Annotated in this window: 102 protein-coding genes and 4 pseudogenes (1 of these 106 running past the window's edge); 84 read left to right on the top strand and 22 right to left on the bottom strand. The window is 40.8% G+C overall.

The window, feature by feature from the left end:
- Positions 1 to 530 precede the first annotated feature (530 nt).
- The 11 genes from C2M30_RS21440 to C2M30_RS01380 all read left to right on the top strand — a co-directional run bounded on the left by C2M30_RS21440 (position 531) and on the right by C2M30_RS01380 (position 12,721).
- Positions 531 to 695, top strand: a complete 165-nt coding sequence (locus C2M30_RS21440; RefSeq protein WP_158683292.1) for a hypothetical protein — start codon at positions 531 to 533, stop codon at positions 693 to 695.
- Positions 696 to 1,027: 332 nt separating this feature from the next.
- Complete coding sequence (locus tag C2M30_RS01335) at positions 1,028 to 3,070, top strand: prolyl oligopeptidase family serine peptidase (protein WP_442792795.1); 2,043 nt, start codon at positions 1,028 to 1,030, stop codon at positions 3,068 to 3,070.
- Positions 3,071 to 3,216: 146 nt separating this feature from the next.
- Positions 3,217 to 3,984 (top strand): class II aldolase/adducin family protein, encoded by a 768-nt coding sequence (locus C2M30_RS01340; protein WP_105170406.1) that lies wholly within the window; start codon positions 3,217 to 3,219, stop codon positions 3,982 to 3,984.
- A gap of 146 nt (positions 3,985 to 4,130) precedes the next feature.
- Complete coding sequence (locus C2M30_RS01345; protein WP_100914059.1) at positions 4,131 to 5,306, top strand: mandelate racemase/muconate lactonizing enzyme family protein; 1,176 nt, start codon at positions 4,131 to 4,133, stop codon at positions 5,304 to 5,306.
- Between the two features lie 60 nt (positions 5,307 to 5,366).
- On the top strand, positions 5,367 to 6,122 hold the full coding sequence (locus C2M30_RS01350; protein ID WP_105170407.1) for a glycosyltransferase family 25 protein: 756 nt from the start codon (positions 5,367 to 5,369) through the stop codon (positions 6,120 to 6,122).
- Between the two features lie 114 nt (positions 6,123 to 6,236).
- Positions 6,237 to 8,198: a S1 family serine peptidase gene (locus C2M30_RS01355; RefSeq protein WP_158683293.1), complete on the top strand. Its 1,962-nt coding sequence runs from the start codon at positions 6,237 to 6,239 to the stop codon at positions 8,196 to 8,198.
- 48 nt (positions 8,199 to 8,246) lie between these two features.
- Positions 8,247 to 8,648, top strand: coding sequence for a hypothetical protein (locus C2M30_RS01360; RefSeq protein ID WP_100914056.1), 402 nt, complete (start codon positions 8,247 to 8,249; stop codon positions 8,646 to 8,648).
- Positions 8,649 to 8,702: 54 nt separating this feature from the next.
- Positions 8,703 to 10,250, top strand: coding sequence for a sensor histidine kinase (locus C2M30_RS01365; protein ID WP_105170409.1), 1,548 nt, complete (start codon positions 8,703 to 8,705; stop codon positions 10,248 to 10,250).
- On the top strand, positions 10,250 to 10,636 hold the full coding sequence (locus C2M30_RS01370) for a hypothetical protein (RefSeq protein WP_105170410.1): 387 nt from the start codon (positions 10,250 to 10,252) through the stop codon (positions 10,634 to 10,636). Before C2M30_RS01365 ends, C2M30_RS01370 begins: the two co-directional genes overlap by 1 nt.
- A complete protein-coding gene (locus C2M30_RS01375; RefSeq protein ID WP_105170411.1) occupies positions 10,623 to 12,023 on the top strand; it encodes a hypothetical protein in 1,401 nt (466 codons plus the stop codon). Before C2M30_RS01370 ends, C2M30_RS01375 begins: the two co-directional genes overlap by 14 nt.
- Positions 12,024 to 12,034: 11 nt before the next feature.
- Positions 12,035 to 12,721, top strand: coding sequence for a response regulator transcription factor (locus C2M30_RS01380; protein WP_105170412.1), 687 nt, complete (start codon positions 12,035 to 12,037; stop codon positions 12,719 to 12,721).
- Positions 12,722 to 12,809: 88 nt separating this feature from the next.
- Here C2M30_RS01380 and gorA read toward each other — a convergent pair whose 3' ends face one another.
- The gene (gorA, locus tag C2M30_RS01385; RefSeq protein ID WP_105170413.1) at positions 12,810 to 14,168 is read right to left on the bottom strand and encodes a glutathione-disulfide reductase; all 1,359 of its coding nucleotides are present in this window, start codon (positions 14,166 to 14,168) and stop codon (positions 12,810 to 12,812) included.
- Between the two features lie 136 nt (positions 14,169 to 14,304).
- Here gorA and prlC point away from each other — a divergent pair, with 136 nt between their 5' ends.
- The 20 genes from prlC (at position 14,305) to alr (ending at position 31,849) form a co-directional block, all read left to right on the top strand.
- Positions 14,305 to 16,341 (top strand): oligopeptidase A, encoded by a 2,037-nt coding sequence (gene prlC / locus C2M30_RS01390; RefSeq protein WP_105170414.1) that lies wholly within the window; start codon positions 14,305 to 14,307, stop codon positions 16,339 to 16,341.
- A gap of 97 nt (positions 16,342 to 16,438) precedes the next feature.
- On the top strand, positions 16,439 to 17,647 hold the full coding sequence (locus C2M30_RS01395) for a response regulator transcription factor (protein ID WP_105170415.1): 1,209 nt from the start codon (positions 16,439 to 16,441) through the stop codon (positions 17,645 to 17,647).
- A gap of 81 nt (positions 17,648 to 17,728) precedes the next feature.
- A complete protein-coding gene (locus C2M30_RS01400) occupies positions 17,729 to 18,505 on the top strand; it encodes a class I SAM-dependent methyltransferase (protein ID WP_105170416.1) in 777 nt (258 codons plus the stop codon).
- 46 nt (positions 18,506 to 18,551) lie between these two features.
- A complete protein-coding gene (locus C2M30_RS01405; protein WP_105170417.1) occupies positions 18,552 to 20,459 on the top strand; it encodes a methyl-accepting chemotaxis protein in 1,908 nt (635 codons plus the stop codon).
- Positions 20,460 to 20,491: 32 nt separating this feature from the next.
- Positions 20,492 to 20,965, top strand: coding sequence for a peroxiredoxin (locus C2M30_RS01410; protein WP_105170602.1), 474 nt, complete (start codon positions 20,492 to 20,494; stop codon positions 20,963 to 20,965).
- Positions 20,966 to 21,262: 297 nt separating this feature from the next.
- A complete protein-coding gene (gene ftnA / locus C2M30_RS01415) occupies positions 21,263 to 21,787 on the top strand; it encodes a non-heme ferritin (protein WP_010561957.1) in 525 nt (174 codons plus the stop codon).
- Between the two features lie 262 nt (positions 21,788 to 22,049).
- Positions 22,050 to 22,391, top strand: coding sequence for a 30S ribosomal protein S6 (gene rpsF / locus C2M30_RS01420; RefSeq protein WP_010561955.1), 342 nt, complete (start codon positions 22,050 to 22,052; stop codon positions 22,389 to 22,391).
- Positions 22,392 to 22,408: 17 nt separating this feature from the next.
- Complete coding sequence (gene priB, locus C2M30_RS01425; RefSeq protein WP_038637364.1) at positions 22,409 to 22,756, top strand: primosomal replication protein N; 348 nt, start codon at positions 22,409 to 22,411, stop codon at positions 22,754 to 22,756.
- Positions 22,731 to 22,958, top strand: a complete 228-nt coding sequence (gene rpsR / locus C2M30_RS01430; RefSeq protein ID WP_010561953.1) for a 30S ribosomal protein S18 — start codon at positions 22,731 to 22,733, stop codon at positions 22,956 to 22,958. Before priB ends, rpsR begins: the two co-directional genes overlap by 26 nt.
- A gap of 36 nt (positions 22,959 to 22,994) precedes the next feature.
- The gene (gene rplI / locus C2M30_RS01435; RefSeq protein ID WP_010561952.1) at positions 22,995 to 23,447 is read left to right on the top strand and encodes a 50S ribosomal protein L9; all 453 of its coding nucleotides are present in this window, start codon (positions 22,995 to 22,997) and stop codon (positions 23,445 to 23,447) included.
- 211 nt (positions 23,448 to 23,658) lie between these two features.
- Positions 23,659 to 24,048 carry a type IV pilin protein gene (locus C2M30_RS01440; protein ID WP_105170418.1) on the top strand — a complete coding sequence of 130 codons (390 nt, stop codon included), beginning with the start codon at positions 23,659 to 23,661 and terminating at the stop codon, positions 24,046 to 24,048.
- 2 nt (positions 24,049 to 24,050) lie between these two features.
- Complete coding sequence (locus C2M30_RS01445; RefSeq protein WP_158683294.1) at positions 24,051 to 24,479, top strand: GspH/FimT family pseudopilin; 429 nt, start codon at positions 24,051 to 24,053, stop codon at positions 24,477 to 24,479.
- Positions 24,479 to 24,886, top strand: a complete 408-nt coding sequence (locus C2M30_RS01450) for a type IV pilus modification PilV family protein (protein WP_105170419.1) — start codon at positions 24,479 to 24,481, stop codon at positions 24,884 to 24,886. Before C2M30_RS01445 ends, C2M30_RS01450 begins: the two co-directional genes overlap by 1 nt.
- Positions 24,887 to 24,888: 2 nt before the next feature.
- Complete coding sequence (locus C2M30_RS01455) at positions 24,889 to 25,407, top strand: PilW family protein (protein ID WP_105170420.1); 519 nt, start codon at positions 24,889 to 24,891, stop codon at positions 25,405 to 25,407.
- The gene (locus C2M30_RS01460; RefSeq protein ID WP_105170421.1) at positions 25,407 to 27,155 is read left to right on the top strand and encodes a DUF7305 domain-containing protein; all 1,749 of its coding nucleotides are present in this window, start codon (positions 25,407 to 25,409) and stop codon (positions 27,153 to 27,155) included. Before C2M30_RS01455 ends, C2M30_RS01460 begins: the two co-directional genes overlap by 1 nt.
- A 143-nt stretch (positions 27,156 to 27,298) precedes the next feature.
- Positions 27,299 to 27,868, top strand: a complete 570-nt coding sequence (locus C2M30_RS01465) for an RNA polymerase sigma factor (RefSeq protein WP_105170422.1) — start codon at positions 27,299 to 27,301, stop codon at positions 27,866 to 27,868.
- Positions 27,855 to 28,343 (top strand): hypothetical protein, encoded by a 489-nt coding sequence (locus C2M30_RS01470; protein WP_105170423.1) that lies wholly within the window; start codon positions 27,855 to 27,857, stop codon positions 28,341 to 28,343. Before C2M30_RS01465 ends, C2M30_RS01470 begins: the two co-directional genes overlap by 14 nt.
- An 11-nt stretch (positions 28,344 to 28,354) precedes the next feature.
- A complete protein-coding gene (locus tag C2M30_RS01475) occupies positions 28,355 to 29,296 on the top strand; it encodes a DUF4097 family beta strand repeat-containing protein (protein ID WP_105170424.1) in 942 nt (313 codons plus the stop codon).
- Positions 29,297 to 29,390: 94 nt separating this feature from the next.
- Positions 29,391 to 30,770, top strand: coding sequence for a replicative DNA helicase (dnaB, locus tag C2M30_RS01480; RefSeq protein ID WP_010561943.1), 1,380 nt, complete (start codon positions 29,391 to 29,393; stop codon positions 30,768 to 30,770).
- Positions 30,770 to 31,849 (top strand): alanine racemase, encoded by a 1,080-nt coding sequence (gene alr, locus C2M30_RS01485; RefSeq protein WP_105170425.1) that lies wholly within the window; start codon positions 30,770 to 30,772, stop codon positions 31,847 to 31,849. The genes dnaB and alr overlap by 1 nt, the downstream gene beginning before the upstream one ends.
- 26 nt (positions 31,850 to 31,875) lie before the next feature.
- Here alr and C2M30_RS01490 read toward each other — a convergent pair whose 3' ends face one another.
- The 3 genes and pseudogenes from C2M30_RS01490 to C2M30_RS01500 form a co-directional block, all read right to left on the bottom strand.
- Positions 31,876 to 32,304, bottom strand: coding sequence for a secondary thiamine-phosphate synthase enzyme YjbQ (locus tag C2M30_RS01490; RefSeq protein ID WP_105170426.1), 429 nt, complete (start codon positions 32,302 to 32,304; stop codon positions 31,876 to 31,878).
- A 2-nt stretch (positions 32,305 to 32,306) separates the two neighbouring features.
- Positions 32,307 to 32,773 (bottom strand): annotated as a pseudogene (locus C2M30_RS01495) (chemotaxis protein CheX).
- An 84-nt stretch (positions 32,774 to 32,857) separates the two neighbouring features.
- Positions 32,858 to 33,289, bottom strand: coding sequence for a transcriptional repressor (locus tag C2M30_RS01500; protein ID WP_010561939.1), 432 nt, complete (start codon positions 33,287 to 33,289; stop codon positions 32,858 to 32,860).
- Positions 33,290 to 33,440: 151 nt separating this feature from the next.
- Between C2M30_RS01500 and dusA the strand changes: the two genes are divergently transcribed.
- The 7 genes from dusA (at position 33,441) to C2M30_RS01530 (ending at position 38,623) form a co-directional block, all read left to right on the top strand.
- Positions 33,441 to 34,403, top strand: coding sequence for a tRNA dihydrouridine(20/20a) synthase DusA (gene dusA / locus C2M30_RS01505; RefSeq protein ID WP_267894175.1), 963 nt, complete (start codon positions 33,441 to 33,443; stop codon positions 34,401 to 34,403).
- A 198-nt stretch (positions 34,404 to 34,601) separates the two neighbouring features.
- Positions 34,602 to 34,763: a hypothetical protein gene (locus C2M30_RS21445; protein WP_157813504.1), complete on the top strand. Its 162-nt coding sequence runs from the start codon at positions 34,602 to 34,604 to the stop codon at positions 34,761 to 34,763.
- A 633-nt stretch (positions 34,764 to 35,396) separates the two neighbouring features.
- Complete coding sequence (gene pspA / locus C2M30_RS01510; protein WP_105170428.1) at positions 35,397 to 36,065, top strand: phage shock protein PspA; 669 nt, start codon at positions 35,397 to 35,399, stop codon at positions 36,063 to 36,065.
- A gap of 8 nt (positions 36,066 to 36,073) precedes the next feature.
- Positions 36,074 to 36,280 carry a PspC domain-containing protein gene (locus C2M30_RS01515; RefSeq protein ID WP_010561936.1) on the top strand — a complete coding sequence of 69 codons (207 nt, stop codon included), beginning with the start codon at positions 36,074 to 36,076 and terminating at the stop codon, positions 36,278 to 36,280.
- Between the two features lie 120 nt (positions 36,281 to 36,400).
- On the top strand, positions 36,401 to 36,862 hold the full coding sequence (locus C2M30_RS01520; protein ID WP_105170429.1) for a copper chaperone PCu(A)C: 462 nt from the start codon (positions 36,401 to 36,403) through the stop codon (positions 36,860 to 36,862).
- A gap of 8 nt (positions 36,863 to 36,870) precedes the next feature.
- Positions 36,871 to 37,854: a DUF2333 family protein gene (locus C2M30_RS01525; protein WP_105170430.1), complete on the top strand. Its 984-nt coding sequence runs from the start codon at positions 36,871 to 36,873 to the stop codon at positions 37,852 to 37,854.
- Between the two features lie 4 nt (positions 37,855 to 37,858).
- Complete coding sequence (locus tag C2M30_RS01530) at positions 37,859 to 38,623, top strand: TIGR04219 family outer membrane beta-barrel protein (RefSeq protein ID WP_010561933.1); 765 nt, start codon at positions 37,859 to 37,861, stop codon at positions 38,621 to 38,623.
- 78 nt (positions 38,624 to 38,701) lie between these two features.
- Here the strand turns inward: C2M30_RS01530 and C2M30_RS01535 are convergent, their stop codons facing one another.
- Positions 38,702 to 39,583, bottom strand: coding sequence for a TIGR03899 family protein (locus C2M30_RS01535; RefSeq protein ID WP_105170431.1), 882 nt, complete (start codon positions 39,581 to 39,583; stop codon positions 38,702 to 38,704).
- Positions 39,573 to 40,106 carry a hypothetical protein gene (locus C2M30_RS01540; RefSeq protein ID WP_010561931.1) on the bottom strand — a complete coding sequence of 178 codons (534 nt, stop codon included), beginning with the start codon at positions 40,104 to 40,106 and terminating at the stop codon, positions 39,573 to 39,575. The genes C2M30_RS01535 and C2M30_RS01540 overlap by 11 nt, the downstream gene beginning before the upstream one ends.
- A gap of 210 nt (positions 40,107 to 40,316) precedes the next feature.
- On the opposite strand from C2M30_RS01540, the gene C2M30_RS01545 reads away from it, so the two are divergent.
- The gene (locus C2M30_RS01545) at positions 40,317 to 42,503 is read left to right on the top strand and encodes a bifunctional diguanylate cyclase/phosphodiesterase (RefSeq protein WP_010561930.1); all 2,187 of its coding nucleotides are present in this window, start codon (positions 40,317 to 40,319) and stop codon (positions 42,501 to 42,503) included.
- Between the two features lie 62 nt (positions 42,504 to 42,565).
- Complete coding sequence (locus C2M30_RS01550) at positions 42,566 to 44,782, top strand: YgiQ family radical SAM protein (protein WP_105170432.1); 2,217 nt, start codon at positions 42,566 to 42,568, stop codon at positions 44,780 to 44,782.
- A 172-nt stretch (positions 44,783 to 44,954) separates the two neighbouring features.
- Here C2M30_RS01550 and C2M30_RS01555 read toward each other — a convergent pair whose 3' ends face one another.
- The 3 genes from C2M30_RS01555 to coaBC form a co-directional block, all read right to left on the bottom strand.
- Positions 44,955 to 47,735, bottom strand: a complete 2,781-nt coding sequence (locus tag C2M30_RS01555; RefSeq protein WP_105170433.1) for a S9 family peptidase — start codon at positions 47,733 to 47,735, stop codon at positions 44,955 to 44,957.
- Positions 47,736 to 47,856: 121 nt separating this feature from the next.
- The gene (slmA, locus tag C2M30_RS01560) at positions 47,857 to 48,444 is read right to left on the bottom strand and encodes a nucleoid occlusion factor SlmA (protein WP_010561927.1); all 588 of its coding nucleotides are present in this window, start codon (positions 48,442 to 48,444) and stop codon (positions 47,857 to 47,859) included.
- A gap of 82 nt (positions 48,445 to 48,526) precedes the next feature.
- Complete coding sequence (gene coaBC, locus C2M30_RS01565; protein ID WP_199775863.1) at positions 48,527 to 49,735, bottom strand: bifunctional phosphopantothenoylcysteine decarboxylase/phosphopantothenate--cysteine ligase CoaBC; 1,209 nt, start codon at positions 49,733 to 49,735, stop codon at positions 48,527 to 48,529.
- 95 nt (positions 49,736 to 49,830) lie between these two features.
- Between coaBC and radC the strand changes: the two genes are divergently transcribed.
- Together radC and C2M30_RS01575 are read left to right on the top strand one after the other, a co-directional pair.
- Positions 49,831 to 50,505, top strand: coding sequence for a RadC family protein (gene radC, locus C2M30_RS01570; protein WP_105170434.1), 675 nt, complete (start codon positions 49,831 to 49,833; stop codon positions 50,503 to 50,505).
- Positions 50,506 to 50,634: 129 nt separating this feature from the next.
- Positions 50,635 to 50,850 (top strand): bacterioferritin-associated ferredoxin, encoded by a 216-nt coding sequence (locus C2M30_RS01575; protein WP_054979552.1) that lies wholly within the window; start codon positions 50,635 to 50,637, stop codon positions 50,848 to 50,850.
- A 72-nt stretch (positions 50,851 to 50,922) separates the two neighbouring features.
- Here C2M30_RS01575 and C2M30_RS01580 read toward each other — a convergent pair whose 3' ends face one another.
- On the bottom strand, positions 50,923 to 51,891 hold the full coding sequence (locus C2M30_RS01580; RefSeq protein WP_105170435.1) for a class 1 fructose-bisphosphatase: 969 nt from the start codon (positions 51,889 to 51,891) through the stop codon (positions 50,923 to 50,925).
- A gap of 155 nt (positions 51,892 to 52,046) precedes the next feature.
- Between C2M30_RS01580 and C2M30_RS01585 the strand changes: the two are divergent.
- From C2M30_RS01585 to trmB, 6 genes and pseudogenes are all read left to right on the top strand, one after another.
- A pseudogene (locus C2M30_RS01585) lies at positions 52,047 to 54,450 on the top strand (zinc-dependent metalloprotease).
- Positions 54,451 to 54,568: 118 nt separating this feature from the next.
- Positions 54,569 to 55,912: a UDP-N-acetylmuramate:L-alanyl-gamma-D-glutamyl-meso-diaminopimelate ligase gene (mpl, locus tag C2M30_RS01590; RefSeq protein ID WP_105170436.1), complete on the top strand. Its 1,344-nt coding sequence runs from the start codon at positions 54,569 to 54,571 to the stop codon at positions 55,910 to 55,912.
- A 7-nt stretch (positions 55,913 to 55,919) separates the two neighbouring features.
- Entirely contained in the window at positions 55,920 to 56,546 is a 627-nt protein-coding gene (locus tag C2M30_RS01595; protein WP_105170437.1) for a flavin prenyltransferase UbiX, read from the top strand.
- Between the two features lie 32 nt (positions 56,547 to 56,578).
- On the top strand, positions 56,579 to 57,499 hold the full coding sequence (locus C2M30_RS01600; RefSeq protein WP_105170438.1) for an ABC transporter ATP-binding protein: 921 nt from the start codon (positions 56,579 to 56,581) through the stop codon (positions 57,497 to 57,499).
- Complete coding sequence (locus tag C2M30_RS01605; RefSeq protein WP_105170439.1) at positions 57,499 to 58,266, top strand: ABC transporter permease; 768 nt, start codon at positions 57,499 to 57,501, stop codon at positions 58,264 to 58,266. The genes C2M30_RS01600 and C2M30_RS01605 overlap by 1 nt, the downstream gene beginning before the upstream one ends.
- 7 nt (positions 58,267 to 58,273) lie before the next feature.
- Entirely contained in the window at positions 58,274 to 58,948 is a 675-nt protein-coding gene (gene trmB / locus C2M30_RS01610; protein ID WP_105170440.1) for a tRNA (guanine(46)-N(7))-methyltransferase TrmB, read from the top strand.
- On the opposite strand, the gene C2M30_RS01615 is transcribed toward trmB, so the two are convergent.
- The gene (locus C2M30_RS01615) at positions 58,935 to 60,809 is read right to left on the bottom strand and encodes an EAL domain-containing protein (protein WP_105170441.1); all 1,875 of its coding nucleotides are present in this window, start codon (positions 60,807 to 60,809) and stop codon (positions 58,935 to 58,937) included. The two genes, trmB and C2M30_RS01615, sit on opposite strands and share 14 nt — an antisense overlap.
- A 201-nt stretch (positions 60,810 to 61,010) precedes the next feature.
- Between C2M30_RS01615 and panP the strand changes: the two genes are divergently transcribed.
- Positions 61,011 to 62,684, top strand: a complete 1,674-nt coding sequence (gene panP, locus C2M30_RS01620) for a pyridoxal-dependent aspartate 1-decarboxylase PanP (RefSeq protein ID WP_442792796.1) — start codon at positions 61,011 to 61,013, stop codon at positions 62,682 to 62,684.
- Positions 62,685 to 62,777: 93 nt separating this feature from the next.
- On the opposite strand, the gene C2M30_RS01625 is transcribed toward panP, so the two are convergent.
- Complete coding sequence (locus C2M30_RS01625; RefSeq protein ID WP_105170442.1) at positions 62,778 to 63,284, bottom strand: glycine cleavage system protein R; 507 nt, start codon at positions 63,282 to 63,284, stop codon at positions 62,778 to 62,780.
- 275 nt (positions 63,285 to 63,559) lie between these two features.
- On the opposite strand from C2M30_RS01625, the pseudogene C2M30_RS01630 reads away from it, so the two are divergent.
- The 10 genes and pseudogenes from C2M30_RS01630 (at position 63,560) to C2M30_RS01675 (ending at position 74,608) form a co-directional block, all read left to right on the top strand.
- Positions 63,560 to 65,799 (top strand): annotated as a pseudogene (locus C2M30_RS01630) (ABC transporter permease subunit).
- A gap of 18 nt (positions 65,800 to 65,817) precedes the next feature.
- Complete coding sequence (gene pstA, locus C2M30_RS01635; protein WP_010561912.1) at positions 65,818 to 67,467, top strand: phosphate ABC transporter permease PstA; 1,650 nt, start codon at positions 65,818 to 65,820, stop codon at positions 67,465 to 67,467.
- A gap of 39 nt (positions 67,468 to 67,506) precedes the next feature.
- Positions 67,507 to 68,334, top strand: coding sequence for a phosphate ABC transporter ATP-binding protein PstB (gene pstB, locus C2M30_RS01640; RefSeq protein WP_010561911.1), 828 nt, complete (start codon positions 67,507 to 67,509; stop codon positions 68,332 to 68,334).
- Between the two features lie 11 nt (positions 68,335 to 68,345).
- Entirely contained in the window at positions 68,346 to 69,056 is a 711-nt protein-coding gene (gene phoU, locus C2M30_RS01645; protein WP_010561910.1) for a phosphate signaling complex protein PhoU, read from the top strand.
- Positions 69,057 to 69,274: 218 nt separating this feature from the next.
- The gene (locus tag C2M30_RS01650; protein ID WP_010561909.1) at positions 69,275 to 69,952 is read left to right on the top strand and encodes a TIGR00153 family protein; all 678 of its coding nucleotides are present in this window, start codon (positions 69,275 to 69,277) and stop codon (positions 69,950 to 69,952) included.
- A gap of 36 nt (positions 69,953 to 69,988) precedes the next feature.
- Positions 69,989 to 71,263 (top strand): inorganic phosphate transporter, encoded by a 1,275-nt coding sequence (locus tag C2M30_RS01655; RefSeq protein WP_010561908.1) that lies wholly within the window; start codon positions 69,989 to 69,991, stop codon positions 71,261 to 71,263.
- A gap of 318 nt (positions 71,264 to 71,581) precedes the next feature.
- Entirely contained in the window at positions 71,582 to 72,490 is a 909-nt protein-coding gene (locus C2M30_RS01660) for a hydrogen peroxide-inducible genes activator (protein WP_105170443.1), read from the top strand.
- Between the two features lie 78 nt (positions 72,491 to 72,568).
- A complete protein-coding gene (locus tag C2M30_RS01665) occupies positions 72,569 to 73,117 on the top strand; it encodes an RNA polymerase sigma factor (protein WP_105170444.1) in 549 nt (182 codons plus the stop codon).
- Entirely contained in the window at positions 73,110 to 73,727 is a 618-nt protein-coding gene (locus tag C2M30_RS01670) for a hypothetical protein (RefSeq protein ID WP_105170445.1), read from the top strand. Before C2M30_RS01665 ends, C2M30_RS01670 begins: the two co-directional genes overlap by 8 nt.
- Before the next feature lie 2 nt (positions 73,728 to 73,729).
- Positions 73,730 to 74,608: a hypothetical protein gene (locus tag C2M30_RS01675; protein ID WP_105170446.1), complete on the top strand. Its 879-nt coding sequence runs from the start codon at positions 73,730 to 73,732 to the stop codon at positions 74,606 to 74,608.
- Positions 74,609 to 74,656: 48 nt separating this feature from the next.
- Here the strand turns inward: C2M30_RS01675 and C2M30_RS01680 are convergent, their stop codons facing one another.
- A complete protein-coding gene (locus C2M30_RS01680; protein ID WP_010561903.1) occupies positions 74,657 to 74,863 on the bottom strand; it encodes a hypothetical protein in 207 nt (68 codons plus the stop codon).
- 128 nt (positions 74,864 to 74,991) lie between these two features.
- Positions 74,992 to 77,490 carry an EAL domain-containing protein gene (locus tag C2M30_RS01685; RefSeq protein WP_105170447.1) on the bottom strand — a complete coding sequence of 833 codons (2,499 nt, stop codon included), beginning with the start codon at positions 77,488 to 77,490 and terminating at the stop codon, positions 74,992 to 74,994.
- 253 nt (positions 77,491 to 77,743) lie between these two features.
- Here C2M30_RS01685 and queA point away from each other — a divergent pair, with 253 nt between their 5' ends.
- From queA to C2M30_RS01725, 8 genes are all read left to right on the top strand, one after another.
- Positions 77,744 to 78,781: a tRNA preQ1(34) S-adenosylmethionine ribosyltransferase-isomerase QueA gene (gene queA / locus C2M30_RS01690; protein ID WP_100914012.1), complete on the top strand. Its 1,038-nt coding sequence runs from the start codon at positions 77,744 to 77,746 to the stop codon at positions 78,779 to 78,781.
- A gap of 202 nt (positions 78,782 to 78,983) precedes the next feature.
- On the top strand, positions 78,984 to 80,111 hold the full coding sequence (tgt, locus tag C2M30_RS01695; RefSeq protein ID WP_105170606.1) for a tRNA guanosine(34) transglycosylase Tgt: 1,128 nt from the start codon (positions 78,984 to 78,986) through the stop codon (positions 80,109 to 80,111).
- Between the two features lie 22 nt (positions 80,112 to 80,133).
- Positions 80,134 to 80,469: a preprotein translocase subunit YajC gene (gene yajC / locus C2M30_RS01700; RefSeq protein ID WP_054979570.1), complete on the top strand. Its 336-nt coding sequence runs from the start codon at positions 80,134 to 80,136 to the stop codon at positions 80,467 to 80,469.
- Positions 80,470 to 80,484: 15 nt separating this feature from the next.
- A complete protein-coding gene (secD, locus tag C2M30_RS01705; RefSeq protein WP_100914011.1) occupies positions 80,485 to 82,344 on the top strand; it encodes a protein translocase subunit SecD in 1,860 nt (619 codons plus the stop codon).
- A gap of 9 nt (positions 82,345 to 82,353) precedes the next feature.
- Positions 82,354 to 83,295, top strand: a complete 942-nt coding sequence (secF, locus tag C2M30_RS01710; RefSeq protein ID WP_105170448.1) for a protein translocase subunit SecF — start codon at positions 82,354 to 82,356, stop codon at positions 83,293 to 83,295.
- A 109-nt stretch (positions 83,296 to 83,404) separates the two neighbouring features.
- Positions 83,405 to 83,938, top strand: a complete 534-nt coding sequence (locus C2M30_RS01715) for a hypothetical protein (RefSeq protein WP_105170449.1) — start codon at positions 83,405 to 83,407, stop codon at positions 83,936 to 83,938.
- Between the two features lie 121 nt (positions 83,939 to 84,059).
- A complete protein-coding gene (locus C2M30_RS01720; protein WP_105170450.1) occupies positions 84,060 to 85,844 on the top strand; it encodes a GGDEF domain-containing protein in 1,785 nt (594 codons plus the stop codon).
- A gap of 91 nt (positions 85,845 to 85,935) precedes the next feature.
- Complete coding sequence (locus tag C2M30_RS01725; protein WP_105170451.1) at positions 85,936 to 86,775, top strand: substrate-binding periplasmic protein; 840 nt, start codon at positions 85,936 to 85,938, stop codon at positions 86,773 to 86,775.
- 47 nt (positions 86,776 to 86,822) lie between these two features.
- Here the strand turns inward: C2M30_RS01725 and suhB are convergent, their stop codons facing one another.
- Positions 86,823 to 87,626 (bottom strand): inositol-1-monophosphatase, encoded by an 804-nt coding sequence (gene suhB, locus C2M30_RS01730; protein ID WP_010561893.1) that lies wholly within the window; start codon positions 87,624 to 87,626, stop codon positions 86,823 to 86,825.
- 252 nt (positions 87,627 to 87,878) lie between these two features.
- On the opposite strand from suhB, the gene trmJ reads away from it, so the two are divergent.
- The 12 genes and pseudogenes from trmJ (at position 87,879) to C2M30_RS01785 (ending at position 98,218) form a co-directional block, all read left to right on the top strand.
- Positions 87,879 to 88,619 (top strand): tRNA (cytosine(32)/uridine(32)-2'-O)-methyltransferase TrmJ, encoded by a 741-nt coding sequence (trmJ, locus tag C2M30_RS01735; protein WP_105170452.1) that lies wholly within the window; start codon positions 87,879 to 87,881, stop codon positions 88,617 to 88,619.
- Positions 88,620 to 88,804: 185 nt separating this feature from the next.
- Positions 88,805 to 89,304: pseudogene (iscR, locus tag C2M30_RS21590) on the top strand (Fe-S cluster assembly transcriptional regulator IscR).
- A 19-nt stretch (positions 89,305 to 89,323) separates the two neighbouring features.
- The gene (locus C2M30_RS01740) at positions 89,324 to 90,541 is read left to right on the top strand and encodes an IscS subfamily cysteine desulfurase (protein ID WP_199775868.1); all 1,218 of its coding nucleotides are present in this window, start codon (positions 89,324 to 89,326) and stop codon (positions 90,539 to 90,541) included.
- Between the two features lie 31 nt (positions 90,542 to 90,572).
- The gene (gene iscU, locus C2M30_RS01745; RefSeq protein ID WP_010561889.1) at positions 90,573 to 90,956 is read left to right on the top strand and encodes a Fe-S cluster assembly scaffold IscU; all 384 of its coding nucleotides are present in this window, start codon (positions 90,573 to 90,575) and stop codon (positions 90,954 to 90,956) included.
- Positions 90,957 to 90,959: 3 nt separating this feature from the next.
- Positions 90,960 to 91,283 carry an iron-sulfur cluster assembly protein IscA gene (gene iscA / locus C2M30_RS01750; protein ID WP_010561888.1) on the top strand — a complete coding sequence of 108 codons (324 nt, stop codon included), beginning with the start codon at positions 90,960 to 90,962 and terminating at the stop codon, positions 91,281 to 91,283.
- An 81-nt stretch (positions 91,284 to 91,364) separates the two neighbouring features.
- Positions 91,365 to 91,892: a co-chaperone HscB gene (hscB, locus tag C2M30_RS01755; RefSeq protein WP_105170454.1), complete on the top strand. Its 528-nt coding sequence runs from the start codon at positions 91,365 to 91,367 to the stop codon at positions 91,890 to 91,892.
- A gap of 16 nt (positions 91,893 to 91,908) precedes the next feature.
- Positions 91,909 to 93,768, top strand: a complete 1,860-nt coding sequence (hscA, locus tag C2M30_RS01760) for a Fe-S protein assembly chaperone HscA (RefSeq protein ID WP_105170455.1) — start codon at positions 91,909 to 91,911, stop codon at positions 93,766 to 93,768.
- Between the two features lies 1 nt (position 93,769).
- On the top strand, positions 93,770 to 94,108 hold the full coding sequence (fdx, locus tag C2M30_RS01765; RefSeq protein ID WP_100914000.1) for an ISC system 2Fe-2S type ferredoxin: 339 nt from the start codon (positions 93,770 to 93,772) through the stop codon (positions 94,106 to 94,108).
- 130 nt (positions 94,109 to 94,238) lie between these two features.
- The gene (locus tag C2M30_RS01770; protein ID WP_010561884.1) at positions 94,239 to 94,616 is read left to right on the top strand and encodes an STAS/SEC14 domain-containing protein; all 378 of its coding nucleotides are present in this window, start codon (positions 94,239 to 94,241) and stop codon (positions 94,614 to 94,616) included.
- 97 nt (positions 94,617 to 94,713) lie between these two features.
- Positions 94,714 to 95,610, top strand: coding sequence for an NTP transferase domain-containing protein (locus C2M30_RS01775; protein WP_105170456.1), 897 nt, complete (start codon positions 94,714 to 94,716; stop codon positions 95,608 to 95,610).
- Entirely contained in the window at positions 95,603 to 96,706 is a 1,104-nt protein-coding gene (locus C2M30_RS01780) for a phosphotransferase enzyme family protein (protein ID WP_234004664.1), read from the top strand. The genes C2M30_RS01775 and C2M30_RS01780 overlap by 8 nt, the downstream gene beginning before the upstream one ends.
- A 141-nt stretch (positions 96,707 to 96,847) precedes the next feature.
- Positions 96,848 to 98,218, top strand: coding sequence for a Gfo/Idh/MocA family protein (locus tag C2M30_RS01785; RefSeq protein ID WP_105170457.1), 1,371 nt, complete (start codon positions 96,848 to 96,850; stop codon positions 98,216 to 98,218).
- Positions 98,219 to 98,709: 491 nt separating this feature from the next.
- Here C2M30_RS01785 and C2M30_RS01790 read toward each other — a convergent pair whose 3' ends face one another.
- The 4 genes from C2M30_RS01790 to purU all read right to left on the bottom strand — a co-directional run bounded on the left by C2M30_RS01790 (position 98,710) and on the right by purU (position 103,355).
- Positions 98,710 to 99,060 (bottom strand): hypothetical protein, encoded by a 351-nt coding sequence (locus C2M30_RS01790; protein ID WP_105170458.1) that lies wholly within the window; start codon positions 99,058 to 99,060, stop codon positions 98,710 to 98,712.
- Positions 99,061 to 99,091: 31 nt separating this feature from the next.
- Positions 99,092 to 100,207: an acyltransferase family protein gene (locus C2M30_RS01795; RefSeq protein WP_105170459.1), complete on the bottom strand. Its 1,116-nt coding sequence runs from the start codon at positions 100,205 to 100,207 to the stop codon at positions 99,092 to 99,094.
- 171 nt (positions 100,208 to 100,378) lie between these two features.
- Entirely contained in the window at positions 100,379 to 101,020 is a 642-nt protein-coding gene (locus C2M30_RS01800) for a hypothetical protein (RefSeq protein ID WP_158683295.1), read from the bottom strand.
- A 1,501-nt stretch (positions 101,021 to 102,521) separates the two neighbouring features.
- Entirely contained in the window at positions 102,522 to 103,355 is an 834-nt protein-coding gene (gene purU, locus C2M30_RS01805; protein ID WP_105170461.1) for a formyltetrahydrofolate deformylase, read from the bottom strand.
- Between the two features lie 231 nt (positions 103,356 to 103,586).
- Between purU and C2M30_RS01810 the strand changes: the two genes are divergently transcribed.
- Positions 103,587 to 104,195 (top strand): outer membrane beta-barrel protein, encoded by a 609-nt coding sequence (locus tag C2M30_RS01810; protein ID WP_105170462.1) that lies wholly within the window; start codon positions 103,587 to 103,589, stop codon positions 104,193 to 104,195.
- Positions 104,196 to 104,282: 87 nt separating this feature from the next.
- On the opposite strand, the gene C2M30_RS01815 is transcribed toward C2M30_RS01810, so the two are convergent.
- Positions 104,283 to 107,729, bottom strand: a complete 3,447-nt coding sequence (locus C2M30_RS01815) for a PAS domain-containing hybrid sensor histidine kinase/response regulator (RefSeq protein ID WP_105170463.1) — start codon at positions 107,727 to 107,729, stop codon at positions 104,283 to 104,285.
- Positions 107,730 to 108,101: 372 nt separating this feature from the next.
- Between C2M30_RS01815 and C2M30_RS01820 the strand changes: the two genes are divergently transcribed.
- The 4 genes from C2M30_RS01820 to C2M30_RS01835 all read left to right on the top strand — a co-directional run bounded on the left by C2M30_RS01820 (position 108,102) and on the right by C2M30_RS01835 (position 112,742).
- The gene (locus tag C2M30_RS01820; RefSeq protein ID WP_010561876.1) at positions 108,102 to 108,365 is read left to right on the top strand and encodes a DUF4212 domain-containing protein; all 264 of its coding nucleotides are present in this window, start codon (positions 108,102 to 108,104) and stop codon (positions 108,363 to 108,365) included.
- Between the two features lie 11 nt (positions 108,366 to 108,376).
- Positions 108,377 to 110,101 (top strand): sodium:solute symporter family protein, encoded by a 1,725-nt coding sequence (locus C2M30_RS01825; protein WP_105170464.1) that lies wholly within the window; start codon positions 108,377 to 108,379, stop codon positions 110,099 to 110,101.
- A 164-nt stretch (positions 110,102 to 110,265) separates the two neighbouring features.
- Complete coding sequence (locus C2M30_RS01830) at positions 110,266 to 112,104, top strand: putative nucleotidyltransferase substrate binding domain-containing protein (RefSeq protein ID WP_100913993.1); 1,839 nt, start codon at positions 110,266 to 110,268, stop codon at positions 112,102 to 112,104.
- A complete protein-coding gene (locus C2M30_RS01835; protein ID WP_100913992.1) occupies positions 112,104 to 112,742 on the top strand; it encodes a 3'-5' exonuclease in 639 nt (212 codons plus the stop codon). The genes C2M30_RS01830 and C2M30_RS01835 overlap by 1 nt, the downstream gene beginning before the upstream one ends.
- 45 nt (positions 112,743 to 112,787) lie before the next feature.
- Here the strand turns inward: C2M30_RS01835 and C2M30_RS01840 are convergent, their stop codons facing one another.
- Positions 112,788 to 115,124 carry a TonB-dependent receptor gene (locus C2M30_RS01840; RefSeq protein WP_105170465.1) on the bottom strand — a complete coding sequence of 779 codons (2,337 nt, stop codon included), beginning with the start codon at positions 115,122 to 115,124 and terminating at the stop codon, positions 112,788 to 112,790.
- A gap of 34 nt (positions 115,125 to 115,158) precedes the next feature.
- Positions 115,159 to 115,343 carry the 3' end of a PepSY-associated TM helix domain-containing protein gene (locus C2M30_RS01845; protein WP_105170466.1) on the bottom strand. 1,417 nt of this gene lie beyond the right edge of the window, so 185 of the gene's 1,602 nt are visible here — the last part of the coding sequence; the start codon falls outside the window, past its right edge; it ends in the stop codon at positions 115,159 to 115,161.

Consider the following 115,343-nt stretch of genomic DNA (forward strand, 5'->3'; position numbering starts at 1 on the left):
GTGTGGGTTCGCCCACGTGAAAGTAGAACATCGCCAAGCTCCTAATTAAAGAAAGCCTCAACATTATGTTGAGGCTTTTTTGCATTTGAAGTTCAGAAAGGATAGGGCGAACGCCCATGTGCCTCTTCACCGCTGTGAGCACTTGAACATCACCATGCTCTTAACTAAAAAGCCCGCTCAATGAGCGGGCTTTTTGCGTTTTAGACATTAAAAGGTTTTAGAATTAAGCAGCCAGACTTCAGAATGTTGCTGAATCCTGAATCCTGAATCCTGAATCCTGAATCCTGAATCCTGAATCCTAAATCCTGAATCATTTAACGATATTAGATGTAAGATATTTCCTACTTTGCTGCACGAAAGCGGCTTTTTGTTCTTGGTAATCTCTTGAGTTAAAACTCTAATTCATTGAATTAATTTGTTTTTTGTAATTATTACAAAGTGGTTACAGTTAGTTGTTGAATTTAAATGCTTTTGCTTTGATCTAGATTAATTACACTATAGATATTGAAAGGCTAGGGAGAGGCTGACAAATGGAACATTTTGAACAAGATATTAAAGGTATAGAAGAAAATAGAATTCGCTTTTATACCGCCTGCCTAGAAACATTTTCTCAATTTGATTATAACGATCCTTATTTAGAGCAGATCAAGCAAGATATTGAACGTCTTAAAAGCAAGTCTTGCCAAAAAGATTAGTGTACAGCGAGTTTGGGGACTCGTTTCAGCCAAGGCTCACGCCTTGGCTTTTTTATTTCTAATTGCCTGTTTAACAGTAAATAATTGTAAAGATATGATGTGATAACTATCTATTTTATTGATTTATATATTATTTAATTTGAACTTGTTTGCTGGACAACAAACTGATAATTCCATATGTTAGTGAGTTAAATATACTCTAGGGAATTATCATGATTAAAAAAGCACTCGCACTTGCTGTGTGCACAGCTTTGGTTGGCTGTGGCGCTGAAAAAAGTGAAGAATCGGTTCAAGTTGAAAAGAAAACAGAGCAAACGGTAACACAAGCAGCTTTGACTTATCCTGAAACTAAGAAGGGTGAAGTTGTAGATACTTACTTCGATACGCAAGTTGCTGATCCATACCGTTGGTTAGAAGACGATATGAGCGAAGAGACAGCACAGTGGGTTAAAACGCAAAATAAAGTAACGTTTGACTACCTTTCTCAAATTCCTTACCGCGACAAGCTAAAAGAGCGTTTAACTAAGTTAATGGATTATGAAAAAGTAAGTGCACCTTTTAAAGAAGGTAAATACACTTACTTTTACAAAAATGATGGCTTACAAAACCAATATGTTATTTATCGCCAAGTTGAAGATGGTGAGCCAGAAGTTTTTCTTGATCCAAACACATTCAGTGACGATGGTACAACTTCTTTAGCGGGTATTACTTTCTCTAAAGATGGTTCATTAGCTGCATATCAAATCTCTGAAGGCGGCAGTGACTGGCGCAAAGTTATTATTATTGATGTTGAAACTAAGAAGCAAATTGAAGACACCTTAGTTGACGTTAAATTTAGTGGTCTTTCTTGGGTTGGTAACGAAGGCTTTTACTACTCAAGTTACGATAAGCCAGAAGGCAGTGAGCTGTCAGCGAAAACAGACCAGCACAAACTTTACTTCCATAAGTTAGGCACAAAGCAAGCTGACGACAAAGTTGTGTTTGGTGGTACAGATGCACAGAAGCATCGTTATGTTGGTGGTTATGTAACTGAAGACGATAGATACTTATTGATTTCAGCAGCAGTATCAACGTCGGGCAACAAGCTTTTCATTAAAGATTTATCTAAACCAAATAGCAAGTTAGAAACCATTTTAGACCACACTAACTCAGATACTCAGGTTATTGAGAACGAAGGTTCAAAGCTTTATTTAGTAACAAACCTAGATGCACCAAATAAGCGTATTGTAACGGTTGATGCTGCTAAGCCAACACCAGATAACTGGAAGGACTTAATCCCTGAAACTGAAAACGTATTAAACGTTTCAACGGGTGGTGGCTACATTTTTGCACGTTACATGGTTGATGCAATTTCTAAAGTACAGCAATACGACAAGAGCGGTAAGCTTGTACGTGATATCGAACTACCTGGCGTAGGTACTGCAGGTGGTTTTGGCGGTGAGAAAGAAGATAAAGAGCTGTACTATTCATTCACTAACTATAAAACACCAGGTACAACATTTAAGTTTAATGTAGAGACTGGTAAGAGCGAAGTGTACCGCAAGTCAGGTGCAGACTTCGATCCTGCGCAATTTGAGTCTAAGCAAGTATTCTATAAGTCAAAAGATGGTACAGAAGTACCGATGATCTTAACGTATAAGAAAGGCTTAAAGCTTGATGGTTCTAACCCAACTATTTTATACGGTTACGGTGGTTTTAACGTAAGCCTAACACCACGCTTTAGCCCAACGCGCGCGGCATGGTTAGAGCAAGGTGGTATTTACGCGGTTGCGAACCTTCGCGGTGGCGGTGAATACGGTAAGAAATGGCATAAAGCGGGTACGCAACTACAAAAGCAAAATGTATTTGATGACTTTATCGCTGCTGCTGAGTATCTAATTGCTGAAAATTACACATCGAGCGAAAAGCTAGCGGTAAATGGTGGCTCTAATGGTGGCCTACTTGTAGGTGCAGTTATGACACAGCGCCCTGAGCTATTCAAAGTTGCGTTACCAGCGGTAGGTGTATTAGATATGCTTCGTTACCACACATTTACAGCGGGTGCTGGTTGGGCGTATGACTATGGTACAGCAGAACAAAGCAAAGAAATGTTCGAGTACCTAAAAGCCTATTCACCAGTTCACAATGTTAAAGAAGGGGTTGAATACCCAGCGACTATGGTAACAACGGGCGATCATGATGACCGCGTAGTACCAGCGCACTCATTTAAGTTTGCTGCTGAGCTTCAAGACAAGCAAGCAGGTGCTAACCCTACACTTATCCGCATTGAAACTAATGCAGGTCATGGAGCGGGTACACCTACAAGCAAAATCATTGAACAATATGCTGATATTTATGGCTTTACACTTTACAACATGGGTGTGAAAAAGCTGTAATCAGGACTATTATTGATACACGAAAAAGCGCAAACTTGTATTGCGCTTTTTTTTTGCATAAAACTCAGAATTCTTTGGCTTAGATCATTGCCACCTATGGCTTGCTAATTTAGACTTCTATACATCTAACGAATTAGGACTTATCCATGTTTGCATTACCTGAAATAAACCTCAAAGGCAAAGTGTCAGATGAAGAATGGCAGTTACGCGTTGACCTTGCAGCTTGTTACCGTTTAGCCCATTACTACGGCTGGGACGATACTATTTATACTCATATTTCAGCTCGCTTACCTGGTAAAGATGAGTACCTAGTAAATGCGTTTGGTTTAACCTTTGATGAGATTACGGCATCAAACTTGGTAAAAGTAAACCTACAAGGTGAAATTCTTGATGACTCGCCGTTTGAGATTAACCCAGCAGGTTTTACCATTCACAGCGCGATTCACGAAGTGCGTCACGATGCGCAATGTGTTATTCACTTGCATACCAACGAAACCATTGTGGTTTCAAGCTTACAGGGCGGCTTAAAGCCAATTTCACAGCATGCAATGTTCCCACTGAGCAATATTGCTTACCACGGTTACGAAGGCCTCGCGGTAAATGCTGAAGAAAAAGCTCGCCTGCAAGCTGATTTAGGCAATGCACATACGTTAATGCTACCAAATCATGGTGCATTAACCTTAGGCCCTTCGATTGGCGAAGCCTTTATGCGTTGGGCTGATTTACAACGTGCTTGTGAAATTCAAGTGATGGCACTTTCAACTAGCCAGCCACTTATTGCCATTGATCAGAAAATTTTAGATACGGTAAAAGATCAGCAAAACAAAGTGCATGCAGGTAGTACAGGTGGTCAAAAATCTTGGCCAGCAATGCGTCGTTTAGCGTATCGCATCGATCCTAGTTTTTCCGAATAATTAGCAAACAAACATCAAAGTACTTCACTGGTTTGAAGTACTTTTAAGTCTCTGAATCTTTGCAAAGTGCAAAGTGCAAAGTGCAAAGTGCAAAGTGCAAAGTAAAAATTAAACGTTTGGCAACAATAATTAGGAGCCCAACAAATATGAAAGTAACTCGCGTCGAAGTGTTTGATACCCATTGCCCTGAGCGTCCGCAATGGAACCCCGTTTTTGTTCGTATTCATACGGACGAAGGGATTTCAGGTGTTGGTGAAGCTGGTCTTGCCTATGATCTAGGCCACAGTGCTGCAGCAAATATGATTAAAGAATTTGCTGAAGCGTTTTTAATTGGTTTTGACCCTTTCCAAACTGAAAAATTATGGTCGCGTATGCTGCGCGAAAGTTTTTGGGGCTTAGGTGGCGGCCCAGTAGTGTATGCTGCGATGAGTGCGATTGATACTGCACTTTGGGACATCAAAGGTAAAGCCCTTAACTTACCTGTTTACCAACTGCTTGGCGGTAAGGTAAATGACAAGCTGCGCACTTATGCATCGCAATTACAGTTTGATTGGGATGATGAATTTAAAGCGCTAGTGCAACCGCAAGAATACGCAGAAGCCGCATTAAAAGCGATTGCTGAAGGTTATGACGCGGTTAAAGTTGACCCAATCATGTATGACAAAGACGGTAATACTTACTACGAGCGCACTAAGATAATTTCTCGTGGTGAAATGAAGCTTTACCGCGCACGTATGGCAGCTATTCGAGAAGCGGTTGGCGACGAAGTGGATATTATTTTTGAATGTCATAGCTTACCAGGTGCAACAACGGCAATTCAGCTAGGTGAAATCGCTGAAGAGTTTGATTGCATGTATTATGAAGAGCCAGTGAACTACTTAAATCACTCGCTGCACGCTAAAGTAGCCGACAAAGTAGCGGTGCCAATTGCCGGTGGCGAGCGTTTATATAATCGTTGGGGTGTACGTCCTTACCTTGAAGATCAAAGTGTTGATGTATTACAACCTGATATTGGTTTGTGTGGTGGTTTTACTGAGACCAAAAAAGTATGTGACTACGCGGATATTTTTGATGTGCGTATTCAAGCGCATGTATGCGGCGGCCCTGTTGCAACTGCGGCATCTCTGCACCTTGAAACAGCTATTCCAAACTTTTTAATTCACGAGCATCACACCTATGCAATTAAAAAGTGGAACCGCGAATTATGTATTCAAGATCCGCAGCCAAAAAATGGTTTCTTCGAAGTATCAGAAGCACCCGGTATTGGCATTGAGCTAAACGATGAAGTAATTATGAAATCGCCACGTATTGAGATTAAATAAAACTGTAAACTAAGCTCATTACAATCAGGAATACCTAGCTGTTAGATTGGCGTTTTTACAATGCTAAACCAACCTAAAGTATTCCTGATTAATCTTGATAAAAGCACCGAACGCCTAAAAAAAAGTAGTGGACGATTAGCGGCGCAAAATATTCAATTTGAACGCATCCCAGCCATTGACGGCACAAAACTTACAAACGCTGAAATTCAAGCACATTATTCATCTCAATTAAATTCAAAACAGTATTACCGCAATCTTGGCTATGGTGAAATTGGCTGTTTCTTAAGTCATCGTTTGGCGTGGCAAAAAATTGTTGAACAAAAGTTGTCTTATGCAATTGTATTGGAAGATGACTTTCAACTAGCGGGTGATCTCAGCGCAGTATTTAGCACCATTGAATCGTTAAAGTTTGACTGGCAACTATTAAAACTTGCCGCTTATCAAAATCGCACCCGACCTATCAAAGCAACAAAACAAGTTAATGAACAGTTTGACTTAGTACTTCATAAAAAACCGCTCACAGGCTGTTGTGCGCAAGCAATTACTTTCAATGCTGCCAAACAGCTTTTAGCGATTACCGAGCAATTTGGTTGCCCTGTTGATACGCAAATTCAGCGCACGTGGCAAACTGGTGTATCTGTATATTCGCTTATGCCTTTTATGATTGAGCAAGATGGTAAAGTGGGCAGCGAAATTACTGCAGCATGTCAAAACCAAGTAATCAAAAAACACTTTTTTAAACGAAAGTACCAACAATTAACGGATGGGATTAATCATTACAAGCAAACACAAATTGCGTTATCAGAACTAATATAATGATTCAATTAGGTTTAAGTTAGTCCTACATAAAACTACATTTCTATAATATTGTCATGTTGCAAAAAGGTTTCTAATCAGTTTCAAGACATGATGAAAAGTATAGGAAATGTTATGAAAAAAGTTACGTTACCTTTCGCACTTGCAGGTTTGGCAGTATTTAATATGCCAGTTGTAGCTGCAGAGAAAGTCAATTTAGTTAAGCCAAAATCATTTAACCAAAACACACCTCGTATTATTAACGGTAAGCCTGCTACTCAAGGTGATTACCCGTTTATGACCTCACTTATTTCTGCACAAGCTGAGGGTATCTCGCCATTTTGTGGTGCGTCATTTATTGGTGGTCGCTATGTACTAACGGCATCACATTGTATTGAAGGTTCTGCCGCTGAAAACATGCACGTTTGGATTGGTGGGTATGATACAACTAAACCTGAGTCAGGTAAGCGTGTTAGTGTTGCTCAAATTTATGAACACGAAAACTACGGAGACATAGGTCTTAATAACGATATTGCCATTATTGAGCTTACAGAAGAAGTAACGGGTGTTACGCCAATCAAGTTAATGACCCCAGAGATTGAAGCGACTTTAAAAGATGGCTCTGAATTGACCGTTATGGGTTGGGGTAATATGAATCCTAACAGTGAAGCTGCTCCAGAGTATCCAGAAATTTTACAAGAAGTAAAAGTGCCACTTTATAACCGTGAACAATGTATTGCCGATTACACACAAGACGGTGAAACGGGCATTACGGATAATATGATCTGTGCCGGTTTTGTTGAGGGTGGCAAAGATTCGTGTCAAGGCGATAGTGGCGGTCCGCTTATCTTTAAACATCAAGAACAGTGGTATCAAGCGGGAGTTGTAAGCTTTGGTAATGGCTGTGCAGCGCCAAATGCACCAGGTGTATATGCGCGTGTTGCAAACTATAACGATTGGGTTGAAGCGAAAAAGTCAGGCGTTTCATACAAACAAATAAACCGCCAAGGTTTTGTTGAGCAAACTTTCAACGAGCAAGCGACATTTAATATTAAAAACGTTGGCAGCGATAACTTTATGGTGACCAACGCAGCAGTTGTTGGCGCAGAAGGTCTTGAATTAGCTGAGGTTGAACAAAACTTATGTGACGGAAAAACACTATCGTTTGAACAAAATTGTGATATCAAAGTACGTGTTAAAACAAATGCACCGGGCAATGCGGGCTTTGCGTTAAGAGTGACCACAAACGATGCAATTAACAAAGAAGCGATTATTTTCTACGGCGCGAATGTACTTGAGCAAGAGTCTGCGAATATGAATGAAATCGTGGGTAGCAATAATGATCGCGTTAAATGGTGGAGTGGTGGTGATTTAGCGTGGCAAGCGCAAACTAATAAGGCATCGCAAGGTGACTCTGCAATGGCAAGCGGAGATATCACTCACTTTCAACAAAGTGTTTTACTTGCAACGATTGATAACGACCGTGTTGAGAAGTTTAACTTTAAGCATTTAGTCTCGTCAGAGACTGATTGGGACTTTTTAACGGTTCGTCACAACAATCAAGTAATTTTACGCGCATCAGGTGTTGATAATACAGAGTTCACAGCACAAGAAGTGACGTTAACAGAAGGTGTGGATCGTATCGCGATTATTTATGCCAAGGATGAAACGGACTTTGATGAGGTAGGTGACGATAAAGCATATATTGACGAAGTGTCGACAGTACTTAAAAATACCGCGCCACAAAGCAAAGTTAAACAAGCCACAATCACAGTGGAAGAAGCAAAAGGTTTTGTACTTGATGCCAGCGAGAGCAGTGATGCAGAAGGTGACTCACTAACTTATAAGTGGGAAGTGACCGAAGGAACTATTGCCATTGCAGATGCGACAAAAGCGGTTATTAACCTTACGGCGCCAGCATACAAAGATGCTAAATCGCTGACATTTAAAGTGACAGTGACTGACCAATTTGGTGCAAATAGCAGTAAAACGGTTCAGGTTACAATTAATAAAAAGCCTAAGCGTAGTAGCGGTAGCACAGGTATTATGTTGTTATTAGCTGGTTTTGCTTTCGCAGCGCGTCGAAAATTAGCGTAAACATTTAAATTTGGAGAAGCCAGCTAGTTTAGCTGGCTTGACTATATTATGAAGCAATTACATATCACTCTTTCTGCATTATTAATGACGCTATTTACATCAGCGTGTAGTAGCACGGCATTATCTGAAACAATGACTGAACAAGAGCTCAATAATCTAGAAAAAATATACAGCTTTAATGCTAAGGCCGAGTATATTTCGTTTGTGGTAAAATCAACAGGTTGCACAAGCAAAGACGATTTTGAATTATTACAGCAAGAAGCTAAAGGTGTGTACGAGTTCGCACTAAAGCGCAATAAAGCAGATCTTTGCCGTGCGATGCCACGAGCATATCCTGTAACCTTTAAGTTACCTGAGGCGATAGATTCAATTGATTTAATTAAAGTTTTAAATCCGCGTTATGACAGTGAAGCGCAAAAAGCGGCCAAACGTACACGTAAACAAGGATAGCAATAGACCAATTTTAGTTAGTATTTTACCCTGCTGGTATCGTTAGGAGATCATTTGCAGACGTTATTTTTACGTATTTATGGTTCGGTTATTTTAGCAGTAAGCTTGGTCTTACTGCTTTCCTACCTTGTATTTTCTTCGGTGAACCAATACCGTTACCAGCAGCATTTGGCTGAGCAACTTTCTGGCACCTTGTACCTACTCAAGCAGGGTATTAATCGACAAACTAACACTGCAAACCGTGAACGTTGGCTCGAGTTAGTTGCATCGCTTATGAATGTATCGCTGACTTTAGTCGATAAACCACCGAATCTAAATAAAGTCAGTATCTCTAACAATGTTCAAGCCAATAATGGTTACATTGTTGAATACCCAATTAACGACACTCATTTATTAACCATGCATTTAAATGGTGTGAGTGAGCAAATTGCCACCGGCACAGCATTTTTATTACTTAATGAAATTGGTTTATACAGTGCGCAACAGCGCCAAGCGGCATTTGATACCATTAGCAATCAATTTCACTACCCGATTAACCGGGTTAATGAGGCGAGCCAATTGCTCGATAGTGAGCAATTAGAGCGCTTAGCACGCGGCGAAATGGTTATTGTTTGGCAAACTGAATTTGATAGCAGCTTGTCGTTTGATATTTATGCGCCTTGGGGTAACTCTCAAGATTTACTTAAATTAGGCACAATCAAAATATTTGAGCAATATCCCCACTGGCTATTAATCTCAGGATTTATTGCCATGCTGAGTGTATTAGCTGTGGTGATACTATTTATTATTCGCTTGTTAGTTAAACGTTTAACTTATATTCAAGACAAGGTAGATGCTATCGAACCTGAGCTAATACAAGCGGAAGAAATACCACAAAACCTTGATGTGATTAACCAGTTAACTTGGAAAATCGATCAAATGGCACTGCGGATCACACGCTTAATTGAGCAAAAACACCAAATGTTGCGCGCTGTATCTCATGACTTACGAACCCCTTTATCAAAGGCGCAATTTAGGCTCGAAACATTAAATATTCAATTGGGTGTCGATAACGCCTTAATCGCACAAACTAAAGCCGACCTAAATCAGCTTAACTTATTAATAAGTGACTTACTTAGCTATGAAAAGCTCACTGATAACAAAGCAATAGTTAAAGAAAATGTCGCGTTAAATTCGTTTGTGCTCGCGATTGTGCAAGGAATGCAAATAGTCTTTCCTCACATTAAATTTACCTTTCAAGCACAACAAGAGTGTACGCTCAAAATCAATAAACAGCTTTTTACACGCATGCTCGAAAATTTACTGAATAATGCCGCGCGCTTTGCAAAAGAATCGGTAACGGTTCAGCTAACAAATCATCAGCAAAATATCGTGTTAGATGTAATTGATGATGGCCCCGGTGTTGATGAGCAAAGTAAACAGCACATCTTTGAGCCGTTTTACCAACAAGATCAAAGCCGCAGTAATAAAACTTCCGGTTATGGATTGGGTTTGGCAATAGTACAGCAAATTGCATCACAACATGATGCCGATATCATCTTGATTGATACGCAAGTAGGCGCTCACTTTAGTATTCATTTTCAGCCTAAAGGGAGTGAATAATGAGAACGCTATTTTTCCTTTTTTGCCTGCTTAATGCACCTTCCGTATTTGCTGCGCAACCACCTAAAAAAGAGCCGGAGAATTCACCGAGTAACAAAGTGCTTAAACCACAAAGCGACAGCAAGAATACAATTGACTGGGGTGATTGGGATAAAAAATTTCAACCTCAGCAGCGTTATGGTGTTGGCATTAAAGGCAAATTACAAAATGCGATCAGTGAGTTAGATAAAAGTAACTTACTTAATGATACAAGCGGTGTGTCAAGTACGCCGAAAACGTCCACTGATAAAAATAAAAAACGAAAAGACATCAAGAAAATGAAGCAGGAACTCAAGGCGCTTGAAGAAAAAGTAAAACAAGAGATTGAAAGCGATGAAGACTATTAAATTATTTAAGTTTGCGATTGCTCACCTATTATTGGCACAGATAATTAATCCGTGCTTTGCAAGCGATAAAAATCAACCGCTTAGTGCGTTCGAGCAAGCAATGCTGCACAATGAGCGCGGTGAATGGCTTGAAGCTGAAACACTGCTTAGCTATCAATTATCGCAAAATCCGATGCAGCACCGCGTGCGTTTAGAGTTGGCATTAACGCAAATGCAATTGGGCAAATTTGACGTAGCAAAAGAGCACTTGTTAAGTTTAAAACACGTGACTGAATTGCCCGAAAACGTGCGCTTTAATATCGATATTATGCTTAACGAGATTAACGCTAAATCGCAGCTTGCAGAGGTTGAACCATCAAAAAGCCAGTGGGGACTTATTGGCACACTTGCTACCGGGTACGATGACAACGTTCGCTTTAGCTTTGGCGACTATTTTTTAGATGACGATCCGTACTTAGATAGTTTTTACTTTGTATTACCTGATGGCAAAGAATATTTTATTTCTCAAAAAGGCTATTTGTATAGTTTGGATGGCGAAATTGTGATGCCTGAAGAACTCGGTATAGACATTTCCCCATTTCTTGAAAAGCCAAATTCAATGTTTGTTGAATCGGCGGCCATCATAAATTACCGCTATTTGGGCGAGCAGGTAAATTGGAAAAACAATTTGCTGATCCGTAATATCGATAATGCTGATTTTAGTGATTACGATAAACTGCTATTTAAACTCGATTCCGAACTAGCATGGCCGCTGGCAAGCGATAAAGAAATCGCCTTGCAATTTGAACAGCGAAATCAGTTTAGAGGTGGCGAGCCACAAATTACATCGAGTGCATTAACATTAGGCTACCGTCTGTTTTCAAAAAGTAGTGAGTGGTACATGTATGGTCAGTACATGGATAGAAGTTTTAAAACCATAGAAGTGCAGTTTGGGGACTTTTCATATACCAATTATGGCTTTGATAATAAGTCTTGGGCGGCTGGTGTTGAATGGAATAAACTTTTTTACAACAATCAATTGTTAGCTAAAGTACAATTTGAATTAAAGAGCAACGACGCAAGCGATGGGCTTAATTATTTAGGCGCTATTTTAAAAACTGCGTTAGTTTATCAGTTAGATGATAAATGGAGTGTTGCGGGTTATGTGAACTTTTTTCAGCAAGATTACAGTAAAAGTGATTTAATCGAAGCTTACGGGTTGGATGAAAATAGCGAACTGGCAACCATTGATAAAAGCTTACGTATTGGTTCTAAAGTTGATTATCAAATTAATCAACAGCTCTCAGTTTTTGTTTCAGCAGATTGGGGCGAGCGTTCGTCAGATATTTACTGGGGTGTGCAAAGTAATACAGTACGAGCAAAGCTAGGATTTAACTTCGAATTTTAAAGTGGCATTAAATGGAAAAATATAATCTGATAATTGTTGAAGATGATGCGGAGTTGGCGAGTTTAACACAGTCGTTTTTTCAGCAGTTCGAGTTTAATTGTACTGTGATAAGCGAAGGACAAACCGCAGTACAACAGATTATTGCCGAGCAACCAGATTTAGTGTTACTGGATTTAATGCTGCCAGATATCGATGGTATGCAAGTATTCCAACAAATAAAGCCAGCCTACACAGGTAAAGTGGCAATGTTAACTGCGCGAGGTGACACCATTGATCAGGTGTTGGGTTTAGAGTTTGGTGCTGACGACTATATTTCGAAGCCAATCGAGCCGCGTTTATTATTAGCAAAGTGTCGCGCCCTATTGCGCCGAGAAGTGAATGCTGAAGTAACTAAAGAGCAGGGTATTTCATTTAACGACATCACTATTAATAAGCATAAGCGTGAAGTTAAAAAGCGAGATCGTGTATTAGAATTCGCAGCCCCTGAGTATGATTTATTGCTGTTGCTGGTGGAGCATAGTGGTGAAGTGATAACGCGAGATACTATCTTCAAAACGCTGTGGGGCATTGATTATGATGGTCAAAATCGCCAAGTGGATATTTATATTTCATCGATTCGCAGTAAGTTAGAAAGCGACCCAAATCAGCCAAGCATAATTAAAACTGTGCGTTCTAAAGGCTATTTATTTACTGGATAATTTCATTTGATGTGAAAGTAAAAAAGGGTATCAAATGATACCCTTTTTTGGTTTTCTATTAGCGTTAGAGCGACTTTTTACTCAGTTCCTAACGCATGGTCACAAATTCTTCTGAACCGGTTGGATGTATCGCCACAACTGAATCAAAATCAGCCTTGGTTGCACCCATCTTCATGGCAACACCAAACCCTTGGATCATTTCATCAACAGCAAAACCAATGCCGTGCAAGCCAACAATTTTCTCGTTAGGGCCTTGGCATACCAGTTTCATTTTACATGGTTGGCGGTGCTGCGTTACTGCGGTGTACATTGCTGTAAAGCTTGAGGTATACACTTTAATGTCATCATCACCAAACTGTTCGCGAGCCTCGGTTTCAGTTAAACCAATAGTGCCAATCGGTGGGTGGCTAAATACAACGGTTGGTACTAAGTTGTAGTCCATTTTGGCATTTGGCATTTCAGGGTTGAACAAGCGCTCAGACAATAAACGACCCGCTTTAACAGCCACAGGGGTAAGTTCAATACCGTTTTCAATAATATCGCCAACAGCGTAAACGCCTTGAGCTGAAGTACTTTGGAATTCATCCACTTTTACGTGGCCTGATTCTGTTAACTCAACACCTGCTGCGGCGATATTGATTTTATCTGTGGTTGGCTGACGACCAATCGCCCAAATAACTTGGTCAACATTAACGCTGTTACCATTTTCAAAATGCAGTGTTAAAGAGCCGTCAAATTCTTTAGTAACTTCTTTAGGCGTAGCGTTAGTGTGAAGAGTTGGGCCTTCTGACTCAATCACTTCCATAAGAGTATCAACGATGAGTGGGTCAAATGTGCGAAGCGGTGTATCACGGCGAACGCATAAATGCGTTTCAGTGCCTAAACCATGCATTACGCCTGCAAGTTCAACTGCAATATAACCAGCACCTACCACTGCTACGCGCTCAGGCTGCTCTTTTAATTCAAAAAAGCCGTTTGAATCGATACCGTATTCAGCACCTGGAATATTAGGAATGCTAGGGCGACCGCCAACAGCAACAAGAATATGGTCGGCAGTGTAGTGCTCACCATTTACTTCAATGGTTTTGTTATCTACAAATTTAGCAAAACCTTGAATTACGGTAACGCCATTTTGTGCTAGGTAATTGTCATAGCCATTATGAATGCGGCCAATGTAAGCTTCGCGGCTTTCAAGCAATTTAGACCAGTTAAACTCTTTGATTTCAACATCAAAACCATAGTCTGGAGCATAAAGCTTAATTGCCTCAGCTACTTGTGCACCATGCCACATTACTTTTTTAGGAACACAGCCAACATTTACACATGTACCACCTAGCGGGCCTGCTTCTACTAGGGCGACGTTTGCACCGCGCATTGCCGCTCGGTTTGCTGATGCAATACCACCACTGCCACCGCCGATAGCGATATAATCAAAATGCTTTGCCATTTGAAGTTCCTTAATTTTTTAAATCTTTGTTTTATCAGATATAGGTATTCTAACCGATAACACAATAGCCTAACTTGCAATTTTTATCGATTGCCCCAATCTAAATTAACAATGACAAATTAATAAGAAGCGTTTTATGACTAATCCATTAATTGGCCTTGAAGGGTTACCACCATTTTCACAAATTAAACCTGAGCATATTGTGCCTGCATTAAAACAGGGTATTGCGGATTGTAAGCAAACGATTGAGCAAGTATTAGCGCAAGAGTCGTATACTTGGGATAATTTTATTGCGCCATTGGGTGAAGTCGACGATAAGTTAACGCGTCTTTGGTCACCAGTGTCGCATATGCATTCTGTAGTAAATAGCGAAGAACTGCGCGCAGCCTATGATGAGTGTTTACCGCTTATCTCGGAATATTCTACCTTTGTAGGCCAGCACCAGGGGTTATTTTTAGCAACGAAAGCGATTGCCGAAAGCGATGAATTTGCAAACCTTTCAGAGGCGCAGCAAAAAGCGATTAACAATAGCCTGCGTGACTTCAAACTTTCAGGTATTGCGTTGCCTGAAGAAAAGCAAAAGCGTTACGGTGAGATTGTTGCGCGCCTATCGGAGCTTGCAGCTAAGTTTGGTAATAATGTGATGGATGCCACACTTGCTTGGCAAAAACATATTACAGACGAAGCGGATTTAGCGGGTTTACCAGAGTCTGCAATCGCACTTGCAAAACACACAGCCGAAAGTAAAGAGTTGGAAGGTTGGTTATTTACCCTCGACTTCCCATCGTACTTACCTGTGATGACCCATGCAGACAACCGTGAACTGCGTAAAGAAACTTATATTGCATTTAGTACTCGAGCGTCTGATCAAGGCCCAAATGCTGGTGAGTTTGATAACAGTGCCATTATGGCCGAAGAGCTTGCGCTTAGACATGAGCTGGCGCAATTGCTCGATTTCGAAAACTTTGCAGATAAGTCCTTGGCAACCAAAATGGCAGAATCGCCACAGCAAGTGTTCGATTTTTTAAATGACCTTGCAACAAAATCAAAACCACAAGCAGAAGCTGAACTTGCTGAACTGACGGCCTACGCAAACGAAAAGCACGGTATTAGCAAGTTAGAAGCGTGGGATTACACCTATTACAGTGAAAAGCTTAAGCAGGAAAAATACGCCATTTCAGATGAAATTCTGCGCCCATATTTCCCTGAAAACAAAGTGCTCAGTGGCTTGTTTGAAACCGTAAACCGCTTATTTGGTATTGAGGTTAAAGAAGTACAAGGTGTTGATACGTGGCATAAAGATGTTCGCTTTTTTGAGATTTTTGATAGCAGCGGCGAAAAACGCGGTTCATTCTATTTAGACTTGTATGCACGCGACCATAAACGCGGTGGCGCGTGGATGGATGATTGCATTGGCCGTAAAGTGCGTGCTAATGGTGACGTACAATTGCCTGTGGCTTATTTGGTATGTAACTTCAATAAACCGGTTAGTGATAAACCAGCGTTATTTACACACTACGAAGTAACCACTTTATTCCATGAGTTTGGTCATGGTATTCACCATATGCTAACGCAAGTGGATGTGGGCGCGGTTTCGGGCATTAATGGTGTGGCATGGGACGCCGTTGAATTACCAAGTCAATTTTTAGAAAACTGGTGTTATGAAGAAGATGCTCTGGCGTTTATTTCGGGTCACTATGAAACAGGTGAACCATTGCCGAAGGATTTACTTGATAAGCTATTGGCTGCAAAAAACTATCAATCAGCAATGATGATGATTCGCCAATTAGAGTTCTCATTATTTGATTTCCATATTCATGCTGACTACAACCCATCAAATGGCGATGAAATTCAGACAATTTTAAATAAGGTGCGTGATCAAGTATCGGTTGTTAAAGCGCCGGAGTTTAATCGTTTTCAACATGGCTTTAGTCACATTTTTGCTGGTGGTTACTCGGCAGGATATTACTCGTATAAATGGGCCGAAGTGCTTTCTGCTGATGCATTCTCTCGTTTTGAAGATGAAGGCATTTTTAATGCAGAGACAGGCCAATCATTCTTAAATAATGTATTAGAAATGGGCGGCTCAAAAGAGCCTATGGAACTATTTGTTGCATTTAGAGGGCGAGAGCCAAATGTAGATGCCTTGCTGCGCCATAGCGGTATTCAATAAAATCTAATAAGCCGCTAAAATTTAGCGGCTTTTTTTATGCATTTCATTTGGTTAAGTCTATGCTTAATTTTAGCTAATAAATAATATAGGTTTAGGCATGTTAACCAGTGTACTTGCTATTGATGATGACAAGCTAATCCACCAAATAATCGAAAAAACGCTCACCGATAATAACCAAGTAAGTCATGCATATAATGGTGAAGAGGGCATTAAAATGGCAAGGGATACTCATCCCGATATCATTTTGCTCGATGTTGAAATGCCAGGTATTAATGGGTTTGAAGTATGTAGCAAGTTAAAACAACAACTTGATACCCAAGACATTCCAATCATGTTCTTATCGTCTCGTAGCTCTCTTGAAGAGCGCATCAAAGGCTATAATTCTGGTGCAGATGATTACATCGTTAAACCATTTGAAACAGAAGAATTATTAGCACGCATTAAAGTACTTCACCAATATAAAAAGCAGTCACAATTATTAAAGCAAGATATAGAACAAGCGCAAAATACTGCCGCAATCGCAATGACAGATTACAGCGATATGGGGCGCGCTATGCGGTATGTAAGTCAAACTTACGGTGTTAAGTCACTTACGCGCCTTTCTGAGTGTTTATTTGAGTTTTTTTCACCGCTTAATTTAAATGTTGTCACAGCGTTTTGGTTTGAAAGTGGTAACGAATTTTTCTCCAACAATAGCGCGGTATGCCCTCTTGAGAAGGAGTTGATGCTCAACGCGAAAGAAGGCGAGCGGTTTATCGATTTTGGTTCGCGCACAATTATTAACTACCCAAATGTCTCTTTGTTAGTAAAAAATATGCCTGTAGATGACGCGCCACTTTATGGTCGTTATAAAGATTTGTTTCCATATATTTTGGAAGCAACAAACGCCAAGCTTGGTACACTCGAATTGCATAATCAGTTATCGGAGCAAGCGCAACAAATCACTAAAACGTTTGAACTGGTCGACAGTACACTGCGTGCACAGCTACAAAGCTTGTATAACAACAGTAAAGTGTCGGTTGAGTTAATCGAAACCCTATACCAGCGCTTTTGTGATACTGTGCCGCGGTTGGCGTTAGAGTCAGATCAAGAAGAGTATATTTTAGGCTCAGTAGAAGAGACTGTCGAAAGTTTGCGCCATCACTTAACGGTTGGTGATGAAATTCAAAGCTCATTTAATGAAGTGATGACATACCTTGATCACATTATGAAAGAGCGTGAAAAAATACTTGAAAGACTCGAACAAGAACAACAAAGAGAAGAAATTAACGAAATTACGTCGCAGGACGATATTGAGCTATTTTAACAAGTTTGCATTATTCGCGTATAAAAATACTTTGCTAATCACTATAATGTTGTCATCTCAATATTTAGCAATGGATTTTCTGTGTTAATTGCTAACAGCATTCCTGAACAAAAAGACTACCTTGAACAGCTTGATAAGCGCTTTGCGTTATCTGAATGGTTATCGAGCAATCCGTTATTTTCCCTTCACTATGATCACGATGGATTGGCATTAAGCAAAAATGATGAGCCAAAATTGGGGGCGATTCGTGTTGATTTTGTAACAGGTGCCTCTGCACACAGACGTAAATTTGGTGGTGGTAAAGGGCAGGCTATCGCTAAAGCAATTGGTTTAAACAAGGGCAAAGGCATCACACCGCATGTACTTGATGGCACAGCCGGACTGGGGCGTGATGGTTTTGTTTTGGCATCGCTTGGCTGTACAGTGACGTTACATGAGCGTCACCCAGTTGTTGCTGCACTTCTATTTGATGGCTTAGAGCGCGCGTATCTTGATGCCGAAATTGGCAGTTGGATGAGCGAGCGTATGAAAATGGCATTCGGTTCGAGTCACCAGTTGTTGCCAGATACTCATAGCGAAATTGACGTAGTGTACCTCGACCCCATGTTTCCACACCGTGAAAAATCAGCGGCGGTGAAAAAAGAAATGCGGGTGTTTCAATCATTAGTTGGTTCTGATTTAGATGCTGATGAATTGTTAGCGCCTGCGTACCAGTTAGCATCGAAACGAGTTGTGGTAAAACGCCCTGATTACGCGCCATTTTTAGCTGAAAAAACGCCGTCAATGCAAATCAAGACTAAGAAAAATCGCTTTGACGTTTATGTCAAAGCAGCGATGACTGAAACAAAAACGTCATAATAAAGTCATATACTCGCAGGGCAAGTTAATAGATTTAGAGTGCCCTATGCGCGTTTCAAGTTTTACCCGATTACTTTTAGTCGTTTTAAGTGCCATCAGTATTGCGCTTGCTGCTGTACTTTTGTGGGCAAGCCAAACAATAAACACCCTTAATCAACAAACCGTTTCGTACAATCAGCTTAAAAATATGGTTGTAGTCGATTTAGCGAATAGCCTGCAAGATTATTTAACTTATGGTGATAACCAGTACTTAACTTTGGCAAAGTCACATATTGAATCGGTTGAACAAAAATTAACGATTTTACCGGCCTCTATTTCGTCCTCTTTGCAAGCGCAATTAACACAGCTACAAAGCGGCATTGACGGAAAATACTTGGCACTGGGTAAGTTAAGCGGTAATAAAAATGCATTGATTGACCATGCGCTTAATGAAATGGCAGATTATGCCAGTGCTTTAAGTCAGTACGCGCAAAAAGCGCAAAGCTCAAATGGCCAAACACGTTTTTATGTATTGGCAAATGCCTATCAAACAAATGTCGTGCAACTGGTTATCGCATTGAAAGAAAATAATTTAGAAAGTACCAATTTAGTGCTGGCTGAACTGACACGAGTTGCAAAAGAGATTGAAAACCTACCCTTATTAGGTGTTTTTGACCCTAATATTGATGAAGACGAGCTAATGCTAACGGGCGATGAGCCTGAAGACCTTGGTGAAGAGATCCAAGCTGAACTTGTTAGTTTACCCAATCGTTTGCCAAAAGAGTTGGCAAATACCAAGCGTTTAAATGAACAACGTGAGTTGGGGATTTCATCACTTCGAGAAGAAATTAGTACGTTAACTAACAGCATTTTAACTGCTGAAAAACAACTGCGTGATGAGCAGGCATTAATCGAAGAACGCGTGTTTTATACCTTGTTAGTGGCGGTTGTAGGGCTATTTGTGATTGCGGCAGTGGTCTATTTTACACAAAGAAAGCAAGTGCTTACACCTGTGAGGGCACTCAGAAACGCATTTTCTAAGCTAATTGAAAACGATAATTTAGAGCATATTCAAACAGATAACCCAAAAACTGAAATGGGTGAAATTGCGCAGTACTTTAATCAGTTGATTGAAAAGCAAAAATTAGAAGCACAAGAACGCGCTGAAACTTTGCAATTAGTGAGCGACTTTTTAGCAAATATGAGTGAGCAGCTAAAAGTAATGCTAACGGCGTCAGAGCAATCGATAGAAGAAGTTGTGCAAAGCGAAACTCTGTTGAGTCAAGTGACAGAAATTGGCGAGCAAGTTAATGATATTAACGGCACGGTAAAAAACAATGCGGAACTAACATTCAGTGCAATGGAAACCAGTGTAAGTCAATCTGAGTCGATGCTGGTGGCGAGTAATAAGACCCAACAACAAGTGCAATCGGGTATGGATTCGATGGATCAGTTACTAAAAGGCGTAAGTGATGTGGCGTCTGTTCTCGAAGTTATCAACTCCATTGCCGAGCAAACCAATTTACTTGCGCTTAATGCCGCGATTGAGTCGGCGCGCGCAGGTGAACATGGACGAGGATTTGCCGTGGTCGCCGATGAAGTAAGGCAGCTTGCGAAGCAAACCCAAAGCTCATTGCAAAGCATAAAACAACAGTTAGACGGTTTAACCTTAAGTTCACAGCAAGTTTCGCAACAAATGGGCGAGCTAGCAGACAATGCAAGCCAGCAAACAAAATCGGCAACACAACTAAAAGAAACCGCGAGCAGTGTTGCGGATAATGCGCTATCAGCCTCTGAAGTAGCAAATCAAGCAAGTAGTTTTGCCCTTGAACAAAGTAATTATTTGAATGAGTTTTCGCGCGCGATGTCACAGCTTAAAACGCGTGTGCAGCAATCAAATACGCAAGTACAAGGAATACAAAGTGATTTAGAGCAGAAGATGGTTCAAATTCGTCATTCTTTAGGTCTACAATAGTGGGTATTCGCCTACAATTGGAAGACACAAATATGATTGAAACGAACCAAACACTGCCAAACCATACATTTAACCTATTAACTGAAAATGGTATGACTACGCCATCGACTGCTGATTTATTCGCAAATCAAAAAGTAGTGATGTTTGCAGTACCGGGTGCATTTACTCCAACCTGTTCAGCAAGGCATTTACCGGGTTTTGTTGAGAATTTTGATGCATTTAAAGAAAAAGGAATTGACCGCATTATTTGTATTTCAGTTAATGATGCGTTTGTAATGAAGGCATGGGGTGATGCACAAAGCGCAGCGAATATTGATATGTTGGCAGATGGTGATGGCGCGTTCACTAAAGCGTTAGGGCTAGGTAAAGAGACAGGTTTATTTGGTGGTTATCGTTCACAGCGTTACGCCATGCTTGTTGAAAATCAAACGGTTACTCAATTGTGGCTAGAAGAGCCTAAAGCCTTTGAAGTTTCAAGTGCAGAAGCTGTTCTAGCGAACCTCTGAAACAAATAAGACTTGTTTTTATTACCCTTTTATTCACGTTTTTCTTTAATTAAATTAAGTAGTTAATTGCCTTGCAATTAGCTGCTTAACGCTTACAATGCGGACTTTTAAACCAATTCTGTTACGTGTGTAATTAAATACAGCGCAGGATAAATGAAATGCTAACAAAGCGATATTGTTCTTATGGTGTTATTTAACATCGATAAGTTTAGGTGCAGTTAGTATTTGTTTAATCTGTTAGTTCCTAGCAATTAAATGAATTGGTATTAGTTAATCTATTTCGTCGTGGAGTCAGTTATGTTAGCACCTGCAATGGTTGAAAAATTAAACGAGCAAATCAATTTAGAGTTTTATTCATCAAACCTTTATTTACAAATGAGTGCATGGTGTGAAGATAAAGGGTTTGAAGGCGCGGCAGAATTACTGCGTAAGCACGCGTTAGAAGAAATGGATCATATGAATCGCTTATTCACTTATGTTAGTGAAACTGGCGCGATGCCAATTTTAGGGTCGATCGCTGCTCCACCACATGAGTTTGCGTCGTTAGGTGATGTATTTCGAGAAACACTGGAGCACGAGTGTCAAATCACCAAAGCAATTAATGAATTAACACACGTTGCGTTTACTACTCATGATTATTCAACATTTAACTTTTTGCAGTGGTATGTTGCTGAACAACATGAAGAAGAAAAGCTGTTTAAAGGTATTTTAGATAAAATTGAATTAGTAGGCGAAGACGGTAAAGCATTATTCTGGATTGATAAAGATCTTGCTGAGCTTGCGAAAAAAGGCACTACTTCAATTATGGAGCCAGGCGCTTAATTAGTCTGTTGTTATAAGGGGGCAGGTTTCAGAAGCTTTGCTGAACCCTGAACCCTGAACCCTGAACCCTGAACCCTGAACCCTGAACCCTGAACCCTGAACCCTGAACCCTGAACCCTGAAATTCTCTTAAAAATTCTATTTGCACTCTGCAATCAATGTGCGTAAAATGTGCGCTCTTTCGACCATTTAAACTTTGTTTTCCTTGCCTTAAACCGACCGGTCGAAACGGTACGAGGCTAAATTAACCGTAAGGAATACCCATGCGTCATTACGAAATCGTATTCATGGTTCACCCAGACCAAAGTGAGCAAGTTCCTGGTATGATCGAGCGTTATACTGGTTCTATCACTGAAGCTGGTGGTCAAATTCACCGTTTAGAAGACTGGGGTCGTCGTCAACTGGCTTACCCAATCGAAAAGCTTCACAAAGCACACTATGTTCTAATGAACGTTGAAGCACCAACTGAAGTAATCAACGAGCTTGAAACTTCTTTCCGCTACAACGATGCAGTACTACGTAACCTAGTTATGCGTACTAAAAATGCTGTAACTGAAGCTTCTCCTCTTGCTAAAGAAGAGAAGAAAGAAGCTGCAGAAGCTTAATCGTTTTTGAGACTTGTATGACTGATAACCAGTTCGTTTTGTCTGGCACGGTTTGTAAAAAACCTAAATTCAGTCAAAGCCCAGCCGGAATACCACACTGTATTTTTGTGTTAGAACACAAATCTACGCAAATGGAAGCAGGACTTAATCGTAGTAGTTATGTTCGCATTCAAGTGGTTGCCAGTGGCGAAGGCTTAAAACAACAAACTCAAGATATTGATATGGGCACGCAACTTACTGTACGCGGTTTTATTAACCGTCACGAAGGCCGAAATGGCGTGAGTCAGTTAGTGTTACATGCTCATCATATTGAAAGAATTACTATTGGAGATTTATCTCATGGCACGTTACTTCAGACGTCGTAAGTTCTGCCGCTTCAAAGCGGAAGGCGTACAACAAATCGATTATAAAGATCTAGCTACTCTTAAAAACTACATCACAGAAAGTGGCAAAATCGTACCTAGCCGTATCACAGGTACTAGCGCTAAATATCAGCGTCAACTAGCTGCAGCTATCAAGCGCGCACGCTACTTAGCCCTTCTTCCATACACTGACTTACATAAGTAAGCAGCGGTTTAACTAGTTTTTAAAAGGTGTAGAGACATGCAAGTTATTCTACTAGATAAAATCGGTAACCTTGGTGCGCTTGGCGACCAAGTTTCTGTAAAAGCAGGTTACGCACGTAACTTCCTTTTCCCTAAAGGCAAAGCAGTTCCAGCAACTAAAGCTAACATTGAATCTTTCGAAGCACGTCGTGCTGAGTTAGAAGCTAAAGTAGCTGAAGAACTAGCAGCATCACAAGCTCGTGCAGAGAAACTAGAAGCGTTAGCTGAAGTTACTCTTGTATCTAAAGCTGGTGACGAAGGTAAGCTATTCGGTTCTATCGGTACTCGCGATATTGCTGATGCTATCACAGCTGTAGGCCTAGAAGTTGCTAAATCAGAAGTTCGTCTACCTAACGGTACTATCCGTGAAACAGGTGAATTCGATGTAGCTATCCAGCTTCACTCAGAAGTAACAACTACTATTAAAGTAATTGTTATCGCTGAAGCTTAATCAAGTTTCTTGATTAGTAAAAAACCGAGCATTTGCTCGGTTTTTTTATGCCTGTAATTCCCTCCTTGCAGACTCCTTTATCATGCCTAAGTGTTCACCTACATTTACAAAAAGAAATTAACATATAACTGAAAGGTATTGATTTGCATGAATATTGCGCGATAATGACAGCGTTGTCATGTTTTTGGCATGTATTTTAGGGGGATACAAAGTGAGAAAAAGGCACTTACTTAAAGGGAGTGGTTTTACGTTAGTAGAACTGATGATAACCGTTGCCATTATTGGTATTTTGCTAGCGGTTGCGTTGCCAGCTTATGGCGACTACGTAAAAGATGGGCGAAGGGCTGAAGCGCAGCAGTACCTGATGCAACAAGCAGGAGTACTGGAACGTAACTATACGCGCTTAGGTCGATACCCTAATGAACAAAATATCACATTTAAAGCATCAGATTATTATGCCTACACTTATAAGCCTGAAAATGATACCGAGTTTTCATTAACAGCGGCACCAAAAGGGGCGCAAGTTGGTGATAAATGTGGTTCACTCTCTATTAATCAGCAAGGTGTTACATCTGCTGCTTTAGCATCATGTTGGCAATAATTATGAAACGTCAGTCAGGTTTTACACTTATTGAGGTTGTGACTGTGGTTGGAATTGTGGGTATTTTATCTGCAGTTGCTACACCAAGTTTTATTCAATATATCAAACAAGACCGCTTAGTAAGCACGGCTAATGAGCTTATGAGTACGTTCAAAATGGCGCGAAGTGAAGCGATTAAGCGTGAAAAAATCGTCACCTTAACAGCGCAAGGCTCTAAGTGGTTAGCCAGTATTGATAATCAAACATTTGTTGTTTTTGATAATGATCTAACTGGAGTCGTGGTATCTGGTGTCGCTACACAAACAATTACACCGCTGGGTGAGTTTCCAGTCACTAGTATTGATATTAGTGATCGCGATGGTGATACGACAGATCGCTGTTTCCGTGTATATGCCAGTGGACAAAGTAAGATTGAAAAAGGGAATTGTTAATGAGCAAAATACAAAAACACACAAACCAAGCCGGATTTTCGCTTGTTGAGGTAATGGTAGCACTGGTTGTTTCTAGTTTTGCTTTATTAGGTATGGCAGCTGGACAATTGCAATCACTAAAATATGCCTCTAACTCATTTGACTACACTTTGTCACTTCTACAAGCAAATAATGCCGTTGAGCAAACTTGGGCGAATTTATGCGATTTACAAAAAGGCAATGTTGCATTTGCTGATGTAACTCCTGATGCTCAATTTAACAAATATACAATTGATTTTGAGAATAACTTCAACAGCGATTTTTTTCGCGTTGGCGTGAGTTGGTCTGACAAGCGAATCAATGATAATAATTTAGCAAATCGTGTCGAAATTGAAGCTAGTTTTCCTGATATTTCTGGGAGCTGCTAGCAATGATTAAATATGTAAAAAATGGATTTACGCTTGTTGAGCTGATGGTAGCTTTAGCGGTAAGTAGTTTTTTGATGGCTGGTATTTCCTATGTGTATATCGCTATTAGCCAATCAGTCGACACTTCAAAAGAGCTCGAAAACGCGCAAGAAGTTTTAAGGTATAGCTCGGAAGTATTTACCCGAAGTTTAAAACAAACTAAAACGATACCCACAACTCCTAATGCAAATACCATCGTAGTTGAGCAAGCAACTTCAGGTGCGACCGCATGCAATAGTACTAAGCCAGCAGTGCCTTTTATCGAGACCTTTACTTTGATTGATAGTCAATTACGCTGCCAGGTAAATGCTGCCGATGAACAAGTTTTATTAACTGGCCTACAAGATATTAGTTATCGCATAAATGGTAATTTGGTAGAGATCACATTAGTACCTGAGAATTTAAATGTGGATATGCTCGCAAATGGATTTCGAATAGATATTGCTCTTAGCGGCAAAATACTAGAAGAGGCATTGAATTAATGAATAAGCAAAATGGTTTTACCTTACTTTCTGTAATGATATTAACCACAATGACGAGCATTATCGTATTGAGTTCATTGCGTGATAACTTTATTCAAGAACGTTTAACGGGTAACTATCAAAAGAAAATGAATGCCCGCTTAGTGTCTGAGAAAGGGATTTTTGAGACACATAAACGTGTAATTGAAGAATTGAGTAAAAATCCCGATGCAACCATTGCGGAATTAATAAACGATACCTTAGGTGAAAATCCTTATATTACTGGCAGTGCAGAAACCGATAATATGTCTTATGCTGCTCAGTTAGGTGTTAACAGTGACGGCTTATTAGAGTTAAGCAGTGACGGTAAGCGCTTTGAAGGCGCCAATAACACAGTTGCACTTTTTGAACTGGTAAATAAAGGTGCTGCGTCTGCTTTTTCTTCTGGTTTAATTGGTTGTGAAGGCGTTACATCTACTGCTGGTGGTCGAATAGATGCCTATAACTCCAGTTTAGGGGCATATTCTCGTGAAACATCGATCCCTGCATCAACGACTACCACTATTCATCAAGATAGTCATGTGACGTTGAGTGGTGGCGCCAGTGTTTGGGGCGATGTGAGTGCAACTGGTAATATTAAATTGTCTGGCGGTGCAACAGTTTATGGTGATGTACATGCAAATGGCAATATAACCATTGATGTAGGCCCACAAAATGGACGAAAAAGTGATGAAATGCCTGAAGGAGAGACTATCTATATTTCTGTATCTGGAGATGTTTTGTCAAACGGGGACGTTACTCTTGTACAAACTCAAATAGGTGGTGTTATTCGGGCTGAAAAAAATCTAACGCTAGGCAACGGTCGCTTAAATGAGGTGCTAAACCGAGATAATAATGGTAAAGATATTATGTACGGAGGAACACTTACGACTCCTAATTCTTTGCCTTCACAGTACAATCAAGATGGTTTGTTATATACCGACTCTACATTTAAGGTACTTCCAAATGTGCCAACAGTGCCATCACGTCCGCCTGATAGTGAAATTGATGAAAACTTTGATACTACAGATCCAGCAAAAAACTGTGATCCAATTGGTATTGATAACAATATGAGTGAATACAAAGAGCTTGGCTTAGAATCGCTTGCTTTGAGAAGTGAAAATTCAATTTATACGCTGTATGAAAGGTCATACACAGCTCCATCACAAGCGCCAGGTTGGGGCGAATCATTTCCCAGTTTATCAACAAGAAATGAGCAATTACCTACTGGTGAAAGCGTGCCAATGTTCAAAGTTAAGGATCTACTGCTTAATGGTGGAGCATTAAAAATTGCTGCAAATAATGACGTTTATTTATTTGTTGATGGTGACTTTACCTTGACTACAAGTGGGTCTTCAAAATTAGAAATTGAGGATGGCGCTAGCCTTACTTTATTTGTAACGGGCAAAGTTCATATTCAAAAAGGTGTGGTCCAGACTGAAGGTATAACTGAATCAGGTAACCCTGTCTTCTCAATCTACTCATCTTACCAAGGTGAAGATGGTGTAAAAGTAAATGCAACTGGTGATTTTTATGCTGCTATTTATGCTCCAAAAACAGATGCGTTGGTAAAAGCAAGTGGTTCTACAATGGGGTCAATTCGTGCCAAAACAGTATCTATTGATGGTGCAGGAGGTTTTCACTATGATACTAAGTTAGGTGAAATTGGTAATGTATCTACCTGTTGTGGTGCAACAAAGCTCGTCTTCAAAGGCTGGCGCTACTTATAGCCAAATATAACTATCTATTAAAACGCTCTTTTTTAAAGGGCGTTTTATTTTTCTCAAAAAAATTTATTTTCATTTAAACCTTTCCAAACCCTTCTTACGTCTAATAAAGTAATCAACAAGAAAACAACACTAGGGAAGTAAATGTGTTAATTGATGCAGAGCAGCGTTTTGTAAAAGAACAAGAAGCAAACTTTGATCTGCAGTTAATCGAAAAAGTGAATATGGGCGATAGGCAAGCATTCCATGACTTGTATAACCGTCACTATAAACGCGTTTTTGCACTTACTTTACGTTTAACCGCAAATGAAAGCCTTGCTGAGGAAGCACTTCAAGAAGTGTTTGTTCAACTATGGCAAAAGCTATCGAGTTTTGATGGCAAAGCAAAATTTACTACCTGGTTACACAGTGTAGCGGCAAATATCACTATTAGTTATTTGCGTCGGCAAACCAATTGGTTGCAAAAAGTTGTCAGTTTTGAACAGTCGGGTATGCCAGAACAAGAAGTGGATATGTGCCACGGTTTAAACGGATTAGATAAATACATAGTGCGACTACCAGAAAAAGCGCGACTTGTATTTGTATTGTTCGCGGTAGAAGGGTATCGCCACGAAGAAATTGCAGAACAGCTAAATATGGCTGTGGGCTCTTCTAAAGCGCAGTACCACAGAGCACGTAGTTTATTAAAAGAGTGGATGAGTAATGAAACAGACTAATTTAGACAAAATGCTAGATGAAGCAGTTGCTCAATTGCCAACTGAGGTTAGCCCTAAAAAAGATTTATGGCAGGGCGTGGAAAACGCGATTGCTAATCAGCCAACACAGACAAGTAAAAAGTCTCATGTTTGGCAGCAAGTTACCGCGTTAGCTGCGTGTATGTGTTTAGGTTTACTGAGTTATCAAGTGTTTTTTAACCAACAAAGCAGCCAATATGAGGCGGGCTTAAAAGCGATGACGCAAACCTTTAAACATGAAAAGCAAGCCTTGCTTGTAAAGTACAGCGATCAAAAAGCCCTTGCTGATAATTGGCAGGCGCAATTAGCAGAGTTAGAAGAAGCAGAAAAAGCGATTAAGTTAGCGTTAGAAAATGAGCCAGAAAACGCCACATTACTAAGAATGTTGTCGCAGGTTTACCAGCAACAACTCGATTTAATTAACAAGGTTCATGAGCCTAGCTGGCAACGAGTTTAAGAGGAAGTGTTATGAAATTATTAGCTTTTGTTTGTAGTAGTTTATTATCGTTTTCATTGATGGCCGGCGAGCTTATCGATAAAACCATTGATGTACCAAGCAATAACAAAATATATATTGAAAATGATCAGGGCGAAATTATCCTAAAAGGCTGGGATAAGCAGCAAATGCAAGTTTCGGGTACCCTTGATGACCGGGCGGATGGTTATATCTTCCGTAACAAAAAAGGCGGACGTACCGAGTTTATTGTGGAAATGCCAAATCATTACAGTCGTAAAGACGGTAAAGGGTCTAAGCTCACCATCTTTGTGCCAAAAACACATTTAATCAATATCGAAAGTGTAAACGCCGACATGGATATCACAGAGCTTAGCGCAGGCATTGTACTGGATACGGTAAATGGTGATATTGATATTCAAGATGTTACGGGTCGTATCAATCTTGATACCGTGAATGGCGACATTAAATCACACAACCTAAACGGTCAAATTCGTATCGAAACGGTTAATGGTGATATTCGCGATACCAATTCACAAGGTGATATGCGTTTTGAGGCAGTAAATGGTGATTTAAAAAGTACAACGCTGAGTCAAGATATTCGCATCGAAAGCGTTAATGGCGATGTAGAAATTAACGCTAATACAATTAAAAGCTTTGAAATTACAACGGTAGGCGGAGAAGTTGAAGTTGCTATGAAAGCTTTGAGCCGTGGCGCTAATATTCAAGCTGAAACAGTTAATGGTGATATTTTGTTTAAATTACCGCGTGACTTATCAGCAGATGTTGAAATAGCAGCTCACGCTGGTGGTAAAATTAGAAATGGTCTATCAAAAGATAAACCTAAAAAAGCAAAATATGGCCCATCAAGCTCACTTGAATTTCAACTGAAAGATGGTGATGTTGAAATAGAAATTGACACGGTAAATGGTCGTATTGAGTTAAAATACAATTAATCATCGCGCATATTTAATAAAGCCCAGCTCAATGCTGGGTTTTTTTATTGGTTCTGGTTAGAATAGCTAGATTCTCTTCGAGTTAAATCCAGTCATGGCAAAAGCAGATAAACAGTTAGATACCTTAAAAGTCCCTCCGCATTCAATTGAAGCTGAACAGTCGGTGTTGGGCGGCCTAATGCTTGATAATGAAGCATGGGACCGTGTTGCCGAGCGAGTTGTAGCGCAAGACTTTTATACCCGCACGCACAAGCTCATTTTTGAAGCGATGGAAAAGCTAGTTGAAAGCGGTCAACCCATCGATTTAATTACTATTTCTGAAACATTAGAAAAAACCAATGAGCTGGATTCAATTGGTGGATTTGCTTATCTAGGCGAAATCGCTAAAAACACGCCAAGTGCGGCGAACATCAATGCTTACGCTGAGATTGTACGCGAGCGCGCAGTTGTTCGTGAAATGATCCATGTGGCCAATGAAATTGCTGATGCAGGTTATAATCCTGAAGGGCGAGATAGTCACGACTTACTCGATTTAGCTGAAACCAAAGTATTTAAAATTGCTGAGCAACGTACAAAAAGCTCAGATGGCCCGCAGAATATTCATAATATTCTGGAAAAAACCATCGACAAAATTGAAGAGTTATATCAATCACCGCAAGACGGTGTAACAGGTGTAAGTACTGGTTACAGCGATTTAGACAAAATGACGGCGGGTATGCAACCGTCAGACTTAATCATCGTTGCCGCGCGTCCTTCAATGGGTAAAACCACCTTTGCCATGAACCTTGCAGAGCATGCTGCGATGACGCAAGACAAGCCAACGCTTATTTTCTCGCTAGAGATGCCGTCAGAGCAGATTATGATGAGGATGCTGGCATCCCTTGGTCGTATTAACCAAACCAAAGTGCGCACCGGTCAGCTTGATGATGATGATTGGGCGCGTTTATCGTCAACTATGGGATTGTTAATTGAAAAAGGCAAAATGTTTGTCGATGACTCATCAGGCCTAACACCTACCGAATTGCGTTCACGTGCGCGTCGTATCGCTCGTGATCATGGCGGTATTAGCATGATTATGGTGGATTACCTTCAGCTTATGCGAGTGCCAAGCTTACAGGACAACCGAACATTAGAAATCGCCGAAATTTCACGCTCACTCAAAGCCTTAGCAAAAGAGCTTGAATGTCCGGTTATTGCACTCTCTCAGTTGAACCGTACACTAGAGCAACGTGCTGATAAACGTCCAATCAACTCCGACTTACGTGAATCGGGTTCAATCGAGCAGGATGCCGACTTAATCATGTTTATTTATCGTGATGAAGTTTATAACGAGGATTCAACCGATAAAGGCGTCGCTGAAATTATTATTGGTAAGCAGCGTAACGGTCCAATTGGTAAAGTACGCTTAACCTTCCAAGGTCAATTCTCGCGATTTGACAACTACGCTGGACCTGCAGTGGATGATGAGTATTAATGCGACTCGCTTGCGCCGAAATCAATTTAACAGCGTTAAATCATAATCTAGCGCGAGTAAAAGAGCTTGCGCCGGGGTCACGCATTATGGCTGTGTTAAAAGCCAATGCTTATGGTCATGGTTTAGTGACTATTGCGCAAAATCTAGTTGACGCAGATGCTTTTGCGGTTGCCAGAATTGACGAAGCCTTGGCGTTACGCGCAGGTGGTGTAATTAAACCAATCGTGCTGTTAGAAGGGGTTTTTCGCGCGGAAGATTTAGCGATTGCGGCAACCAGTAACTTTAATGTTGTGGTGCATGATGAAGCGCAGCTAGTTATGCTTGAAAACGCACAGCTTGCAAGCCCAATAACAGCATGGTTAAAACTTGATACCGGCATGCACCGTTTAGGAATTGAGCCAAGCCAATGTCATGATATGTACACGCGTTTAGAGCGCTGTGTTAGTGTGGCTGAAAATATTAAGTTAATGACCCACTTTGCTTGCGCAGACGATCTTGACGACCGTAAAACAACTGAGCAAATGGCGCTCTTTTTCGATAGTATTAAAGGAAGAAATAACGAACTGTGCTTGGCAAATTCAGCGGGCATTGTTGGTTGGCCAAATAGTCATTGTGATTGGGTTAGACCTGGCTTAATGCTTTATGGCGTATCACCAATGATCGATTCAACAGGGCAAGATCATCAATTAACCGCAGTAATGCGATTAACCAGCAGTATTATTGCTATTCGTGATGTAAAAGCGGGTGAAACGGTTGGTTATGGCAGTGCCTGGCGTGCAGCGAGCGATACTCGAATAGGTGTGGTGGCAATGGGTTATGGCGACGGCTACCCAAGACATGCGCCAAATGGCACACCAGTGATGATTCAAGGTAAGCGCTTTGCGATTGTTGGTCGTGTGTCGATGGATATGATCACCGTAGAACTTGGCGATGACGACTTAGTAGTGCTAGGTGATGAAGTCGAGTTATGGGGACCAAATTTGCCAGTTGAGCAAATTGCGCAGTTTGCAACGACCATTCCTTACGAACTTCTGTGCAACATAACCCCTCGGGTTGAATATAAGTATATCCAAGAATAGTTTTATTTTGCAGCTAAGTGCGAGGTTTAGAATACTTCGCCCTGTATTGTAGCGACTAAGGTGCGAGCACCTCCGTAATCTCTGTGTTCACCAAGATAAATACCTTGCCACGTGCCCATATTAAGTTGACCATTAGCAATGGGAATTGAGATACTTGAACCCAGAGTGCTTGCCTTAATGTGCGCTGGCATATCATCATCACCTTCGTAATCATGCTGATAGTAACTTTGACCTTGCGGTACAAACTTATTGAAATGAGTTTCCATATCAATACGCACGGTTGGATCGGCGTTTTCGTTAATCGTTAAACTAGCAGATGTGTGCTGTATAAATAGGTGCAGTATGCCAATACGATAATTGCTCAGTTCAGCAAGATGATGAGTAATTTCAGCGTCTATTAAATGAAAACCTCGCGCACGAGGTTTTAATCGAAAGCTTTTTTGTTGCCAACTCATAATTATAGTTTGTCGAAACAAACCTCAATATGTGCTGCACCGAAATCCGATGTAAACGGCATAATAAGTTTAGGGCCTTCACACTTATGAGTGATAGTGTGGTCTTTACCTGATACAACAACGGGCGTTGCCATATCAAATTCGTAGCCCTTGTCGCCTAGTAAGTTTTTAGCACCACCGGCAACCATATTGGTAATTTCACCAACCATGTCGGTGACTTCTTCGTTTATTTTCTCAGGGCGTTCACCGAGCATGCGTTCCATAATGGTCATGGCGAGTTCGCCATCAAATGTGATAGACAAAGAACCTTTAGTTTGTGGGCCAACCATGCCGATTAAGCCTGATACATCGCCAACAGCTACTTCTGTTTTCTTTATTTTGGGCTTGCCCGGCGATAGATCAGTTTGTGCCATCGTTGATAACACATTGAGCAAAGAAGAAATAAATGGGTTTATAATTCTACATTCATGTTTTAGTCCGGTTCCGTTTTTTAGGCGTATATCATCTATAATTCAAGAATGAAGTTGCGATTTTTGCAAACTAATTCTGATATTTATTGACACTTAGCGCAAATACCACGCGCTTCAATTGTTTGAGTTACAACTTTAAAACCCAAATCTGTCGCTTGGTTGTTCAGCTCGTGCGCAATTGCGTGAGAATGAAGCTCTTCAACATGGCCGCATTTTTCGCAAATGAGTAACTGAACTGGATGAGTATGTTCAAAATGATGGCACAGCATAAATGCATTAGTGCTTTCAATTTTGTGAATAAAGCCCATTTCGGCTAAGAAATCGAGCGCTCTATAGATTGTAGCAGGTTTTGCATTAGGCTCAGTTTGCTTTAATTGCTCTAGCAAATCATAAGCGCCAACACCTGATTGAGTGCCAGCCAATAAGCGAAAAACTTTCTCGCGAATTGTCGTAAAGCGAACCCCTTTGTCGTTGCAAACGACTTTTGCTTTTTCTGTTAATGCTTCAACTGTCATAAAATTGTTCCTCGATATCAAAGTCATCTTACCACAATCAATTTAACTATTTGTAGTTAAGTCTTTAAGCAAATCCCTCTTTTGTGAATATAAATTGAGCAAAGACAAAAAATCGAGTAGAATCGCGACCCCATATTTACTGAGGTGTAGCGTGAATAGACGTTTTTCTGTAGCCCCAATGCTGGATTGGACGGATAGGCATTGTCGTACTTTCCATCGACAATTAACAAAGCATTCAGTGTTATACACTGAGATGATTACAACTGGTGCAATTATCTTTGGCAAAGGTGATTACTTACATTTTGGCCAACATGAACAACCAGTGGCATTGCAATTGGGTGGTTCCGATCCGAAAGCATTAGCAGAATGCGCAAAACGTGCAGACCAATATGGTTATCAAGAGATTAATTTAAACGTCGGCTGCCCATCTGATCGAGTGCAAAATGGCCGTTTTGGTGCCTGTTTAATGGCCGAACCTCAGTTGGTGGCTGAATGTATTTCGGCGATGAAAGCTGAAACAGACGTTCCTGTTACTGTTAAAACGCGTATTGGAATCGACGAGCAAGACTCTTACGAGTTCTTAACTGCATTAATTGATGCTAATTATAATGTGGGTTGTCGAGATTTTATAATCCATGCACGTAAAGCGTGGTTACAAGGTTTAAGCCCGAAAGAAAATCGTGAAATTCCGCCGCTCGATTATGAGCGTGTTTACCAACTTAAGCGTGATTTTAGTGATTGTCATATTTCACTAAACGGTGGCATAAAAACCATTGATGAATGTTTAACACACTTACAGCATATTGATGGTGTAATGGTTGGACGTGAAGCATATGCAAATCCATATATGCTGGCTGAAGTTGATAAGTTAATTTATGGTGATGAGCAAAGTGCCATGTTGACTCGGCACCAAGTGGTGCGCAATATGTTTGATTATATAGAATCAGAAATGACACAAGGTGCAAACTTTTGGCATGTTGTAAGGCATATGCTGGGTATTTTCCAAGGTCAGCCAGGAGCACGTTCATACCGTCGTCATCTTTCTGAAAATGGTCATAAGAAAGATGCTCAAATTTCATTACTGGAAGAAGCGCTGGCGTTTGTTCCTGAGTAATATCCCGAAATAGGGAAACCCCAATTCCGTATTTGGGAAAATTAAAAGCTAAATATTGGTTAAATTAACCAGTGTTTGGCTTTTTTTTTATTTATTAGACTAGTGCTTTTTGTTATTTTCTTTTAAATCAAATGGTTATGTTTTTGGCATGCTCTTTGTTATGTATTACGTACGATTCTTAATATTTAACCGAACGTTATGTTAGCAAAAATAGTTACTACAGCGTTGTTACTGATCAGTTTACTTCTGCAATCTGTACTTGCAACGCAAGCAGAGCAACAAGCGCAGCTTGAGCAGGTGTGTGAGCAAGTACCGAGTGTGGCTAACTTATTGCAATTGAAGTGTGAAAAAGGAGCTTAAAATGTTGGACTTACTTGATTTATTTAGCCTGTTTTTATTACCAGTTGTTAGTTTATTAGTGACAGTGGGTGTGTGGCACGGATTTATTGGGCAGCGTGGTCAAACTTTTTTTAAATAATTAATCTGCAGCTTTACTTCATATTTAAGCTCGTAATCTTTTTTAATCCTTAATCTGCGAATTTCACCCCTTTTGGGGTTGCTGTAATACGTTTGGAATTACACCTGACGTTTTAGCCATTACATATACCTTCTTTATAAGCTTGTTTGCAATTAATTCCGTTGTTGATGTATTCAATAGCGTTATCAATAGCGCGTTATTTACTTAGTTCCGGTCGTAACCTTTAATTAATTGTTATCGTAAAACATTGACTTGTGTTCTTTTTAATTTGACTCACTACTTAGCGCTAGCTTTAAAATCACGCGCTTAAATCTTCGTAAAATGCTAGCTAAATAAAATTTTAATTATTGGTTAATTTAACCAATATTGTGGTTAATTTAACTACCTTACAACTTTTTATAAATCCAACTTAACTATAACTTATTGTATTTATTGGTTTTGTTTGTTTTGGCACAATGATTGGAATAACAGAATACACAAGAGAAAAAATAGACGAATATCAACAGGAGAGAGTTATGGGCATTTTTACTCGATTAACCGACATTATCCAAGCGAACGTATCAGCAGCCTTAGACCGTGCTGAAGATCCAGAAAAACTAGTGCGTCTAATGGTACAAGAAATGGAAGAAGCGCTAGTAGAGTTACGCACTACATCGGCAAGCTTGATAGCTGAAAAGAAAACACTGCAGCGCAAGTTAACCAAACAGCAATCATCAGCAGACTATTGGCATGCTCAAGCTGAAAAAGCGTTGCAAAAAGAGCGTGAAGATCTTGCTAAAGCAGCACTTGCTGAGAAGCAAAAAGCAAATAAAGAAATCGATTCGATTCAACCAGAAATTGACCGGATTGATGAAGTGCTAAATAAAGTTGCGCAAGACAGTAATTCATTGCATCAAAAACTAACGCAAGCGAAGGGTAAACTAAAAGAGTACCAAATTCGCTCGCAGTCAGCAGAAGTTAGAGTGAAAGCTAAATCACAGCTTCATAGTGAGCAAATTGATCGGGCGCTAGAGCGTTTTAACGAAATCGAATACAAAGTGGACCGCATTGAAGCACAAATAGAGTCTTACGAAGTAACTCAGAGTTCGAGCCTTAAAACGCAGTTTGACGAGTTAGAAAAAGACGACGAACTAGATGAAGAGCTAGCGGCATTGAAAGCACAAGTTGCTAAAAAAGCAGCGTAGGAGGGGTTATGAAATCTCATATACATAACGGCAGTTTTTACAAAGACAGACTAAACAAAAAAGTGTCGGGCGTGTGCGCAGGTCTTGCTCTTGGTAATAGTTTACCAATCTGGAGCGTAAGATTAGCCGCAGTGGCAGCGTTGTTGGTTTTTCCTGTCGCAACTTTGCTCGCTTATTTTGTTGCAGCAACAGTACTGCCAGCACGTTATTATTAATTTTTTACTTAGGGGAGCTGGGCCTAACCGCTCCCCTAAAATTTACAATAATTAATAATTTTCAGGTACTTTTTGCATCTTCCTCTGTAGTATACTGAATCAAAGCATGGAGGGATTTTGATGTTTAAGCGCTATCTATTAATTATTATTTCAGTTTTTTCTTTTTCACTTGCAGCTAACCAAATTACAGTATCTGACTTTACTGTTCGCGAGTTTATTCCCGGAGCGCCATCAAGCGTTGGATATTTTCAGCTTGCTAATCACACGAACCAAGATCAAGTGCTTACTTCAGTAAGCATTGAAAAATTGGGTCGTGTTGAGATCCATAATCATGTGCAGAAAAATGGCATGATGAGTATGGTTAAACTAGAAAAATTGGCCATCGATGCACATTCTACAGCGATGTTTCAATCAGGTGGTTTGCACCTTATGCTGTTTTCACCTAAATCTAAATTAATTAAAGGTGAATCGCTAAGTGCTACATTTAATTTTGCATCTGGTTTAACGGTAAACGGTAAAGCGACGGTTGTTGGCATTAATGAAAGCGTTGAGAATGCGCATCAGCATCACCACCATCACTAGGAGGGGATATGCAACATAAAGGTAAAATTGCAGCTGCGGTTGCATTTGTTTTCTTATTTTTTTATCTAATCGCGGTTTATTGGAGTATTGAACCCGATATATTTAACGTTCAAGAACGCGCTGAGAATGCGGCTAAACAAGAACAGCAGCAAGTGGTTACTGGTTACGTTACTACAACTGCTGTAATTGAAGTTGCCAGCACATTGTTAAATAAGCCAGGTGGTTATTTAACTAACGATGTAATGCCACCGTCAGTAATGATGGATAACATGCCGTCATGGGAATTTGGCGTGTTGGAAATGACCCGTGATATCACGTTGGCAATGCGTAAAGATTTTAGTCGCTCTCAGTCTCAATCAACGGAACACCCTGAGCTTAAAGCTGCACAGCCGCAGTTTAATATCAATTCAACCGCGTGGATTTTACCAAGTGCGGAAGATGAGTATCAAAAGGGCATAGATGCATTAATTCGTTACCGTAAAGATATCGCAAACCCAGTAGATTCTAGCGCGCAATTTTATGCGCGAGCTGACAATTTACGTGCATACCTAAAAGAGGTTGAAAAGCGTTTAGGTAGTTTAAGCATGCGTTTAAGCAGTAGCGTAGGGCAAGATAAAATTAACACTGATCTTGCCGGCGATACAGCTGCGCGTCGCGCAAGTTATGCGCCATCACACCAATTGGTTAAAACGCCTTGGTTAGAAATCGATAATGTATTATATGAAGCGCGCGGTGCGAGTTGGGCGCTGTTACATTTTTTTGCGGCCATTGAAACCGACTTTGCCGATGTGTTAGAAAAGAAAAATGCACGTGTTAGCGTTAAGCAAATTATGCGCGAATTGGAAGCAACACAAGAAACTGTTTGGAGCCCAATGGTGTTAAACGGCAGTGGCTTTGGCTTTGTCGCAAATCACTCATTGGTAATGGCAAATTATTTATCGCGTGCGAATGCCGCGATTATTGAATTATCAGAATTACTCTCTCAGGGATAACTTAATGAAAAAAATGATGTTTGGTGCAGCACTAATTGCTGCCGCAATGGTACCACAGGCGAAAGCAGACACTTTGTTAGGCCTGTATGTTGGTGGTGATTATTGGGCTGCACAAACCGATGGTGCGCTAGGTACGTCGAGCGATATGCAAAGCTTCAATTTTGAAGATAAAGAATACGGCAGTTACTATGCAGCGCTTGAGCACCCAATCCCGTTAGTACCAAATGTAAAATTAAAATATACCCAATTAGAGTTAGCAGCCGATGCCAATTTAAATACCTCGTTTGGCTTTGGTGATAAAGTATTTAAAGTTAACTCAACAGTTACAGGCGACAGTGATTTAAGCCATGTTGATTACGTACTTTACTACGAAATCTTCGACAACGACTTGGTGTCGATTGATTTAGGTTTATCTGCTAAACAGTTTGATGGCTATGTAGCGGTTAAAGGCGATCAACAAGGTTCAAACTTTGGTGAAGAGTCGGTTGATTTTAATGGTTTTATTCCTATGGCTTATGGTGCGGTGCAGTTTGGTTTACCGTTTACTGGATTAAGCGCATTTGCCGAAGGCCAGCTATTAGCAATTGGTGATAGCAAAATTCAAGATTATCAAATCGGTGTTGCGTGGGAGTTTATCGATAATATGGCGGTGGATGTTGCTGTTAAAGCTGGTTACCGTGCAATGTTACTTGAACTAGATGACGTTGATGATATTTACACAGATATCGACGTTGATGGTGTATTTGCGGGCTTGCAAATTCACTTCTAATAGAATACCCGCATCTGAATTTGGTTTACGCTAGTAAACAGCTGGGTTTTCCAAGCTCATACTATAGTTTTGCCAGCATTAACTGTTGGCAAAACTCACATCAAAGCTCTTATCTAATGCTTTTTTCAGGCACTCTAAATATTGATTACTAAGTTTATTACTGGTTAATCGCGCTAGCGAGAACCCTGTTTGGGTAAATTTATAGTACGTTAAAATACTGCCTTGACGTTTAGCTGTTAGGGTTAAGGTGCCGTTGGCAAAGCTTAATGTTTGGCTTTCATCTCGTTCAAATGCTTTAGATTCAATCTCTTGCTGATAAATTAACTCAATGTCGATAAGTGTTAAAATATCGGGATAATTGAGTCCGGCGCTACTTAAGTTCACGTAGTTTTTTTTATGCGGATTTAAAAAATTAAGCAAACTTGGCGCAAGGTAGCTGCCGGTAATTATTTGGTGAAACCCATCACTGGCCGATTTACCCGCACACCCTGTTGCTAATTGTAATACGTCAGCTTCTTTTGGTGTGATGTGTTTAAGCGTGATCAAACTCTTATACGAAAATGATCCCGGATTAATAACTTCACCAGCAAGTACTTTCGCCCATAGCTTTTGAATATTGCTATTACTGGTATCTTCGGCCAGCTCTAAAAAGCGCTCAATCCAATCATGATCCGGCTCACCCTGTGAGGTCACTGGCGGGCAGTAATGTTGCGCTAAACCAAGAATCGATTCAATATTTGTCTGTTTTCGAACAAGTGCAAGCTTACGGCGTTTTTGTGCGCGTTGCAGCGTGCTTTCGGTGCTATTGTAATTTGGTAGAGGGTTAAGGGTTTTAGAAACACTGTCTTGCTCAAGGCGCTTTGATGCTTGCTCTGCGTTTACTTTATTGTGTTCTACACCCACTTTGCTTTTAATTATCTTTGCAAGGTGTTGTTGTGCCGTAATCGGTTTAATTGGCATCTTGTTGTTCCATCTTTTGACTTTTGCAAAGCGAGTTTAAATTTCGTAACCCTAAATCAATCGCGTCCTGCATTTTATATTTATGGTATTGCGTTAATAAACTACCCACTAGCGGGGTGTTAATGCCACCTTCAATTGCCCAACTTATTTGTAATTTATTGGCAAATGGCTTGGCAACAAAGTGACCAATATTAGTATGGTGGTCAATAATACTGGTGTAGGAAATGCTGTTATTACTAATCGCAGTTACCGTCATTTCACCAATGCGCTCGCCGCTTTGCCACTTTAAATAGGCGCCAATCTTATTACTGTTAGCAAGCTCTAATTCTTGCCATGTTTTTTCGTACGTTGCCCACGGTGTCCACAAGTGCCAATTAGCTAAATCCAACACCCAGCTTTGAAATTGCGGTTGCTGACAATGGCTCGTTATGGTTTTTTCAATGGTATAGCGATTTGGCAGTAAAGCGCTGGTTATTGCAATTACCAAAACTATGCTAAACAAGGTGCGAATTAAGTACCGCATTTGGCTCCGTATTTTCAGAAAACACTATAGTTATCATAGTATTTTTAAACATTCTAATTAATAGTCTATACTAGGTAAGTGGCTGATGCTAACGTTGCTTTAGCGCTATGTTTTGCTCACCAAAGTTTAAGTGGCAAATTACCGGATAACAAAAAAAATAATTGTGACCAGAGAAAGAGTTCAAAGGTCTTGTGACGACGTAGAGGTTTCATGACACAACCTGCCGAAGAACAGTTTTTATTCTTGAATGAAGATGATAACGAAACCCCCGAGCAGTACTCTGGTTTTTGGGATGTTTTGATAGTAGATGACGAGCCTGAAGTGCACTCCGTTACACAGCTGGCGCTGTCAGGTTTATCGTTTTGGAATAAACAACTCAGATTTCATCACGCTTACAGTGGTGAAGAAGCAGTTAAAAAACTAACTGAAATCCCCAATATTTCAGTGGTTTTGCTCGACGTGGTAATGGAAACCGACGACGCCGGATTAGTAACGGTTAAACGCATTCGCGAAGAGTTAAACAATTCACAATTACGAATTATTTTACGTACGGGTCAACCGGGTTATGCACCGGAAGAAAATATTATTCGTGAATATGATATTAATGACTACAAAACAAAAACCGAACTGACACGCGCCAAACTGGTAACCTCTCTTGTAACTGCACTTCGTTCTTATCAACAATTATGCGAGCTATCAGAGCATAATACTGGCCTTGAAAAAGTACTTGATGCGGCCAAATCGATTAACGGCCTTGAAGATTTAACGGCCTTTGCTTCACAAGTTATTGAGCAGATCGCTAAGTTGTTAGATGGTTCTGGTGACGGTGTGATTGTGAGTGCTGAGGGTGGACGTTCCGCAGTTCTTGGTGGCAGTGCTGAATACAAAGGAGCTGTTTGGCAAGGTATAGAACAAATAGATAACAGCCGAGCACTTGGCGTATTACAACAAACGTTAGCAAATAAAACCCATCAAATTGACGAGCATGACAGCTGCTTTTTTGTTGAAGATGACAAATCTCAGTTTGCTATTTATCTCGAAACCAAAGAAATGGTGCATGAGCAGCAGATTAAGCTTATTGAAATCTTTTTGCAGAATGTGTCATCCGCTTTTAAAAATGTCAGAATGCTCAGTGAGCTGCGTGATGCAGCTTATAAAGATAAACTAACCAAGCTACCAAATCGTAACGATTTTATAAATCAAATTGGTCGTTTTTACTCAGATAGTAATAACGATTTCTCTCTTTATTTTATTGATATAGCTGATTTTTCATCAATTAATAATGGTTTAGGGCAAGATGTTGGTGATTTACTATTACAAGCGGTAGCAACGCGAATTCAGGAAGATGTAATTGGTATCCGTTATTTTGCGCGCATTGGCGCGGATGTATTTGCTGCATTAGTTGAGTCTGACAAAGTGACGCCTGAGTCACTCAATCATATATTGTCTTTGCCTTTTCATGCTGGTGAACATTTATTGCCGGTTAACTTTCACTTGGGCGTCTGTGAGCAGCAGTACTTCTATAAAGATGGAAAACAAACACTCAAGTCGTGTTATATCGCACTTAATTTAGGTAAAAAACACTTAAGATTTAACTACGAATATTATCTGCCTGAAATGGAAGAGAAAATGGCGTGGCAGCTTGGGGTGTTAAAAGAACTGCGTCATGATTTTAGCGAACATAAATTGGCAGTGTGGTATCAACCGCAAATTTGTTTAGCAACACGTGAAGTAATTGGCTGTGAAGCATTATTAAGATGGCCAAACGAGCAGGGCAGTTTTATTTCTCCGGCGATTTTTGTGCCCTTAGCTGAGCAATCAGGGTTAATTTTACCAATTGGTCAATGGGTTTTGGAGCAAGCTTGTATAACGCAAAAGCAGTTATTAGAACTTGGTTTTGATATGCGTATTGCAGTGAATGTTTCAGTGCCGCAATTTCGTGATCCTCAATTTGTTAGTAAAGTAAAAGACACGTTAGCAGATCACCAAATAAACCCTCAGAAAATTGAGCTAGAAGTAACTGAAAGCATTGTGATGGATGAACCTGAAATTGTGATTGAAGCACTAACTGAGCTAAAAGAGCATGGTTTAGAAATTGCGATTGATGACTTTGGCACAGGGTTTTCGTCATTGTCATACCTTAAAAAACTGCCGCTTAACCGCATTAAAATAGACAGGGCCTTTGTAAAAGACATTCCTGAAGACAGTGGTGCCATTGCTGAGTTAATTGTATCACTGGGTAAAAAGCTTGGTTTAAACACCATTGCTGAAGGGATCGAAAATGAAGATCAGGCGAGTTGTTTGCGCCTTATGGGCTGCGAAGAGGCACAGGGCTTTATGTTTGCAAAGCCAATGCCGTATGAAGAACTCAAACAATTTTTGCTGGCTAAAAAATAAACACTAGAGGCTGGCGGTAAACTCAGCTATAATTTGCGGCCATTTTATTCTAGGGGCATTTTATGGCTGCTTTATCAGCAGAGCGTAGTCTTTTTTCATATCCAAAATATTGGGCCGAGTGTTATGGTCCATCGCCTTTTTTACCAACCAGCAGAGAAGAAATGGATGCCCTTGGTTGGGATTCGTGTGACATTATTATTGTAACGGGTGATGCCTATGTTGATCACCCAAGCTTTGGCATGGCAGTAATTGGTCGTGTGCTTGAAGCGCAGGGCTTTCGTGTCGGTATTATTTCACAGCCAGACTGGTCATCAAAAGATGCCTTTATGTCACTCGGAAAACCAAATTTATTTTACGGTGTAACCGCAGGTAATATGGACTCGATGATCAACCGTTATACCGCAGAAAAGCGTTTACGCCATGATGATGCATATACTGCCGGTAATGTTGGTGGTAAACGCCCTGATCGTGCGGTGATTGTATATAGCCAGCGTTGTAAAGAAGCTTATAAAGATGTGCCGGTGGTTATCGGTGGCATTGAAGCAAGTTTACGCCGTATTGCCCATTTTGATTATTGGTCTGAAAAGGTGCGTCGCAGTGTTATTTTTGACGCCAAAGCGGATATTTTAATTTACGGTAATGCAGAAAGGCCTTTAGTTGAAGTGGCACACGGTATTGCTGCGGGTAAAACCATGGATGAAATGCATGACATTCGTGGTACTGCGGTTATTCGTAAAGAGCCATTGCCTGGTTGGCGCGGTTCAGACTCCACTGCCATTGACAAAATCGGCAAGATAGACCCAATTCCAAACCCTTATGGTGCAGATGACGTAGGTTGTAGCAAATCAGAGTTTAAACAAGCGGGTATTGAACTAGGCGCTGAAGCTAAGCCTATTACCATTCAGCCGCCGCGTTTAAAGCCGTGGGAAAAAGTGTATGTAAAACTGCCAGCTTATGAGCAGGTAAGTGTAAATAAACCTCTGTATGCACATGCGTCACGTATTTTACACCAAGAAACTAACCCAGGTTGTGCCCGCGCACTTTTCCAGCGTCATGGTGATCGTTCGGTTTGGGTGAACCCACCGGCATTTCCACTTGAAACACAAGAGATGGATGATGTATTTGGTTTACCGTATCAGCGTGTGCCTCACCCAAGCTATGGTGATGAGAAAATTCCAGCCTACGATATGATCAAAACTTCGGTCAATATTATGCGAGGCTGTTTTGGTGGCTGTTCATTCTGTTCAATTACAGAGCATGAAGGGCGTATTATTCAAAGCCGTTCAGAGCAATCAATTATTGATGAAATTGAACAAATTCGTGACAAAGTACCAGGTTTTACAGGTGTTATTTCTGATCTTGGCGGCCCAACAGCCAATATGTACAAATTGCGCTGTAAAAGTAAAAAAGCAGAAAGCACTTGTCGTCGTTTATCGTGTGTTTTCCCCGATATTTGTAAGCATATGGATACTGACCAAACGCCAACGGTAAACTTGTATCGCAAAGCGCGTGAAGTTGAAGGTGTGAAGAAGGTGTTAATTGCATCAGGTGTGCGTTATGACTTGGCCATTGAAGATCCTAACTATGTTAAAGAGTTAGTGACACATCATGTTGGCGGTTACTTAAAAATCGCTCCAGAACATACCGAAAATGGCCCATTATCTAAAATGATGAAACCGGGCATGGGCACCTATGATCGCTTTAAAGAGCTTTTCGAAAAGTACTCAAAAGAAGCGGGTAAAAAACAGTATTTAATACCGTATTTTATCTCTGCCCACCCAGGTACAACAGATTTGGATATGGTCAATATGGCATTGTGGTTGAAGCGCCATGATTTCAAATTAGATCAAGTGCAAAATTTTTACCCGTCGCCAATGGCAAATGCCACTACCATTTACCATACTGAGATGAATTCGCTTAAGAACATTAAGAACAATACGGAAGTCGTTAGTGTGCCAAAAGGCGCGCGTCAGCGTCGCTTGCATAAAGCGATTCTGCGCTATCACGATCCTGCCGGTTGGCCAATGATCCGTGAAGCATTAAAGAAAATGGGCAAAGCGAACCTTATTGGTAATGGCCCAAATTGTTTAGTGCCTGCAGAATCAAGAAATGAGCAACGTAAGTCTGGTCAGAGTAAAGGTGGTAGGCCTGCACTGTCTCGCCATACGGGTTTTGGTCAGTTTAATAAAGCAAATACAAAGCCTAAGGTGGGTGGCAATAAGTCACGAGGTGGTAAATCTGCAAACTTTAGTAAGAGCAGAAAAAAAGCCAGCTCGTAAGAGTTGGCTTTTGAATGTTACTTTACTCAATCGGAATTCCCTTCCTGAAAACAACTATACGGTTTTTAGCTTAAGCTAAACTGAATAACTTAAGCTTAGGTTAAATAACTCAAGTTCAGCTTAAACAAAAAATGGCGAGCTAATAGCTCGCCATTTTAGTATTTAAATTAGATTACTCTTTCTCAAATGGCACGCCATTTTCCATCCATTTTGGTGCTGGCTTACCTTTAAGGTGGTGATCGAAGTATTCCATCATACGAATCGAGAAATCCACTTGGTTGGGAAATTTCTTCAGGTGATGCGGTTCACCTTCGTATTGTAAGAAAATTACATCTTTACCTGCACGGCGAAGTGCAAGGTAGTATTGGATCCCTTCCTGCCACGGCACTGCGCCATCTTTGTCACCAAACATAATCATAATTGGTGTATTAACTTTATCGGCGAAGAATACCGGTGAGTTTTCAATATAGAGATCTAAGCCTTCAAATAAGTCTTTGCCAATGCGGCTTTGTCCTGTTTCGTACTGGAATTGACGTGCAAGACCTGATTTTAAACGAATGCCACTGTATGCACTGGTCATGTTTGATACTGGTGCACCCGATACGACCGCTTTAAACATATCTGTTTGCGTTACCATAAAGGCACTTTGGTAACCGGCCCATGAGTGACCTTGTAAACCAATTTTGTCTTTGTCTGCCACACCCATATCAATCAGCTTTTGTGCTGCGTTAATCATAGTCTGAGTCGATGATTTACCTGGGTGACCAATTTCAAAACGGATATCCGGTAAGAAAATAGCGTAACCGTTTGAAGTAAACATTGGGAAGTTCGGTCTGTGGTTTAACTCCATTTTCGGGAAGTCATACATGCGTTGGCTCATATAGCGGTAGAAATAAATTACTACAGGCACTTTATCGCCTTTTTTATAGCCAGCAGGCTTAATTAACACGCCTTGTAAATCTTCACCGTCAAACCCTTTGTACTTTACAAGTTCTGGTTTACTAGCCCATGCAAAATTCTCTTTTTGTGGGTTCAGGTCAGTTAATTTTGTTGAGGTGGAAAGCGATGTATTGCTTAACCAAAAATCAGGAAACTCATGATAGCTCTGACGCGTATAAATTAACGTATCAGCATTTTTCGCTTTCTTTACTAGGTCAAAACGCGCTTCGCCAGCTAAAACCTGTTCAAGCTGGTTATTTGCTAAATTAAGTTTTGCAACGCCGGTTTGTTTGTTCTCTAGGTTAAAGCTTGAAAGTAATAACGTATCGTTTAAATCAAAAGATAGTTTGTTTTTATCTACGTTTTTAACGCGATAACGTGTTTCGTTCTTATAGCCGTGGGTTAAACGCGCGCCTTGCAGCGTGTTTACATCAAATGCCCAAATGTCATATTTGTCATATACATAAAGAGTATTACTATCACTGCTCCAACCGGCAAATCCATAGCCAGGTTGTTCACTTGGATAATCGTGTTGGTCGTCGCCAAACGTTGCTCGAATGCCTTTGGTTATCGCATTAAGCTTGGCGTCTTTGAGTGATTTAAGCTGAACTTGGCCCTTATCGAAGTATGCGGCAAATTGACCATTAGGTGAAAGCGTCGGGCGTGCGCGGGTATTTTCGCTAATTTTAACGCTGTTGCCGGTTTTCGTATCTACCGCATAGTAATCCGCAAAGAAACCGTCATACATAATTTTGTGAAGATGCGGCTTATTACTGTAGCCAAGTAAAAATTGCTTTTCAGTATGCAGGCTTACATCCCTTACAAGCTCAGTTTCGAGCTGTACTGCTTTATCGCTGTTTAAATGAAATACCGCTTGGTAATGGCGATTTTTATTCTTTTCATTCCATTGCTGAATTTCGCGCGGCTTTATTTCGGCATCTTTGTGGTGCCATACTTTTAAACCTTTTTGGTCACGAATTACATCGTAATCATAAAGGTCGTTTTGCGCTTTGTACTTTTTCTTTTCGATTTTTTCCGAAAGCATTGGGCGCGTCTCAAAATAAAGGCGCTCGCCAGTTTCAGACCATTTTAATTTAGCCGTTTTACCGATAAACCAATTCTCGATAGGCGTTTCGATTTGTTTTAATTGGTTGTTTTCACTTTGCCATAAGTAAAGTGAGTGTTCACGACGACGCTTATCATCATTAACGTAATTACCTACCGAAAGTGCTAGAACATCATTTTCTGGGTGCCAAACGAGTTTGTTAGCTACAACGCCTGGCTCAGTAAATAAGCTGCTCATTTCAAAATTTGGCAGAGCGATTTGACTAATGGCGTTTTTATCGCCTTCTTTGCTTACTTGGCTTACAACAAGTTGCGTGTTGCTTGGTGCAATGGCGTAAGTAAGCACGTTTTCAATTGAATGCGTTTTATCGTTTGTTAAGTTCACAATGTTAAGGGTGTAAACTTTATCTTTTTTATCCGCTTTTAATTTCGCGTCTTTATCGTCTTTGTCTTTTGATGTTTTATCTGCTTTTTTATCACTTTCGGCTTCGTCTTTTTTCTTAACTTCAGTGCGATAAGCAAGCCAGTTACCGTCATTGGAAATAACAAAGTCTTCAACACGCTCAAAGTTGATAACCTTGCCTGTTTCGCTATTTACTAACGATAAATCATTTTTTAGTTTTTTCTTTTTATCTTTTGATGCACTTTCACTGGCAAGTAGATCTGGTTTAACGGTAAACGCGACCCATTTCTCATTTTTATTAATAACCGGTGATGTGCCTCGCTCAACGCTTGCAAGTAGCGCCTTGTTATTTAGCGTGTAAACCTGTCCTTCGCTGTTACCGCGATAAGGGCTTGCGCTAAATGCGAGTAAACTTCCCTGCTCTGAAAGTTGGGTAGATTTTGCGTATTTAAAATCAAATACGTCTTTAAATTGAAGAGGTTCGCTGGCGCTTAATGCAAAACTGGTTGCTAACGCTAAGCTTGAAAGTGTAAACGCGAGTTTCATTAATGATTACCTAGTGCTAATTATTAGCTCTAGTGTAAACAGAAACCAAAAAGAAGAAAGAGAATGCGATAAGTCGCAAAATAGCGCGTTGAAGTAAAACATTTACTTCAACGCGAGGGGGTTAGTGCCAAGCTAAGGTGAAAAGTGACCACTGCGCGTCAAATTGCGCGGTTGGTTTTGCTTTAAAATCAGAGCGCACAAACTGGTTCATTTTACCTTCAACGTAGGCTAAAAGTAGATTTGCTAACTGTTCTTCTGCAAGGGTAAATGTTTTACCTTCACGTAGCTTACGTTCACGTAATACTTGCTTTAGTTGCGTTTCTAACTTTTCAAATAAGCCTTGAATACGCTCACGTAAACGCTCTTGTTCACCTTGCAGTGCATCACCGGTAAGAATGCGCGTAATGCCTGGATTTTTTTCAGCAAAGCTCAGAAGTAACAATAAAATATTGTGAATACGGCTATGGGTGTCTTTTTCTTTTTCTAAGATAAGATTGATATTGGAAAGCAGGGCATTTTCAATAAACTCAATTAAGCCTTCAAACATACGTGCTTTGCTTGGAAAGTGGCGATAAAGCGCCGCTTCTGAAACACCTACCTCAGTGGCTAGTTTAGCCGTGGTGATACGCTGTCCTGGACTGGTTTCAAGCATTTGCGCAAGTGCTTGTAAGATTTCTTCCTTGCGATTACTACGTTTTGTGGCAGGCATTTTTATCCCTTACTTCTTATCATTATTATCAACCTCAAGAGGCGCATATCTTAATTACTTATGATTTTAGATGCCAGTTTTTTTACTTTTTAGCCGCGAGTTTTGACGCGATTTCTTTCAATATTAAATGGCTAATTTGTTGTTTCGATTGCAGTGATAAGTGGCGTTCACCCTCTGGCCAAAACAGCGTCATCGCATTGTTTTCACTATTAAAACCAATGCTAGAATCAGACACATCGTTGGCGCAAATCATATCGAGATTTTTATTTTTTAGTTTGCCTTTGGCGTAGTTAGCAACATCGTTGGTTTCGGCTGCAAAGCCTACTGTAAACGGGCGATTTGCTTTTAGTGCAGCAACTGAGGCAATAATGTCAGGGTTTTTGCTGAGCTCAATGGTCATGGTATCGCCCTGTTTTTTAATTTTGTTATTTGCTGTAGTTGTTGCCTTGTAATCGGCAACTGCAGCGCAGCCAATAAATACATCTGAATTAACAGCTAACTCCATGGCAGCATCATGCATTTGCTGTGCGCTTTCTACATCAAAACGATTTACTTCACTCGGTGTGGTTAAATTCACTGGGCCACTAATTAGGTTTACATTAGCTCCTAACGCTTTTGCTGCACGGGCCAATGAAAATCCCATTTTCCCTGAGCTGTGATTAGAGATAAAACGCACAGGGTCAAGCGCTTCACGAGTTGGACCCGCTGTAATAGTAACTGTTTTACCTGCAAGTAGTGGGGTATCTTCGCGCATTAAACACAACTCAACTAGCTCGTTAGGCTCTAACATGCGGCCTTTACCTACATCGCCACAGGCTTGCTCGCCACTGGCAGGTCCCCAAATAGACACGCCATATTCACTTAATTTTTGTAAGTTTTGCTGGGTTGCAGGATGGGCGTACATTTGCTGATTCATCGCCGGTGCAATCGCCACTTTTGCCGGTGTCGCGAGTACCAAGGTGGTTAATAGATCGTCGGCCATACCATGTGCCATTTTGGCGATGGTGTTAGCGCTGGCTGGTGCAATTAAAATAAGGTCAGCCCATTTTGCAAATTCAATATGGCCCATTGCAGCTTCTGCCGCTGGGTCAAGTAAGGATGTCGAAACTGGGTTTCCTGATACGGCTTGCATGGTAAGCGGGGTTATAAACTGTTGCGCAGAGTCTGTCATTACTACCTTAACTTGCGCACCATTTTCGGTTAAACGCCTTGTTAATTCAGCACATTTATAAGCAGCAATTCCGCCTGTAATTCCCAATACTATTTTCTTCGACATAATAATTAATGACATTTTTTAAATTAGCTAAACCATACCATTTTCCATAATTTTTGGCGAGGCTGGCTATACTATTAAATGAACACAAATAGCTTAACAAGGATTGTTAAATGCAAATAAATCAAATGCCCATCGAGGCAAGACCAAGAGAAAAGTTATTAAATAAAGGTGCATCAAGTTTAACTGATGCCGAGCTACTGGCGATTTTTTTACGTACCGGTATTAAAGGGCTTAACGCCATTGAACTTGCTGATACATTACTCAAACAACAAGGCTCGCTTGGTCAACTCTTTTCACTCGAGTGTGATTCATTCTGCCAACAATTGGGACTGGGGCCTGCAAAATATGTACAGCTGCAAGCTGTGCTTGAATTGAGTAAACGTTTTTTTGCTGAGCAACTTAAGCGAGAAGCCGTATTTGATTCACCTTATTCGGTAATTAATTATTTAAAGTGCGAACTACAAAAAGAGCATAAAGAATGTTTTTACTTGCTGCTGCTCGATAGCCAAAACCGGCTAATTAAATCGATTAATTTATTTCAAGGTACTATTAATGCGGCATCGGTTTACCCAAGAGAGGTTGTTACCACAGTGCTTAAATACAATGCGGCTAATGTGATTTTGGCGCATAACCATCCAAGTGGTATTGCTGAGCCTTCAGAGGCGGATAAATTAATTACAAAGCGGCTATCAGACGCGCTTGGTTTGATTGATGTGAGTATTTTAGATCACATCATAATCGCTGCAGGTAATACTCATTCGTTTGCAGAGCATGGGCAAATTTGAAGGGACAAACGTGGGGCTATTAATGCTTTTTTGTAAATAGCTGTTTTTACAGTTATTAATATTATTGAAAATTATTCTCAATAGCATTAAAATTTAAAGTGTAATTAACTTTAAAAGCACTCACTTATTATGTACGTTTGTATTTGTCATGCAGTTACTGAAAAACAGATTAAACAGGCCGTAACCGATGGTATGGATTCTATCCGTGATGTGCGTGGCTGTTTAGGTGTAGGCAGTCAATGTGGTAAGTGTGTATGTCATGCAAAAGATGTAATCACACAATCACAGCAAGAACTAGCTATTAAAGTAAGTGTTGATTACACCAGCTGCCAAAAAGTAGCTTGATTCAAAGTTATAAGATTCCCAAATAAAAAACCGCTTAAATCGCGGTTTTTTATTACTCAAAATAAAGTGTGCTTATTTGTGATAATCCAAGCAAATCTCTACTTCATTTTTTGAACCCATGGTAACAGCAACACGCTGGTGAATTTCCTGTGGTTCAATATCTAAAATACGGTCAAGTCCTGCATATGCAACACCGCCAGCTTGCTCTACTAGCATTGCCATTGGGTTTGCTTCATAAAGTAAACGCAGTTTGAATGGTTTTTCTGGGTTTTTTGTGTCTTCAGGGTAAGTAAATAAACCGCCGCGACATAATAAACGGTGAACATCACCTACCATGCAGGCAATCCAACGCATATTGAAGTTTTTCTTACGCGGGCCTTCTTCGCCAGCAAGGCAATCAGCAATATAGTTTTGCATTGGTGCTATCCAATGGCGCTGATTTGATGCATTAATTGCGAACTCTTTAGTGTCTTCAGGAATAGCTACTTTATCTTCAGTAAGTAAGAAACTGCCGTGTGTTCTGTCTAATGTGAATAAACGCGTACCTTTACCAATAGTTAGCGCCAACATAGTTGATGGGCCATAAAGTACATAACCTGCTGCGACTTGGTGCTTGCCTGCCTGCATGAAAATGCTTTGATCATCAGCAGCTTTGTCTTTTGGTGCTCTCATAATTGAGAAAATGGTGCCAACCAACGAGTTAATATCGGTATTTGATGAACCATCAAGTGGGTCGAATGCAACGATATATTCAGCATCTGGGTTGCCAGCAACAGTATAATCTTCTTCTTCAGACGCGATGGCTTTTACGTAGCCAGACTCAAGTAGAATATCTTTAAGTAACTGGTTCGATAAAACATCAAGTTTCTTTTGCGTTTCACCTTGAATATTTTCATCTAAGGTTGAACCTAAAACACCTGATAATTCACCTTGGCTTACGCGGAATGAAATTTCCTTACAAGCAGCAAGAATCGTTCTGATCAATGATAAAAGATCACGAGGACAGCCGTCTTCGATCAATACTGGTGGAAGTCTACGCATTTTATATTCCTGACTAATAGCTTATTGCCACATAAAGTGAGAGGGTGGCAACAGGCAACCTTTCGGTAGCGCTCAGTTAAATTTGTATACAATTGTACATCAGCTTGTGTATCATTTAAGCACCATGCACCATTGATAATGAAATAACAAAGAAGATGCAAAGATTAGTACAACCATTTCTGCTGATCTGTGCTTTGTTACTGTTAAGTATACCAAAAGCGCAGGCAACCCTGAAACCCATTGATGCATTTACTAGCGAAATGAATCGTTACCCGGGTTATTTTACCTTTTATTATGACAATGCTTCGGGCAAAGTTTATTTAGAAGTAGATAAATTTAATCAAGAATTTCTTCTGCAATTAAGCATGCCTTACGGCTTAGGGTCGAATGATATTGGTCTTGACCGAGGGCAGCTGGGCGACACCAAAATTGTGCAGTTTGAAAAACACGGTAATAAACTTTTATTAAAGCAAAATAATACTTACTACCGTGCTAACAGCTCAAACGCAGCTGAACAGCAAAGTATTCGTGAAGCATTTGCTTCTAGCGTATTACATGGTTTTGAAATTAAAGCAGCAAATAACGATAGTGTGTTAATTGATTACACGCCTTATTTATTATCGGATGTGCACGGTGTTAGTCGCACACTTGCAAGCCAGCAACAAGGTAGTTTTAGCCTTGATAAAAGTAAAAGTGCTGTTTACATGCCGCGTTCTAAGTCGTTTGCTAAAAATACCGAGTTAGAAGCGATTGTTAGTTTTAATGGCACAAAGCCGGGTAAATACATAAAACAAGTAGCACCAGATCCATACGCTATTTCAGTACATTTACATCATTCGTTAATTGAACTACCGGATGATGGTTTTAAACCGCGTAAATTCCATCCGCAATCGGGTTTTTGGAGCGAAGAATATAAAGACTATGCGGCGCCTTTATCAGAGTCGATGTATGTGCGTTATATTCCAAAACATCGCTTAGCGAAAAAAGATCCAACAGCTGAAATTTCCGAAGCCGTTAAACCAATTATTTACTACCTCGACCCAGGTGTACCAGACCCTGTAAAAACAGCTTTACTCGATGGTGCAAAATGGTGGCAAGCAGCCTTTGAAGCAGCGGGTTATAAAAATGCGTACCAAGTAAAAATTCTACCTGAAAAAGCCGACCCAATGGATATTCGCTATAACGTGATCCAATGGGTGCACCGTGCAACTCGTGGTTGGTCATATGGTTCAAGTGTTATAGACCCTCGCACAGGCGAAATTATTAAAGGTCATGTAACACTCGGTTCACTGCGTGTGCGTCAAGATATTCTAATTGCAGAAGCACTCGCAGCACCTTATTTAAAAGGCGATGAAACGGTAGAAAAATTACATGCGATGGCGCTTGACCGTATTCGTCAATTAAGTGCACATGAAGTAGGTCATACCTTAGGTATTGCGCATAACTTTTCTGCGTCAGTAAAAGACCGCGCATCGGTAATGGATTACCCCCATCCTTTAGTGAGTTTTAATGAGGATGGTAGCTTTAACACTGAAAATGGCTATGGCAAAGGCTTAGGTGTGTGGGATATTCAAGTTTGTGAAATATGGTTACTCTGATTTTCCGATTTTGACTGAAGCAAAAGAACTTGAAAAAATCTTAGCGGAAAACAAACGCCTTGGTCTTGAGTTTATTTCCGATAGCGATGCACGCGCTAAAGGCGGCGCACACCCAACTGCACATTTGTGGGATAACGGCGAAAATCCAAGCCAAGAGCTACACCGAGTGCTTTCTATTCGCGAAAAAGCGATGGCGAAGTTTGGCCTTCACAATATTAAAAATGGTACGGCGCTATCGCAGCTAGAAGAAGTGTTTATTCCACTTTATTTATTCCATCGTTATCAATCAGAAGCAGCGGTTAAATTGATTGCAGGCATTGATTACGATTATGAATTACGTAGTGGTGATACTTTTAAAGGTAACAAGCTTGTTGATGTTGCTAAGCAAAAAGAAGCACTAAGTGCGTTATTAACAACGCTTGAAGCAGATCAGTTAGTAGTGCCTGAACACGTGCTTGATGTGATTACACCAAAAGCCTACGGAGAATACAAAACCCGTGAAAGCTTAATCGGCCGTACGGGTTTAACACTTGATCCGTTAGCATTACCGGAAGTTTCTGCAAATCATTCACTCTCACTATTGCTAAATTCACAGCGTCTAAATCGTCTCCATTTCCAAGCGATGCGAGATAGCAAACAGCTAAGTGCGCGTAATGTGTTATTTCAACTTAGTGAGCAGGTATTTTTTGATAGCCAAAAACAAGGTATGGCACACCAAGTATCTCAACGTATTCAAATGGTGGCGGCATATCATTTAGTAAATGCAGCGCTTAGTGATAAAACCGACCCAGAGGTACAAGCTGAGTTAGTTGGTCAAATTACCTTTATTGCTAGTAAGTATGCACGTACTAACGATAACTTCAAAAAACACATTGCGAGTGTATTAACTAAGTCACTCGAAAATGGAAGCTGGCAGGGTAACTTCAAACCATTACCTATGCCACCAGGCTCACCTATTTAACACCTGATTGGTAAGTTATGGCATACTAAGCCCATTAGCGAAATCTAATGGGCTTTTTTATTGAACTGTTAAATTTTTTAAAGCTCATATCGAATTTATACGACAAGAATTAATAACAATGCATATTCATATTTTAGGTATTTGCGGCACCTTTATGGGTGGTATCGCAGCCATTGCAAAGTCGCTGGGCCATAAAGTCACAGGTTCAGATCAAAACGTTTATCCACCAATGAGCACTCAGCTTGAGTCTTTAGGTATTGAACTAATTCAAGGTTACGATGTTGCCCAGTTAAAACCACAACCAGATATCGTGGTGATTGGCAATGCTATGAGCCGTGGTAATCCATGCGTTGAATATGTGCTTGAAAATCGTATTCCTTATACTTCCGGCCCAGAGTGGTTAAAGCATAATGTACTGCAAGATGCTTGGGTGCTAGCCGTGTCAGGTACCCATGGTAAAACCACTACAGCCAGTATGCTTGCATGGGTATTAGAATACGCAGGTCTTGATCCAAGCTTTTTAATTGGTGGTGTAGTACAAAACTTTGGCCTGTCGGCGCGCATAGGCAAAACCCCGTTTTTTGTTATAGAAGCAGATGAATATGACACCGCCTTTTTTGATAAGCGCAGTAAGTTTGTGCACTATTTGCCGCGCACCTTAATTCTGAATAACCTTGAATTTGACCACGCTGATATTTTTGAAGATTTAGCGGCAATTCAAAAACAGTTTCATCATTTATTACGCATCGTACCTGGGCAAGGTAAAGTGATTTGGCCAAGCGATGATGTGAATATTCAGCAAGTTATCGAAAAAGGTTGTTGGAGTGAGCAAGAGCAACTTGGCAATGACTGGGATTATCAACTTATTAATGCAGATGGCAGCGAGTTTGATGTGCTTCTTGCTGGCGATATCGTTGGGCGTGTGAACTGGCAAGCTATTGGCGAGCACAACGTTAAAAACGCTTTAATGACGATTGCAGCAGCACGTCATGTGGGTATTCCTGTTGAAACATCAATTGCGGCGCTGGCTGAGTTTATTTCGCCAAAACGCCGTATGGAATTAAAAGGCGAAGTTGCGGGCATTAAGTTGTATGATGATTTCGCCCATCACCCAACTGCTATTAAAACGACTTTAGCAGGTCTTAGAGCAAAAGTGGGCCAAGCGCGTATTTTTGCCGTATTAGAACCTCGTTCCAATACAATGAAAATGGGCGTGCATCAAAATACGTTATTAGCATCACTTGAAGGTGCCGACGATGTGATTTTATTTGAGCCAGAGAACCTAAGCTGGTCACTCAAAGATGCTGCCAATAACGCTGGCGCTCTATGTTTTAACAGCACAGATGAGATCATTAAAACGTTACTTGAAAAAGCAACTGCCGGAGACCATATATTGGTAATGAGTAACGGTGGCTTTGAAAATATTCATAATCGTATTTTAGATGCGCTCGCCAACAAATAGGCTTTTTATGACGCAAAACCATGAATTTAATGAAACCATTACCGTTGCACTTAGCGGTGCTTCAGGCATGCCATATGGTTTAAAACTAATTGAAACGCTCATTTCGTTAAATCACCAAGTATTTGTTTTGGTATCAAGCGCGGCCCGTGTGGTGCTTGATACTGAATCAGATGTAAAACTATCGGGCAACGAAGAAAAGGCAACAGAGCAACTGACAAGCCTATTCAATGCCAAACCAAACCAGCTTAAAGTATTTGGTAAAGATAACTGGTTTAGTCCTGTGGCATCGGGTAGTGCTGCACCTAAAAAGATGATTGTCTGTCCGTGTAGTGCAGGTACTGTTTCGGCGATTAGTCATGGTGCATCTGATAACTTATTAGAGCGTGCTGCAGATGTAGTGATTAAAGAAAAAGGCCAGTTAATGCTGGTGGTGCGCGAAACACCGCTGAGCGCGATTCACCTTGAAAATATGCATAAGCTGGCGCAATTAGGTGTAACTATTATGCCTGCAGCACCAGGGTTTTATCATAACCCAAGCTCAATCGAAGATTTGGTTAACTTTATGGTGGCGCGCATTTTAGATCATTTATCTATTGAGCATACGTTAGCTAAACGTTGGGGCTACGGCTGCTAATTAATCCATCCAAAATTGGAACGCAAAACACAATGACAAAAGCTCTCGAAATTGTTGGTTTAGAAAAAACCTACAGTAACGGTGTTCAAGCTGTTAAAGGAATTGATTTAACGGTCGAAAAAGGCGACTTTTTTGCGCTGTTAGGTGCTAATGGTGCTGGCAAATCGACCACAATTGGCGTGATTTCTTCACTTGTTAATAAAACCAAAGGCACGGTAAAAGTATTTGGTCATGATATTGATACCGACCTTGGTAAGGCTAAAACTAATTTAGGGTTAGTACCGCAGGAATTTAACTTTAGTCAGTTTGAAACACTTAACCAAATCTTAGTGAACCAAGCGGGTTACTATGGCGTGCCACGCGCAGAGGCGCATAAACGTGCTGATGAGTTACTGGCACAACTAGGTCTTGCCGATAAAAAAGATAAGCAAGCACGCACCTTATCAGGTGGTATGAAACGCCGTTTAATGATTGCACGTGCGTTAATGCACAAACCGCAGCTGCTGATTTTAGATGAACCTACCGCCGGTGTAGATATTGAGCTGCGTCGCTCTATGTGGGAATTCTTAAAAGAGATAAACCAGCAAGGCGTTACCATTATCCTCACTACTCATTACCTTGAAGAAGCGGAAATGTTGTGTAAAAACATTGCGATTATCGATAAAGGTCAGATTATTGAAAACACCAATATGAAGTCACTGTTGGCAAAGCTTGATAAAGAAACCTTTATTCTTGATTTAAAACAGCCAACATCGGTATTTTCTCTTGATGGTTACACAACTCGTGAAATTGACGACCATACAATCGAAGTAGATGTGGAAAAATCACAAGGGTTAAATGGTGTATTTGATGCATTAAGTGCGTCAGGCAATACGGTGCTAAGTATGCGTAATAAGGCGAATCGATTAGAAGAGCTGTTTGTTGCGATTGTGGAAAAGGGGCGCGAGCAATAATGAGTAATCAATTTACCGCATTAAAAACCATTTGGATAAAAGAGTGTATTCGTTTTACTCGTATTTGGGTGCAAACGTTAGTGCCGCCAGCCATTACCATGTCACTGTACTTTGTTATTTTTGGTAATTTAATTGGCTCGCGTATTGGCGATATGGGTGGCTTTAACTATATGGAGTTTATTGTACCGGGTCTGATTATGATGTCGGTGATTACTAACTCTTATTCCAATGTGGCATCGAGTTTTTACTCAACAAAATTCCAAAAAAGCATCGAAGAGTTACTCGTTTCGCCTGTGCCAACTTACATTATTGTCTTAGGCTATATGGGCGGCGGTATGGCACGCGGCTTATGTGTTGGCATTATAGTGACTATTTTGTCGCTGTTTTTTGTGGATATTCAAATTCATAATGTGTCGGTTATTTTTGCGACTGTTTTACTTACCGCTGCGGTATTCGCTTTAGGTGGCTTAATTAATGCTGTATACGCTAATAGTTTTGACGATATCAGTATTATCCCCACCTTTGTTTTAACGCCGCTAACCTATTTAGGTGGCGTGTTTTATTCAATCACCTTGTTGCCTGATTTTTGGCAAGGAGTTTCACAATTTAATCCGATTATCTACATGGTAAATGCATTTAGATACGGCTTTTTAGGTGTTTCGGATGTGGATATCACAACGGCATTTGCAGTGATTATTGGGTTTATTAGCGCTTTATTTGCTGTGGCATACCGTTTAATTGATAAAGGGGTTGGCATTCGCCACTGATAGAAATATGTCTGACGCAAATTCAAGAAGTATTAGTTCGAATCAACAAGGACTAAATGAAAAGTTAGAAGAAGTGGTGCGCAAGCATCTAAGTACTGAATTTAAAAAGCCGATAGCTGCACATACGCAAGCTGCTTTTGATGAAGTAAACGCAAAGGTACAAAGCTTTAACGGCCCAATTATTCTCGATTCATGTTGTGGCGTGGGTGAAAGTACTGCTAACCTTGCGCGAAAGCATGCTGAAGCCTTGGTTATTGGTATTGATAAATCAGCACATCGCTTAGAAAAACATGATGTTGAGTACAAACAAACGGAAAATGGCCAGTACTTGCTAGTGCGCGCTGATTTAAATGACTTTTGGCGTTTAGTGGTGGGGCATCAATGGCAAGTGACACACCACTATTTGCTGTACCCAAACCCGTGGCCTAAAGCTAAGCATTTAGGGCGCCGCTGGCATGGAGCACCGGTATTTCCATATATTGTGAAAATTGGTGGTCAACTTGAGGTAAGAAGTAATTGGCAAACCTATGTTGATGAGTTTGCCTTTGCACTTGGTTTAGCTGGCGTGGACGTGTCTGTAACGCCATATAGTGCAGATACTGCAATTACCCCATTTGAGCGAAAGTACTGGGCCAGTGGCCAACAAAGCCACCGACTGCAAATTGACCTTAACTCGCTTTAGCTGTTTGTGAAATGTGAGCCAGCTCTCGAGCTGGCTTCGCGTAGTAAAAACCCTGTACGTATTTAATGCCCGCTTTTGCGAGCTTATCGGCAACGAGCTTGTTTTCAACGCCTTCTGCAATCAAGGTTAAGTTCACTTCCTTAGCAAAATTGGCAATGTGTTGAATAAATAAAAACACTTCATCGTCTTTGGTAATTTGTGATACTAAAGAGCGATCGATTTTCAAGCCATCGACTTCTAGTTTAAGAATATTCGAAATATTTGAGTAACCAGTTCCAAAGTCATCGATAAAGACCTTCGCACCGTGTCTTCTTACCATTTCTACAAAGCCTTTGATTTCCGTTAGGTTGGCAATCGCTTCAGTTTCGATAAGCTCAAATGAAATGTGGTGAGGTGTAGGGTAGCGCTTTAATTCATCATCAAGAAATTGCGCCAGGCTTGGGTCTAACATATCTTGCGCGGTTAAATTCATGCTCCAGCATAAATTAGTTTGGCGAAAGCGCTTAACGCAATCAAGAAAAACCATGCGAGTTAATTGCCCATCCATGCGACTGCGATTTACGACAGATAAAAAGTAATCAGGCTCATATAAAGCATCGTTAATCTTAATGCGTGCTAAGCCTTCGTACATTAAGGTTTCGTTACCGTCGATAGTGAGTATTGGCTGAAAGTGCGCTTCAACTTGGCCATTTTTAAATGCTTCTCGTACATCTTTGGCAATTTTTAAGTTGTGCTGATATTGATTTTTAATAATGTTCATTGCATCGGAGTAAAACACCACAAGCTCACGACTACGCTTAGCTTGTTCAACTGCAATACGTGCATTTTCAACTAACAGAGTTTTATTGCCAGTGGCAATACCGGCACATAAGGTCACGTAGATAAATGGGTCATATAATAAAGGCGCATTTTTATTTAGATTTTCGACTAGTTTTAAACAGGCATTGCTGTCTAAGTTGGGCGATAGCAATGCTATTTTATTGCTAGATAAGCGATACAGGTTACATTCAGTGCTTTTTAACTTATTTAAACGTGCCAGCAATTTTTGCATTACTTCATCACCAATGTGGGAGCCGTAAAAACCGTTAATATCTTCAAGGTTACTAACTAATACTATGGCCAATTGCATGTGCAGTGGTGAATGGCTTTGCAGTTTTCTTTCTAGTGCAATATGGTTTGGGTAGCCCGTAACAGGATCGCGGGTTAAATTTTGTTTTAGTAGATAAATGTAAGCACTGCCCACTAAAGTTGCGATAAAGAAAAAGAAACTTGCTGTGATTACCGCTTGGCTAACACTTGCTGCAAGCTGTTCATTTAAATCTTTAATGGTGATGTCAGCGCCAGTTAAATAGGTGCGCCCGTCTTTTGCTTGAAACGGTAAAAATATGGTGCGGAAATGGCCCCACTGATCTTCAGAATGCTCAAATAAAGGCTCTGTTGAATAAAACGCTTTAACGTTTAATTGTGTCGCTTCAGGGTAAAGATCATAAAAATAAGTAAGCTTATTGTTTTTAATATCCTCGTTAGTATAACTAGATGCAGAGAAGTAAACTTGATCGCCTTCTTTTATCATTGCGTATACGTATTCGAGTTCGAGCTTGCTGGCAAACTCAGAGAGTTGTTTGCTTTTTAATAGGTAGCTTTTTTCATCAATGTGGTCGGGACCGATAATATTGTCGTGGTATTCGTCACCGAGAATGAATTTAACACTTTGTGCTGCGTTTAAGAGTTTAGCATCAACCTCTTTTAAAATGTCGTTGTAGGTGTGTGAATAAACGTAATAAACATAGCCGCCAAGGCTTGCTAAAAACAGTACGCCCGCAAAAAAAAGCCAACGAATTCCTTGATTTGAATAATACATGCGCATCCTTGCCAAAAACTAATTTTTGCCGCAATTGAAAAATACTGCTTTACTGTATAGCAAGCAAAGGGTTATGTTGTTTTGAAACACCTTATAATAGTCAATTTAGTGTGTTTTTTACAGCAGTAGATGGAGATATTGTGCAAATTGCGAGACTTTTTCTTGTAATTGAAGTAGAGTTGACAGCCTTTTTTTATGAATATGTTTGAACACTTTTTGGGTAAAGTGAGTAGTATGGTTGATGAAACACGTCAAGCAGTGCGCCCAGCAATAGCGTCTGAAGAAAGCTTAATGCGAATTTTTACGGTGCCAGAGGCGCCGGGCTCGACTTTGGCTAAAATTGAGCAAGAAATATCAAGTAACTTAGCAGGCTTTCTTAACGAAAATATTGCAGCGGTTGAAAAACCTTTGCATGAAATTGAAAAAGATTTCCAAGCTGCAAATATCCCTGAAGAACCTCGTTTTGTATCTGAGCACGCCCAAGAGTTAATGGAAAAGCTGGTGGCGCATTCAGTACATACGTCAGCGCCGAGCTTTATTGGTCATATGACTTCGGCCTTACCGCATTTTGTTTTACCTCTGTCAAAGTTGATGGTGGGGTTAAACCAAAATCTGGTAAAAATTGAAACATCTAAAGCATTTACACCATTAGAACGTCAAGTATTGGGTATGATGCACCACATGGTTTACGGCAAAGATGATGCCTTTTACCGTAAGTGGATGCACAACGCCAAAAATGCTTTAGGTGCATTTTGTTCAGGCGGCACGGTTGCCAATATTTCAGCACTTTGGGTTGCGCGCAATAAGCTGCTTAAACCAGATGGCGATTTTAATGGTATAAATAGCGATGGGTTAGTTGCGGCTATGATGCATTATGGCTACAAAGGCTTAGCTATTTTAGTGTCAGAGCGTGGTCACTACTCACTTGGTAAAGCTGCTGATGTGCTCGGTATTGGCCGCAGTAATATTGTATCTATCGAAACAGATCATAATAACCGTGTTGATGTTGCTAAAATGCGTGAAAAGGCTAACGAATTAGCAGAAAAAGGCATTAAAGTGATGGCAATTGTTGGTGTTGCAGGCACAACTGAAACTGGCAATATTGACCCGCTTAATGAAATGGCCGACCTAGCTGAGGAAATCAATTGTCATTTTCATATTGATGCCGCTTGGGGCGGTGCAACCATGCTGTCTAATAATGCGCGTAGGTTATTAGCTGGCTGTGAACGTGCCGATTCAATTACCATAGATGCACATAAGCAAATGTATGTGCCCATGGGCGCAGGTATTGTGCTTTTCAAAGAGCCAGATATAGTCAATGTGGTAGAACATCACGCTGAATATATCTTACGTAAAGGCTCGAAAGATTTAGGCTCACACACCCTTGAAGGTAGCCGCCCAGGTATGGCGATGTTGGTGCATGCGTGTTTATCAATTATTGGTCGCAAAGGCTATGAAATGTTAATTGATAAAAGCCTTGAAAAAGCGCGCTATTTTGCTGAACTTATTAAGCAAACAGATGACTTTGAACTGGTTACTGAACCAGAACTTTGCTTGTTAACATATCGCTATGTACCAGAAAAAATTAAAGAAGTACTTAAAACGGCAGATGAACAAACTAAGTTAGATATTTACGCAGCACTTAATCGTTTTACTGCGAGCATGCAAAAACGTCAGCGTGAAGCAGGGCGCTCATTTGTATCGCGTACACGTTTAACGCCATATCAGTACGATAATTTACCGACAGTAGTATTTCGCGTTGTATTAGCAAATCCGCTTACATCAAATCAAATATTGCATGATATTTTAGCGGAGCAGCGAGAGTTGGCTGGTAAAGATCCAATATTTAAAAAGTATTTAGCGAAATATTTATAATTTAGCGTTGTGAATTTTTTATGAAAAAGGGAGCATTTGCTCCCTTTTTTACGTTTTTATTTAATCTGAACTCGGATGAGATAATCGTAAACCCTAAGCTTCGGTTTCAATGTCCACAATCAAGTCAGACGTAATAGACTCGAGCGCTTCAATCACATCATCTTTACTTAAACCTGCTGGCAATTCTACCCGAGCTTCTGCGTTAAACAGAGGCACACCCCAATTAGGCGCGCTTTGTTGCTTTGAGTTAAAGTGAATAATTGAGGCGCCTTTATGGCGTAACACACTAGAAAGCTCTTGCACTATACCTGGTCTGTCATTGCTGGTAATAACAAAGTTAAGCTGTTGGCTTGCGTCGGTTACTTGTTCTTGCCCTGCTTCAATTTTTACTTCGAGATCGGGAATGGCGTAAATTGCGCCCTCGAGTGCCGACAAATGTTCTTCAGGTACTTCTAACTGTAAAATTCCGGCAAAGTGGCCGCAAAGGTGGCTTAAGTTACTGGCTAACCAATTGCCATGGTTAGCTAAAACCGCTGAGGATAGTTCATCTACTAGACCTGAGCGGTCAGGACCAATAATTGTTAATACTAACTGCTTCATATACTTGTCTCGTTATCTAATTAGCGCAACCCTCTCTACACAAATTAAGAAATAATTGTTAGCTAATTCAAAGGATTAAATGGTGGTGTAGAGCTGTTTAAGTATTGATGATTGCCTGCCTTTTGTCCAATTTATTTTGTCAAATTTTGTTAAATAATCGGTGTAACTTTTCGGTCATAAAAACGAAATATTTCACTCTCTGTAACATTTCTGTCATCTTGACAAAATATAATGCACGTCAACTAAATCCTAATTCTATTTGTAAGGGCCAATGGATGAGTTCCAATCCGCCAAGTGTTGAATTCAATACTAATAGAAACAGACTGATCAAAGATAAAGTCGCCAAATACAGTATTACGGCAGGCGGTACATTAGTACTGGTTGCCTTATTGTTGATCTTCTTTTATCTGTTGTATGTAGTACAGCCGATTTTCGCTTCATCACATGTTGAAGTGAGAAATCAATTCGCTCTACCTGAAACGCAAGAGTACGTTGCGGCAGGTATGGAAGAGCAAGGTGAAATCGCTTACTTGTTCACACCAACTGGCGAGCTGAGTTATTACACCATTAAAGGTGAGAAATTCGGCACTAAGCTAACAAGCTTTAATGTTGAATTTGATGCACCGGTAACCAGCTTTGCACGCACTGCACCTCATCAGGCTATGTATGCTTATGGTCTTGAAAATGGCGCAATTAAAGTTGTGAACCCGAAATTTGAAGTAGGATTTGCCAACAATGGCCGTACCATTAAGCCAAGTATTGCGTATCCACTCGGTGAAAGTGAAGTGATGATTGATGACGAAGGTGCATCAATTCGTAAATTCGCGTTCAGCTATGTTGCCGATGATAATCAACTTGGTGTACTTGCATTAACCGGTGATCAACGTCTGCTGTTTAGCATGCTTGCAGCGGAAGAAAATATGTTTTCTGGTGAAATGGAATGGTCAAGTGAAACTGCGGAGATTCCAGTTGAAGGTAAAGTGGATGAATTATTAATTTCACCTGACTTTAGCCGTGCATTTGTGAGAGTGGCTAATAAGATTTACATCTACAATACGCGCGACATTGAAGATATTACGCGTATTCAAGTGCTTGCCGCGAATCAAGAGAATGCCAACCTAGTTAAAATGCAATTACTGTCAGGCGCTAACTCATTAATGTTGGTTAACGACAACGGTGAAATTTCACAGTGGTTTGAAATTAATGGTGATTCGGGTCGCAAGTTCGCCAAAATCCGTGCTTTTGCAAGTGGTGATAAAGAAATTTCAGGACTTTACAGTGAATACTATCGCCGTACATTCTTTAGCACTAATAACCAAGGTGATTTATCGCTTTATTACACTACCAGTGAAAACAAGTTGTGGTCGGGTAAGGTAGCAGACGCGGGAATTGATTTCTTTGCGGTGTCACCACGCTCAAACGCAGCATTAATGCTGGCGGGCAATCAACTCATTGTTGTTGATATTGAAAATGAGCACCCTGAAGTATCTTGGTCAGCATTGTGGCAAGAAGTATGGTACGAAGGTTACCCTGAGCCTGCTTACATTTGGCAGTCTACATCGGCAAGTGACGATTTCGAAGCTAAGTTATCGTTAGTACCAATCTCATTCGGTACAATTAAAGCGGCAATGTATGCGATGCTATTTGCGGTACCGATTGCGCTTTCAGCTGCTATCTACACAGCCTATTTTATGTCGCCTGAACAGCGTCGAATCGTTAAGCCAACGGTTGAAATTATGGAAGCATTACCAACCGTAATTTTAGGTTTCTTAGCGGGTCTTTGGTTGGCACCTCTGATTGAATCTCACCTACCTGCAATCATGCTAATTTTAGTATTAACGCCATTGGCGATAATACTCACAGCATTCTTCTGGCAAAATTTACCAGAATCGATTCGCCACAAGGTGCCAGACGGTAGCCACTCTATCCTACTTATTCCAGTGGTATTGCTAGCAGGTTATATCTCGTTTGCACTGAGCCCTGCGGTAGAGCTTTGGGTATTTGATGGTGATGTACGTCGTTATATTACCAACGAGTTAGGCATTGATTTTGACCAACGTAACTCGCTAGTTGTGGGTATTGCGATGGGCTTTGCGGTTATTCCAACAATTTTCTCAATTGCTGAAGATGCGGTATTTAGTGTACCTAAGCACTTATCGAATGGCTCGCTTGCACTTGGTGCAACGCAGTGGCAAACGCTTGTTCGCGTTGTATTACTAACAGCAAGCCCAGGTTTTTCTCGGCAGTGATGATGGGTCTAGGCCGTGCGGTTGGTGAAACCATGATTGTATTGATGGCAACAGGTAATACGCCGATTATGGATTGGAGTATTTTCCAAGGTATGCGTACGCTTGCAGCAAACATTGCGGTAGAAATGCCAGAATCAGAAGTAGGCAGCACGCACTACCGCATCTTATTCTTAGCAGCGTTTGTACTGTTTATATTCACCTTTATCTTTAACACGATTGCTGAATTTGTTCGTCAGCGTTTACGTGAAAAGTATAGTTCACTGTAAGGTTAGGAGATTTAATAAATGAAGCAGTGGTTTAAATCTGGCTCACCTTGGATCTGGATGACAGGTGGTGCAGTAAGTATCAGCTTAATCTCGGTAATTGGCCTACTGGCAATGATTGCAGGTCGTGGTTTAGGGTTCTTTTGGCCGTCAGAAGTAACGCAATTTGAAATGCACCGTGGCGACGTTAAAGAAACCGTTATCGGTGAAATTTACGACCGTGAAATGGTGCCTGTTGAGCGCTTAAAAGCGGCGAATGTTGATTTACACGGTTTTACGGGTGAAGAAGTAGAGCGTTTACTGATTAAAACTGGTAACCGTGAATACGTAGATCTAGATTTCCGTTGGATTTTAGCAACGGATATTATTGAGCAATCTACCCCGAGCCAATTAGCGGTATTTGAGCGTAGTAAAAACGGTAACTTTTACGGTTACATTGAAAGTGTGATCAAAGACGGTAAAGTTGTTGCTGAAGCACAAAAGTTAATTGAGCTAGAGCAACTTGTAGAGCGCGCAGTTGAACTTAATGAGTCAGCACTTGATTTGCAAAACGGCCCCATTGGTCATATAAACTACGACCTAGAACGTTTGCGTTTAAAAGAAAAAGCGCTCGACCTTAAAGGCGAATTAACACACGAAAAAGTCGCGGAGTTTGAGGCTCAGCGTAAAGACTATCGTGAGCAATACTTGGTGCTTGAAAAAGAGCTATTTAAGTTTCGTGATGCGGCAAAGCGTGACCAAGTTATTGTAAAAGATATGCGTGGTGAGTTAGTAACGATTCCACTTTACCAAGTGCTAGACGTAACACTACCAAACGATATGGGTTTAATGGCTAAATTAGGTCATTACTTCAAGCAAATTGGTAAGTTTGTTAGCGATGACCCTCGTGAAGCGAACACCGAAGGTGGTGTATTCCCGGCGATTTTCGGTACCGTATTTATGGTTATGTTAATGGCGGTAATCGTAACGCCATTTGGTGTAATCGCCGCGATTTACTTACACGAATATGCAGCGAAAAATTCAATTACTAAAATGATTCGTATCGCGGTAATTAACCTTGCCGGTGTACCATCGATTGTTTACGGTGTATTTGGCTTAGGTTTCTTTGTTTACATGCTAGGTGGTAGCATTGACCAATTATTCTACCCTGAAGCATTACCAGGCCCAACGTTTGGTACGCCAGGTGTAATTTGGTCAGCACTGACATTAGCAATTTTAACTTTACCGGTTGTAATTGTATCAACGGAAGAAGGTTTATCACGTATTCCAAGTTCAGTTCGTCAAGGTTCGTTAGCTCTTGGTGCGACTAAAGCGGAAACTATTTGGCGTATTATTGTACCAATGGCAAGCCCTGCAATTATGACAGGTTTAATTCTTGCGGTTGCACGTGCAGCAGGTGAAGTAGCACCACTGATGTTAGTGGGTGTAGTAAAAATGGCACCAACACTGCCAGTTGATATGAACTTCCCATTTGTACACTTAGATAGAAAGTTTATGCACTTAGGTTTCCACATCTATGATGTTGGTTTCCAAAGCCCGAATGTTGAAGCGGCACGCCCGCTAGTTTATGCCACAGCGTTTTTACTTGTGGCGGTAATTGTGGCACTGAATATCACAGCAATTGGTATTCGTAACCACTTACGCGAAAAATTTAGGTCGTTAGAACATTAATTGTTCTGCGGTGATAAAAGTTTAATAGGTTTAGTAAAAATGATTACTGTTGCTCCAGAAATAAATCAATCTGCAACTGGCTTACAGCTTGATTTAGAAAACTTATCGGCAGAACAAACTGCTCTTGAAATTAAAGACTTAGACCTTTACTACGGTGACAAACAAGCGCTGAGCAATATCAGCATGAAAATTCCAAAGGGTCAGGTAACTGCATTTATCGGTCCTTCAGGTTGTGGTAAGTCAACGTTATTACGTTGTATTAACCGCATGAATGACTTAGTCGATACGTGTCGTATCGATGGTCAAATCTTGCTACATAACCAGAATATTTATGACAAAAGTGTTGATGTTGCAGCGCTTCGTCGTAACGTTGGTATGGTATTCCAGCGCCCAAACCCATTCCCTAAATCAATTTATGAGAATGTGGTTTATGGCCTACGCTTACAAGGTGTAAAAGACAAGCGTAAATTAGACGAAGTAGTTGAATCGTCATTACGTGGCGCCGCACTTTGGGACGAAGTAAAAGACCGTTTGCACGACAGCGCATTTGGTTTGTCAGGTGGTCAGCAACAGCGTTTGGTTATTGCGCGTGCAATTGCAATTGAACCTGAAGTACTGCTGTTAGATGAACCAACATCGGCACTTGACCCAATTTCAACATTGGTAATCGAAGAGCTAATCAACGATTTAAAAAATAAGTACACAGTTGTAATTGTTACGCATAACATGCAACAAGCGGCACGTGTGTCTGACCAAACTGCGTTTATGTATATGGGTGAACTAATTGAATACTCTGATACAAATACGCTTTTCACCACGCCGAAGAAAAAGAAAACTGAAGATTACATTACAGGTCGTTACGGGTAAGGATTAAAGTTATGGATCATAATATTTCAAAGCATATTTCAGGTAACTTTAACCAAGAACTTGAAAACGTTCGCAACCATGTTTTAGCTATGGGCGGATTGGTTGAGCAGCAATTAAACTCTGCACTTGATGCGGTAAATGACAGTAATGCGGAGCTTGCGAAAAAAGTTGAGCATGGCGATTACAAAGTAAATGCAATGGAAGTGAGCATTGACGAAGAATGTACTCGTATTATTGCAAAGCGTCAGCCAGCAGCAAGTGACTTACGTTTAGTTGTGGCAATTGCAAAAACCATTGCAGATTTAGAGCGCATTGGTGATGAAGCGCGTCGTATTGCAAAAGTTGCACTTGAATCAACCGCGAAAGATCAGCAAGGCTTGCTGGGCAATATTGATAATATGGGTCGTCACGTGTCGCAAATGCTGCACGATGTATTAGATGCATTTGCTCGAATGGATGCCGAAGCGGCATTTCGTGTACACAAAGAAGATGCCAAAGTTGACCGCGAATATGAAGCGTTAACACGTCAAATCATGACTTACATGATGGAAGATCCGCGCTCAATTCCAAAGGTTATGGATTTAGTGTGGTCAGTACGCTCATTAGAACGCATCGGTGACCGTTGTCAGAACATTGCTGAGTACGTAATTTATTTTGTAAAAGGCAAGGACATTCGTCATACCTCGCAAGACGATATCGAGCGAGATATTATTGGTAAATAAGTTAAGTAACTATTTTAAAAGGGTAAAAGCGGTTTCGCTTTTACCCTTTTTTGCTTTGGTATTCATAACTTTTTTAGTCTATTAACTAGCGTAAATTTAATTGTTTGATAATCTAAGTTAAGGAATTTCAACTTACTGTAATACTTGTATGTTAAAGCCTTTCCTCACTTGGCTGATTCCTGTAAAATTTGCGCGCTTTTAAAATTTAAGGGTCAATTATGGCTAGTAATGCATTTTTAGGGGTTTTTGCGAAATCTCCTATCAAACCAATTGAAGAGCACATAAAAATTGTTCATCAAGCCAGTGCTTTGTTAACGACTTTTTTTCAACATGCGTTTAATAAAGAGTGGGAACAAGCATCTGAGATCCGCATTAATATTCGCGATTTAGAACGTAAAGCGGATGTACTTAAGCGTGACATTCGTTTGCAACTTCCTCGTGGATTATTCCTGCCAGTTGAGCGTACAGATCTTCTTGAACTGATCACTCAACAAGACAAAATTGCTAATAAGGCTAAGGACATAGCTGGTCGTGTACTTGGCCGCGAAATGGAAATCCCTGAGCAAATCCAAGCTGATTTCATTACTTACCTAAACCGCTGCATCGACGCGACAAAACAAGCTTCTAAAGCCATTAATGAACTTGATGAGCTATTAGAAACGGGTTTCCGTGGTCGTGAAGTGACGTTAGTTGAAAACATGCTAGAAGAGCTCGACGCAATTGAGCGTGACACCGATGAAATGCAAATCACTTTGCGTCGTCAGTTACGTGAAATCGAAAATGAATTAAATCCAATCGATGTGATGTTCTTATACAAAATTCTCGAGTGGGTAGGTGACTTAGCAGATATCGCTGAACGTGTTGGTTCACGTTTAGAACTGATGCTAGCACGTTAATTAAATTAATATAAAAATTAAGTTAAAGGTTACTTGATGGATATTATTGCAAATTACGGCACCACTTTGGTGATGATTGCTGCCGTAGTGGGATTTATCATGGCGTATGGTATTGGTGCGAACGACGTTGCCAATGCAATGGGTACGTCAGTTGGCTCAAAAGCGCTAACAATTAAGCAAGCGATTATTATCGCAATGATTTTTGAATTCGCTGGTGCATATCTTGCCGGTGGTGAGGTTACATCAACGATACGTAAAGGCATTATCGACTCGTCGGCATTTGTCGCCATACCAGAGTCATTAGTGATCGGTATGATTTCAGCGCTATTAGCTGCTGGTGTATGGTTACTTGTTGCGTCATATTTAGGCTGGCCTGTATCAACAACGCACTCAATTATTGGTGCAATTGTTGGTTTCGCTTTGGTTGCGGTAGGCTCAGAAGCAATTCAATGGGGTAAAGTTGCGGGTATCGTAGGTAGTTGGATTGTTACACCTGCTATTTCAGGCTTTATTGCTTACCTTATCTTTATGAGTGCACAGAAACTAATTTTTGATACTGACTCACCACTTAACAATGCAAAGCGCTTTGTGCCTATGTACATGGGTCTTGCAGCATTTGTTATGGCGTTAGTAACAATCAAAAAAGGCTTAAAGCATATCGGTTTAGACCTTGGTACAGCAATGGGTTACGGTATCGCAATCGGTGCTGCTGTTTTAGTTGCGCTGTTAGGTAAAGTATTGATCGCTCGTCTTAAAATGGACCCTGCAGCTGACAAAGAAATGCAATTTAACAATGTTGAGAAAGTATTCGCTATCTTAATGATTGTAACTGCATGTTGTATGGCGTTTGCACACGGCTCAAACGATGTAGCAAATGCGATTGGTCCACTTGCTGCGGTAGTGAGCATTGTTGAGCACAACGGTGAAATCGTTAAGAAATCGTCACTCGTTTGGTGGATTTTACCACTAGGTGGTTTAGGTATTGTTATCGGTCTTGCGATTCTTGGTAAGAAAGTAATTAAAACCATTGGTGAAGGTATTACGCACTTAACACCAAGTCGTGGTTTTGCTGCAGAGCTTGCGGCTGCTTCAACGGTTGTTATTGCATCAGGTACAGGCTTACCAATTTCAACGACACAAACGTTAGTAGGTGCGGTACTAGGTGTTGGTATGGCCCGTGGTATTGCGGCACTTAATTTAGGTGTTGTAAGAAATATCGTTGTTTCTTGGGTTATTACCTTGCCAGTAGGCGCGGTATTAGCTATTGTTATCTACTATGTATTGGCGGCTATTTTTGGCCTTCAAGTGTAAAGACTTTTAGCTTGAAAAGACCCCATATGCGATACGCAATGGGGTCTTTTTTTGTCTGAAATTTGTATATAGCAGCTCGCTAATCAAGTTAGCGGTTCACATAGGGCACTTACAGCGCTGTAATTTTACCGTTGTAACATAGCATTTAAAGATAAATTAAATCTTGTTTGGCTTCATTTCACTAGGCGCTATTCGCTCATTTATTTAACAGAGTTATTAGCACTCGCAATTAATTGATTAAATCTCAGTGACATAATTGATTTTCCATTGTTAATTTGTTTTTATCGTTATTAATTTGAATATTAATCGGTTATTACGATGAAAAACCTTCCTAGCATTAAGCAGCTGCAATACTTGCTTGCAGTACATCAGCATCAGCATTTCGGCAGGGCTGCAGAAGCCTGTTTTATTGGTCAATCTACCTTAAGTAGTGCAATTCAAAATCTAGAAGAAACACTTGGTTGTCAGCTAATTGAGCGTGAAAACCGCAGTATTATGTTTACCTCGATTGGTGAAGAAGTGGTTGAGCGAGCGCGCAAAATAATCGACGACACTATCAGTGTAAAAGAGCTTACAAAAAGCTTTTTAAACCCACTCCAAGGGCATTTAACCATAGGTATTATTCCCACGGTTGCAAGCTTTATTGCGGCTGATTTATACCACTTATGTGTAAAAGAGTTTCCTGAACTCGAGCTGGTTTTAATTGAAGATACTAGCGATAACTTATTGGACAAATTAGAAAAAGGCCAAGTTGACGTAGCGCTATTGGCACTGCCTTATAATACCAATAAGTTTCATACTCATATTTTGGCACAAGACCCATTTAATATTGTAAGGCACAAGGATTATCAAGCGGCAGAAGGTGTGGTTGATTTTAACTTGTTGCCACCGTCATCGGTGTTTTTGCTAGAGCGCGAACATTGCCTTACCGATCATGCACTGAGTGCGTGTCACTTGAGTAAAAGTGAGTGTATAAATCCCTTTGAAGCAGCAAGTTTGCATACCTTACTAAGTATGGTTGAGCGTCAACTTGGTGTGACCTTTCTACCGCAAATGGCAATTAATGCGGGCATTTTATCTCATAAACCTATGGTGTTTAGCGCTGCGCAAGATACCGCTTATCGTGATATTGGTATTTTATGGCGCAAGACTTCAGGCCGCATACGCGACTTCCGCTTACTGTGCGATAAATTAAAGCCGTTCTTTACTGAAAAATGTGCACGATAAAATAATTTTAAATTTTTAAAACTATTTTCAGCACTCGCTCGACTATATAAGCAGAGAAACAAAACTCTTGGGGAATATGTGTTCTTTCAAAGTGAGAAAGGGTTAATCAAAAAAGCGCAACAAGGTGATAAACGCGCATGGCTTAATTTAGTAAAACAATACGAAAAGCCGATTTATCACACTTGCTTGCGTATGGTGAGTAACCCAGATGACGCACTCGAAATCATGCAAGAAAGCTTTATGAGTATTTATCGTTCGCTCGATAACTACCGTTTTGAGTCGAGTTTTAAAACGTGGGCTATCGCAATTACCAATCGCCGTTGTGTGGAGTTTTATCGTGCTAAAAAGGTACTCGATGAAGAAAAGCAAGAAATGCTGATAGCGGATATGCAAGAACCTGAATCTGCTGATTTGATGTTGTTTATGGCGCAGCAAAATAAGCAAGTTTTAAAGTTATTAAATGGCTTACCTTGGACGCAAAAGGAAGTGGTGGAATTAAAGTTTTTTCAGCACTTTACGTTTGAACAAATTGCGCAGCAACTTGATGTATCAACCAATACGGTAAAATCGCGGTTGTATACAGCGCTGTCCAAATTGCGCCAAGAACTGGAGGTGTTAAATGGCTAACTTAGAAAGTATTTTTGAAAAATGGCTGGAAACAGGTGAGCTTACACCAAGTGATCGTCAATTGCTTGAACAAGATGCTGTTTATGCAGAAATGCTCGAAAACAGTGAAACTTGGCAGTCGCTTTCGGCAAAGTATCAAGAAACGCCCGTTCCACAGTGGAATCGAGAAGCCACTTGGTTTGAGAAAACGAGCGATGGTGCAAAGATCAATCGTTTTGCTGCTTGGTTTGCACCAGCAGCTTTAGCCTGCTCAGTTTTAATGTGCTCGCTGGTTATTATGCGTGCTGAAGTAAGTGTTTCAGATAGTGGCTTTGCGATTAATTTTGCAGAGCAACAAAAGCAAGCTCCAACAGTCACTTATGAGCAACTGCAAACCCTTTTGGCTGAGCAGCAGACAAATACCGCACAGGCGACCTATGCGCTGGTTAAAGAGGCCATAGAGCAAGGGCGTGTGGAGCGTAAAGAAGATATTGGCGCCTTGGTTGCCGATTTAAACCGAGTACGTCAACAAGATCAGGCGTTAATTCGCCTGCAATTAAACGAATTGGCACAACAGGTTGAGCAACAACCACAGTCATCAATTGCCAAAAACCACTCATGGGAGAATTAATCATGAAAACGAAAGCAAGCTTATTGATTTCACTCGCATTACTTTCTGGTCATGTTGCTGCCAATACACCAGCAAACAATATGGTCGCTAAAAGCCAAAAAGAAATCACCATTATGAATAATATCTTAAAGGCATCACTTAACGCGGAACCCGGTATTAAGGTGCGCCAAATTAATGGTGCTTATCTCGCAGACCAAGGTTATGTCTTTAGTATTAGTGCATCGGGGTTATCTGGTGGCTTCGGAAGCTGGAAACGTTTTTTTCTTGAACCTGATATCGAGTTTCATGATGAGGACGTGATGATCCGTGCAGAAGAGATGCGCATTGAAGCGGCTAACGAAGCGTATCATGTAGCGATGGAGGCACTACGAGAGTCTTCTGAAAAAATCCGTGAGTTTGCTCAGCAAGAGCGTGAAATTGAATTTCAGTTACGAGAAGTAGAGCGTGCTCGCCGAGATTTAGATTTAGAGCGCAGACATGCACTGAAAGATAAAGAAGAAAAGTCGGTTAAAAAGGAAATTGAAAAGCTCGAAGCAAAGATAGCCAAACTTGAAAAAGAAAAAGAGCAGGTGCGTGGCAAGCGTGACGATGCGCAAGATAAAATAAAATCGACTACCAAAGAAAAGCATAAAAAAGTTGCTGAAACTAGAAAGCAAAATATTCGTGTTGCGAGCCAAACTCTGGCGCAAACCTTGTGTGATTATGGTGCTGGACTTAAAAGCTTAAGTAAAAATCACTATGTTAACTTTATTATTGATAACGCGACGGGTAATAAAGAAGATCTTGTGTTTGTTTATAGCAAAGCGAAGATTAATCAGTGTGTTGTGGGTGATATTGATGCGGAAAAACTACTTGCGAGTGCGCAAAGTTATACGTTTTAATTTTAACGGAATGCAGTCAATTCACAGTAAAAAAAACAAAAAAGCCGCTTAACTAGCGGCTTTAGAATTTAATAAGCTTTCAGCTTTTACGTTAGGTAAAAATAGTAAATACACTAACACTACAAGGTTAAAATAAGGAATCGCACCTAACCCAGCAAAAATTGCTTTAGGGTAGCCTTTTTCACTGGCTTTAAAGTAACAAAAGTAGCAAATCAGGACATTCGCAATTAGCAGTAAAATAATAAACAGAGCCATCGTCCCTCCCGTTTTTATGCAAAATCACTCTCAAATGAAATGATTATTCTGTATGTCCATATAAAACCAGTTTAGCTTAATCTTTGGGCGAATTCCTATTGTTTTGTTAATTTGATTTGTAAAAATTGTTAAGCGATTGAGTTTTCAGAAGTGTTTTTTAGCTTTTTAATTTCAATCGCCGGCATCGGTTTACCAATAAAGTAACCTTGTGCGTAGTCAACACCAATTTCTTTAAGCAATTCAAAGGTTTCTTGGTCTTCCACGTATTCGGCAACACAGGTTTTACCGAGTGAATGACTGATGTCTTTAATGGCGTTAACCAGCGCTTTATCAATGTTATCTTGGGTCATATCTTTAACAAATGAACCATCAATTTTTACTTGATTCGCAGGCAATTGTTTTAGGTAGCTAAAGGTGCTAAAGCCCGTTCCAAAGTCATCAATCGAGAACTGACAGCCAATTTTTTGCAGCTGGGTGATCATCGCCGTGGTCGCGACAAGATTGCTAATACTCGCTGATTCTGTAATTTCGAAGGTGAGTCTATCTGGGCTTACATTATGCAGCTTTAAACTTTGCGCTATGGTGTTTAACAGGTTGGCGTTGTTAAAGGCTTGTGCAGAAAGGTTGATTGCGACTTTGTTTAATTCAGGGTATTCACCTAATAATGCGATAGTTTTTTCTATTACATTTTGGTCGAGTAAATCGATATCAGTCACTAGCTCTAATGACGGAATAAACTGGTTCGGATAAATAATTTCATCATTTACAATTAAACGAACAAGCGCTTCATAATAACTCACTTTTTGCTCTTTGTAGCACCATATTGGCTGAAAGTGCATGGTAAGGCTTTGTGCTTTAAGCGCTTCTTTTACACTGTGAGCCCATGTTATTCCCGATAGTAACTGCTTACTTTTTGCATCTGAATCTGAATAACAATGAACGATATTACGGCCACGGCTTTTAGCAACGTAGAGCGCAATATCCGCTTGCTTTAAACATTCGCTGGCATCGCAGTTTTTATTATCAATTTGCGTTAAACCGATTGAGCAGCTAATCGAATAGCTTTGCTCACCAAAGCGAAAGCTCTGATTCTCAATAGTTTGACATAAGCTCTCGCCAATCATATGGGCATCGAGTAAATCGGTATTTTCTAAAATAATGGCAAACTCATCGCCGCCTAAACGACATACCAAGGCATCGCCAGAAACACATTGCTCGAATAACTCAGCAACTTTTTGCAGTACTTTATCGCCTTGTTGGTGGCCTTGCGAGTCATTAATAATTTTGAAGTGGTCTAGATCGATATATAGCAGTGCGTGTTGTTGGCCGTTTGATACGTTTTGGCAAAATAGGTTGAGCTGTTGGTCAAAGAAGTAGCGGTTGTGCAAATTGGTCAATGTATCGTGATGGGCTAAATGTTGTAGGCTAAATTCAGCTTGTTTTCGTTCATCAATGTTATCGATACTTAGCGTGATATTACTTTTAGCTTGGCGCTCTTTAATTGATTGCAACTTGCACTCAATCCAAATTTGGTGGCCAAGTTTATGGTTTATTTGTAGTTCTAGTTTGTCTTTGCTGCCAGGCTTCATATTAATTGCGCAAATGAGCTTTTCGAGTTTTTCAGCCTCATGTTGAGGGAAAAAGCTGGCTAGCGGTTTGCCTAGGCTAGATTGCAATCGATTACCGGTTAGGGCTTCCCAAGCAGGATTTAAAAAACAAATATTATGGGCTTGGTCAATTTCAATTACCGAGGTATTTAAATGCATTAAAATACGTTGGTGGGCAGAGAATAAGTCTTTATAACCTTGTTGGCTTTTACTAAGTAGCTCTACTTTTTCAGCGAATTCATCATAGCTCACCATAAAATCTTCACGGCGCGCAGCTTGTTCACATACTTTATTAATAATGTTGTGATTAAACGGCAAGCGAATAAAGTCGGTAACACCTAATAGCAGCAGTTGTTCGGCAAAATCAGCATCTTGGCTATCGATAATGGTTACAACAGCTTGGTTCGGTTTGTGAATACGTAATTGCTGCAAAAAGTTATTTACGCGCTCAAAGCTGCCATGGGTAGCATCAACAAGTACGATGGCGTAGTTATATTGCTGGATTAAGGTTTGCGCATCGGCGCAGTTATCGGTTGTGCTGATGGCAAAACCAAGTTCTAAATCATGGCGAATTTGTGCAGCGCGTTGTTCGTTAGATTCAACCAGCAATAGCGGTAACCGGCTGCTTTTATCGGTGTGCTCAGATAAAATATTAGCGAGTAAATGCGGAAGTTTGTCTAATTTGTCGTGCTGTAAAATGGCATCAATACCATATGCGCGAGCGGTTGTTTCAGCAATTCGTTCACAATAGGTAGGAGGTATCAATACGATAGGTGTATTTTTTGCAGTTGCCAGCAAGCCTGAGCGCACCATGCGTGAAAAGCGCCAACCATCAATTTCGCCAATAGCAAGATCGGTGATTATCAGGTTGAAAGAGTGCTTCTTCAGTAAATCGAGTGCCTCTAAACTATTACCCTTTAGCTCAATATCAAATACATCGACATTTTTTAATGCATCAACTAGCTGAGTTGATAGCTTAATGTCTGGTGTCACTACCAGCAACTTAAGCTTATTCGGCATTTAAACTGCACCTCTAAATCAGTTCACCACTCCTTGGTAAGTTTGATTTTCAAATGCCAAAAGATACCTAGTTTAGATAGTTAACTCAAGTAAATTTGGTATTTTACTCACCCGTTGATTCTTAAACTTTAACATTCAGTAGGTTATATTTTGCGCGGCCTGTTTTCCTTGATTTAAATCATCACTAACACTAGAATCGGCGCGACTTTAACCAAGTATGCCTTGAGTACTAATAACCAAGTGAGACAGACAAATGCGTGTTGCTGATTTTAACTTTGAATTACCCGATGAATTAATTGCTCGATTTCCAATGGAAGATCGCACAGCCAGTCGCTTATTAAAGCTAGCAGGTAATAGTGGCGAAATCACACACCATACGTTTGCTGATGTATTAGATTTTATAAATCCAAACGACCTGATTATCTTTAATAATACTAAAGTAATTCCTGCGCGTATGTTTGGTCAAAAAGCATCGGGCGGTAAGGTTGAGGTGCTCGTTGAGCGTGTAGTTGATAAACACACGGTACTTGCACACGTGCGCGCAAATAAATCACCTAAAGTTGGTAACGAGCTTATTTTAGAAGAAACGGCAACTGCGGTAATGCAAGGTCGCCAAGGTGAATTATTTGAGCTGAAGTTCGAAGGTGAAGAGGGCGTACTTGATATTTTAGACCGTATTGGTCATATGCCACTGCCGCCATATATTGACCGCCCTGATAACGAAAAGGACCGTAATCGCTATCAAACTGTTTACGGTGAAAAACCGGGCGCAGTAGCAGCGCCAACAGCGGGTCTTCATTTTGACGATGCGTTATTAGCAAAGTTAAAAGACAAGGGCGTTGATTTAGGCTTTGTAACGTTGCACGTAGGGGCGGGTACGTTCCAGCCAGTGCGTGTTGATAAAATTGAAGATCACCATATGCATTCTGAGTATATTGAAGTGCCAGAGCAAGTGGTTGCACAAATTAAAGCATGTCGTGAACGCGGTGGTCGTGTTGTTGCTGTGGGCACAACGTCAATGCGCTCATTAGAGTCGGCTGCAATGAAGTCAGAAGGTGAGCTTGCACCGTTTTATGGTGATACGGATATTTTCATCTTTCCTGGATACGAATTTCAGGTGGTAGACGCGATGATCACTAACTTTCACCTTCCTGAATCGACACTAATAATGCTTGTGAGTGCCTTTGCTGGACAAGAGAATATTATGAACGCCTATAACACTGCAATTGCAGAAAAATACCGCTTTTTCTCATACGGTGATGCAATGTTCTTAACCAAAAAAGACATTTAGTACACCACTTAAAAACACGATGCGATGTAACTCTGTTACATCGCTTTACACGTAAATCTCACTTTCCACTTTTATTTCTGTTATCTCATCCCTATATCCATAGTATTGTGCTGTCAAAGCAGGTAAAATCGACCGATTATTTTACGCTCAATTGATGAAATTGAGTAAAAGTTGGACTGTTTTTCCGGCATTTGAGGTTTTTATGAAATTTGAATTAGACAATACAGATGGCAAAGCGCGTCGCGGCCGTTTGATCTTTGACCGTGGTGTAGTAGAGACACCTGCATTTATGCCTGTAGGTACTTACGGTACCGTTAAAGGTATGACTCCTGAAGAGTTAAAAGGCATAGGTGCAGAAATTTGCCTAGGTAATACCTTTCACTTAATGCTTCGCCCAGGTACTGAAATCATCAAACAACACGGTGATTTACATGATTTTATGGGTTGGGATAAACCAATTCTTACCGACTCAGGCGGTTTCCAAGTATTCAGCTTAGGCGAAATGCGTAAAATTTCGGAAGAAGGTGTAATGTTCCGTTCACCGGTAAACGGTGAGAAAATCATGTTATCACCAGAAAAAGCAATGCAAGTTCAGCGCGACTTGGGTTCAGATATTGTGATGATTTTTGACGAATGTACACCGTATCCTGCAACAGAAAAAGAAGCGCGTGACTCGATGGAGCTATCGCTGCGTTGGGCAAAACGCTCGAAAGAAGGTCACGGTGATAACCCATCAGCATTATTCGGTATTATTCAGGGTGGTATGTACCCTGAACTGCGTGAAATTTCGCAAAAAGGTTTAGAAGAAATCGGTTTTGATGGTTATGCACTTGGTGGTTTATCAGTAGGTGAACCAAAAGAAGACATGATTAACATTCTTGACCACTGTGCTTACAAAATGCCAGAAGATAAGCCGCGTTACCTAATGGGCGTAGGCAAGCCGGAAGATTTAGTTGAAGCGGTGCGTCGTGGTATTGATATGTTTGACTGTGTAATGCCAACACGTAACGCGCGTAACGGTCACTTATTTATTACTGGTGGCGTAATTAAAATCCGTAACGCAGTACATAAAACGGATACAGGCCCACTGGATCCAGAATGTGATTGCCATACTTGTGAGAACTTCTCACGCGCTTATTTACACCACTTAGATAAGTGTAATGAAATTTTAGGGGCTCGTTTAAACACGATCCACAACTTACGTTATTACCAACGCGTTATGGAAGGGCTTCGCAATGCCATTGCTGAGAACAAACTAGAAGAGTTTGTTGCAGACTTCTATGCGCGTCGCGGTATGCCGGTACCTGAATTAAAACAAATTGAAGACTAATAAAATTTAAGAGGAATTAACCATGAGTTTATTTATCTCAAGTGCGCATGCAAGTGCGGGTGCTCCACCTGCTGGTGGCGGCATGGAAATGCTAATCATGCTAGGTATTTTTGGTTTGGTATTTTATTTCCTAATTTACCGTCCACAAGCAAAGCGTGTTAAAGAGCACAAGAGCCTAATGTCAGCATTGGCAAAAGGTGATGAAGTACTTACTGCTGGTGGTTTAGTGGGTAAAATCGTGAAAGTATCTGACGACAAAGATTTTGTTGTTGTTGCGCTTAACGATCAAGCTAACGTAACAGTGCAAAAAGGTTCAATTTCAGCTGTGCTGCCTAAAGGCACAATGAAAGCACTTTAATCAAAGGAATAAGTTGTGATTAATAAGTACCCATTATGGAAGTACTTGATGGTGGTAGCAGTTGTATTGCTTGGTATGCTTTACGCTGCACCAAATATGTACGGTAGTGATCCTGCCGTACAAATTTCAGGTGCGCGAGGCGCTGTGATTGAAACAGCGGATCTCGACAAAGTAAAAACAATTTTAACGAACGATGGATTTGATGCTAAATCAATCAAACTAGAAAATGAGCAAATCTTAATTCGTTTTAATGATGTAGAAACACAGTTAAAAGCGAAAGACCAACTAAGCGACAGTCTAGGCGCTAACTATATCGCTGCTATAAACTCTGCTCCTTCAACGCCGGCATGGCTTGAAAACTTGGGCGGTGCGCCGATGAAGTTAGGCTTAGATTTACGTGGTGGTGTTGAGTTTACGATGGAAGTTGATATGCGTACTGCTATCAATAACCAGTTAAAGCAGATGCAACAAGATTTCCGCTCTGACTTACGTGAGCAGAAAATTCGCTACCGCAGCATTCGTGAAGTAGCAAACGCAGATCGCGTGCAATTAGTTTTCCGTAATGAAGAAGACAAAGACGCCGCCGAAAGTTATTTGCAAAAGAACAATCCTAGCCTTGAGTTTCGCGATGACCGCAGCAATGAGTTAGCGTTTACTGCGCGTTTAACTGAAGCTAAGTTAAAAGAAATTCGCGATTACGCAATTTCACAAAACTTAATCATTATTCGTAAGCGTATTAACCAAATTGGTGTTGCAGAACCAAATGTTCAGCGCCAAGGCCAAGAGCGTATTTTAGTACAATTACCGGGTATTCAAGACCCAGCACGTGCGAAAGAGATTTTAGGTTCAGCAGCGACGCTTGAACTGCGCATGGTTGACCAAGATAACGACGTACGCGATGCATTAGCAGGTCGTATGCCGCCGGGCTCTGAAGTAATCAACGATCAGTTTGGTCGTCCAGTTTTACTTAAAAAACGCGTAATGCTTGAAGGTTCTCATATTACCGGGGCACAAGCGGGTTATGACCAATACCAGCGTCCGCAAGTTAGCTTACAACTAGATAGCAAAGGCGGCTCAAAAATGGCTGCGTTTACTAAAGACGAAGTTGGTAACTTAATGGCGATTGTGTTCATCGAATACCGTCCATCGGGTAAGGTAGATGAAAACGGTAAAGCGTTACCACCAATCAAACACGAAGAAGTGATTAACCAAGCAACCATTAATGAGCGCTTAGGTCGTCGTTTCCAAATTACCGGTATTGATACGCCAGCAAAAGCGCAGCATTTATCTGAAATGCTACGTGCAGGTGCACTTGTTGCGCCAATTCAAATTGTTGCTGAAAGTACCATAGGTCCAAGCATGGGTGCAGAAAACGTTGAAAAAGGTATTACTGCGGTAGTACTTGGTTTTGTTTTCGTACTGGTATTTATGCTGCTTTACTACAAAGGCTTTGGCATGATTGCAAATATTGCACTGGGTTTAAACCTAGTATTAATTGTTGGTGCAATGTCAGTACTTGCCGGTGCAACGCTTACCTTACCGGGTATTGCCGGTATCGTACTAACGGTTGGTATGGCGGTAGATGCGAACGTGCTTATTTTTGAACGTATTCGTGAAGAATTAGCTGAAGGGCGTAGTCCTCAACAAGCAATTCACCATGGTTACGACAGTGCATTTAGCACCATTTTTGATGCCAATATCACAACGTTAATTGCAGCCGTGATCTTGTACGCAATTGGTACAGGTCCTATTCAAGGCTTCGCAATCACTCTTGCTATCGGTATTGTAACGTCAATGTTCACTGCGATTGTTGGTACGCGTGCGATTGTTAACGCGTTAATCGGCGGTAAGCGCATTGAGAAGTTATCTATCTAGGAGAGTGTGATGCAATTATTAAAGTTAAATGAAACACTTAAGTTTATGTCATTGCGCAAAGCGGCAATGACAATTTCAACTCTGCTGATTATCGCTTCATTTGTTTCGTTTTTTACCAAAGGTATGAACTTTGGTTTGGATTTTACCGGTGGTACAACGGTTGAAGTTGGCTTTGAACAAGCCGCTGACCTTAAAGTTGTGCGTTCATCACTGCACGAAAATGGCTTCCCTGATGCACAGGTACAGTTATTTGGTTCAAGTAAGGACGTAAAAATTCGTCTTGAGCCACGTGAAGGTGAAAAGGCCGACATGATCAGTAACCAAGTACTCGAGATTCTTGAACAAACAGGCCAGAAAGTTAAAATCCGCTCAATTGAGTTTGTTGGCCCAAGCGTTGGTGAAGACCTTAAAGAGCAAGGCGGTTTAGCAATGTTAACAGCGCTAATCTGTATTTTGCTTTACGTTGCACTTCGCTTTGAATGGCGTTTTGCAATTGGTGCGGTAGCAGCACTTGCGCATGATGTTATTTTAACTGTGGGTTTATTCTCAGTATTAGGTTTACCGTTTGATTTAACTGTATTAGCAGCGGTACTTGCGGTTATAGGTTACTCACTCAACGATACCATTGTTGTATCGGACCGTATTCGTGAGAACTTCCGTAAAATCCGTATCGACGATACCATTGAAATTGTTGATATTTCACTAACGCAAACGTTAAACCGTACGTTAGTAACATCAATTACAACCATCTTAGTACTTGTGGCGCTTTTCGTATGGGGTGGTGAAACCATTCATGGCTTCGCAACGGCATTACTATTTGGTGTGTTTATTGGTACTTACTCATCTGTATACGTAGCAAGTTCTGTTGCAGTAATGATGGGCATCAGCAAAGAAGATCTGATCCCTGAAGAAGTTGAGAAAGAAGGTGCTGAATTTGACAATATGCCATAATTATTTGGTAATTTTGTAATAATTCTGAAAAAGGCCGGTGTTAATACTGGCCTTTTTTTTTGTCTTTAGTATGATACTGAAAATGATAAACATTCTCAAAGGCATTAAAATGAAAAAGCTAACTGTACTTGCTAGTTTTGCAGCAATGACACTTTTAACAGCATGTGGTGATAAACAACAAACTAACGCCGAAGCGGTAGCAAAAGCACCTATAGCTAATCAAGCGTTAGCAGACTACAAAGAGGGTGCTAAAACACTAGTGACAATGATTAAAGAAGCTAAACCAGATACTGAAATCGCTGTAAAGTCAGCTGAGTTAGTAGCGGGTTCTAAAACAATCATTACGCAGTTTATAAATAAACATCCAAAGTGTACTGAGTATTTAACAGCACTGAATAATGCGGCGGATATCATTCCAACCTTACCGCTAGAAGAGATCGAGTCAGGTTATCATGAAGACGGTAAACTGCCTAAGTTTGACGACCCTAACTGTTACCATGCGAAGGACTTACTGGTGCATCCTGCAACGGTACAAGCAATGGCGACAATGGGGATTACCACTGCAGAAATGCGTGAAAGTGCAGAAATGGAAATTATTGAAGTTATTGCACACTTTTCTCAGGTTGAAAAAGCATTAAACTAACCTAAATTTCAAAAGGTTGTGATTATAAAGTGAAATAATTACAACCTTTTCTGACACTTAGCTTCTGAAATAATTCTGTCATTATCTCTTGTTATATTCGCCATCCGTAAAGAGGTGAATTATGCAAAACTTGAAACAATCGATCAGCCTTAAAGCGATTCTGTCAAAGCGACAGATCACAACGCTGTTTCAACCCATTCTTGATATTGAAAAAGAAACGGTGCTCGGCTACGAAGCTTTGTCGCGAGGCCCTGAAAATTCAAGTTTTTTCAGCCCTGTCGAACTCTTTGCCCAAGCTGAAAAAGATGCCTGCCTCTCAGAACTAGAGCTTCTTTGTCGTGAAAAAGCCATTGAGAACTTTGTTGCCCAAGGGTTGCCTGGGAAATTGTTTATCAATGTAAGTCCGTCTGCATTACTGGAAGCCGCGCATCCCAAAGGTGAAACTTTACAACTGCTTGCTAAACACGGTTTAGCCACATCACGGGTTGTGATTGAGATTACTGAGCGGGAGCCGTTAGCACAAAGCGATTTATTATTTGAAGCGATTAAACATTATCGTGATTTAGGTTTGCATATTGCCATTGATGACTTTGGTTCGGGTTACAGCGGGCTAAAACAGTGGTCTGAACTCAAGCCTGACATCGTTAAAATTGATCGTTATTTTATCGATCATTGCGATAAAAGTGTGGTGAAAAAAGAATTTTTACGTTCGATATTAGAGCTGGCAAAAATCACTAATACGCGAGTAATAGCTGAAGGTATAGAACGCACGCAAGAATTAACACTGTTAAAAAATCTGGGTGTTGAACTAGCACAAGGCTTTTTGCTTGAACGCCCGGTACTTTCGCCGTGTCAGAGTTTTGATGAATGCATTGCTGCGCAAAAGTTAGTGGATATGCCACGCAATACGAAAGACGATTCCCCTTTTATTGGCAATTTATTACTAAGCCAGCAGTCTATTTTTGTCACGACCAATTGCGGTGTGGCGAAGAAGTATTTCGAGCAAGATAAGTTATTGCAAAGCCTGGTAGTGCTTAATCAAGATAATCGACCCGTTGGCATATTACACCGAGATCAACTTGCCGAAATATTTTCGTCAACCTATGGGGCGGCGCTACACTCTAAGCGCTCAGTCGATGAGGTTATGGATCATCAGCCTTTAGTAGTTGATAGATTGACAGCGTTGGACTCTGTGAGCCAAAAAATTACTGACTCAGATTTTGATATACGCCGCTATATTATTGTGACACAAGAAGGGCAATACGTTGGTGTTGTTGCTATTCGCGATATTCTAAAACACATTACTGACGAGAAAATTAAAAACGCGCAGCATGCCAACCCGTTAACCATGTTGCCGGGTAATGTGGCAATTAATGATAATATTGAACGCCGTTTAAATGCGCGACAAGATTTCGAACTAGCGTATATCGATTTAAATCACTTTAAGCAGTTTAACGATCTCTATGGTTATGCCAGTGGTGACATGGTAATTAAACTACTTGCTGAAATTTGCCGCCAAGTGTGTAATCAAAAAGACTGCTTTATTGGTCATATTGGTGGCGATGATTTTATGCTGGTGTGTCCTAGTGACTTAGGCGAAGCGCTGTGTCGTAAAATAATATCGGAGTTTGAAACCGCCGTTAGAGCCTATTTTACGCCAGAGCACGTTGCAGCAGGGGGCTATTGGGCAACCAACCGCGAGGGTGAAAAGAAGTTTGTGCCCTTGTTAACCTTGTCTATTGGTTTAGTTAATCCTGATATTGAGCACTGCGAAAACAGTCATCAAGTGGCAGCGCTGGCAACCGATGCTAAAAAGGAAGCTAAGCGTTTTGTAACCAGTCACTTGTTTATTTGTAAACGCCGTCGCCCGACCATGGCGATAGTCAGACTACCGGTAGCAAAATAATCTATTCGTGGCGATTGAAAAACAATCGCTTTACCTAAACAGTAACTTGTTTTAACTTACTATTACTTGAGCTATGTTTGGGGCAAGTAATATGAGAACAAATGTACCATATTGTTTTATAGCGCTTATTTCACTTTTAACCTGTTCAGTAGCAGCAACAGAAATTGTGAAAGTTGCCAAAGAGCAGCGCAAGCTATACCCAAGAGATGATTACATTGTTAGCCTGTTAGAGTTGGCACTGGCCAATCAGCCGTACCAATTACAACATGTGCCTGTTCACCCACACCAGCAGCGTACCTTACTAAAACTCAGCCAAGGTGATGTAGATATTCATTGGGGCATGACGAGTCCTGACCGCGAAGCCATTGCTACCGCAATTCCTATTCCTATTTTTAAAGGGTTGATTGGTAAACGTATTGCGCTGATTAAAGACGATCGGCAAAGTGACTTTACTGCGATTGATAGCGACAAGCTAAAGCAGTTTACTGCGGTTCAGGGGCACGATTGGCCCGATACTAAAATTCTTGCGCAAAATGGCTACCGAGTAAAAGCATTTGCACATTATAAAGCCATGTTCACTTTAGTTTCTCGTGGGCAGGTGGATTATTTCCCCCGCTCTGTCATTGAAATTCAAGATGAACTTTTGGAGTTTAAGCCACTTGGTTTGGCGATAGAGACATCGCATTTAATAAATTATCCTGCGGCATTCTACTTTTTTGTAAATAAAGAAAAAACGGCGTTAGCCAATGCACTGCAAGCAGGGTTAACAGAAATGATTGCTGATGGTCGATTTGATAAGTTGTTTGATGATTATTTTGCAGAAGGGCTGAGCCAATTAAACTTAGCGAAGCGCGAAATACATTATTTAGAAAATGATTATTTTACAAATACAGCGCTGTTGCAAAATAACGCGCTTTGGTACAAAAAATAAGGAAGCAATGTGCTTCCTTATTTATAAAACCTAGTTAAAGCATGCGATTATTTAAGTAATGCATCGCTTAAATGTGGACGAAGCTCTTTCACAATCGCTTGTGCAAGTTTTGGTGCGCCACATACAATATTGCCTGACTTATCTTGGTTGTTGCCGCCAGCAAAATCAGTTACTAAGCCACCTGCTTCTTTAACAAGTAGTTGACCTGCTGCAGTATCCCATGGCTTTAAACCAATTTCGAAGAAACCATCAACACGACCCGCTGCAACATAAGCTAAATCTAGCGCTGCAGAACCTGCGCGGCGCATATCTGCTGTATGAACGAATAATGCACTGAATGCATTCATGTATTCTTCCATATGATGCTTTTGCTTGAATGGGAAGCCGGTTGCTAGCACAGTACCTGAAAGGTCAGTTGCCTTATTTACACGAATACGCTTGCTGTTAAGCTGTGCGCCTTGACCGCGTGTAGCTGTGAATAATTCACCACGAATTGGATCGTAAACAACCGCTTGCTCTGTACGGCCTTTAACTTTTAATGCAATAGATACTGCGAAGTGTGGAATGCCCTTGATGAAGTTAGTCGTGCCATCAAGTGGATCGATAACCCAAAGGTAATCAGCGTCGCTGCCAAGTTGTTGACCTAGCTCTTCGCCTACAATGCTATGCTTAGGGTAAGACTTTAAAATAGTGTCGCGAATCATCGCTTCCGCGTCTTTGTCTACGTTAGTTACAAAGTCGTTGCTACCTTTTTGAAGTACTTCAACTTTATCTTTCTCTTCAAATTTTTGAAGAATAACTTTACCTGCATTTCGCGCAGCGCGAACCGCAATGTTTAACATTGGATGCATAGCTTTACCTTTAGGTTTTAAAAGAACTCATTAACTACTAAGTTGTGCCTTAATTTGGTCACCCCTCAGTTCAGCCGCGCTATTTTAGCGACTTTTTTGCGGTTGTAAACCAAAATAATAAATTTAATCTCTGGTTAACAATTAATCAAACTGGTGTGCTAAAAAATCGCTAATCGCGGTGTAATAGTCGAAATTTAATGATGAGTAGGCTAAAATCCGCGCCAGATAAAATTTCAGAGTTTAGAACGTAACATGACGCTAGATAAAATTCGTATTGTACTGGTTAATACTTCGCACACAGGTAACATTGGTTCAGTTGCTCGTGCAATGAAAACAATGGGCTTTAGCAAGCTTTATTTAGTAGATCCTGTTAACCCTGTCGATAGTCACGCAAGTGCACTTGCAGCGGGAGCAACCGATGTACTAGGTAATGCGGTAGTTGTTGATACCTTGCAAGAGGCGATTGCTGATTGTAATACCGTGATTGGCACCAGTGCGCGTTCACGTACTTTATCTTGGCCAATGGTTAACCCTGTTGAGTGCGGCGAAAAACTGCTTGCTGGTACAGAGCAAGAAGGTGATGTAGCGCTTGTATTTGGTCGTGAAAATAGCGGCTTAACTAATGAAGAGCTGCAACTGTGTAATTTCCACGTATGTATTGCAGCTAACCCTGAATACTCGTCACTGAACCTTGCTATGGCTGTGCAAACCCTGTGTTATGAAACACGCATGCGCTACCTTGCCAAAGGCGAACAACAAATTGAGCAAGATGATGCGGTATACCCAAGTTCTGAACAGATGGAGCTTTTCTACCAACATTTAGAAAAAACCTTGTCAGACACGGGCTTTATTATTAAACAACATCCAGGTCAAGTAATGACTAAGCTACGCCGTTTATTTAATCGTGCACGCCCAGAAGAGCAAGAGCTTAACATTCTGCGCGGGATTTTAACCTCGATTGACAAATCAGTTGTGAAAAAAGACAGCGAATAGCTTAAAGACAATACTTGACTAATTTACTCAGGTAATTAAAATAATACTTGAGTAAATTACTAGGTTATTCTGTTCTAGCTTATATATAGCAAGACTAAAGAATAACCTAAGTGTGAACAATAAATACTTGACTATCTTAGTCAGGTAATTAAAATTCGCACTCTTATTGATGATGGGGGCTTAGCATGAAATTAACGTCGAAAGGTCGATATGCAGTAACTGCACTATTAGACGTGGCGCTTCATACTAAAATTGGCCCAGTTCCCCTCGCTGAAATTTCAGAACGACAAGACATTTCACTCTCATACCTTGAGCAGTTATTTTCGCGTTTGCGCAAGCAAGATTTAGTACGCTCTGTTCGTGGTCCTGGCGGTGGTTACTTACTAGGTAAGGAAGCCTCAGAGATTTCAGTTGGCGATATCATATCTGCAGTCAATGAATCGGTAGATGCCACACGTTGTGGTGGTGAAGGCGATTGCCAAAATGGTGTTCGCTGCTTAACACACTCATTATGGAGTGAATTGAGCCAGCGCATCGAAGAATTTTTAAACAGTATTACGTTAGCTGAGTTAGTTGCCAAAAAAGATGTGCAACAAGTTGCTGGTCGCCAAGACCAAACGGTTGAAAAAGCCGTTGAAAATTCACTCAGTCAGCTTGAAAATATCAAATTAGTTGCCAAATGTAGCAATTCGGAGCAAGTAAATATGAAGTTACCAATTTATTTAGATTATGCCGCCACAACACCTGTCGATCCGCGTGTAGCTGACGCTATGATGCAGTGTTTAACAATGGACGGTAATTTTGGTAACCCTGCGTCACGTTCTCACCGTTTTGGTTGGCAGGCAGAAGAAGCGGTTGACCAAGCGCGTCACGACATTGCTGAATTAATCAATGCAGACCCGCGTGAAATCGTTTTCACATCAGGTGCTACAGAATCAAATAACTTGGCAATTAAAGGTGCTGCTAATTTCTACGCGAAAAAAGGCAAGCACGTAATCACAGTTAAAACAGAACACAAAGCCGTATTAGACACGTGTCGTGAACTTGAGCGTCAAGGCTTTGAAGTTACTTATATGGACGTTGAAGAAAACGGCTTACTAGACCTTAAGAAGCTTGAAGCAGCAATGCGTGATGACACTGTGCTTGTGAGCGTAATGCACGTAAATAACGAGCTAGGTGTAGTACAAGATATCGCAACCATTGGCGAAATGTGTCGCGAACGTAAAATCATGTTCCATGTTGATGGTGCGCAAAGCGCAGGTAAAGTAAAAATCGACATGCAAGCACTTAAAGTAGACTTCATGTCTTTCTCTGGTCACAAAGTGTATGGCCCGAAAGGTATTGGTGCACTTTATGTTCGTCGTAAGCCGCGTGCGCGTTTAGAAGCACAAATGCACGGTGGTGGTCATGAGCGTGGTATGCGTTCAGGTACACTGGCAACACACCAAATCGTAGGTATGGGTCAGGCGTTCAAAGTTGCAAATGAAGATTTTGATAAAGATCACGCACACATCAGTGCACTACGTAAGCGTTTGATTGATGGCATTATGTCGGATATCGAAGAAGTTTACTTTAACGGTACACCAGAGCAATCAGTACCAGGTATTGTAAATATCTCATTCAACTATGTTGAAGGTGAGTCATTACTAATGGCACTTAAAGATATCGCGGTATCTTCAGGTTCTGCATGTACATCGGCAAGTTTAGAACCATCTTACGTATTACGTGCGCTAGGCCGTAACGACGAATTAGCACATAGCTCAATTCGTTTCAGTATTGGTCGTTTCACGACTGAAGAAGAGATTGATTACACTGTTCAGTTAATCAAAGACTCAATTGGCCGTTTGCGCGAAATGTCTCCTTTATGGGAAATGTATAAAGAAGGCGTTGATTTAGAGTCTGTTGAGTGGACACACCACTAATTAAATGAATTGGGTATTGAGGTAACAAGCAATGGCATATAGTGACAAAGTAATTGACCATGTAGAGAATCCACGTAACGTAGGTTCTTTCGACAAGAATGACCCAAGTGTTGCAACGGGTATGGTTGGCGCACCAGCGTGTGGTGACGTAATGAAGTTGCAAATTAAGGTATCTGACGATGGCATCATCGAAGATGCAAAATTTAAAACCTATGGTTGTGGTAGCGCGATTGCATCGTCATCACTAGTAACTGAATGGGTTAAAGGTAAAAGCCTAGACGAAGCGGGTGAAATCAAAAACACTGATATCACAGCGGAACTAGAATTACCGCCAGTTAAAATTCACTGTTCAATTTTAGCGGAAGATGCAATCCAAGCAGCGATTGCGGATTACAAAAAAAAGCACGGTGAATAATTTATGGCGATTACTTTAACAGATGCAGCCGCTGATCGCGTACGCTCATTTTTAACCAATCGCGGTAAAGGTCTAGGCCTACGCGTTGGTGTTAAAACAACAGGGTGCTCAGGCCTTGCCTATGTACTTGAGTTTGTTGATGAGTTAGCGGAAGGCGATGAAACCTTTGAACATAACGGTGTAACCGTCATTGTTGATGGTAAAAGCCTAGTGTACATCGACGGCACTGAGCTGGACTTTGTTAAAGAAGGCCTAAATGAAGGGTTTAAATTTAACAACCCGAATCAAAATGGTGAGTGTGGTTGCGGCGAAAGCTTTACCGTATAACCCTTACTATTTGATCTAATTTATTAAGCCCTGCAATTGCGGGGCTTGTGTGCAATTAAGAGCGAGGATTTTTTCGTTACTATGAAATACTTTGAGTTATTTGCAATCCCTGTCCAATTTGATGTTGATCTCAACACTGTTAACGCACGCTATCTCGAACTGCAAAAAATTCTTCACCCTGATCGTCATGCTAGTTTAGGCGCACAGCAACAACTGCTTGCGGTACAAAAAACGGCAGAATTAAACGACGCATTACAGGTTATCAAGCAGCCGCTAAAACGCGCAGAATACATTTTAGCAGAAAAGCACATTGATATTCGTGCTGAGCAACAGACTTTGCAAGACCCTGAGTTTTTAATGCAGCAGATGGAGCTGCGAGAAGAGCTAAGTGAAATTACTGACGCAGCAGACCCTGAAGCAGCAATTGCACAGTTCGAAAATCACGTAAAAGAACTTCATCAAGATTATTACGCAGAGCTCAAAAAGCACATTGACAGTGACGACCAAGAGCAGCTTAAAATTGCCGCAGATATAGTACGCAAGCTTAAATTTATTTATAAGTTACGAGAAGAATTAGAGCGCATTGAAGATTCGCTTTTCGACGACTAATTAGGACGCGAGAAACATGTTACTCCAAATAGCAGAACCAGGCCAAAGTGCATCACCACATGAGCACAAATTAGCAGTTGGCATTGACTTAGGAACCACAAACTCGCTGGTTGCAACAGTACAAAGTGGCGAAACCAAAGTACTGCCAGACTTAATGGGCAAAACAATTTTGCCATCAGCCATCCATTATGGTGAGAACACAATTACTGTTGGCGAAAAAGCCAAGGTAGATGCACCGCTAGACGCTGCCAATACGCTTATTTCGGTAAAACGCTTTCTTGGTAAATCATTCCAAGAAATCAGTCAGATTGCCGACCAACTGCCATACCAATTTAGCAACGACGATGACGTATTAGCAATTCAAACACGTCAGGGCAACATTAACCCAATTCAAGCGTCGAGCGAGATTCTAAAAGCGCTAAAAGCGCGTGCAATGGACAGCTTCGGCGGTGAAGAAATTACTGGCGCGGTGATCACTGTTCCTGCGTATTTTGATGATGCACAGCGTCAAGGCACCAAAGATGCCGCAGAACTAGCTGGCTTAAATGTACTGCGCTTACTTAACGAACCAACAGCCGCTGCGGTTGCTTATGGTTTAGATTCAGGTAAAGAAGGTGTTATCGCGGTTTATGACTTAGGTGGCGGTACCTTTGATGTGTCAATTCTGCGTTTGAATAAAGGCGTATTTGAAGTTCTTGCGACGGGCGGTGACTCGGCACTTGGCGGTGATGACTTTGACGCACTGTTGGTGAATTACTTTAAAGAGCAAACCGGCATTAACGCACCTAATGCAGACACGCTGCGTTTATTTATGGAAAAAGCGCGCGCATGTAAAGAAGCGCTTACTAATTACAATCTGGTAAACGTCGGCTTAGATTTAGGCGAGCAGCAGTTTAAAATTGAAGTAACGAAAGAGTTCTTTAATGAATTAGCACAAGGCCTTGTGAAAAAGACATTACGTGCATCGCGCCGCGCCTTGAAAGATGCCGGTGTTGAAAAAGAAGACGTGCTTGAAGTTGTAATGGTTGGTGGCTCTACCCGTATGCCAATCGTCCGTGAGCAAGTAGGTGAGTTTTTTGGTAAAGAACCACTTACTTCAATTGACCCAGACCAAGTTGTTGCTTTGGGTGCGGCAATTCAAGCCGACATATTAGTAGGTAATAAACCTGATTCAGATATGTTGCTGCTTGATGTATTACCGCTTTCACTCGGTTTAGAAACCATGGGTGGCTTGGTTGAAAAAATCATTCCTCGCAACACCACTATTCCTGTTGCTCGTGCACAAGAGTTTACTACGTTCAAAGATGGCCAAACGGCAATGTCGCTACATGTGCTGCAAGGCGAGCGTGAACTGGTAGATGATTGCCGCTCACTGGCTAAATTTAGCTTAAAAGGGATTCCACCAATGGCGGCGGGTGCGGCGCATATTCGTGTAACCTTTAAAGTAGATGCGGACGGTCTTCTAAGCGTAAGTGCAATGGAAAAATCCACAGGTGTGCAGTCTGAAATTCAGGTTAAACCATCGTTTGGTTTATCAGATAACCAAGTTGCTGATATGATTAAATCGTCGTTGGTTAATGCTAAAGACGATATGCAAGCACGTATGCTAAAAGAGCAACAAGTTGAAGCGCTACGAGTGATTGAAGCATTAAATGCATCACTTGATCAAAGTGGTCACTTACTTTCAACTGATGAAAAAAGCGAATTAGAAAGCGAAATCAGCAAATTAGCGGTACTTCGCGAAACGGCGACAACGCCAGACCAACTAAAATCAGCCATTGAAGCCATTGATAAAGCAAGCAGTGAGTTTGCATCGCGCCGTATGGATGATTCAATTAAACAGGCTTTAACTGGCCAGTCGGTAGATGAGGTTTAATATGCCACAAATTATTTTCTTACCACATGAAGAACTTTGTCCAGAAGGCGCGGCAATTGAAGCACCTACTGGCGAAACGGTGCTTGATGTTGCGCTTAAAAATGGTATTTCAATTCCACATGCGTGTGAAAAGTCATGTGCATGTACTACATGTCATGTAATTGTGCGTGAAGGTTTTGATTCGCTTGAAGAAAGTGATGAACTTGAAGATGATATGCTGGATAAAGCATGGGGTTTAGAGCCTGAATCACGCCTTGGCTGTCAGGCAATTATCGCAGATGAAGACCTAGTCGTAGAAATTCCAAAGTACAATTTGAATATTGTAAACGAGGAACACTAATTACACAGTGATTAATGTTTTAGAAAAGCGCTCTTTGAGCGCTTTTTTATTGCCTGAAATTTGTCTAATATCAAAGATGCTTGAATCTGTTTTGTTTAATCTAAAACTATAACTAAGAGCGGGAAAGCTTATGAAACCACATGGGATCAGTATTGGTTTAAGTCGCGTTAAATCGACATTCTTTATTCACATTCGCGCATTTGGCACACTGCAACATGATGACTATCAGTACATGGTGCCCACCATTGAATCAGCGCTTAGTGAAGTAACACAGCCCAAGCTGAATGTTTTAATTGATATTACCGAGCTGGATGGCTGGACCATGAATGCCGCGTGGGATGACTTTAAGTTTGGCATGAAACATCGTCGAGAATTCGAAAAAATCGCCGTTATTTGCTCACATCGTTGGCAAAAAGGGGTAATGCATGTTTCAAATTGGTTTATGCCGGGCGAAATTGAATCATTCAATAATCATCACGATGCATTGGTTTGGTTGGAGCAAGCATAAAACCCTGGTGACTTAGCGTGCTAAATTAGTTAATGCAATTGCGTAAAAAGCCTTGTAGAATTTATTTTTTGTTTAGATTAGTCATTCTGTAATATTCATGATGCATGGAAGTCGCGGTAATATCGCATCAAACTCGCTTATTTCTCCAAAAGACGTCAGCTTAGTGATTCTCGCAGGCGGTCTCGGGCGACGTTTTGGTGGCAATAAACAGCTTGCCGTTGTACCGGGTATTGAAAAAACGCTGCTTGAACTCAGTATTTCGGATGCGTTTAATGCCGGAATACGCCATGTGGTATTAGTTGTTAATGCTGCAATTAAGCAAACCGTTGAGGCTCAAATACTGCCTCGTTTGCATCCAGATTTAACGGTTGATATTGCCGTACAATCGATTTCGGATGTACCACCACATTACAAAGGCATGTTTTCTGAGCGTGAAAAGCCATGGGGTACAGGTCATGCATTACTCGCTGCGAAACAATTTGTAAAAGCACACTGTGTGGTGATCACCGCAGATGATTATTATGGAAAATCAGCCTTTAGTACCTTACTTGCAAACTGGCAAAATAATGGCGCATGGCGTTTATTAGGTTATCCATTAGCGAGCACACTGACTGAGCAAGGCGGTGTCAATCGTGGGATCTGTGAACTTTCAGGCTCACAGCTAAACAAAATTACCGAAGTTTTAAATATTGATGCAGATCTTCGTGGTGAAACCGTTTCTGGTGAGCAGGTTACCCTGTCACCAAACACCTACGCATCAATGACCATTTGGGCACTGGGTTTTGAGATATTCAACCAATTAGAAGATGGCTTTATCGCGTTTTTAAAACAGTATGACAGCGCTATCAATGGCGAGTTTTTTCTACCAGACCAAATCCAGTATTTAGTTGCGCAGCATGCGCAAGTTGTCGAGTTGTTACCTGCCAAGGACTGCTGGCTGGGTGTAACCTATAGCGATGATTTGGCGCGCGTTGCTCAGCAATTAAATGAGTAAATATGAGCAGTTGCAAGAGATTACAATGACGTATCAAGAGCAAGCCTTGGCCTTGTCTAACCAATATGGGTTGGGGCAAACAGGCATTTCAATTAAGCCAATTGGCAGTGGTCACATTAATACCACGCTACTTTTAAGTTCACCAGAAAAGCATTTAGTGGTGCAAAAGCTAAATACCCAAGTGTTTCCGGATTCACAGGCCTTGGTATCAAATGCGCGCAAAATTGAAAAGCACTTGACTAAAAAAGCGCAAAAAAACGCGTATGATCTCGATGTAATTAAGCATGTCGCAACTCAAGATGAAACGCATTTAGTGCGCCTTAATGGCGATACGTGGCGCGCACTTGAATTTATAGGCGGCAGCTACAGTGAAGACGTGGTTGAATCGAGCGAAAAAGCAAAAATTGCCGCCGGTGCTTTTGGTCAGTTTGCAAAAGCACTGAATGATTTTGAAGCCGACTCTCTTAAAACTGTGATCCCAGATTTTCATAATCTTGCAATGCGTGTTAATGCGTTAGAAGAGGCGGTTTCGGCCGATAAAGTGGCACGTGTGAATACTTGTGCAGCAGAAATTGAGTTTTGCCAACAGCAACGTCAGCTGCTCGACGAAATAGCTGATATAGTGCCAGATTTACCCGTACGCGCATGCCACAATGATACTAAAATCAACAATATGCTGTTTTGTAAAAAGTCAGATCAAGCAAAGGCCGTTATTGATTTAGATACCTGTATGCCAGGTTATTGGATGTTTGATTTTGGTGATATGGTACGCACATTTTGCTCACCAGAAGCGGAAGACTCAACTAATTTAGATAAAGTGAAAGTACGTGAGCATATTTTTGCGTCAATTGTTGAGGGTTATGTAGAGCCGCTTAAAAATGTTTTGTCTGAAAAAGAAAAGCAAAGTTTTTGGCTTGGCGCTAAGGTGATGAGCTTTATGATTGGCGTGCGCTTTTTAACAGATTATTTAGATGGCGATAACTACTTTACCATTCACCGCGACAATCATAATCTAGACCGCGCACGTAACCAGTTTGCACTGTATAAAGACTTACTTAAAAAAGAGCAAACGCTGAAAGAAATTTTGTTCAAATAAACTTGTATTGATAAAAGGCAGCCTAGCTGCCTTTTTTGTTTTTAAAGTTAACGCTTTTATTAATCGCATTGTTTTGCCCTGAAATAAGCAATGAGATATTAATACTGAATAATAAAAATAGTTCGTTCAAAGGAAATACACATGAAAAATATGGATCGTCGCGGTTTTTTAAAAGCCGCAACTGTCACTGCAGCTGCGGGTTTAACCGCTGCTTGTGCAACGTCAAATAATCAATTTACACCAGCAAAACAGCAGGGCAAAAGTGTAATTGGCTTAATTGCGCCCAAAATGGATGTGGTACGTGTTGGTTTTATTGGTGTGGGTCAGCGCGGCTATGGTCATGTTAAACGCATGAGCCATATTGAAGGCGCTGAAATTGTTGCGATTTGTGATAACCACCAAGAAGTGCTTGAGCGCTCTGCGAAGTTTCTAACAGACAACGGTCATAAACAGCCGGCACTTTACGGTAATAGCGAATATGCCTACCGTGAAATGCTTAACCGCCAAGATATCGATATTGTAATCATTTCAACGCCTTGGAAATGGCATGCGCCAATGGCAATCGAGTCGATGGAAAGTGGTAAACACGCGTTTGTTGAAGTGCCGCTGGCTACCACAGTAGAAGAAATGTGGGACATCGTTAATACTGCTGAGCGTACGCAAAAGAACTGTATGATGATGGAAAACGTGAACTACGGCCGCGATGAGTTAATGGTGCTGAACATGGTTCGCCAAGGACTCTTTGGTGAGTTACTGCACGGTGAAGCGGCGTATATTCATGAACTGCGTTGGCAGATGAAAGAGCTTGAAACTAAAACAGGTTCATGGCGTACGGGCTGGCATGCAAAGCGTAACGGAAACCTCTATCCAACTCATGGTTTAGGGCCTGTGTCACAATATATGAACATTAACCGTGGCGATCGTTTTGACTACCTTACCTCAATGAGTTCACCGGCACTTGGCCGCGCACTTTATGCGAAAAAAGAATTCTCAGCCGACCATCAGCGTAACCAGTTAAACTACATTAATGGCGATATCAGCACTACGCTGATTAAAACGGTCCAAGGTCGCACTATTATGGTACAGCACGATACCACAACGCCGCGCCCGTATTCTCGTCATAATCTAATTCAAGGCACTAATGGCGTATTTGCAGGCTTCCCTAATCGTATCGCGTTAGAAGAGGGCGGCAGTGGTAATTTCCACGAGTGGGATTACGATATGCAGTCTTGGTATAACAAATATGACCATCCACTGTGGGTAAAAATGGGTAAAGAAGCTGAGCGCAATGGTGGCCATGGCGGCATGGATTTCTTAATGTTCTGGCGCATGATTTACTGCCTACGTAATGGCGAACCACTAGACCAAGATGTCTACGATGGCGCAGCATGGTCGGTGATTAGCCCGCTGAGTGCTGAATCACTGAATAATCGTGCAAAGTCGGTAGATATTCCTGATTTTACTCGTGGTGCATGGAAAACGGCAAAGCCGCTGGGTATAGTGACGGTTTAATGACTTCTTAGCTTTTGAAAGTTCTCAAAAACAAAAACGGTAGTTTGGGAGTTTTTTTGAGCTATCCTGCACTAGCAAATCATGTTTGTCGCGCTGGCGACAGCAGCCAAAAGATGAAAAGTAACCGAAACGGAGTTTCGCAGTGCTTTGAAATGAGGTCATGGATGACCGATGTAACCCAGCTTCAAGGATGAATTTTAATGCTAACCTTAAAAACGCCGGCCCCCCTTTGGATTCCCCCGACGCCCCGAAATCAAACTATTCTTCAAACAAAATTCAAATGTGAACATAAACGCCATGAATCGGCATCCATGCTGGCAATTGTTATTTAATTTATATTTTCAGGTTTGATTAGCAGGGGAACTCACACCTAAGTTAAAGGGCAGTTTGTGCTAGAAGTGGTAAATGATAATACCCCGCTAAGGGGCAAATTGAGGGGGGGGGGCTACACTTGCGCGCAGCAGCGGGCTAAAACGGCTTAATATGTGCTGTTAACACCCTGAAAGCTCCAACTTTTCTCGGTATCTGTTTAAAATACCTCTGGCGGAACTCAAAGTTTGCTCTGCGTCAATCTGTCTAGAAGGACTATATTCGTTATGATTAACTTTATATTCAAATGTCTCGATACCTAAACATATAAGTACAACATTAAGAGCTATGACTACTTCGTGCTCACCTTTTTCCAAGTTTTCAACTGAGTTAACCCGAGAAGCAAAATCAATACTTGTTTTTGTAATTTCACTTGTGAGTAACTTTTGCTGTAGCTGATACCCATAGATTCCAAAAAAAATTGCGCTCGTAAACACGCCAACAAAAAAAGCAATGCATATCTTAAGCTTCATATCTACTAACTTCCGTATGGTATATAAAGTCTCAATCAGCCGCCGTGTCAGCAGTCTGCTGCACTGGTCTGTTAGGCTCTTTGGCTGTAGGCCTTTGGTACTTATACTTGAGTTTCATGATAGGTTTTTCAAAATAGTGATAAGACAAAGGAACTGTAATTATGAGAAGTATTATTCCGAAATATTGTTCAGGTGGCCAAGTTTGATTGTGCGCTCGATATGGCCCAGTAGAAAGAAAAAAACCTTGATACATATAGATTCCATAAGAAACTTTTCCCAAATAGCTCAATGGTTGCGTTTCAAGTAGCTGAGTCAATTTGCTGCTTTGGTTTAGGTATATCCACCCTATAAGTAAGGTAAACCCAATACCTCTCAAGTATTGAGAAATAAAATAATTAAGATCACTTGTAAATACTTGATTGAAAACAATAATCAATATAACAAATATTGAGATCTTACTTTGTAAAAAAGTGCTCAACTTCTCACCAAGAAATTCATCTTTTAACACCATTGCGAGCAATGCTCCCATAGCGATATTAGCGCCAGCAATAAACGTCCATCTTTTGATAAAGAAGTTCGCATTAAGCCAGTCAATATTTGTTAGAATTATTGCCGCAAAGAAAGATAACAAGATAAATAAAAACGTTACAATTGAAAGTTTTCTAAGCTTAAGTGAGAAAGAAATGAATAAGAATGGCCATATCAAGTAAAAATGCTCTTCAACTGCTAGTGACCATGTATGACCTAGCACTCCAGAATACCAAACTTTTGGAATAAAGTTGTAAGAATAAGTTCCAGCGAATGCTAATGATTTATAGTTGGTTACCCCTTCACCAGTAATGTGGAAAATAAAAAGCAAAAAAACTACCAAGAAATATAGAGGGAATATTCTTAGAGACCTTCTCACATAGAAGTTATACAGCGAAACTTTTCCATTATTAGCTACTTCAATTAACAGGAGGTTAGTGATTAAAAAGCCCGACAAAACAAAAAAAGCTTGAACTCCAGAATCACCATTTATAGTACTTATTAAAGACTCGTGGATCCAGCCATTGTCTTGATAAGTCTTGAATACATGTAAATGAGTAAGAACAACTGATATTGCAGCTATAGCTCTTAGTCCATCGAAACCTTCTATTTTATTCATTTACTTCTCTATTTTTGTATTCATCAATTACTGTACTAAGTAACGATGATATGTCCTATTTCTGTAAGCAACTTGAGTGCCTTACGCCTTCATAAAATGCGGATAATGCTTGGCTAAAATTAGCGACGAAGGAGCGCAAGCCAAGCGTTTTGCGTCCTTTTGAGTAACTTGTTAGCTTGCAATTTCAAATTCAGGTGCACAGTTATCACTGACTTCAAATTGTTTGTAAAACTGATTAAGTATTTTCTTAGGGTACTTTGAAAAGCGTGCACTTTCTAAATGTTGAAAAATACTCAACGATTCCAGTGAAACTGCTTCAGGTAAGACACCAAACAATTCAAGAAATTTTAATTTCGGTAATTTAGCTAATGGTTCAAGAGTATGAACGAAAGTTTTTTTACCCCAAGCATCCCAACTTGGTAAAGTTGATAATGAAAGTGTTTCTAGCTCTAGCAAACCTGAAAGTGAGTCTAGATTTGAAATGTTTGGTAAGTGCGTAATTGAAAGAAACTTTAAACTATTGCACTTTAACAAAAAATTAAAATCACCTTCAGGCAATGTAGCTACATTGAGTTGTTCAAGGTTTGTGCATTTTGATAATTGGGAAAATGATAAATAATTGCAATGCCATATAGTCATAGACGTGATCTCCAGTCGATTCTCTATGATTGGCATGTCCCTGCTTTTATCTCTCATGAATTCGATGTGCACGATACTTCCTTGCAAACTAACATGTTTATAGCGAGCTAATCGCACGTTTTTTACCACAGCGTTGCTCGTTTTTCTGAATGACTCATTTGTAACAAACTTCATAACTATTTGCTAGTGCTATCAAAATGCAGTAGTGATGGCTTTTACCTCAGGACAAAAACGAGCGATTAGGCCGTCTTCCTGATTATATAAGCAATATACTTTGACGAAATAGAAAAGTAATTGTGAATTGCCGCTACTCACAGCTCAAAGCTAATATTGAAAAGCTTTGCTAAGATTTATCACCCCCTTTTAATCAAACCTGAACGCATTATTCATTTAAACTCTGTTTTAGGTTTGATTTAATGGGGGAGGGAGTGAATATATATATTCGCTTCCAAATGCTGTTCAGTGCCAAACATAGCCTATTGCTACTTGTTAATTACATTTATTCAGATAAATGTCATAGTTCTCAAATTCATCATGTTTGAAATATTCAGAGTCTTCCATTTCTTCGTAGTATTCAGTATCAAATGAAAACATATCCTTACCGATAGAATTACCGCAAACAGATATCTTATAACTCCCAGGCTCAAGGGGGAGAACAACGATAAGCTTGCCTGATTCAAGTTCTATGTTACTCGAAAATACTCGTTCATAGCTTATGCTTGGCTATTGGTTTATAAATACTCGAATTCTATGATCATTTAGATCTGATACTGTTTTCACGTAAATGGCTTTCTCTGTCGAGATATAGCCAAAATCTTTTGCTGTAGCACTAACCCAATTTAATCGTTCATCAGAGTAATGATCATAATCAGAATCATATATATAGAATTGGTAATGATCAGCGAATATTCGATACGCTTTCATTGTTATTTCAAACACTTAATAATTAACTAGTGCAAAAATTATACTTTTTACCTAAGCGCCACGCACTGTTATGACTCTCATATAAGTACCAAACTTGATACTTGATTGCTAGTTATTGAAATCATTAAGCTATTGCATGTAACCAAAGAGTAAAACGTGCAACTTCCTCATTTTCCTAAATATGGAGAAAACTTTTAATTCAGTGGCTAAAAAGTGAAGTTCGCAAAACATATTAAATGTGAACCTTTCGCTCATTGCTGACCTTGAAGACTGCTGCTAAAAATCATTTCCGCTTTTATCAATCCCGAAATCAACTTTGAATTGATAATGCGAGACAGGAAGCGTAGCGAGTCGAGTAAGCCATGCTTAGGCATGGATGCCGATTCATGGCGTTTATGTTCACATTTAAATTCAGCTTGAAGAGTTAGTTTTATTTAGGGACGTCGAGGGATTCCAAAGAGAGACCGACGATAGCCTCCCTTTGGCTGCTGTCGAAAGCAGCGACAAACAAGGTTTCAAATTATGCTTTTCAATCAACGTAATCAGAATCGTTGATTTTATGTTATGACCTGAGTTAACAATGCATCCATGAAGCTAGGTTACATCGGTCATCCCTGACCTCATTTCAAAGTACTGCGAAACTACGTTTCGGTTACTTTTCATCTTTGGCTGCTGTCGAAAGCAGCGATAAATAATGTATCGAATATTAATCAGTGCTAAGGATTAACGTTGAAGCAATTACTTGGAATAGTTACTTAAACACCACGGTTTTATTACCATTAATAAATATCCGCTGCTCTGCGGCCCATTGTAGGGCGCGGCAGAATACGTTTTTTTCTACATCGCGGCCTAGTGCAGCTAGCTTTTCGGCATTTTGTGCGTGGTTTACATGGCAAATGTCTTGTTCGATGATTGGGCCCTCGTCGAGTTCATCGGTAACAAAATGGGCGGTGGCACCGATCATTTTTACGCCTCGCTGAAATGCTTGATGATAGGGTTTTGCACCAATAAACGCGGGTAAAAACGAGTGATGAATATTAATGATTTTACCGCTGAACTGAGTCACAAATTCAGGGCTTAAAATACGCATATACTTGGCAAGGCCAATTAAGTCAGGGTTGAACTCGTTAATTTTTTCAGCCACTTTGGCGTCGTGTTGTTCGCGCGTTAGGCCGTCATGACTAATGCAATAAAATGGTATATCAAAGCCTTTTACTAGCGGCTCAAGGTCTGGGTAATTGGCAATTACCGCTTGAACCTCCACATTCATCGCGTTTTCAAAGCATTTTAATAACACACCGCCAAGGCAATGGGCTTCTTTGGTGGCAAGTAACACCACTTTCGCTTTCTCTTCGCCTTTTAAACTGACGTTTGAGCCGTCAGGTAATAGATGAATGAGCTGTTCAACAAGAAGAATATTGTCAAAATCACCTTGCAATGCAGTGCGCATAAAAAAGCGATGATTTTCTCGGTCAACAAATTCGTCGTTGCGAATAATATTAAGCTTATGCTCAAAACAGAGGTTGGTTATTTTAGCGATGAGTCCTGGTTCATCGGGGCATTGTGCAAGCAGTACTTTTTTCATGGTTCCTCATTCCAGACAGCAAAAGTAATGAGTGTATATTTATATATTTTAATTATGTAATCAATAAATAATATTAATATTTATTGTGTGATGAGCAATTTTACAAAAAGTAGCATGAATAAGGTTAATAGGCGTTAAAGAGGTTTAACTATTTCTGACAATTGCTTACAACTTATTGTCGTTAAGCGCACTAAACTAGCCATAATCTCATTTTGAAAAGGAAGCACAATAATGGCAGTTTCTAATTTTACACGTGCGTTGCTGGCACTTTCGCTTATCTCATCGTCATCGGTGTTTGCTAATGGTTCTGAACAAGCGGAACTTAAAAAACATACGTTCGGTGGAAAAATCGCAACTGGTAGCGTTGAGTTATATGATTTACCTGATGAAGATTATACAAATGTGTACTCTTACTATAATTATAAATTTGATCAAAACTTTTCACTCGAAGTTGGTTTAAATTTTGGTATGGATGCCAGCGATTGGGAATGCGACGATTTTGATGATGGCTTTACCTGTCGCGACCGCAATGACTCAATGTTTAACATCATTGGCGCCGATGAATTAGAGGTAACTAACTTTGTGATTGCAGGTAAAGCACAATTACCTTTGTCGCAGCGCAATAGTCTTTACGCTAAAGTTGGCGCTAACTTCTATGACTATGAAATTTCACGAAATGATCGTACGTTTATCGATGATTCGGGCACAGGTGTTTACCTTGAAGGTGGTTGGCAGTATGTGTGGGACTTTGGTCTAGGAATGGACGCAGGCGTGCAGTATTTTGATATGGGCGATTTAGATTCTGTATCGTTTGCTATAGGTGTTAGCTATCAGTTTTAATTATTAGTAATTTGAATATTGATAATTTTGTTAACTTTATTTTGGGTTAACAAAATTAAATAGGCCGGCGTTATGCCGGCCTATTGTTTAACGGCTTGTGTGCTTTATTAATGCTTTGAGTTTTGCTGGTTTTACAGGCTTACTCAAGTAGTGAATATTTTGCTCTTTAGTGCTGCGTTTTAGTTCATCATCTCTTACCGCAGTGATTAATACCGCAGGAATACTTTCTTGCCACTGCTTACGTAATTGCGCAATTAAACTAACGCCATCCATTTCATGACTGAGTTGGTAGTCCATTAAAATTAAATCTGGCTTAGCTTGGGTTTGCGCATAATTTAATACATCGTCTACTTTATTAAACGCAGAATAACGGCAACCCCATTTGCTCATTAACGTGCCCATCGCATCTAAGTTCTCTTGCTCATCATCAACGATTAATACGTTAAGGGTTTGTTTATTATCAAGTTTAACTTTGTTGGTTGATTTTTCTTGCACTAGTTTGCTGTCGCCATAAGGCACTTCCAGCGCAAAGCAACTGCCTTTGTTTGGTGTTGATTTAAGCTCTAGGGTTAACGACATTAAATCGGCCATACGTTTTACTACGCCTAAACCAAGACCTAATCCTTTATTGTCGTTACTTTGTACGCGGTAGAAGTCGTTAAAGACTTTTGCTTGTTCTACTTCGCTAATACCAGGGCCTGTATCCCATACTTCAATACGTAGGCTGTGTTTACGCTTTCGACAAGCCACCAGCACTTTACCGCTTTCAGTGTATTTCACGGCATTTGATACTAGATTCTGAATAATTCGGCGCAGATAAGTGGTGTCGGCATGCACTACAGCATCATTGCTGCGCACTTTAAAATCGAGCCCTTTTTCCTTGCTGAGAATAACGTATTCATTACTTAGTGGCGCTAAAATATCATTAATCGGGAAGTGACGAGGTGTTGGCGTCATTGCGCCTTGTTCTAACTTAGCTATTTCTAATAACCCCGACATTAAATGCACGGTTGAATCAAGGCTATCGCCAAGTTTTTCCATGGTACTTAGGTTGCTGTTAGAGAGTTCCGTTTGGTCAACAGCTGCCAGATAAAGCCTCGCCGCATTCAGTGGCTGTAAAATATCGTGTGACGCGAGCGCTAAAAAGCGGGTTTTACTGTCATTAGCTTTTTCGGCCTCTAGCTTGGCTTGATTAAGTTGTTTTTCGGTTTCGATTCGCTTTTCAATTTGTGCTTCTAAATCTTCATTGATTGAACGGATTTCTAGGGTACGTGCCTCAATGCGATTCTCTAAATCAATATTCACTTCTTCAAGCGCATTTTGCGTTTCAATGTGTGTGGTAATATCTGAGAAACAGGTAACAAAACCACCATCAGGCAGTGGGTTACCTATCATTTCAATTACTTGGCCGTTGCGTCTGCGACGAATAAAGTGGTGTGAGCTGCCGTTACGTAAGTGTTGTACACGTTTTTGTACTTGTGCGTCAATTTCGCCCGGTCCACATTCACCTTTACTCACGTTGTGGCGGATCACTTCTTCAATAGGTTGGCCTACTTCTAAAAAGCCCTCTGGGTATTCAAACAGTTCCGTGTAACGCTTGTTCCAAGCTACCAACTTTAGGTTTCTGTCTACAACCGAAATGCCATGGCTTAGATTTTCCAGCGAGGTAAATAATAAATTCTGATTAAATTGAATGGCTTGCGTGGTTTCATCGAAAAAGTTAACGACTTCTTCAAACGCCATTTGCTTACCAGAAATTACCGCACCAATTAATACTCGTGCAGACGATGCGCCGAGCACACCGGTAAGGGCTCTTTCACAAAAGTCGACAAAGTCAGTTGTCGGTGTGTCGTTATCGTCAGCAAAATCGTGTCGCATGGTGTAGCGCACAATTAATTGCTTAGAGCGCTGAATACCTAAAAAGGTTTGTAGCAGTACTTTAAGGTCGTACACCGTGGCGTTAATTTGTTTGCTGTGATGTTTAGCAAGCTTTAGCTGCTCTTTTGGCTTCACAAACGCAGCTGCCTGTATTCTATCGACTAAACGTTCATTGGCACCAAGTGAAAACGCGATATAGCACACAACATTGGCAATCAGCGCGATAAACGTACCTTGAGTAATAACACTTTGTTGCATTGCAGTGTTAGTGGTTACTGCACCTTCAAATAGCGGTAGCATTAAAAACAGCAACCAACAGGCAAACCCCGCTAGTAAGCCAGCGTACACACCGTAGGCGTGGCCTTTACGCCAATAAAGACCACCGACAACCGCAGGGATTAATTGAGTCACCAATGAAAATGCCACCAAGCCCATACTCGCCAAAGCAGCTTGGTTGCCGAACAATTGTTGATAAAGGTAAGAAAGCCCTAAAATAACCGCAATGGTAAAACGTCGTGTTAATAAAATCCGGCGTTTATAGCTGGTGGTGATCAGATTACGTTTAAATTTACGACGTAGCATTAACGGTAGCACAACATCGTTTGAGATCATGGTGCTCAGTGTAAGTGTAGCAACTACAATCATGGCGATGGCCGCTGACAGGCCGCCAATAAATACAAACGTTGATAACAAGGTACTTTGTTGTGCAAGGGGCAGTGCCAGTACAAAGCTGTCGGCTGCAACATTACCACCAATTTGTGGGTGCATTGCTGCGGTTGCAATTGGAATAATAATGCCTGCCGTAAGTAATAAATACAGTGGAAATGCCCAGCGTGCGGTTTTTAAATGGCTAATATCTTGGTTATCGACAACGGTTACATGGAATTGGCGCGGCAAACAAATAACCGCAGCGGCTGCCATTAATGATTGCGCGACAAAGTTAAAGCTAAAAAAGTCTTCTTTTTGCCATTGGCCAAAGGCGATTTGGGTAACAAAGTAATCCCACATGCCATCTTGGTAATGCGTAAAAACATAATACGACAATCCCGCAACCGCACCGAGCGCAAGCAGTTTAACCGCTGATTCAAAGGCTACTGCCAACATTAAACCTGAGCGATATTCGGTTACATCCACTTTGCGTGTACCAAAGTAAATGGCGAAAATTGCCATAATCAATGTGCCCATTAAGGCCATCATACTGCCAGATATTTCGCTGTCGCTTTGCAGTAATACAAAGCTGGTGCTAAGTGCTTTTAGCTGCAGTGCGATGTAAGGAATCGTTGCAAGCAGCGCAATAAAGGTCACTAAAATTGCTGTGAGTTGACGTTTTCCGTAGCGCGCAGAAATAAAGTCAGCAATGGTCGTGATATTTTGTTTTTTACTGACCAATATCATCTTACGCAAAAAGCCGTGACCTAAAATAAACAGCAGTGCAGGGCCCAATAGAATGGGGAGGTAGCTCCAACCTGAATTAGCGGCTGTGCCTACAGCGCCATAAAAGGTCCAAGAGGTGCAGTAAATACCTAAAGCAAATGAGTAAACAAAGGGGTGGTGACTAATTTTCTTGGCGAGCGGTGTGGTTTTATCCCCCCAATTAGCAAGCCAAAATAGAATGCCAACATAGGCCAAAGCGACGAAAATTAGCGCAATTGTCATGGTTACTCTTGTTATTCTTTTTAATTGATACGCTAATTTATCACTTTTTAATGAAACTGTGCATCTCAATCACAATTACCACAACAGCTTGAATTTACAGGCTGAGCGTCATTATTAATGGTGATGTTCGACTAATGTCTTAACCTAATGGGAAAATAGCTTATTACGTTTACGTAAACGTAACTTTGACGTGCTTTAAAGCCTTATTTTTACTCGCTTTCGTTTGAATTACAGTCAACTTTTACCTTTAGTAGGTAGTTAAGTTAATAAATTGTTACGACTAAGGTCGCACTTTAATCTTTTATGTGCGTTGCTAGAGTCAATGATGACGATTAATTAACGTGCAACTTTGCATGACTAGGGGATATAAAAATGGCTTTTAAAGATAATGATCAAGCCAAAGCATATTGGAGTGAAAACCTTTCGCTAGTAATAAAACTACTAGCCGTTTGGTTTGTAGTTTCGTTTGGCTGCGGCATTTTATTTGTCGATGCGCTAAACGAAATCCGTTTCTTTGGTTTTAAATTAGGTTTCTGGTTCTCTCAGCAGGGCGCCATTTACACCTTTGTTGCCCTGATTTTTGTTTACGTATACAAGATGGCTGCGTTAGACAAAAAGTACGGCGTTGACGAGTAAGGAGAATAATAATGGACGTTCAAACGCTAACTTTTATTATCGTAGGTGCAAGTTTTGCAATGTATATCGCCATTGCAATTTGGGCGCGTGCGGGATCAACTAAAGAATTCTATGTTGCCGGTGGTGGTGTACCACCTGTGGCAAATGGTATGGCTACAGCAGCTGACTGGATGAGTGCGGCATCGTTTATCTCAATGGCGGGTATTATCTCGTTCGTAGGTTACGATGGTGGTGTTTACCTAATGGGTTGGACCGGTGGTTATGTTTTACTAGCTCTTTGTTTAGCACCCTATTTACGCAAGTTTGGTAAATTCACTGTGCCAGATTTCATTGGTGACCGTTATTACTCGCAAACAGCGCGTACGGTAGCGGTTATCTGTGCGATCTTTATCTGCTTTACTTATATTGCAGGCCAAATGCGTGGTGTAGGTGTTGTATTCTCTCGTTTCTTAGAAGTAGATATTGAAACCGGTGTTTACATTGGTATGGTAATCGTATTCTTCTATGCCGTATTAGGTGGTATGAAAGGTATCACTTATACGCAAGTAGCTCAGTACTGTGTATTAGTATTCGCTTACCTAGTACCAGCTATCTTTATCTCATTGATGATGACAGGTCACGTACTACCACAAACAGGTTTTGGTGCAACATTAACTGATGGGTCAGGAATGTATGTACTTGATAAACTAGACGGACTCAGTGCCGAACTCGGGTTTGCCCAATACACCGAAGGGTCTAAATCGATGATCGATGTATTCGCAATTACTGCTGCACTAATGGTAGGTACTGCGGGTCTTCCTCACGTAATCGTTCGCTTCTTCACTGTGCCTCGCGTAAAAGACACGCGTATTTCAGCTGCTTGGACTTTAGTATTTATCGCAATTGTTTACACTACAGCACCTGCAGTTGCATCGTTCGCTCGTGTAAACCTTATCGATACTATTAATGGTAAAGACGGCAGTGGTACAGAGTACGCAGAAGCACCAGCGTGGGTTAAAAACTGGGAGCGCACTGGCCTAATTACATTCAATGATAAGAATGGCGACGGCAAAATGCAGTACTCTGCAGGTAAAATTGAAGATCCTAGCAGTGCTAACGAAGTGAAGATTGACCGCGACATCATGGTACTAGCGAACCCAGAAATTGCTGACTTACCAGCATGGGTAATTGCATTAGTAGCGGCCGGTGGTATTGCAGCGGCATTATCAACAACAGCAGGTCTGTTATTGGTTATTTCAACTTCGGTATCGCACGACTTACTTAAACGTACCTTTAAGCCAAACATTAGCGATAAACAAGAGTTAATGGCAGCACGTCTTGCTGCGATGGTGGCGATAGCGGTGTCAGCTTACTTTGGTATTAACCCGCCAGGGTTTGTGGCCTCGGTGGTAGCATTTGCCTTTGGCTTAGCGGCGGCGAGTTTCTTCCCAGCAATTATTATGGGTATTTTCTCTAAGCGTATGAATAAAGAAGGTGCGATTGCCGGTATGGTTTGTGGTATTGGTTTTACTGCGGCATACATTATCTACTTCAAGTTCGTAAGCCCTGATCTTAACTCTGCTGAGCACTGGTTATTTGGTATCTCACCTGAAGGTATCGGTATGATTGGTATGCTAGTTAACTTCGCAGTTGCAATTGCGGTTCAGAAAGTTACCAGCGAAACACCAGAAGAAGTACAGCAAATGGTTGAAGATATTCGTAACCCGAAAGGGTCAAGTGCAGCGCATGCTCACTAATCAACCAGCTATTTGAGCTAAATCAAAAATCAAACTCAATGCCCGACTATAGTCGGGCTTTTTTTTGTTTATTGCTCTGCTAGAGTCAAATGACAGAGGTGAGTTGCCTTAAGGGATGATAAAGCGCACCTTTTTGAGGCTGTACACAGTTAAGGAGAGTAACCATGGCATTAGAGCTTAATGAAGTAGCACGTTTTGTTAAAGCGCAAGCACCGTTTAGTGATCTAGAATCCAGTGCCACTGAGTACTTTATTAAAAGCCTTGAAGCGGTTTATTTAACACCAGAAAATCAAAACCAATGGCTAAACTCAAATGCACCCTGTTTGTTTTTAATTCGCTCTGGCTTGTACGATATTTTAGATAGCAGTGGTGAAGTGGTTGCGCGTTTATCTGAAGGCGATTATTTTGGTTACCCATCGCTATTAACAGGCGAGCCAATTAGTAATCGATTAGAAGTGCAAAACGAAGGCATTGTATATCTGCTTAGCCAAACTCATTGGGATTATCTGCGCGAACACTATAAAGCATTTGCCCAGCACTTTGTGCGTGCTCATGCTAACCGCCTACTCAGTGTTAATTATAAAAAGCGCAGCGATGATTGGTCGAGCAAACGCATAAGTGAAATTATGAAGCAAGGTGCCGTTACAGCAGGCCCTGAAACTAAAATTAGCGATGCCGCCAAAACCATGAGTCAATTTGGTGTTTCATCGCTTATGATCACTGAAAATAACAAGCTGGTGGGCGTAATTACTGACCGCGATTTACGTAACCGCGTGCTCGCAGAAGGGCGTAGCCCGAACGATGTGGTTGCAACCATTATGACCACAAAGCCAAAGCATGTATTTGAGCACAACCGTGTATTTTCTGCATTTCATTTAATGCTAAAGCAAAATATTCATCATTTACCTGTGCTTGATGAATCACATCAACCCTTAGGTATGATCACCGCAACCGATTTATTGCGCCAGCAAAAATCTGACCCAGTACAACTTATTGGCCGTATTTATAAAGCCGAGAGTGTCGCTGATATTAAGCGCTACGCATTGGAAGTGCCTGAGTTATTGCGAGGATTTTCAGACAGAGTAGAAGATACTAGCTTAATTGGTAAATTACTTAGCGGTATCACCGATGCCATGACGACGCGTTTAATTCAATTATTTCAAACGCAAAATGGCACAGCGCCAACGCCGTTTAGTTGGATCTGTTTTGGTTCGCAAGCACGTGAAGAACAAACATTACATTCAGATCAAGATAACGGTTTATTGCTGCCAGACAACCTGTCACAAACGGAGCTAGATTACTTTAAAGCGTTAGGCGAGTTTGTTTGTGACAACCTAATTGCGTGCGGAATTAAAGAATGCCCAGGTGGTATTATGGCAAGTCGAGATGCTTGCCGTATGGGGCTTTCTGCATGGTTAAACCAATTTGGCTCTTGGATTAAAAGCCCATCGCCGCAGGCTATTTTAAACTGCAAAATCTTTTTTGATATTCGTTTTGTTGATGGCTCTGAAAGTTTGTTCGAAGCGTTCAGTAAAGGCATATTAGCAACTACTAAAAATCAGATATTTTTTGCCTCAATGGCAACGGATATTAATACTAACTCGGTGCCGATCGGTTTATTTAATCAGTTTAAATTAGAAAAAGATAAGCAAAAACATACGTATATTGATTTAAAAAAGCGTGGTGTGGCAATTATTAACGATATTGTTCGCCTTTATGCGCTGCATCATAATGTTACTGCTGCTAATACCTTAGAGCGCTTAAGTGCGTTGTCTAAACAACAGCAAGTGAGTAAAACGGATATTTATGATTTAAAAGATTGTTGGCGCTACCTTACGCAGCTGCGTTTAAACGTGCAGTTACAGCAAAAAGGGTTACCGGCTAATTGTATCGACCCAGAAGATTTAACCTCACTGGAACGCCACCAATTAAAAGAGGCGTTTTATTTAATTAAACAAGCACAGCAAGCGGCCGCCTTTAAGTTTGCTAGAGGCAGTTTATGATGGGAATACTTGAATCAATTAAGCGCTTTTTTGTGTTACCCGAAAAAGACAATGACATCTTAAAAAGCAACTGTTTTAAGGTGGACTATTTAGTTATTGATTTAGAGTTAACCGGGCTTAATGCAAAACAAGATGAAATTGTCTCGATTGCGTGGGTGCCAATTAGTCATCAACGAATTCAAATAGGTCAATGTCAGCACTTTATTAATAATCAGGTGAGTAATTTAAATCAAAGCCCTGTGTTTCATGGCATTGATAATACAACGATTGCGGCAGGTGTACCGTTAAATGAGGCGCTAAAAGCGTTAAATGAACTACTCGACGATAAAATATTAATATTTCATAACCAACAGCTCGATTGGGGATTTTTACGTATCGCGTTTAATAAAGCGGGTTTATTGCACAAGCCTTTAGCAATACTCGATACTATGAATATCGAACATAAACGCCTTGCTCGCCAAGGGCATGTAATTGCGCAAGATAGCTTAACCTTAAGCAGCTGTCGTGAGCGCTATCGCTTGCCAGAATACAATTGTCATAATGCACTTACCGACGCCATGGCCACCGCTGAGTTATTTTTAGCGCAAGCAAATCAAATTAGCCGTGGTAAACCACTATTAGTTAAACACTTAATGTAAAAAGGGAAGTGTTAACCACTTCCCCTGCAAGTTAGTTACACGCGCTTAAAAGCTAGCAGTAAAACTTAAACTTAATTGGCGAGGTTGGCCAAGGGTTTTATTGTTGGTGCGCGCACCACGTGCGTCATACACTTTATCTGTTAGGTTTTTCGCTGATAGTTGAATATCGTAATTTTCCCACTGATAACCAACACGCGCATTTATTAACGTACGCGCGTCATTTTGCGGCACATAGTTTTCGCCCCACAGGTTTTTCATTTCATTACTGTTTTGATACATGGTATCGGCCAATGCGCTGTCTTGGTAGTTTGCATCAGCAGATAGATATAAACCAAAATCAGTGTGATAACTTGCGGCTAAGTTTGCAGTCCATTCAGGTGAGTCCGCAAATGGCTGACCTTTTAAATCAAGCGTCGGTTCGCCTGGAATAGCAACTAAAAACTCTTCAAACTCGGTTTTAGCACGGCCAAAGCCTGCACTTAGCGTTAGGTTATTGCTTGGATAGTAGAACAATTCAAATTCAAATCCTTGTACCGTCGACTTACCTGCATTCGTGGTTTCTCTGTCGTATTGATTTCCCGACAGCTGCACGCTAACTTGTTGATCTTGCCAATCTAGATAGAACACGTTGGCGTTCGTCACTAAGGTGCCATCTAGCCAAGTTGAGCGCAGTGAAAGCTCGTAGTTGTCGGTAAACTCTGGGTCGTAAGTAAAGAGTGTTGCCCGCGCAGAGTTGGTGCCTACACCACCTGAGCGGTAACCTTGCTGGTAGGTAAAGCTGGTGGTGATGTTATCGGTTAGGTGGTAACTTGCGCCTAATTTCGGCAGGACTTCGTTAAATGTTTTTGACGTTAAAGGCTCGTTTTGTGACGCTTGACTTGCCATATTAAGCAGCTTCGCATTAATACCAGCCACAAGTTGAGCAAACATCGGGTTTGCCGCATAATCGCTTGGGTTTGGTAGCAAGTGTGCATTACCAATACCATAGGCTTGCTCAGTCGCATTGGCCTGCTTTTCTTGGTCCCAGCGAATGCCTGCAAACACGTCAAACTGATCATTGATGCTGTAAGTAAAATCAACAAATACTGCGGTGTTGGTAATTTCACGATATAAATTTGAATAAGTATCTAGCAGTACAGGGTCAACCGGTGCGTACAATGCTAATACTTGGTCGGCAACCGCCTGTGGTAAGCCTAACCCGCCATTTTCTGGTGCAGCGACCAGTAATGTTGGTACGCCAAGTTGATTAAAGCTGGCACTACGATTACCAATCGCTTTATCTTTTACTTCTAAATTTGAATAATACGCGCCAATAATCCCTTTTAAATTATCGTATTCAAACGTCAGTTTTAGCTCTTGCGTTAAGGTCTCGTCAGAGCGTTTATCGTGCAGTTGTGCAATCGGTAATGGCGATGCATCACCATCCCACTCGTAACCATACTGCATATCTGAATAAGTTGTGATTGCTGTTGCCGACCAAATATCGTTAATGTAGTAATCTAGATTTAATACCACTAAGTCTGAATCGGTAAATTCCCATGTTGGATCGTTAAAGTTTACTTTACGGTAATCGTTATCGTAACTTGGGTGTGCGTCTGCCCATACAACGCCCATTTCTGTTTCAGATTTGCTGTAACTTAAAATCGCTGAAAAATCTTCAATCGGTTCAAATAGTAATTTAAAGCGATACAGGTTTGAGTTTGAAAAGTCAGAGTTTTCGTTATTGCGTGCAATGTTTTCAATAACGCCGTCAAAGTCTCTGTCTTCGGCGGTAAAGCGAAATGCCAATACATCATCAATTAAGCTACCACCAGTGGCGATCGCTAATTCTTGTTGCCCATTTTCACCTAATATCACGCGCCCTTTAGCGCTGTATTCATATGCTGGGTCGTAGGTATTCACAACAATTGCACCAGCAAGGGCGTTGCGACCTTGTAATGTCGATTGCGGGCCGCGTAATACTTCCACTTGGCTTACATCCCAAGTAGAAAAACCGCCTTGTTGAATCTCACGCATTGGCAATGGCGCACCGTCAACATAAACACTGGTTAAAAAGCTGTTACCACCACCAGATACGTTAAAAGAGTCAATGCCACGAATTGTAAAGCCACCTACGCCAACTTCACCAGTTACATTAGGCACAACTGATAGGGCATCGTAAAGATTATTAAGCTTTTGCTCTTCCAGTGCTTTATTGGTGATTACGGCTACACTGGCAGGGGTTTCTTGCAAAGTGCGGTCAATTTTTTGGCCAGTAACAATAATCTTTTCAAGTTCATTGTCGTCTTCAGCCATAGTTAATGGTGAAACAATCAAGCTGGTCGCTAGTGCATATTTTACTGCAGCCGTTACAGCATTGGTTCTACGTTTAACAGTAAACATATCGTCCTTTTTAGTATGTAGTTGTGTGAATAATTTATTGAGTAGTTAGTTCAGTAACACTTGGTTGTGTTTGAGTGTTTTTAAACGCGGGCTTTTTTGTCACTTGTTTTGCTGCAAAAAAGCAAATACCGCTAAGCAGTAGTAATATGCTTTGCGTAATCACAACATCAAATTTGTGTTCTGCGAGTTGTTGTGCTGTTGCGCTAGGCAGTAAAACCC

The organism is Pseudoalteromonas sp. T1lg24 (assembly GCF_002964745.1).
Taxonomy (GTDB): domain Bacteria; phylum Pseudomonadota; class Gammaproteobacteria; order Enterobacterales; family Alteromonadaceae; genus Pseudoalteromonas; species Pseudoalteromonas spongiae.

What these genes read in the sequence shown, in the direction of transcription:
- C2M30_RS21440 (WP_158683292.1), top strand. Translation starts at nt 531, where the DNA reads ATGGAACATTTTGAACAAGATATTAAAGGTATAGAAGAAAATAGAATT.
- C2M30_RS01340 (WP_105170406.1), top strand. Translation starts at nt 3,217, where the DNA reads ATGTTTGCATTACCTGAAATAAACCTCAAAGGCAAAGTGTCAGATGAA.
- C2M30_RS01345 (WP_100914059.1), top strand. Translation starts at nt 4,131, where the DNA reads ATGAAAGTAACTCGCGTCGAAGTGTTTGATACCCATTGCCCTGAGCGT.
- C2M30_RS01350 (WP_105170407.1), top strand. Translation starts at nt 5,367, where the DNA reads ATGCTAAACCAACCTAAAGTATTCCTGATTAATCTTGATAAAAGCACC.
- C2M30_RS01355 (WP_158683293.1), top strand. Translation starts at nt 6,237, where the DNA reads ATGAAAAAAGTTACGTTACCTTTCGCACTTGCAGGTTTGGCAGTATTT.
- C2M30_RS01360 (WP_100914056.1), top strand. Translation starts at nt 8,247, where the DNA reads ATGAAGCAATTACATATCACTCTTTCTGCATTATTAATGACGCTATTT.
- C2M30_RS01370 (WP_105170410.1), top strand. Translation starts at nt 10,250, where the DNA reads ATGAGAACGCTATTTTTCCTTTTTTGCCTGCTTAATGCACCTTCCGTA.
- C2M30_RS01375 (WP_105170411.1), top strand. Translation starts at nt 10,623, where the DNA reads ATGAAGACTATTAAATTATTTAAGTTTGCGATTGCTCACCTATTATTG.
- C2M30_RS01380 (WP_105170412.1), top strand. Translation starts at nt 12,035, where the DNA reads ATGGAAAAATATAATCTGATAATTGTTGAAGATGATGCGGAGTTGGCG.
- gorA (WP_105170413.1), bottom strand. Translation starts at nt 14,168, where the DNA reads ATGGCAAAGCATTTTGATTATATCGCTATCGGCGGTGGCAGTGGTGGT.
- prlC (WP_105170414.1), top strand. Translation starts at nt 14,305, where the DNA reads ATGACTAATCCATTAATTGGCCTTGAAGGGTTACCACCATTTTCACAA.
- C2M30_RS01395 (WP_105170415.1), top strand. Translation starts at nt 16,439, where the DNA reads ATGTTAACCAGTGTACTTGCTATTGATGATGACAAGCTAATCCACCAA.
- C2M30_RS01405 (WP_105170417.1), top strand. Translation starts at nt 18,552, where the DNA reads ATGCGCGTTTCAAGTTTTACCCGATTACTTTTAGTCGTTTTAAGTGCC.
- C2M30_RS01410 (WP_105170602.1), top strand. Translation starts at nt 20,492, where the DNA reads ATGATTGAAACGAACCAAACACTGCCAAACCATACATTTAACCTATTA.
- ftnA (WP_010561957.1), top strand. Translation starts at nt 21,263, where the DNA reads ATGTTAGCACCTGCAATGGTTGAAAAATTAAACGAGCAAATCAATTTA.
- rpsF (WP_010561955.1), top strand. Translation starts at nt 22,050, where the DNA reads ATGCGTCATTACGAAATCGTATTCATGGTTCACCCAGACCAAAGTGAG.
- priB (WP_038637364.1), top strand. Translation starts at nt 22,409, where the DNA reads ATGACTGATAACCAGTTCGTTTTGTCTGGCACGGTTTGTAAAAAACCT.
- rpsR (WP_010561953.1), top strand. Translation starts at nt 22,731, where the DNA reads ATGGCACGTTACTTCAGACGTCGTAAGTTCTGCCGCTTCAAAGCGGAA.
- rplI (WP_010561952.1), top strand. Translation starts at nt 22,995, where the DNA reads ATGCAAGTTATTCTACTAGATAAAATCGGTAACCTTGGTGCGCTTGGC.
- C2M30_RS01445 (WP_158683294.1), top strand. Translation starts at nt 24,051, where the DNA reads ATGAAACGTCAGTCAGGTTTTACACTTATTGAGGTTGTGACTGTGGTT.
- C2M30_RS01450 (WP_105170419.1), top strand. Translation starts at nt 24,479, where the DNA reads ATGAGCAAAATACAAAAACACACAAACCAAGCCGGATTTTCGCTTGTT.
- C2M30_RS01455 (WP_105170420.1), top strand. Translation starts at nt 24,889, where the DNA reads ATGATTAAATATGTAAAAAATGGATTTACGCTTGTTGAGCTGATGGTA.
- C2M30_RS01460 (WP_105170421.1), top strand. Translation starts at nt 25,407, where the DNA reads ATGAATAAGCAAAATGGTTTTACCTTACTTTCTGTAATGATATTAACC.
- C2M30_RS01470 (WP_105170423.1), top strand. Translation starts at nt 27,855, where the DNA reads ATGAAACAGACTAATTTAGACAAAATGCTAGATGAAGCAGTTGCTCAA.
- C2M30_RS01475 (WP_105170424.1), top strand. Translation starts at nt 28,355, where the DNA reads ATGAAATTATTAGCTTTTGTTTGTAGTAGTTTATTATCGTTTTCATTG.
- dnaB (WP_010561943.1), top strand. Translation starts at nt 29,391, where the DNA reads ATGGCAAAAGCAGATAAACAGTTAGATACCTTAAAAGTCCCTCCGCAT.
- alr (WP_105170425.1), top strand. Translation starts at nt 30,770, where the DNA reads ATGCGACTCGCTTGCGCCGAAATCAATTTAACAGCGTTAAATCATAAT.
- C2M30_RS01490 (WP_105170426.1), bottom strand. Translation starts at nt 32,304, where the DNA reads ATGAGTTGGCAACAAAAAAGCTTTCGATTAAAACCTCGTGCGCGAGGT.
- C2M30_RS01500 (WP_010561939.1), bottom strand. Translation starts at nt 33,289, where the DNA reads ATGACAGTTGAAGCATTAACAGAAAAAGCAAAAGTCGTTTGCAACGAC.
- C2M30_RS21445 (WP_157813504.1), top strand. Translation starts at nt 34,602, where the DNA reads ATGTTAGCAAAAATAGTTACTACAGCGTTGTTACTGATCAGTTTACTT.
- pspA (WP_105170428.1), top strand. Translation starts at nt 35,397, where the DNA reads ATGGGCATTTTTACTCGATTAACCGACATTATCCAAGCGAACGTATCA.
- C2M30_RS01515 (WP_010561936.1), top strand. Translation starts at nt 36,074, where the DNA reads ATGAAATCTCATATACATAACGGCAGTTTTTACAAAGACAGACTAAAC.
- C2M30_RS01520 (WP_105170429.1), top strand. Translation starts at nt 36,401, where the DNA reads ATGTTTAAGCGCTATCTATTAATTATTATTTCAGTTTTTTCTTTTTCA.
- C2M30_RS01525 (WP_105170430.1), top strand. Translation starts at nt 36,871, where the DNA reads ATGCAACATAAAGGTAAAATTGCAGCTGCGGTTGCATTTGTTTTCTTA.
- C2M30_RS01530 (WP_010561933.1), top strand. Translation starts at nt 37,859, where the DNA reads ATGAAAAAAATGATGTTTGGTGCAGCACTAATTGCTGCCGCAATGGTA.
- C2M30_RS01535 (WP_105170431.1), bottom strand. Translation starts at nt 39,583, where the DNA reads ATGCCAATTAAACCGATTACGGCACAACAACACCTTGCAAAGATAATT.
- C2M30_RS01540 (WP_010561931.1), bottom strand. Translation starts at nt 40,106, where the DNA reads ATGCGGTACTTAATTCGCACCTTGTTTAGCATAGTTTTGGTAATTGCA.
- C2M30_RS01545 (WP_010561930.1), top strand. Translation starts at nt 40,317, where the DNA reads ATGACACAACCTGCCGAAGAACAGTTTTTATTCTTGAATGAAGATGAT.
- C2M30_RS01550 (WP_105170432.1), top strand. Translation starts at nt 42,566, where the DNA reads ATGGCTGCTTTATCAGCAGAGCGTAGTCTTTTTTCATATCCAAAATAT.
- C2M30_RS01555 (WP_105170433.1), bottom strand. Translation starts at nt 47,735, where the DNA reads ATGAAACTCGCGTTTACACTTTCAAGCTTAGCGTTAGCAACCAGTTTT.
- slmA (WP_010561927.1), bottom strand. Translation starts at nt 48,444, where the DNA reads ATGCCTGCCACAAAACGTAGTAATCGCAAGGAAGAAATCTTACAAGCA.
- coaBC (WP_199775863.1), bottom strand. Translation starts at nt 49,735, where the DNA reads ATGTCATTAATTATTATGTCGAAGAAAATAGTATTGGGAATTACAGGC.
- radC (WP_105170434.1), top strand. Translation starts at nt 49,831, where the DNA reads ATGCAAATAAATCAAATGCCCATCGAGGCAAGACCAAGAGAAAAGTTA.
- C2M30_RS01575 (WP_054979552.1), top strand. Translation starts at nt 50,635, where the DNA reads ATGTACGTTTGTATTTGTCATGCAGTTACTGAAAAACAGATTAAACAG.
- C2M30_RS01580 (WP_105170435.1), bottom strand. Translation starts at nt 51,891, where the DNA reads ATGCGTAGACTTCCACCAGTATTGATCGAAGACGGCTGTCCTCGTGAT.
- mpl (WP_105170436.1), top strand. Translation starts at nt 54,569, where the DNA reads ATGCATATTCATATTTTAGGTATTTGCGGCACCTTTATGGGTGGTATC.
- C2M30_RS01595 (WP_105170437.1), top strand. Translation starts at nt 55,920, where the DNA reads ATGACGCAAAACCATGAATTTAATGAAACCATTACCGTTGCACTTAGC.
- C2M30_RS01600 (WP_105170438.1), top strand. Translation starts at nt 56,579, where the DNA reads ATGACAAAAGCTCTCGAAATTGTTGGTTTAGAAAAAACCTACAGTAAC.
- C2M30_RS01605 (WP_105170439.1), top strand. Translation starts at nt 57,499, where the DNA reads ATGAGTAATCAATTTACCGCATTAAAAACCATTTGGATAAAAGAGTGT.
- trmB (WP_105170440.1), top strand. Translation starts at nt 58,274, where the DNA reads ATGTCTGACGCAAATTCAAGAAGTATTAGTTCGAATCAACAAGGACTA.
- C2M30_RS01615 (WP_105170441.1), bottom strand. Translation starts at nt 60,809, where the DNA reads ATGTATTATTCAAATCAAGGAATTCGTTGGCTTTTTTTTGCGGGCGTA.
- panP (WP_442792796.1), top strand. Translation starts at nt 61,011, where the DNA reads ATGTTTGAACACTTTTTGGGTAAAGTGAGTAGTATGGTTGATGAAACA.
- C2M30_RS01625 (WP_105170442.1), bottom strand. Translation starts at nt 63,284, where the DNA reads ATGAAGCAGTTAGTATTAACAATTATTGGTCCTGACCGCTCAGGTCTA.
- pstA (WP_010561912.1), top strand. Translation starts at nt 65,818, where the DNA reads ATGAAGCAGTGGTTTAAATCTGGCTCACCTTGGATCTGGATGACAGGT.
- pstB (WP_010561911.1), top strand. Translation starts at nt 67,507, where the DNA reads ATGATTACTGTTGCTCCAGAAATAAATCAATCTGCAACTGGCTTACAG.
- phoU (WP_010561910.1), top strand. Translation starts at nt 68,346, where the DNA reads ATGGATCATAATATTTCAAAGCATATTTCAGGTAACTTTAACCAAGAA.
- C2M30_RS01650 (WP_010561909.1), top strand. Translation starts at nt 69,275, where the DNA reads ATGGCTAGTAATGCATTTTTAGGGGTTTTTGCGAAATCTCCTATCAAA.
- C2M30_RS01655 (WP_010561908.1), top strand. Translation starts at nt 69,989, where the DNA reads ATGGATATTATTGCAAATTACGGCACCACTTTGGTGATGATTGCTGCC.
- C2M30_RS01660 (WP_105170443.1), top strand. Translation starts at nt 71,582, where the DNA reads ATGAAAAACCTTCCTAGCATTAAGCAGCTGCAATACTTGCTTGCAGTA.
- C2M30_RS01670 (WP_105170445.1), top strand. Translation starts at nt 73,110, where the DNA reads ATGGCTAACTTAGAAAGTATTTTTGAAAAATGGCTGGAAACAGGTGAG.
- C2M30_RS01675 (WP_105170446.1), top strand. Translation starts at nt 73,730, where the DNA reads ATGAAAACGAAAGCAAGCTTATTGATTTCACTCGCATTACTTTCTGGT.
- C2M30_RS01680 (WP_010561903.1), bottom strand. Translation starts at nt 74,863, where the DNA reads ATGGCTCTGTTTATTATTTTACTGCTAATTGCGAATGTCCTGATTTGC.
- C2M30_RS01685 (WP_105170447.1), bottom strand. Translation starts at nt 77,490, where the DNA reads ATGCCGAATAAGCTTAAGTTGCTGGTAGTGACACCAGACATTAAGCTA.
- queA (WP_100914012.1), top strand. Translation starts at nt 77,744, where the DNA reads ATGCGTGTTGCTGATTTTAACTTTGAATTACCCGATGAATTAATTGCT.
- tgt (WP_105170606.1), top strand. Translation starts at nt 78,984, where the DNA reads ATGAAATTTGAATTAGACAATACAGATGGCAAAGCGCGTCGCGGCCGT.
- yajC (WP_054979570.1), top strand. Translation starts at nt 80,134, where the DNA reads ATGAGTTTATTTATCTCAAGTGCGCATGCAAGTGCGGGTGCTCCACCT.
- secF (WP_105170448.1), top strand. Translation starts at nt 82,354, where the DNA reads ATGCAATTATTAAAGTTAAATGAAACACTTAAGTTTATGTCATTGCGC.
- C2M30_RS01715 (WP_105170449.1), top strand. Translation starts at nt 83,405, where the DNA reads ATGAAAAAGCTAACTGTACTTGCTAGTTTTGCAGCAATGACACTTTTA.
- C2M30_RS01720 (WP_105170450.1), top strand. Translation starts at nt 84,060, where the DNA reads ATGCAAAACTTGAAACAATCGATCAGCCTTAAAGCGATTCTGTCAAAG.
- C2M30_RS01725 (WP_105170451.1), top strand. Translation starts at nt 85,936, where the DNA reads ATGAGAACAAATGTACCATATTGTTTTATAGCGCTTATTTCACTTTTA.
- suhB (WP_010561893.1), bottom strand. Translation starts at nt 87,626, where the DNA reads ATGCATCCAATGTTAAACATTGCGGTTCGCGCTGCGCGAAATGCAGGT.
- trmJ (WP_105170452.1), top strand. Translation starts at nt 87,879, where the DNA reads ATGACGCTAGATAAAATTCGTATTGTACTGGTTAATACTTCGCACACA.
- C2M30_RS01740 (WP_199775868.1), top strand. Translation starts at nt 89,324, where the DNA reads ATGAAGTTACCAATTTATTTAGATTATGCCGCCACAACACCTGTCGAT.
- iscU (WP_010561889.1), top strand. Translation starts at nt 90,573, where the DNA reads ATGGCATATAGTGACAAAGTAATTGACCATGTAGAGAATCCACGTAAC.
- iscA (WP_010561888.1), top strand. Translation starts at nt 90,960, where the DNA reads ATGGCGATTACTTTAACAGATGCAGCCGCTGATCGCGTACGCTCATTT.
- hscB (WP_105170454.1), top strand. Translation starts at nt 91,365, where the DNA reads ATGAAATACTTTGAGTTATTTGCAATCCCTGTCCAATTTGATGTTGAT.
- hscA (WP_105170455.1), top strand. Translation starts at nt 91,909, where the DNA reads ATGTTACTCCAAATAGCAGAACCAGGCCAAAGTGCATCACCACATGAG.
- fdx (WP_100914000.1), top strand. Translation starts at nt 93,770, where the DNA reads ATGCCACAAATTATTTTCTTACCACATGAAGAACTTTGTCCAGAAGGC.
- C2M30_RS01770 (WP_010561884.1), top strand. Translation starts at nt 94,239, where the DNA reads ATGAAACCACATGGGATCAGTATTGGTTTAAGTCGCGTTAAATCGACA.
- C2M30_RS01775 (WP_105170456.1), top strand. Translation starts at nt 94,714, where the DNA reads ATGATGCATGGAAGTCGCGGTAATATCGCATCAAACTCGCTTATTTCT.
- C2M30_RS01780 (WP_234004664.1), top strand. Translation starts at nt 95,603, where the DNA reads ATGAGTAAATATGAGCAGTTGCAAGAGATTACAATGACGTATCAAGAG.
- C2M30_RS01785 (WP_105170457.1), top strand. Translation starts at nt 96,848, where the DNA reads ATGAAAAATATGGATCGTCGCGGTTTTTTAAAAGCCGCAACTGTCACT.
- C2M30_RS01790 (WP_105170458.1), bottom strand. Translation starts at nt 99,060, where the DNA reads ATGAAGCTTAAGATATGCATTGCTTTTTTTGTTGGCGTGTTTACGAGC.
- C2M30_RS01795 (WP_105170459.1), bottom strand. Translation starts at nt 100,207, where the DNA reads ATGAATAAAATAGAAGGTTTCGATGGACTAAGAGCTATAGCTGCAATA.
- C2M30_RS01800 (WP_158683295.1), bottom strand. Translation starts at nt 101,020, where the DNA reads ATGAAGTTTGTTACAAATGAGTCATTCAGAAAAACGAGCAACGCTGTG.
- purU (WP_105170461.1), bottom strand. Translation starts at nt 103,355, where the DNA reads ATGAAAAAAGTACTGCTTGCACAATGCCCCGATGAACCAGGACTCATC.
- C2M30_RS01810 (WP_105170462.1), top strand. Translation starts at nt 103,587, where the DNA reads ATGGCAGTTTCTAATTTTACACGTGCGTTGCTGGCACTTTCGCTTATC.
- C2M30_RS01815 (WP_105170463.1), bottom strand. Translation starts at nt 107,729, where the DNA reads ATGACAATTGCGCTAATTTTCGTCGCTTTGGCCTATGTTGGCATTCTA.
- C2M30_RS01820 (WP_010561876.1), top strand. Translation starts at nt 108,102, where the DNA reads ATGGCTTTTAAAGATAATGATCAAGCCAAAGCATATTGGAGTGAAAAC.
- C2M30_RS01825 (WP_105170464.1), top strand. Translation starts at nt 108,377, where the DNA reads ATGGACGTTCAAACGCTAACTTTTATTATCGTAGGTGCAAGTTTTGCA.
- C2M30_RS01830 (WP_100913993.1), top strand. Translation starts at nt 110,266, where the DNA reads ATGGCATTAGAGCTTAATGAAGTAGCACGTTTTGTTAAAGCGCAAGCA.
- C2M30_RS01835 (WP_100913992.1), top strand. Translation starts at nt 112,104, where the DNA reads ATGGGAATACTTGAATCAATTAAGCGCTTTTTTGTGTTACCCGAAAAA.
- C2M30_RS01840 (WP_105170465.1), bottom strand. Translation starts at nt 115,124, where the DNA reads ATGTTTACTGTTAAACGTAGAACCAATGCTGTAACGGCTGCAGTAAAA.